Annotated in this window: 99 protein-coding genes and 5 pseudogenes (2 of these 104 only partly in view); 39 read left to right on the forward strand and 65 right to left on the reverse strand. The window is 65.3% G+C overall.

Annotated elements, in window-relative coordinates; translation table 11 throughout:
- Both addB and ACVMB0_RS08660 read right to left on the reverse strand, forming a co-directional pair.
- On the reverse strand, positions 1-974 hold the 5' end (the start) of the coding sequence (gene addB, locus ACVMB0_RS08655; RefSeq protein ID WP_461345931.1) for a double-strand break repair protein AddB. Its footprint begins 2,173 nt before the window's first position; 974 of the gene's 3,147 nt are visible here — the first part of the coding sequence; its start codon is at positions 972-974; its stop codon lies off the left edge, out of view.
- A gap of 73 nt (positions 975-1,047) precedes the next feature.
- On the reverse strand, positions 1,048-2,004 hold the full coding sequence (locus tag ACVMB0_RS08660) for a LysR family transcriptional regulator (protein WP_461345932.1): 957 nt from the start codon (positions 2,002-2,004) through the stop codon (positions 1,048-1,050).
- A 97-nt stretch (positions 2,005-2,101) separates the two neighbouring features.
- On the opposite strand from ACVMB0_RS08660, the gene ACVMB0_RS08665 reads away from it, so the two are divergent.
- Complete coding sequence (locus ACVMB0_RS08665; protein WP_461345933.1) at positions 2,102-2,986, forward strand: hypothetical protein; 885 nt, start codon at positions 2,102-2,104, stop codon at positions 2,984-2,986.
- Positions 2,983-3,996, forward strand: coding sequence for a DUF2891 domain-containing protein (locus ACVMB0_RS08670; protein ID WP_461345934.1), 1,014 nt, complete (start codon positions 2,983-2,985; stop codon positions 3,994-3,996). The genes ACVMB0_RS08665 and ACVMB0_RS08670 overlap by 4 nt, the downstream gene beginning before the upstream one ends.
- 12 nt (positions 3,997-4,008) lie before the next feature.
- Here the strand turns inward: ACVMB0_RS08670 and ACVMB0_RS08675 are convergent, their stop codons facing one another.
- The 8 genes and pseudogenes from ACVMB0_RS08675 to ubiE form a co-directional block, all read right to left on the reverse strand.
- Positions 4,009-4,731, reverse strand: a complete 723-nt coding sequence (locus ACVMB0_RS08675; RefSeq protein ID WP_461345935.1) for a nucleotidyltransferase family protein — start codon at positions 4,729-4,731, stop codon at positions 4,009-4,011.
- A gap of 129 nt (positions 4,732-4,860) precedes the next feature.
- On the reverse strand, positions 4,861-5,181 hold the full coding sequence (locus tag ACVMB0_RS08680; protein ID WP_461345936.1) for a PilZ domain-containing protein: 321 nt from the start codon (positions 5,179-5,181) through the stop codon (positions 4,861-4,863).
- Positions 5,182-5,280: 99 nt separating this feature from the next.
- Positions 5,281-6,805, reverse strand: a pseudogene (gene tsaE / locus ACVMB0_RS08685) (tRNA (adenosine(37)-N6)-threonylcarbamoyltransferase complex ATPase subunit type 1 TsaE).
- Positions 6,802-9,312, reverse strand: coding sequence for a sensor histidine kinase (locus tag ACVMB0_RS08690; RefSeq protein WP_461345937.1), 2,511 nt, complete (start codon positions 9,310-9,312; stop codon positions 6,802-6,804). Before ACVMB0_RS08690 ends, tsaE begins: the two are co-directional and overlap by 4 nt.
- Before the next feature lie 500 nt (positions 9,313-9,812).
- Positions 9,813-10,271 carry a dUTP diphosphatase gene (gene dut / locus ACVMB0_RS08695; protein ID WP_461345938.1) on the reverse strand — a complete coding sequence of 153 codons (459 nt, stop codon included), beginning with the start codon at positions 10,269-10,271 and terminating at the stop codon, positions 9,813-9,815.
- Positions 10,268-11,692, reverse strand: coding sequence for a bifunctional phosphopantothenoylcysteine decarboxylase/phosphopantothenate--cysteine ligase CoaBC (gene coaBC / locus ACVMB0_RS08700; RefSeq protein ID WP_461345939.1), 1,425 nt, complete (start codon positions 11,690-11,692; stop codon positions 10,268-10,270). The genes dut and coaBC overlap by 4 nt, the downstream gene beginning before the upstream one ends.
- A 96-nt stretch (positions 11,693-11,788) precedes the next feature.
- Positions 11,789-13,363, reverse strand: coding sequence for a 2-polyprenylphenol 6-hydroxylase (ubiB, locus tag ACVMB0_RS08705; RefSeq protein ID WP_456751189.1), 1,575 nt, complete (start codon positions 13,361-13,363; stop codon positions 11,789-11,791).
- Positions 13,360-14,121 (reverse strand): bifunctional demethylmenaquinone methyltransferase/2-methoxy-6-polyprenyl-1,4-benzoquinol methylase UbiE, encoded by a 762-nt coding sequence (gene ubiE, locus ACVMB0_RS08710; protein ID WP_456756359.1) that lies wholly within the window; start codon positions 14,119-14,121, stop codon positions 13,360-13,362. The genes ubiB and ubiE overlap by 4 nt, the downstream gene beginning before the upstream one ends.
- A gap of 128 nt (positions 14,122-14,249) precedes the next feature.
- Between ubiE and mutM the strand changes: the two genes are divergently transcribed.
- Together mutM and ggt are read left to right on the forward strand one after the other, a co-directional pair.
- Complete coding sequence (gene mutM, locus ACVMB0_RS08715; protein ID WP_456751188.1) at positions 14,250-15,131, forward strand: bifunctional DNA-formamidopyrimidine glycosylase/DNA-(apurinic or apyrimidinic site) lyase; 882 nt, start codon at positions 14,250-14,252, stop codon at positions 15,129-15,131.
- Positions 15,132-15,168: 37 nt separating this feature from the next.
- Positions 15,169-16,848, forward strand: a complete 1,680-nt coding sequence (ggt, locus tag ACVMB0_RS08720; protein WP_461345940.1) for a gamma-glutamyltransferase — start codon at positions 15,169-15,171, stop codon at positions 16,846-16,848.
- 102 nt (positions 16,849-16,950) lie between these two features.
- Here ggt and ACVMB0_RS08725 read toward each other — a convergent pair whose 3' ends face one another.
- Positions 16,951-18,309, reverse strand: coding sequence for a serine protease (locus tag ACVMB0_RS08725; RefSeq protein WP_461345941.1), 1,359 nt, complete (start codon positions 18,307-18,309; stop codon positions 16,951-16,953).
- Between the two features lie 247 nt (positions 18,310-18,556).
- Here ACVMB0_RS08725 and ACVMB0_RS08730 point away from each other — a divergent pair, with 247 nt between their 5' ends.
- Positions 18,557-19,363 carry a HesA/MoeB/ThiF family protein gene (locus tag ACVMB0_RS08730; RefSeq protein WP_461345942.1) on the forward strand — a complete coding sequence of 269 codons (807 nt, stop codon included), beginning with the start codon at positions 18,557-18,559 and terminating at the stop codon, positions 19,361-19,363.
- On the opposite strand, the gene ACVMB0_RS08735 is transcribed toward ACVMB0_RS08730, so the two are convergent.
- Positions 19,360-20,367, reverse strand: a complete 1,008-nt coding sequence (locus ACVMB0_RS08735) for an aldo/keto reductase (protein WP_461345943.1) — start codon at positions 20,365-20,367, stop codon at positions 19,360-19,362. The two genes, ACVMB0_RS08730 and ACVMB0_RS08735, sit on opposite strands and share 4 nt — an antisense overlap.
- Positions 20,368-20,490: 123 nt before the next feature.
- On the opposite strand from ACVMB0_RS08735, the gene ACVMB0_RS08740 reads away from it, so the two are divergent.
- A complete protein-coding gene (locus ACVMB0_RS08740) occupies positions 20,491-21,402 on the forward strand; it encodes a LysR family transcriptional regulator (protein WP_461345944.1) in 912 nt (303 codons plus the stop codon).
- Positions 21,403-21,676: 274 nt separating this feature from the next.
- Here ACVMB0_RS08740 and ACVMB0_RS08745 read toward each other — a convergent pair whose 3' ends face one another.
- Entirely contained in the window at positions 21,677-22,681 is a 1,005-nt protein-coding gene (locus tag ACVMB0_RS08745) for a 2-hydroxyacid dehydrogenase (RefSeq protein ID WP_456751181.1), read from the reverse strand.
- Between the two features lie 332 nt (positions 22,682-23,013).
- Here ACVMB0_RS08745 and ACVMB0_RS08750 point away from each other — a divergent pair, with 332 nt between their 5' ends.
- On the forward strand, positions 23,014-23,538 hold the full coding sequence (locus ACVMB0_RS08750) for an SH3 domain-containing protein (RefSeq protein WP_456751180.1): 525 nt from the start codon (positions 23,014-23,016) through the stop codon (positions 23,536-23,538).
- A 182-nt stretch (positions 23,539-23,720) separates the two neighbouring features.
- Here the strand turns inward: ACVMB0_RS08750 and irrA are convergent, their stop codons facing one another.
- The gene (irrA, locus tag ACVMB0_RS08755) at positions 23,721-24,212 is read right to left on the reverse strand and encodes an iron response transcriptional regulator IrrA (protein WP_461345945.1); all 492 of its coding nucleotides are present in this window, start codon (positions 24,210-24,212) and stop codon (positions 23,721-23,723) included.
- A gap of 330 nt (positions 24,213-24,542) precedes the next feature.
- Here irrA and fabA point away from each other — a divergent pair, with 330 nt between their 5' ends.
- The 3 genes and pseudogenes from fabA (at position 24,543) to fabV (ending at position 27,589) form a co-directional block, all read left to right on the forward strand.
- Complete coding sequence (gene fabA / locus ACVMB0_RS08760) at positions 24,543-25,064, forward strand: 3-hydroxyacyl-[acyl-carrier-protein] dehydratase FabA (protein WP_021082637.1); 522 nt, start codon at positions 24,543-24,545, stop codon at positions 25,062-25,064.
- 43 nt (positions 25,065-25,107) lie between these two features.
- Positions 25,108-26,332, forward strand: a pseudogene (fabB, locus tag ACVMB0_RS08765) (beta-ketoacyl-ACP synthase I).
- An 84-nt stretch (positions 26,333-26,416) separates the two neighbouring features.
- Positions 26,417-27,589: an enoyl-ACP reductase FabV gene (gene fabV, locus ACVMB0_RS08770; protein ID WP_461345946.1), complete on the forward strand. Its 1,173-nt coding sequence runs from the start codon at positions 26,417-26,419 to the stop codon at positions 27,587-27,589.
- 120 nt (positions 27,590-27,709) lie between these two features.
- Here the strand turns inward: fabV and ACVMB0_RS08775 are convergent, their stop codons facing one another.
- From ACVMB0_RS08775 to rimP, 11 genes and pseudogenes are all read right to left on the reverse strand, one after another.
- Positions 27,710-28,306: a glutathione S-transferase family protein gene (locus ACVMB0_RS08775; RefSeq protein ID WP_461345947.1), complete on the reverse strand. Its 597-nt coding sequence runs from the start codon at positions 28,304-28,306 to the stop codon at positions 27,710-27,712.
- A gap of 116 nt (positions 28,307-28,422) precedes the next feature.
- Positions 28,423-29,158: pseudogene (locus tag ACVMB0_RS08780) on the reverse strand (superoxide dismutase).
- A gap of 193 nt (positions 29,159-29,351) precedes the next feature.
- The gene (pnp, locus tag ACVMB0_RS08785; protein WP_461349622.1) at positions 29,352-31,508 is read right to left on the reverse strand and encodes a polyribonucleotide nucleotidyltransferase; all 2,157 of its coding nucleotides are present in this window, start codon (positions 31,506-31,508) and stop codon (positions 29,352-29,354) included.
- 11 nt (positions 31,509-31,519) lie between these two features.
- A complete protein-coding gene (locus tag ACVMB0_RS08790; RefSeq protein ID WP_461345948.1) occupies positions 31,520-31,783 on the reverse strand; it encodes a hypothetical protein in 264 nt (87 codons plus the stop codon).
- Positions 31,784-31,822: 39 nt separating this feature from the next.
- Complete coding sequence (gene rpsO, locus ACVMB0_RS08795; protein WP_066504937.1) at positions 31,823-32,092, reverse strand: 30S ribosomal protein S15; 270 nt, start codon at positions 32,090-32,092, stop codon at positions 31,823-31,825.
- Positions 32,093-32,094: 2 nt separating this feature from the next.
- Positions 32,095-33,204, reverse strand: a complete 1,110-nt coding sequence (gene truB, locus ACVMB0_RS08800; protein ID WP_456751175.1) for a tRNA pseudouridine(55) synthase TruB — start codon at positions 33,202-33,204, stop codon at positions 32,095-32,097.
- Positions 33,201-33,614, reverse strand: coding sequence for a 30S ribosome-binding factor RbfA (gene rbfA / locus ACVMB0_RS08805; RefSeq protein ID WP_461345949.1), 414 nt, complete (start codon positions 33,612-33,614; stop codon positions 33,201-33,203). Before rbfA ends, truB begins: the two co-directional genes overlap by 4 nt.
- Positions 33,615-33,788: 174 nt before the next feature.
- Positions 33,789-36,497, reverse strand: a complete 2,709-nt coding sequence (gene infB / locus ACVMB0_RS08810; protein WP_461345950.1) for a translation initiation factor IF-2 — start codon at positions 36,495-36,497, stop codon at positions 33,789-33,791.
- A gap of 109 nt (positions 36,498-36,606) precedes the next feature.
- Positions 36,607-37,293, reverse strand: coding sequence for an RNA-binding protein (locus tag ACVMB0_RS08815; protein WP_461345951.1), 687 nt, complete (start codon positions 37,291-37,293; stop codon positions 36,607-36,609).
- Positions 37,294-37,308: 15 nt separating this feature from the next.
- A complete protein-coding gene (nusA, locus tag ACVMB0_RS08820; RefSeq protein ID WP_461345952.1) occupies positions 37,309-38,925 on the reverse strand; it encodes a transcription termination factor NusA in 1,617 nt (538 codons plus the stop codon).
- Positions 38,926-38,928: 3 nt separating this feature from the next.
- Entirely contained in the window at positions 38,929-39,717 is a 789-nt protein-coding gene (gene rimP, locus ACVMB0_RS08825) for a ribosome maturation factor RimP (protein WP_456751170.1), read from the reverse strand.
- Between the two features lie 360 nt (positions 39,718-40,077).
- Between rimP and ACVMB0_RS08830 the strand changes: the two genes are divergently transcribed.
- Complete coding sequence (locus tag ACVMB0_RS08830) at positions 40,078-41,148, forward strand: DUF2336 domain-containing protein (protein ID WP_461345953.1); 1,071 nt, start codon at positions 40,078-40,080, stop codon at positions 41,146-41,148.
- 260 nt (positions 41,149-41,408) lie between these two features.
- On the opposite strand, the gene trmB is transcribed toward ACVMB0_RS08830, so the two are convergent.
- The 16 genes from trmB to murJ form a co-directional block, all read right to left on the reverse strand.
- Complete coding sequence (trmB, locus tag ACVMB0_RS08835; RefSeq protein WP_461345954.1) at positions 41,409-42,149, reverse strand: tRNA (guanosine(46)-N7)-methyltransferase TrmB; 741 nt, start codon at positions 42,147-42,149, stop codon at positions 41,409-41,411.
- A complete protein-coding gene (locus tag ACVMB0_RS08840; protein ID WP_461345955.1) occupies positions 42,146-43,270 on the reverse strand; it encodes a M20 family metallopeptidase in 1,125 nt (374 codons plus the stop codon). The genes trmB and ACVMB0_RS08840 overlap by 4 nt, the downstream gene beginning before the upstream one ends.
- Before the next feature lie 222 nt (positions 43,271-43,492).
- Positions 43,493-43,909, reverse strand: a complete 417-nt coding sequence (locus tag ACVMB0_RS08845; RefSeq protein ID WP_106321615.1) for a helix-turn-helix domain-containing protein — start codon at positions 43,907-43,909, stop codon at positions 43,493-43,495.
- A 261-nt stretch (positions 43,910-44,170) separates the two neighbouring features.
- Positions 44,171-45,784, reverse strand: a complete 1,614-nt coding sequence (gene lnt / locus ACVMB0_RS08850) for an apolipoprotein N-acyltransferase (RefSeq protein ID WP_461345956.1) — start codon at positions 45,782-45,784, stop codon at positions 44,171-44,173.
- A complete protein-coding gene (locus ACVMB0_RS08855; RefSeq protein ID WP_461345957.1) occupies positions 45,781-46,893 on the reverse strand; it encodes a hemolysin family protein in 1,113 nt (370 codons plus the stop codon). The genes lnt and ACVMB0_RS08855 overlap by 4 nt, the downstream gene beginning before the upstream one ends.
- A 1-nt stretch (position 46,894) precedes the next feature.
- On the reverse strand, positions 46,895-47,392 hold the full coding sequence (gene ybeY / locus ACVMB0_RS08860) for an rRNA maturation RNase YbeY (RefSeq protein WP_461345958.1): 498 nt from the start codon (positions 47,390-47,392) through the stop codon (positions 46,895-46,897).
- A gap of 68 nt (positions 47,393-47,460) precedes the next feature.
- Positions 47,461-48,531, reverse strand: a complete 1,071-nt coding sequence (locus tag ACVMB0_RS08865; protein ID WP_077231173.1) for a PhoH family protein — start codon at positions 48,529-48,531, stop codon at positions 47,461-47,463.
- Positions 48,532-48,536: 5 nt separating this feature from the next.
- Positions 48,537-49,925, reverse strand: coding sequence for a tRNA (N6-isopentenyl adenosine(37)-C2)-methylthiotransferase MiaB (miaB, locus tag ACVMB0_RS08870; protein WP_461345959.1), 1,389 nt, complete (start codon positions 49,923-49,925; stop codon positions 48,537-48,539).
- A 202-nt stretch (positions 49,926-50,127) separates the two neighbouring features.
- Positions 50,128-50,808 carry an HAD family hydrolase gene (locus ACVMB0_RS08875; RefSeq protein WP_461345960.1) on the reverse strand — a complete coding sequence of 227 codons (681 nt, stop codon included), beginning with the start codon at positions 50,806-50,808 and terminating at the stop codon, positions 50,128-50,130.
- A gap of 24 nt (positions 50,809-50,832) precedes the next feature.
- Complete coding sequence (locus ACVMB0_RS08880) at positions 50,833-51,285, reverse strand: Fur family transcriptional regulator (RefSeq protein ID WP_456751158.1); 453 nt, start codon at positions 51,283-51,285, stop codon at positions 50,833-50,835.
- A gap of 66 nt (positions 51,286-51,351) precedes the next feature.
- The gene (rimI, locus tag ACVMB0_RS08885; RefSeq protein ID WP_456751157.1) at positions 51,352-51,837 is read right to left on the reverse strand and encodes a ribosomal protein S18-alanine N-acetyltransferase; all 486 of its coding nucleotides are present in this window, start codon (positions 51,835-51,837) and stop codon (positions 51,352-51,354) included.
- Positions 51,834-52,529: a tRNA (adenosine(37)-N6)-threonylcarbamoyltransferase complex dimerization subunit type 1 TsaB gene (gene tsaB / locus ACVMB0_RS08890; RefSeq protein ID WP_456751156.1), complete on the reverse strand. Its 696-nt coding sequence runs from the start codon at positions 52,527-52,529 to the stop codon at positions 51,834-51,836. Before tsaB ends, rimI begins: the two co-directional genes overlap by 4 nt.
- A gap of 86 nt (positions 52,530-52,615) precedes the next feature.
- On the reverse strand, positions 52,616-53,185 hold the full coding sequence (locus tag ACVMB0_RS08895; RefSeq protein ID WP_456751155.1) for a NifU family protein: 570 nt from the start codon (positions 53,183-53,185) through the stop codon (positions 52,616-52,618).
- Positions 53,186-53,329: 144 nt separating this feature from the next.
- Positions 53,330-53,824, reverse strand: coding sequence for a universal stress protein (locus tag ACVMB0_RS08900; protein ID WP_456751154.1), 495 nt, complete (start codon positions 53,822-53,824; stop codon positions 53,330-53,332).
- A gap of 140 nt (positions 53,825-53,964) precedes the next feature.
- Positions 53,965-55,017 (reverse strand): tryptophan--tRNA ligase, encoded by a 1,053-nt coding sequence (gene trpS, locus ACVMB0_RS08905; protein ID WP_456751153.1) that lies wholly within the window; start codon positions 55,015-55,017, stop codon positions 53,965-53,967.
- An 85-nt stretch (positions 55,018-55,102) separates the two neighbouring features.
- On the reverse strand, positions 55,103-56,638 hold the full coding sequence (murJ, locus tag ACVMB0_RS08910) for a murein biosynthesis integral membrane protein MurJ (protein ID WP_456751152.1): 1,536 nt from the start codon (positions 56,636-56,638) through the stop codon (positions 55,103-55,105).
- 239 nt (positions 56,639-56,877) lie between these two features.
- Between murJ and ACVMB0_RS08915 the strand changes: the two genes are divergently transcribed.
- Both ACVMB0_RS08915 and ACVMB0_RS08920 read left to right on the forward strand, forming a co-directional pair.
- On the forward strand, positions 56,878-58,209 hold the full coding sequence (locus tag ACVMB0_RS08915; RefSeq protein ID WP_456756372.1) for an IS1182 family transposase: 1,332 nt from the start codon (positions 56,878-56,880) through the stop codon (positions 58,207-58,209).
- Positions 58,210-58,398: 189 nt separating this feature from the next.
- Positions 58,399-59,400: an adenosine kinase gene (locus ACVMB0_RS08920; RefSeq protein WP_461345961.1), complete on the forward strand. Its 1,002-nt coding sequence runs from the start codon at positions 58,399-58,401 to the stop codon at positions 59,398-59,400.
- Positions 59,401-59,596: 196 nt separating this feature from the next.
- Here the strand turns inward: ACVMB0_RS08920 and ACVMB0_RS08925 are convergent, their stop codons facing one another.
- Positions 59,597-61,300 (reverse strand): AMP-binding protein, encoded by a 1,704-nt coding sequence (locus ACVMB0_RS08925; protein ID WP_461349623.1) that lies wholly within the window; start codon positions 61,298-61,300, stop codon positions 59,597-59,599.
- Between the two features lie 156 nt (positions 61,301-61,456).
- The gene (locus ACVMB0_RS08930; RefSeq protein ID WP_461345962.1) at positions 61,457-62,650 is read right to left on the reverse strand and encodes a serine hydrolase domain-containing protein; all 1,194 of its coding nucleotides are present in this window, start codon (positions 62,648-62,650) and stop codon (positions 61,457-61,459) included.
- A 348-nt stretch (positions 62,651-62,998) separates the two neighbouring features.
- Here ACVMB0_RS08930 and ACVMB0_RS08935 point away from each other — a divergent pair, with 348 nt between their 5' ends.
- Together ACVMB0_RS08935 and ACVMB0_RS08940 are read left to right on the forward strand one after the other, a co-directional pair.
- On the forward strand, positions 62,999-63,322 hold the full coding sequence (locus tag ACVMB0_RS08935; RefSeq protein WP_456751149.1) for a hypothetical protein: 324 nt from the start codon (positions 62,999-63,001) through the stop codon (positions 63,320-63,322).
- A 249-nt stretch (positions 63,323-63,571) separates the two neighbouring features.
- Entirely contained in the window at positions 63,572-65,068 is a 1,497-nt protein-coding gene (locus ACVMB0_RS08940) for an NAD-dependent succinate-semialdehyde dehydrogenase (protein ID WP_461345963.1), read from the forward strand.
- A gap of 65 nt (positions 65,069-65,133) precedes the next feature.
- Here the strand turns inward: ACVMB0_RS08940 and ACVMB0_RS08945 are convergent, their stop codons facing one another.
- The gene (locus ACVMB0_RS08945; protein ID WP_461345964.1) at positions 65,134-66,033 is read right to left on the reverse strand and encodes an amino acid ABC transporter substrate-binding protein; all 900 of its coding nucleotides are present in this window, start codon (positions 66,031-66,033) and stop codon (positions 65,134-65,136) included.
- A 205-nt stretch (positions 66,034-66,238) separates the two neighbouring features.
- On the opposite strand from ACVMB0_RS08945, the gene ACVMB0_RS08950 reads away from it, so the two are divergent.
- Positions 66,239-66,877 carry a GntR family transcriptional regulator gene (locus ACVMB0_RS08950; RefSeq protein ID WP_461345965.1) on the forward strand — a complete coding sequence of 213 codons (639 nt, stop codon included), beginning with the start codon at positions 66,239-66,241 and terminating at the stop codon, positions 66,875-66,877.
- 49 nt (positions 66,878-66,926) lie between these two features.
- On the forward strand, positions 66,927-68,303 hold the full coding sequence (locus ACVMB0_RS08955) for an NAD(P)/FAD-dependent oxidoreductase (protein WP_461345966.1): 1,377 nt from the start codon (positions 66,927-66,929) through the stop codon (positions 68,301-68,303).
- 109 nt (positions 68,304-68,412) lie between these two features.
- Here ACVMB0_RS08955 and ACVMB0_RS08960 read toward each other — a convergent pair.
- From ACVMB0_RS08960 to ACVMB0_RS08985, 6 genes and pseudogenes are all read right to left on the reverse strand, one after another.
- Positions 68,413-70,567 (reverse strand): annotated as a pseudogene (locus tag ACVMB0_RS08960) (SLC26A/SulP transporter family protein).
- 239 nt (positions 70,568-70,806) lie between these two features.
- On the reverse strand, positions 70,807-72,165 hold the full coding sequence (locus tag ACVMB0_RS08965) for a hypothetical protein (protein ID WP_461345967.1): 1,359 nt from the start codon (positions 72,163-72,165) through the stop codon (positions 70,807-70,809).
- A 14-nt stretch (positions 72,166-72,179) separates the two neighbouring features.
- A complete protein-coding gene (locus tag ACVMB0_RS08970; protein WP_461345968.1) occupies positions 72,180-72,995 on the reverse strand; it encodes a hypothetical protein in 816 nt (271 codons plus the stop codon).
- Between the two features lie 234 nt (positions 72,996-73,229).
- Positions 73,230-74,024, reverse strand: coding sequence for a crotonase/enoyl-CoA hydratase family protein (locus ACVMB0_RS08975; RefSeq protein ID WP_461345969.1), 795 nt, complete (start codon positions 74,022-74,024; stop codon positions 73,230-73,232).
- A 244-nt stretch (positions 74,025-74,268) separates the two neighbouring features.
- Positions 74,269-75,183 (reverse strand): phosphoribosylaminoimidazolesuccinocarboxamide synthase, encoded by a 915-nt coding sequence (locus ACVMB0_RS08980; RefSeq protein WP_461345970.1) that lies wholly within the window; start codon positions 75,181-75,183, stop codon positions 74,269-74,271.
- A 141-nt stretch (positions 75,184-75,324) separates the two neighbouring features.
- Positions 75,325-76,242, reverse strand: coding sequence for a pirin family protein (locus ACVMB0_RS08985; RefSeq protein ID WP_461345971.1), 918 nt, complete (start codon positions 76,240-76,242; stop codon positions 75,325-75,327).
- Positions 76,243-76,380: 138 nt separating this feature from the next.
- Here ACVMB0_RS08985 and ACVMB0_RS08990 point away from each other — a divergent pair, with 138 nt between their 5' ends.
- The 3 genes from ACVMB0_RS08990 (at position 76,381) to ACVMB0_RS09000 (ending at position 79,949) form a co-directional block, all read left to right on the forward strand.
- Entirely contained in the window at positions 76,381-76,956 is a 576-nt protein-coding gene (locus ACVMB0_RS08990) for a GNAT family N-acetyltransferase (protein ID WP_461345972.1), read from the forward strand.
- 53 nt (positions 76,957-77,009) lie between these two features.
- Positions 77,010-78,071, forward strand: a complete 1,062-nt coding sequence (locus tag ACVMB0_RS08995) for a helix-turn-helix domain-containing protein (protein ID WP_461345973.1) — start codon at positions 77,010-77,012, stop codon at positions 78,069-78,071.
- A gap of 378 nt (positions 78,072-78,449) precedes the next feature.
- Positions 78,450-79,949: a serine hydrolase domain-containing protein gene (locus ACVMB0_RS09000; protein ID WP_461345974.1), complete on the forward strand. Its 1,500-nt coding sequence runs from the start codon at positions 78,450-78,452 to the stop codon at positions 79,947-79,949.
- 105 nt (positions 79,950-80,054) lie between these two features.
- Here ACVMB0_RS09000 and ACVMB0_RS09005 read toward each other — a convergent pair whose 3' ends face one another.
- Entirely contained in the window at positions 80,055-81,425 is a 1,371-nt protein-coding gene (locus tag ACVMB0_RS09005; protein WP_461345975.1) for an MmgE/PrpD family protein, read from the reverse strand.
- A gap of 132 nt (positions 81,426-81,557) precedes the next feature.
- Here ACVMB0_RS09005 and ACVMB0_RS09010 point away from each other — a divergent pair, with 132 nt between their 5' ends.
- Positions 81,558-82,697 carry an FUSC family protein gene (locus tag ACVMB0_RS09010; protein WP_461345976.1) on the forward strand — a complete coding sequence of 380 codons (1,140 nt, stop codon included), beginning with the start codon at positions 81,558-81,560 and terminating at the stop codon, positions 82,695-82,697.
- A 30-nt stretch (positions 82,698-82,727) separates the two neighbouring features.
- Here the strand turns inward: ACVMB0_RS09010 and ACVMB0_RS09015 are convergent, their stop codons facing one another.
- From ACVMB0_RS09015 to rpsT, 9 genes are all read right to left on the reverse strand, one after another.
- The gene (locus tag ACVMB0_RS09015; RefSeq protein WP_461345977.1) at positions 82,728-83,216 is read right to left on the reverse strand and encodes a DUF2867 domain-containing protein; all 489 of its coding nucleotides are present in this window, start codon (positions 83,214-83,216) and stop codon (positions 82,728-82,730) included.
- Positions 83,217-83,226: 10 nt separating this feature from the next.
- Complete coding sequence (locus ACVMB0_RS09020; RefSeq protein WP_461345978.1) at positions 83,227-84,645, reverse strand: MATE family efflux transporter; 1,419 nt, start codon at positions 84,643-84,645, stop codon at positions 83,227-83,229.
- 64 nt (positions 84,646-84,709) lie between these two features.
- A complete protein-coding gene (gene murA, locus ACVMB0_RS09025) occupies positions 84,710-86,002 on the reverse strand; it encodes a UDP-N-acetylglucosamine 1-carboxyvinyltransferase (RefSeq protein WP_456751132.1) in 1,293 nt (430 codons plus the stop codon).
- 321 nt (positions 86,003-86,323) lie between these two features.
- On the reverse strand, positions 86,324-88,759 hold the full coding sequence (gene gyrB, locus ACVMB0_RS09030; protein WP_456751131.1) for a DNA topoisomerase (ATP-hydrolyzing) subunit B: 2,436 nt from the start codon (positions 88,757-88,759) through the stop codon (positions 86,324-86,326).
- A gap of 229 nt (positions 88,760-88,988) precedes the next feature.
- Entirely contained in the window at positions 88,989-90,125 is a 1,137-nt protein-coding gene (gene recF / locus ACVMB0_RS09035; protein ID WP_456751130.1) for a DNA replication/repair protein RecF, read from the reverse strand.
- Between the two features lie 73 nt (positions 90,126-90,198).
- On the reverse strand, positions 90,199-90,564 hold the full coding sequence (locus tag ACVMB0_RS09040; protein ID WP_461345979.1) for an endonuclease domain-containing protein: 366 nt from the start codon (positions 90,562-90,564) through the stop codon (positions 90,199-90,201).
- Between the two features lie 78 nt (positions 90,565-90,642).
- Positions 90,643-91,761 carry a DNA polymerase III subunit beta gene (gene dnaN / locus ACVMB0_RS09045; protein ID WP_461345980.1) on the reverse strand — a complete coding sequence of 373 codons (1,119 nt, stop codon included), beginning with the start codon at positions 91,759-91,761 and terminating at the stop codon, positions 90,643-90,645.
- 254 nt (positions 91,762-92,015) lie between these two features.
- Positions 92,016-93,446 carry a chromosomal replication initiator protein DnaA gene (dnaA, locus tag ACVMB0_RS09050; RefSeq protein WP_461345981.1) on the reverse strand — a complete coding sequence of 477 codons (1,431 nt, stop codon included), beginning with the start codon at positions 93,444-93,446 and terminating at the stop codon, positions 92,016-92,018.
- Between the two features lie 1,253 nt (positions 93,447-94,699).
- Positions 94,700-94,966 (reverse strand): 30S ribosomal protein S20, encoded by a 267-nt coding sequence (rpsT, locus tag ACVMB0_RS09055; protein WP_021077661.1) that lies wholly within the window; start codon positions 94,964-94,966, stop codon positions 94,700-94,702.
- Between the two features lie 372 nt (positions 94,967-95,338).
- Between rpsT and ACVMB0_RS09060 the strand changes: the two genes are divergently transcribed.
- The 3 genes from ACVMB0_RS09060 to ACVMB0_RS09070 all read left to right on the forward strand — a co-directional run bounded on the left by ACVMB0_RS09060 (position 95,339) and on the right by ACVMB0_RS09070 (position 97,304).
- Positions 95,339-95,656: a hypothetical protein gene (locus ACVMB0_RS09060; protein WP_461345982.1), complete on the forward strand. Its 318-nt coding sequence runs from the start codon at positions 95,339-95,341 to the stop codon at positions 95,654-95,656.
- A 125-nt stretch (positions 95,657-95,781) separates the two neighbouring features.
- Positions 95,782-96,441, forward strand: coding sequence for a peptide-methionine (S)-S-oxide reductase MsrA (gene msrA / locus ACVMB0_RS09065; RefSeq protein ID WP_461345983.1), 660 nt, complete (start codon positions 95,782-95,784; stop codon positions 96,439-96,441).
- A 116-nt stretch (positions 96,442-96,557) separates the two neighbouring features.
- On the forward strand, positions 96,558-97,304 hold the full coding sequence (locus ACVMB0_RS09070; RefSeq protein WP_461345984.1) for a polysaccharide biosynthesis/export family protein: 747 nt from the start codon (positions 96,558-96,560) through the stop codon (positions 97,302-97,304).
- Positions 97,305-97,445: 141 nt separating this feature from the next.
- On the opposite strand, the gene ACVMB0_RS09075 is transcribed toward ACVMB0_RS09070, so the two are convergent.
- From ACVMB0_RS09075 to ACVMB0_RS09085, 3 genes are read right to left on the reverse strand one after another with little or no spacing between them, the layout of a single operon-like run.
- Positions 97,446-98,120, reverse strand: a complete 675-nt coding sequence (locus ACVMB0_RS09075; RefSeq protein ID WP_456751123.1) for a dienelactone hydrolase family protein — start codon at positions 98,118-98,120, stop codon at positions 97,446-97,448.
- Positions 98,121-98,168: 48 nt separating this feature from the next.
- Positions 98,169-98,504: a hypothetical protein gene (locus ACVMB0_RS09080; RefSeq protein ID WP_461345985.1), complete on the reverse strand. Its 336-nt coding sequence runs from the start codon at positions 98,502-98,504 to the stop codon at positions 98,169-98,171.
- A gap of 35 nt (positions 98,505-98,539) precedes the next feature.
- A complete protein-coding gene (locus ACVMB0_RS09085; protein ID WP_461345986.1) occupies positions 98,540-99,307 on the reverse strand; it encodes an alpha/beta fold hydrolase in 768 nt (255 codons plus the stop codon).
- 285 nt (positions 99,308-99,592) lie between these two features.
- Between ACVMB0_RS09085 and ACVMB0_RS09090 the strand changes: the two genes are divergently transcribed.
- From ACVMB0_RS09090 to ACVMB0_RS09105, 4 genes are all read left to right on the forward strand, one after another.
- Positions 99,593-100,084 carry a (2Fe-2S)-binding protein gene (locus tag ACVMB0_RS09090; protein WP_456751120.1) on the forward strand — a complete coding sequence of 164 codons (492 nt, stop codon included), beginning with the start codon at positions 99,593-99,595 and terminating at the stop codon, positions 100,082-100,084.
- Positions 100,081-102,366 carry a xanthine dehydrogenase family protein molybdopterin-binding subunit gene (locus ACVMB0_RS09095; protein ID WP_461345987.1) on the forward strand — a complete coding sequence of 762 codons (2,286 nt, stop codon included), beginning with the start codon at positions 100,081-100,083 and terminating at the stop codon, positions 102,364-102,366. The genes ACVMB0_RS09090 and ACVMB0_RS09095 overlap by 4 nt, the downstream gene beginning before the upstream one ends.
- A gap of 268 nt (positions 102,367-102,634) precedes the next feature.
- Positions 102,635-103,732 carry an HD-GYP domain-containing protein gene (locus ACVMB0_RS09100; protein ID WP_456751118.1) on the forward strand — a complete coding sequence of 366 codons (1,098 nt, stop codon included), beginning with the start codon at positions 102,635-102,637 and terminating at the stop codon, positions 103,730-103,732.
- Positions 103,733-103,975: 243 nt separating this feature from the next.
- Positions 103,976-105,265 (forward strand): cytochrome P450, encoded by a 1,290-nt coding sequence (locus ACVMB0_RS09105; RefSeq protein ID WP_461345988.1) that lies wholly within the window; start codon positions 103,976-103,978, stop codon positions 105,263-105,265.
- A 101-nt stretch (positions 105,266-105,366) separates the two neighbouring features.
- Here ACVMB0_RS09105 and ACVMB0_RS09110 read toward each other — a convergent pair whose 3' ends face one another.
- Together ACVMB0_RS09110 and ACVMB0_RS09115 are read right to left on the reverse strand one after the other, a co-directional pair.
- The gene (locus ACVMB0_RS09110) at positions 105,367-106,947 is read right to left on the reverse strand and encodes an AMP-binding protein (RefSeq protein WP_461345989.1); all 1,581 of its coding nucleotides are present in this window, start codon (positions 106,945-106,947) and stop codon (positions 105,367-105,369) included.
- Between the two features lie 183 nt (positions 106,948-107,130).
- On the reverse strand, positions 107,131-107,550 hold the full coding sequence (locus tag ACVMB0_RS09115; protein ID WP_461345990.1) for a VOC family protein: 420 nt from the start codon (positions 107,548-107,550) through the stop codon (positions 107,131-107,133).
- Positions 107,551-107,768: 218 nt separating this feature from the next.
- Here ACVMB0_RS09115 and ACVMB0_RS09120 point away from each other — a divergent pair, with 218 nt between their 5' ends.
- The 11 genes and pseudogenes from ACVMB0_RS09120 to ACVMB0_RS09170 form a co-directional block, all read left to right on the forward strand.
- Positions 107,769-108,740, forward strand: coding sequence for a Bug family tripartite tricarboxylate transporter substrate binding protein (locus tag ACVMB0_RS09120; RefSeq protein WP_456751114.1), 972 nt, complete (start codon positions 107,769-107,771; stop codon positions 108,738-108,740).
- A gap of 112 nt (positions 108,741-108,852) precedes the next feature.
- On the forward strand, positions 108,853-109,137 hold the full coding sequence (locus tag ACVMB0_RS09125; RefSeq protein WP_461345991.1) for a DUF3551 domain-containing protein: 285 nt from the start codon (positions 108,853-108,855) through the stop codon (positions 109,135-109,137).
- A gap of 126 nt (positions 109,138-109,263) precedes the next feature.
- On the forward strand, positions 109,264-109,737 hold the full coding sequence (locus tag ACVMB0_RS09130; RefSeq protein WP_456751112.1) for an ArsR/SmtB family transcription factor: 474 nt from the start codon (positions 109,264-109,266) through the stop codon (positions 109,735-109,737).
- Positions 109,737-110,084 carry an SRPBCC family protein gene (locus tag ACVMB0_RS09135; protein ID WP_461345992.1) on the forward strand — a complete coding sequence of 116 codons (348 nt, stop codon included), beginning with the start codon at positions 109,737-109,739 and terminating at the stop codon, positions 110,082-110,084. Before ACVMB0_RS09130 ends, ACVMB0_RS09135 begins: the two co-directional genes overlap by 1 nt.
- A 17-nt stretch (positions 110,085-110,101) precedes the next feature.
- A complete protein-coding gene (locus tag ACVMB0_RS09140) occupies positions 110,102-110,839 on the forward strand; it encodes a DUF899 domain-containing protein (RefSeq protein WP_461345993.1) in 738 nt (245 codons plus the stop codon).
- A 113-nt stretch (positions 110,840-110,952) separates the two neighbouring features.
- Complete coding sequence (locus tag ACVMB0_RS09145; RefSeq protein WP_456796977.1) at positions 110,953-111,309, forward strand: DUF1428 domain-containing protein; 357 nt, start codon at positions 110,953-110,955, stop codon at positions 111,307-111,309.
- A gap of 128 nt (positions 111,310-111,437) precedes the next feature.
- Positions 111,438-112,055: a hypothetical protein gene (locus ACVMB0_RS09150; RefSeq protein WP_461345994.1), complete on the forward strand. Its 618-nt coding sequence runs from the start codon at positions 111,438-111,440 to the stop codon at positions 112,053-112,055.
- On the forward strand, positions 112,042-112,464 hold the full coding sequence (locus ACVMB0_RS09155) for a transcriptional regulator (protein WP_461345995.1): 423 nt from the start codon (positions 112,042-112,044) through the stop codon (positions 112,462-112,464). Before ACVMB0_RS09150 ends, ACVMB0_RS09155 begins: the two co-directional genes overlap by 14 nt.
- Before the next feature lie 30 nt (positions 112,465-112,494).
- The gene (locus ACVMB0_RS09160) at positions 112,495-113,235 is read left to right on the forward strand and encodes a di-trans,poly-cis-decaprenylcistransferase (RefSeq protein WP_461345996.1); all 741 of its coding nucleotides are present in this window, start codon (positions 112,495-112,497) and stop codon (positions 113,233-113,235) included.
- 242 nt (positions 113,236-113,477) lie between these two features.
- Positions 113,478-113,624 (forward strand): response regulator, encoded by a 147-nt coding sequence (locus ACVMB0_RS09165; RefSeq protein ID WP_461345997.1) that lies wholly within the window; start codon positions 113,478-113,480, stop codon positions 113,622-113,624.
- 303 nt (positions 113,625-113,927) lie between these two features.
- A pseudogene (locus ACVMB0_RS09170) lies at positions 113,928-114,692 on the forward strand (threonine ammonia-lyase); it runs 460 nt beyond the window's last position.

Consider the following 114,692-nt stretch of genomic DNA (forward strand, 5'->3'; position numbering starts at 1 on the left):
GAGGGACGCATCGTCTCCGACACCAGGACTTCGCGCCCCTGCGGCGCAGGCCCGGCGAGGCTCTCGACATCGTGGCGCTTGATGCCGAAGCGGTCGAGCAGCGCGTACATCGCGAATTGCGGGTGGTTCGACGAGGGCGGAGTTTTGAACCTGCCGTCGTCGCCGCGCTCGCCGCCGATCGTGTCCCAGCTGTCTTCATCGAGATCGGTGTCGAGCCCGGGCAGCACCACCGCGCCGTTCGGCAGCTTCGCCACCGCGTGCAGGAATTTTGCGGTGGCCGGCATCGAGCCGGTCGAACCGGCCGCGATCACCGGGCCCGTCGGATGCGCGGTCAGCCGCGCGGCTTCCGCCTCGATCAACAAATCGCGGCGTGCGGCGGGTTCGATCCGGCCGATCTCCTTGAGGTAGTTCGGCCAGGCGTCGCGCGCGATGCGCAGGAATTCCAGCGAATGCTGCCAGTATTTGTCGTGCTGGTCCGGCACCAGGCGGTCGAGTGCGCGCCAGTCGACGCCGCGCGTCACCATGTCGTCCATCAGCCGCGCCAGATCGCCGGCGAGCTGCAAGGTCGAGGCTGGACCGCCGACCACCAGCGGCGCCGATACCGGCGTCTTCGCCCAGGCCGCGACCAGATGCGCCAGGGTCAGCCGGCGTTCGAGTTCGCCGAGCCGGGGCGGAATCTCCAGCGGCGCGGCGCCGCCGACGTCGTCGCCCTGGTCGGCGAAGGCGAGCTCGTCCTCATCGATCTCGCCGAGCGCTATGATGCGTGGCAGCACCGCTGCGTCGGAATCGAGCACGTCGAGGAAGATTTCGCGCGCCAGCCGTCCGGCGCGGCGGGTCGGCAGATACAGCGTGGCGTTGGCGAGCTTCGCCGGATCGTTGCGTGCCGCGAATCCTGCGACCAGCCGGCCGTCGACCAGCGCCGAGATGACGGTGCGCAGGAATGGCGCAGAAACGGGAACGCTGAAAACGCGCATGGGCTGCCTGATTCGATCCGGCGCCAATATAGGGAGCGGCGGCCGTCGTTAGCCACCCCTCATGCTCAACCGCTCATGATCGCAATCCGGCGACGCAGCGATCGACAGCATCCAGGAACCAGCGCAGCGCCGGATCCTCAGCAGCACGGCTTGCATGAATCAGGTCGATCGCGAAGGCTGGAATGTCGATCGGCGGCATGACCACCGCAACATCGGCCAGATTCGTAAAGCGGCGGGCGACGCGCTCGGCCATCGTGGCGATGAGATCGGTGCCCGTGACCGCGAAGGGAACGGCCACCACATGCGCAAGCGTCACGGCCACTCGTCGTTTCAGTCCATGGCGCGCCAGCAGCGCGTCGATCACGCTCGGCAGGCCATCGCCGCCGGCCGCCGAGAACAGCGCATGCGGCAGGGCCGCATAATCTTGCAGGGTCAGGCGTTCCGATTGATTGGCGGGCGCAGCGGCGCGGATGCAGACGAAGCGCTCCTCGAACAGCCGGTGCCGGACGCAGCGTGGCGACTCCGGCAAATGGCCGCCGATCAGCGCGTCGAGTTCGCCACGCTCGAGTTTTGCGAGCGCCGTCGTCGCTTCGGTCAGTGCGCGCACGGCGAGGTCGATGCCGGGCGCCTCGATGCGCAACAGGCGGGTCAGTTCCGGCACCAGGACCAGATCGCCATAGTCGGTGGCGGCGATGGTGATGCGTCGTCGCGCGGTGGCGGGATCGAAGGCAGGATCAGGCGCCAGCGCGCCTCTGATCTGCCGCAAGGCCTCGCCGATCGGCCCGGCCAGCGCCAGTGCCTTTTCGGTCGGCTGCATGCCGGCGCCAGCGCGCAGGAACAGTTCGTCGGCAAACAGCGCGCGCAAGCGCCGCAGCGCGCTGCTCATGGACGGCTGGGCGAGGCCAATGCGCTCGGCCGCGCGGGTGACATGGCGCTCCTCCATCAGCGCTTCGAAGGCGACCAGCAGGTTGAGATCGACGGCAGCTAAATTCATTACAGCAATAATGCTTATAGAAATAATCGATTTCAACAATGATTTGCCCAGTCGTATGCTGGGTCAGGACATGGCGATGAGATTCGAGGATTTGGCGCGATCGTTGGAAGGGCTGGTACCTCGGGGACCCACCTTGTTGATCATCGGCGTGCTGGCCGGACTGGCTTTGCCTGCCCTGGCGGACGCCGTCCGCCCGCTGATGGCGTCGGCGATCTTCGTTCTGGTGCTCGGCACCTTTCTGCAGACCGATGGCGCGGCGTTCCGGCGCGCATTGCGGCGGCCGCTGGTCTGGCTGCTATTGCCGGCGCTGGCGATGCTGGCCTGTCCGCTGGCGGTCGGCTTCGCCGCGCGCGGCGCCGGACTTCGCATCGAACTGATCGTCGCGCTGGTGCTGTCGGTGTGCGCGCCGCCGTCGAGCGGCACGGCGGCGGTCGCGCGCATGCTCGGCTTCGACGCCACCGTTCCGCTGGCGGTGACGCTGTTGTCGATGGCGCTGGCGCCGGTCACGGTGCCGCTGATCGCAGCCGGCTTTGCCGGTCTGGCGCTCGATCCGCTGGCGCTTGCCATGCGGCTGGCGCTGCTGGTCGGCGGCGCCGGCGCGCTGGCGTTGCTGCTGCGCCGACAGGCTGCTGCTCAATTGGCGCGGCATTCGCGCGTCATCGATACCCTCGTGCTCGCCTCGCTGCTCCTGTTCGCAATTGCCACCATGGCCGGGGTGCGTGCGCAGATCGAGACGCAGCCGATCGCCGCGGCGACCTGCATCGGACTCGCTTTCGCCTGTAATCTTGCGCTGCAAGGATTTGGCGTACTACTCACGCCGGGCAATCTTGCTGCGCGGCTGACCAGCGGTCTCGTTCTCGGCAACCGCAATGTCGGACTGGTCTGGTCGGCGATGGGCGCGGCGGTGTCGCCGATGACGGCGCTGTTCTTCGCGGCCACCCAGTTTCCGATCTATATGACGCCGCGCCTGATCGAGCTGCTGGTCCGGCGCGCGCGCAAGGAGCAAGCCCCGTCATGAGCGACACGATCCTGACCGAAGACCTCGCCGTCCGTTTTGCCCGCATCGCGCTCGGCCATGTCGGCCGCGAATATCCCAACAAGCCGGATCATGTGCTGGCGGGTCCGCAGGACGCGCGCACGCCGCGCGAGCTGCATCCGGTGTTCTTCGGCAGTTACGATTGGCACTCCTGCGTCCACAGCTACTGGATGCTGGCACGGCTGCTGCGTCGCTATCCGGCATCCGACGTGGCAGATGATATCCGCAGCCTGTTCAACGAACAGTTCGTCGCGGAGAAGATCGCGGCCGAATGCGCCTATCTCGCGGCGCCGACGGCGCGCGGCTTCAAGCGGCCGTATGGCTGGGGTTGGCTGCTGAAGCTCGCAGCGGAGCTCTCATTGCTCGACGGGGCCCGGTGGCGCGATCGAATCGGGCCGCTCGCTGAAATCTTCGCGCAGCGTTTTCGCGATTTCCTGCCGCTCGCCACCTATCCGGTGCGGGTCGGCACCCATTTCAACACCGCGTTCGGGCTGCGCATGGCTGCCGACTATGCCGCCGTGACGCAGGACGATGCATTCGGCGCGCTGCTGCGCGAGACCGCGCTGCGCTGGTACGGCGCCGATCGGGACTGTCCCGCCTGGGGCGAGCCCAGCGGCGACGACTTCCAGTCGTCCGCACTGATCGAAGCGGAGTGCATGCGGCGGCTGCTGCCGCCGGGCGACTTCCTGCCCTGGTTCGATCGCTTCCTGCCGCGGCTTGCGCAACGCGAGCCCGCAACCCTGTTCCGCCCTGCCACGGTGACCGATCGCACGGACGGCAAGCTGGCGCATCTCGATGGGCTCAATCTCAGCCGCGCATGGTGCTGGCGTGCGCTGGCCGGTGCATTGCCGGAGGACGATACGCGTCGTGCGATCCTGCTCGATGCTGCGCGACGCCATCTCGACGCCGGCCTGCCGCATATCGCCGGCGATTATATGAGTGAACATTGGCTAGCGAGCTTTGCCGTGCTTGCGATCGACGGAGACGATTGACGACGGCGTCGCTTACGCGACGCTTTCCAGGTAGGCTTCTTCCGCGGCCTGGATCGCGTCGGGGGTGCCGACATGCATCCAGACGCCGTCGAGGCGCAGGCCGAACAGCCGCTCCTGCTCGTTGGCGCGGTCGAACATCTTGGTCAGCGAGAACTCGCCGGCCGGAGCGTCCACGAACAGCGACGGCGACATGATCGCGGCACCGGCATAGACGAACGGCACCACCTGGTTCTCCCGCCGCTTGCGCAGCGCGCCGTCCGGCAGCATCGAATAGTCGCCGCGGCCGCTATAGCCGATGCTCGAGGCGGTCGGCGCCATCAAGAGCAGGATATCCATCCGCTCGGGGTCGAAGGCATCCGCGAGCCGCCCCAGATTGGACCGCACGCCGTCGATCCACATCGTGTCGGCATTGAGATGGAAGAACGGCGCATCGCCGAGCAGCGGCAGCGCCTTGACGACCGCGCCCCCGGTGCCGAGCACCTGGTCGCGCTCGTCGGAGATGATCACGCGCGGGCGGCTGCGGGTCTTGACGTGCTCGATGATCTGGTCGGGCAGATAGTGCACGTTGACGACGGCCTCAGTGACGCCGGCGCCGGCGAGCTTGTCGAGCACATGGTCGAGCAGCGGCTGGCCGGCGACGCTGACCAGCGGCTTCGGCATCGTGTTGGTCAGCGGGCGCATGCGGACGCCGAGACCCGCAGCGAGCACCATGGCCTTATGGGGAGTGACGGGCATTTTCCGGATATTCTCGGTCATCATCTCTCATGCGCCGATCCTATCACGGCGATTCGGCAAGCACATCAATCAGACGCCATAGTCATAGGACATGACGGCCGTAAGACGGCATTAACGACGACGGTTGGCCTAAACGTCGGCTGCCTGCGCGCCGCGTTTGGCCGTTTTCTTCTTCTTGTCGCCTTGCTTGAGGAAGTTGACGCCGATCTGGTCGCCATTGACCCACGCCAGCTCGCAGCGGCGATAGGCCAATCCTGTGGACGACAGCAGCAGAAAGAACTCCTTCAGGTTCAGGCCCTCGACCGAGCCTTCGACGGTGAGCTTGGCGCCCGTCTCCGACACGTCTTCCATGGTGCAGTCGCGCCGCCAGGTGCCGTCAATGCCCATCATGTGCGCGGCGATGCCGCGTTCAAACGTGACACGATCGCCCCTGCGTCGTTCCGTCCCCATCGTCTGGTCCCGCTCCCGATCCGGCCGCGCCCAGGATGTGGTGCGACCCGGTGCAAGCTTAGGGGATCCAAGGCTAATAAACGGCTAACAAGCCGTAAACTACGGTACCGGGGGAGGAACGTTGGCCGTGTACCAGATCCGGAAGCTGGTCAGCGCCGGATGCGCCAGCGACCGCTCCAGATAGGTCCAGATCCGGGGCTGGTGCTTGAGGTAGTGCGGCTTGCCGTCGCGCCGGTTGAGCCGGGCGAAGGTGCCGAGCAGGCGGGTATTTCGCTGCGCCGACATGATCGCATAGAGCTCGGCGAACCCGGCCGGATCGAAGTTCTCGTCGGTAGCGCGCCGCGCCTTGATGTAGCGGGTCAACAGCGCCAGCTCGAGCTGCTCGGGCACGTCGATCCGCGCATCCTGCAGCAGCGACACCACGTCATAGGCCGCGGGGCCGAGCGTTGCGTCCTGGAAGTCGATGATGCCGACGCGCAGGATGCCGGTGCGTTCGGCAAGCCAGATGATGTTCGGCGAATGGAAGTCGCGGATCACCCAGGTCTGCGGGGCCGCAGCGGGCTTCTCCAGCAGGCCGCGCCACATGCCGAGGAATTCGCTGCGGATCTCCTCGCTCGGCTGCACGCCGCGGTCGGGCAAATACCATTCCAGCATCAGCCCGATCTCGATCAGCCAGGCGTCGATATCGAACACCGGGATGTCGTAGCTCTCGTTTGATGTCAGCGGCAGCGTGTCGGGCAGCGCCTCGCGATGCAGCGCGGCGAGCATGTCGACGGCGGCCTCGTAGCGCTCGGCGATCGGCTGCGGCGGATCGCCCGCGATGACGCCTTCGGCGCCGAGATCCTCGGTGATGAGGAAGCCGGATTCGAGATCGATGTGGCGGATCGCAGGCGCGGAGAAGCCGTGCTTGCGCAGACCGTTTTCCGATCGCGACGAACGGCCTGACATCTTCCGCGAGATGCACCGCGGCGCTGTACGGCCTGCCGTTGTAGATCGCCGGGCCGTCAGGGCGACGCGGCGAGTTCATCAGGATCACGCTGCCGTCGTCATTGCGCAGCCGCGCATAGGAGCGGGTCGAGGCATCGCCCGGCATCCGCTCGCGCCGGGCGGTGAGGAAGCCCGCGCGATCGAGGAACTGGCGCAGCTCGTTCAGCCGGGCGACCTTCGCCGCGGCCTTGCCGTGGCCGGTGATCTCGGCCGCGCGCGCGGCCGATCCGAGCGCCGGGCGGTGGCTGAAGGCGATGTCGATGCGATCGGCGGGCATCGCGTCGGGCGCGCGCTCCGGCCATTCGATCAGCGCCACGATATCGTCGGGCAATGGCGCCAGCCCGATCTCCTCGAGCTCGCTGGCATCGTTGATGCGGTAGAGGTCGGCATGAACAAGCGGAAACGGCGGCAGCTCGTAGCTCTGCGCCAGCGTGAAGGTCGGGCTCGGCACCTCCAGCGTATCGTCGGCGGCGAGGTAGCGGATCAGCGCGCGGGCGGCCGCGGTCTTGCCGGCACCGAGGTCGCCCGACAGCGTGATGACGTCGCCGGCGCCGATCAAGAGCGCGAGGTCGGCCATCAGCTCTGACGTCGCGGTTTCGTTCGCGAGCGCCACCGAGAATGTCGAGGGCGCCGTCATTCGGCAGCGTTGCGATGTGCGGTCTGGTCGATCGGGAAGTCGCAGGTCACGGTCGTGCCCTGGCCTACGGTCGAATCGACGCGCACCCGTCCGCCATGCAGCTCGACGAAGGAACGGACCAGCGACAGGCCGAGCCCGGCGCCGCGATGCCGCGAGCCATGGGAATGGCTCTCGAACCAGTTGAACACCTTGTCGCGCATCTCGGGCGGAATGCCGGGCCCGGCATCGGTCACCGCAAACACCACGCTGTGCGCGGTGCGGTGCGCGCTGATCGTGACGGTGGCATCATGCGGCGAGAAGCCGACCGCATTGGCGAGCAGATTGTAGAGCACCTGCACGACGCGCCGCTCGTCACCGATGAAGGCGCCGATATTGGGCTCGATGTCGACCTTGAGCGCGATGCGGTCGGTGGCCAGCCGGTCCTGGATGCCTTCGGCGGCGGCCTCGATCGCCTGGCCGATATTGACCGGGCCGAGCTCGAGCTTCATCGCGCCGGCGTCGATGGTGGCGAGATCGAGGATGTTGTTGGTCAGTGCCAGCAGCGCATTGGTCGATTTGGTGACGTAATCGAGATATTCGGCCTGCTTCGGGGTTAGCGGTCCGGTCGAGGGATCGCTGAGGAAATGCGCGAAGCCGATGATGGTGGTGAGCGGCGCGCGCAGCTCGTAGGAGACGTGGTGGACGAAATCGACCTTCATCTGGTCGGCGGTTTCCAGCGCCTCGTTGCGCTCGCGCAGCGCCCGCTCGACATTCTCGGTGTCGGTGATGTCCTGGAACGCGAGCAGGGTCTTGCCGTCGGGCAGCGGGATGGTCAGGCAGTTCAGCACGCTGCCATCCCTGCGCTCGAGCTTGAGCGCGACCTGGGCGCGGTTCTCGATCGCGGTGATCTGCTCGCGCAGCGTCCGCCAGGTCAGCGCGTCGTCGAACAGCGGCCGGCACAGCGCTTCCACCGCCTCGATATGCGGTTCGCCCTGCAGCGCGTCAGGCGGCAGCTTCCACATCTTGGCGAACGGCGGGTTGAACAGTTCGGCGCGGCCGTTGCTGCCGAACACCGCGACCGCTTCGCTGAGATTGTCGAGGGTCTCGCGCTGCACCCGGGTCAGGCGGTCGTAGCGGCGGGCGAGGTCGAGGCTCTCGGTGACGTTGTCGAACAGATAGGTGACGCCGCCCTCGAGGTTCGGCGTGGTGACGACGTGGATGGCGCGGCCGTCGGGCAGGAACCAGGTGTAAGTCTCGGATTCGACCGCGCGGTAGGCCTCGTGCAGCTTGGCCTTCCAGGCGCGGAAATCCGGCTGCTCGGGCAGCTTGCGGTTGGCGCGCAACCGGTCGAGCACGCTGGAATCGTCCGGGTTGCTGTCGAGGAAGGCCTGGTCGAGGCCCCACAGCCGCCGATAGGATTCGTTGTAGAAGGTGAGCCGCCGGTCGGCATCGAACACCGCGACCCCAGAGGACAATTGGTCGAGGGTGCGCCGGTGCGCTTCGACCATCCGCGCGATCGCCGCGCGCAGCGCCGCGGCCTCGCTGGCGTCGATCGCGATCCCGGCGGTGCCGCCGGAAAGCTTGAGCGCCTGGACGTCGTAGATCCGCCGCTCGCCGCTGACCACGATCGGCAGCCGCGCGGCATAGCTGGCATTGTCGTTCAGCGCGCGGGTCAATTCGGTGCGCTGGTCGCTTTCGAGCAGTTCGAGATTGCGCTGCAGCGCGTCCGACACGCTCTTGCCCTCGGTGGCGCGGACATAGGCCGCGTTGGCATAGCGCAGATTGCCCTCGAGGCTCTTGGCCCAGATCGGCCACGGCGCGGCGGCAGCGAAATCGCGCAGCAGCTCGGTCTCCTCCTGCAGCGTCTTGTAGCGCAGGTTGGATTCCGCGAGTTCGCGGCGCAGGCCGCCGAGCTCGCGGATCCGGACGATGGCTTGTCCCCCGATCGCGCGGCCCATCGCCTCGATGGCGCGGCCGGCGGAGGTCGAGAGATTGAGCAGGAACGCCTCGCCCTTCTCGCGCAGCGCGTCGACCGCGTGGTCCATCTGCAGCGCCGGCTCCGGCGGCAGCCAGGTTCCGAAGGCAAGGATGCGCTGCGGCGAACCTTCCTGCGACATCACCAGCGAGGTGTCGCCCGAGATCTGCGGCCGGTTGTCGCCCGCGGCCCAGGAGATCAGGACCTGCGGCTCGACGAACAGCAGCGCGCGCAGCCGGTCCGATTGCGCCTGCAGGTCCGATATCTCGGATTGCAGCTGTTCTTCATTGCGGGTCGCGCGCAGCCGGGTGCGCATCAACAGGATCGCGGCGACGGCGGAGAAGCCGACCAGCGCGAACGACGTCGCGAGCACCGCGACCTCCTGGTGATTGAAGCCGAGATGATCCGACATCGCCTGGGCGACCAGGCTTTCGGCGGCGAACGAGGCGCGGGCCGGCAGCAATGCTGACATGGCGAGCCCAATCATGCCGTCGCGCGCCAGTGAGGTGCATGACAGCAGGGTTCGACGCATTGCCGCGACTACGCCCGACATATGTTGCCCCAGAACGCACAAACCTTAAGACATGATCCGGAAATGAAGAGACCGGTGTTCCCTCACGGCAAACGTTTCGCGTTTATCCGTGGATCATGCCCGAGCAGGACCCGACAGCCCGACGAAGACCCCCCGTCGCGCTCGAATCAATCCAGAATAGTCCCAACCGGACTCGGCGAGTAAGAGTCCAGACCGTGAACGCAGAATCCGCTGTGAAAAAATGCGCCGGTGGTGTGGATTTTACGCGAATTGACTCCGTATTCACGCGGGAGTGCGCTTCAGAAGCGTGATCTGCCAGAGGCATCCGCACATGTCTCGGGTTACGACGGCAGGTGGGCTCCCTCGCCCCGTTCTTACGGGAAGAGGGTTGGGGTGAGGGGCCCTCTCCGCAGATGGGGTGATGGCTGCGCTCGCGGAGATTCCCCTCACCCGGAACCCATCTAACGATGCGTTCCGACCTCTCCCCGCACGCGGGGCGAGGTGAGCCGGCGCCCGCTGATCTAGCGGCCGGTCGAGCCGAAGCCGCCGCTGCCGCGCTCGGTGGACGACAGCACGTCGACCGCAACCAGCTCGGCCCTTGTGACCGGCGCGATCACCATCTGCGCGATGCGCTCGCCGCGCCGGATCGAGAACACCTGCTCGCCGTGATTGATCAGCAGCACGTTGATCTCGCCGCGATAGTCGGCGTCGATCGTGCCGGGCGAGTTCAGCACCGTGACGCCGTATTTGGCGGCGAGCCCGGAACGCGGCCGCACCTGCGCCTCATAGCCCGCCGGCAGCGCGATCGTCAGCCCGGTCGGAACCATCTCGTAGCGCCCGGGCAGCAGCAGCAGCGGCGCCGACCGCGGCACCGCGGCCAACAGGTCGAGCCCGGCGGCGCCATCGGTCTGGTAGATCGGCAGCAACAAATCTGCGCCATGCTGCAATTGGTGGACTTCGACCTTGATGGTGGCGCTCACGATCCGGTTCCTACTTCTCGTGCGATCCGCGACACCAGCGCGGTCGCGACTTCTTCCTTGGTCATGACCGGCCAGGAATCGACGGTGACGTCCTTGCCCTCGCGCGCGAGCAAATGGACGGTGTTGCGGTCGCCGCCCATCACGCCGGTCGCCGGCGAGACGTCGTTGGCGACGATCCAGTCGCAGCCCTTGCGCGCGAACTTGGCCTTGGCGTTCTCGATCAGGTGCTCGGTCTCGGCGGCAAAGCCGATCACCAGCGGCGGCCGCTTCTCCTTCAGCTTGGAAATTGTCGCGAGGATGTCGGGGTTCTCGACCAGTTGCAGCGGCGGCATGCCGGCCGCGGTCTTCTTCAGCTTCTGGCTGCCTTCGGTGGCGACCCGCCAGTCGGCGACCGCGGCGGCAAAGATCGCGACGTCGACCGGCAGCGCCGCCTCGACCCGGTGCAGCATGTCGCGCGCGGATTCCACGTGCATCACCGAGATGCCCTGGGGATCGTCGAGCTCGACCGGCCCGGTCACCAGCACGACCTCGGCGCCGGCGGCGCGCGCGGCAGCCGCGATGGCAAAGCCCTGCTTGCCGGACGAGCGGTTGGCAATGTAGCGGACCGGATCGATCGCCTCGTGGGTCGGCCCGGCGGTGATCAGCACCCGCTTGCCGGCCAGCGGGCGCGGCTGCGGCGGCCGCAGCATGCGCTCGGCGGCGGCGGCGATCTCGACAGGCTCGGCCATCCGCCCGACGCCGGCCTCGCCGGCCTCCGCCATCTCGCCCGCATTGGGGCCGACGGTATGGACGCCGTCGCGGCGCAGCTGCAGCACGTTGCGGCGGGTGGCCGGGTTGTTCCACATCAGCGGGTTCATCGCCGGCGCCAGCAGGATCGGCCGGTTCGCCGCCAGCAAGGTGGCGGTGGCGAGGTCGTCGGCATGGCCCTGCGCCATCTTGGCCATCAGGTCGGCGGTCGCCGGTGCCACCACGATCAGGTTGCAGTCCCGCGCCAGGCGGATATGGCCGGCGTCGAACTCGCTCTCGGCGTCGAACAGGTCGGTATAAACGCGCTCATGCGACAGCGCGCTGGCGGCGAGCGGGGTGACGAACTGCTGGGCCGCCTTGGTCAGCACGCAGCGGACCTGGATGTGCCGTTCCTTGAGCCGCCGGATCAGATCCAGCGCCTTGTAGGCCGCGATCCCGCCGCCGATGATCAGGGTCACCCGGGCCTCGCCGGCCGCGCTGGCGGCCGGCGGCGCGGAGGCTGCGGGCGTGACGGAGCCCGATTTGGGCGCCTCCGCAGGCTCTGTGCCGCCCTCTGCGAGGTCCCGGAGGATGACCCGGACCTCCTCTTCGACCGAGCGCCCGTTTTTGGCGGACCGCAGCCGCAGATAGGACTTCAGCGCGTCGTCGAGTTTGCGGATGGTCAGGCTGGCCATGGCATGCCCCAAGCATGATCCGGAAAAGTGCGAAGCGGTTTTCCGACAAGATCATGCGTATGATAGCGATGCTATCACATGGTGCATGCATTGCAATCAGTGCGCTCGGATGGCGAAAAAGATCGCGATGGAGGCGATCGCAATGACCCAGAGGCCTATGGTCTGCACCCGCTCCTTGCGGGCCTCGGCGCGGGCCATTTCGTCGATCGAATCCGACGACAGCGTGTGGCCCTCCCGCGTCATGGTCTCGAGCTGCTCGAGCACCGTCACGGCGCGGTTGGCAATCGACGGCAAATTGGCAAGGACGCGACCGAGCTCGCCTGCGCCCGAGATTGCGCCCTGGATGCGGCCGGCAGGCCCGAGATTCTGCGTGATCCATTCGCGCACCACCGGGTCGGCGATCTTCCAGATGTCGAGCTTGGGGTCGAAGCCGCGCGCCACGCCCTCGACCACCACCATGGTCTTCTGCAGCAGGATCAGCTCGGGGCGCGTCTGCATGTCGAACAGGCCGGTGACCTCGAGCAGAAGCGTCAGCAGCTTCGCCATCGAGATTTCTTCGGCGGTGCGGTTGTGGATCGGCTCGCCGATGGCGCGGATGGCTTGCGCGAAATTCTCCACCGAGTGGTGGCCCGGCACATAGCCGGCCTCGAAATGCACCTCGGCGACGCGGCGATAGTCGCGGGTGATGAAGCCGAGCAGGATCTCGGCCAGGAAGCGCCGCTCCTTCAGCCCGAGCCGACCCATGATGCCGAAATCCACCGCTACGAGGCGGCCGGCCTCGTCGAGAAACAGATTGCCCGGATGCATGTCGGCATGGAAGAAGCCGTCGCGCAGCGCGTGGCGCAGGAAGCTCTGGATCACCTTGCGGCCGAGATCGGGCAGGTCGACCTGGGCCTGCGCCAGCCGCGCGTGATCGTTCAGCGCAATGCCGTCGATCCATTCCATCGTCAGCACGCTGTGCGCGGTGCGATCCCAATCCACGGTGGGCACGCGGAAGTCCGGATCGTCGCGCGTGTTCTCGGCCATCTCCGACAGCGCGGCCGCCTCCAGCCGCAGATCCATCTCCATCGCGACCGAGCGCGACATCGTGTTGATGACTTCGATCAGGCGCAGTCGCCGTGCCTCGGCGGAATGCGCCTCCGCCTTGTGCGCGACAAAGAAGAAGTCGCTGAGGTCGCGGCGGAAGCGCGCGGCGACGTTGGGCCGGAGCACCTTGACCGCAACCTGCTGCCGCACGCCGTCGCGCTCGACCTCGCCGCGATGCACCTGCGCGATCGAGGCGGCCGCCACCGCCGGCCCGAGATGCACGAAGGCCTGCGATACCGGCCGTTCCAGCGATTGCGTGATGACGGTTTCGGCCTCTTGCTGCGCGAATGGCGGCAGCCGGTCCTGCAGGCTTTCGAGGTCGCGCGCCATCGCGACGCCGACCACGTCGGGCCGGGTGGCGAGGAATTGGCCGAGCTTGAGATAGGCCGGCCCGAGCCGGGTCAGCGCGCGTGACAGCCGCGGCCCTGACTTGGCCGAGCGGCGCTCGATCAGCCGCGCCATCTTCAATGCGAGTTGTCCCGGCGGCGGCACCAGCGCGGGATCGACGACCCCGAACACGCCCTCGCGCGCAAACACGAAACCGGCGCGGGCAAGCCGCGCGATGTGGGTCAGTGCAGAGATCACAAACGCCAGCCCGAATGCAGCGCCACGATGCCGCCGGAGAGGCTCTGCCACTTCACGCGCGCAAAGCCGGCGGCGCCGATCATCTCGGCGAACGCGTTCGGCCGCGGGAATTTGCGGATCGACTCGACGAGATATTGATAGGACTCGGCATCACCGGTGACGGCGCGGCCGAGCGGCGGGATTACCTTGAAGGAAAACAGATCGTAGATCCGGTCGAGGCCGGGCACGTCGACGGTGGAGAATTCCAGGCACAGGAAGCGGCTGCCGGGCTTGAGCACCCGATAGGCCTCGCGCAGCGCCAGCTCGATCTGCGGCACGTTGCGGATGCCGAACGCGATGGTGTAGGCGTCGAACGAACGGTCGGCGAAAGCCAACGCCTCGGCATTGCCCTCGACGAACGACACGCGGTCATCGAGATGCTGTTTGGCGGCGCGCTCGCGGCCGACCGCGAGCATGTCGGTGTTGATGTCGCAGACCGTGGCATGGAAGCCGGCGCCCGCGGCCTTGGCGGCGCGGAACGAGATGTCGCCGGTGCCGCCGGCGACATCGAGCAGCGCGAACGGGCGGTCGCCCTTCGGTGGGTCGAGCGTCGTGATCATGACGTCCTTCCAGGCCCGGTGCAGGCCTGCCGACATCAGATCGTTCATCAGGTCGTAGCGTTGTGCCACGCTGTGAAACACATCGTTCACCAGCGTCTGCTTCTCGCCCAGGGGCACGTCCCTGAAGCCGAAATGGGTGGTTTGATCCGGCCGATCCATCACTCAGAACTCTTACCCTTTTTGGCCCTTTTTGGTCGCGTTTTCGAGCTCGAAGACGCTCCAGCCAAACCATAGCGCGGCGGCCGCAATGGCGCTATCACGTCACTTCCAAAAGGTGAATGCCCGCCATGCCGGAATTACCCGAAGTCGAGACCGTCCGCCGCGGCCTGCAACCGGCCATGGAAGGCTCCAAGATCCTCAAGGCCGAGGCCCGCCGCAAGGATTTGCGATTTCCGTTTCAAAAAGACTTTATCGCCCGCCTCGAAGGCCGGACCATCACCGGGCTCGGCCGCCGTGCCAAATATTTGATGGCGGACCTCAACTCCGGCGACGTGCTGCTGATGCATCTGGGCATGTCGGGCTCGTTCCGCGTGCTGAAGCCGGAAGGCGCGGCGACGCCGGGGCAATTCCACCATCCGCGCAGCGACGATCGCGCGCATGATCACGTCGTGTTCCACATGTCCTCGGGCGCAGCCGTCGTGTTCAACGATCCCAGGCGCTTCGGCTACATGAAGATCATCGCCCGCGACGCGATCGAGGATGAGCCGCTGTTGAAGGGCCTCGGCCCGGAGCCGCTCGGCAATGCGTTCGACGCGGCAATGCTGGCGCGCTCCTGTCACAACAAGAAGACCAGCCTGAAGGCGGCGCTGCTCGATCAGCGCGTGGTGGCGGGACTTGGCAATATCTATGTCTGCGAGGCACTGTTTCGTTCGCATCTGTCGCCGCGGCGATTGGCCGCGACGCTCGCGACCAAGAAGGCCGAGCCGACCGACCACGCCAAACGGCTGGTCGACGCGATCCATTCGGTGCTCAACCAGGCGATCAAGGCCGGCGGCTCCTCGATCAGCGACCATCGCCTGACCAACGGCGATCTCGGCTATTTCCAGCATTCGTTCCAGGTCTACGACCGCGAGGGCGAGTCCTGCCGCACGTCGGGTTGCGAGGGCATCGTCAGGCGCTTTACCCAGAACGGCCGTTCGACGTTCTGGTGCCCCAAGTGCCAGAAGTGACAACCATGCAAGAATAACAACAAAGGGAGTGCGGATCATGGGCGGCAATTGGCGCGATCGCGCCGCGACAAGTTTTCAATGTGAGAAGCAGCCGGCCACCAGCAGCCGCGGCATGGTGGTGAGCAATCATCCGCTGGCATCGAGTGCCGGCGCCGAGATGCTCGCGGCCGGCGGCAATGCGATCGATGCGGCGATCGCCACGTTGTTCACGCTGACCGTGGTCGAGCCGATGATGGTCGGCATCATCGGCGGCGGCATGGCGCATATCCGCCTCGCCGACGGCAGCCACCGCTTCATCGACGGCCAGAGCACGGTGCCGCAGGCGGTGCGGCCGGACACTTACACCTCGAAGCCCGGTTCGGCGCATGACGTGTTCGACACCGTCGGCAACGAGAATTTGAACGGGCCGAAGGCGGTCGCGGTGCCGGGCTCGCTGAAGGCGTGGTGCGAAACGCTGCGTCGCTTCGGCACCATGAGCCTTGCCGACGTCATGCAGCCCGCGATCAAGCATGCCGCGCGCGGCTATGCGGCGACGCCGTACTTGCATGAATGCATCACCGACGGCGCCGAGGAGATGCTGAAGGACAGGCCGATCGCGGCGATCTATCTGCCCGATGGCGCGCCGCTGAAACCCGGCGAGCGCGTGGTGCAGGCCGAATATGCCGAGACCCTGAGATACATCGCCGACCACGGCGACAATGCGCTCTACCAGGGGCCGCTCGGCGATATCCTGGTCGACTACATGACAAAGCACGGCGGCTTCATCGCGCAAGAAGATCTCGCGACCTACAAGACTGTCGAGCGGCAGCCGATCCGCTGTGACTACCGCGGCTGGGAAATCCTCGGGCCGCCGCCGCCGGCGGCGTCAGGCGTGCACATCACGCAGATGCTGAACATCCTCGAAGGTTATGACATCGCGCGGCTCGGCTTCGGCACGGCCCAGACGATCCATTATCTCGCCGAGGTGCTGAAGATCGCCTTTGCCGATCGCGCGGCCGCGAGCGGCGATCCCGCCTATATCAATGTCCCGGTGGAGCGGCTGACCTCGAAGGCCTATGCCGACGAGCGCCGCCGCGCCATCGACCCGGATCGCGCACAGGCGTGGAGTGCCGGCGTCACGCAACTCGAGAGCGCGCACACCACGCACATGACGGCAGCGGATGCGATGGGCAATGTGGTCGCGACCACCCAGACCATCAACAATCTGTTCGGCGCCAAGATCCTGATCCCGGGCCTCGGCACCGTGCCGAACAATTACATGAACCTGTTCGATCCGCGGCCGGGACACGCGCTGTCGCTCGCCGCGGGCAAGCGCGTCACCACCTCGATGTCGCCGATGATGGCGCTGCGCGACGGCAAGCTCGCCTATGCGCTGGGTCTGCCCGGCGGCAAGCGCATCTTCCCGAGCGCGATGCAGGCGCTGATCAATCTGATTGATCACGGCATGGATCTGCAGGAAGCGGTCGAGGCGCCGCGGGTATGGACCGAGGGCAATGCGCTGGAGGTCGAGCAGGCGGTGCCGGAGAGCATCCGCGCCGCGCTGGCAGCGAAAGGCCACAAGGTGCAGGTGGTGCCGACGGTTGCCGGCGGCATGAACGCGATTCAGTTCCATGAGGACGGCACGATGTCGGGCGCAGCCTGCTGGCGCGCCGACGGCACGCCGATCGGCATCGCCGGCGGTCTCGCCCGTGCCGGCGTGCGGTTTGCGTTGAGGTGAAAGGCTCGTAGCCCGGATGGAGCGAAGCGTAATCCGGGACCGGTCGCGCCAGCTGCGAGAGCCGCCCCGGATTACGCTTCGCTCCATCCGGGCTACGGAATTCTACTTCCTGACGCAGATCACGCGCACCACGGCGGCCTTGGCGTCCGCCGATTCGCCCGACGCGGTGACGCCCTGCGCCTTCAGGAAACTGCGCACGGTGTCGGCCGGCACCAGCGCGGCCTGCGCCGGTGGTGCGGCGTTCGCGGGACCTGCAACGATCACCGGCTTCAGCAATGCGATGCCGGCAAACTTGCCGCTGCCGTCGAGCGCCGCTGCGCCGGAAAATCCGAGCGCAGGCGGCGGTGACAGCGCCTGATCGCCGCCGCCGAGTTGCGCGACCGAAGCCTTGAGGCTGCTCGCGGCCGTGCCGCCGCCCTGGTTCTGCGGATCGGCGATCCCCGTGATCTCGAGCGCGGTCTGCGTCGCCTGGCCCGCGATGTCGAGCGGCTTCAGCCCGCGCGCGCCGTAGATGCGCAGCAGCGCGAGATCGTGCTCCTTGTCCTCGGCGACCCGATCGGCATTGCCGTAGCCCGGGATCGTCAGCGCGATGCAGTCGGCGGTCGCCACGCGGTCGGTGACAACAGCGCCGTCGTCGCTGACCACGACGCCGGTGCCATATTCGACGGTCTTGCGCGGCGGCGGACCAGCCTGCACGCCGGACGGAAATGCATTGAAGGCACTCGACATCGCGATAACCACCGGCTCGACGGTGGTTTGCATCGCCTGGTCGTAGAGGATGGTGAGGATGCGGACCTCATCGCCCTTCAAGGTGCCGCGCAGATAGAACTTCTTCAGCCCCTGAAGGCCCGACAGCACGAAAAAATCAGGCTTCACCACGGTGTAATCGATGGTGCGGCCGGCCGGCTCCTTCTTCTCCTGCTCGGCAAGCTTCGCGGTGGTCGGGCTCGCTTCCTTGCGCCGGGTCAAGAGCACCTGGACCGTGCCGGTCGGCGAGGTCCATCTGGCGCCGGAGGCATCGCTGGTGAGCTGCGGCACCAGTTTTGTCGGAATGCCGAGCCGCGCCCCGGTGGCAGGCTCGGTGACGATCCGCCAGCCGACGCTTTCCTGCTTCCGCCGCGCGGTGTCGGCGAGCACGCCGCGCTCCTGCGGGTTCAGCACCCCGGTCGGCTTGCCGCCGCGGTTCTTCTGGAATTCCTTGATCGCATTGACCATGCGCTCGCTGACGTCGCCTGATATCGCGCCGTTATATTCGCCGACCCAGGCGAGGTCGGATTGTAGCGCCAGCCTTTCGGCCTGCGCCATTGCGTTGGCGGTATCCTCCGGCTTTTGCAACGCGGGGCGAACCGGCACCGTGGTCACCGTCTTCGGCTTGGCCCCGGCCGTGGTCGGCGGCGTCAACTGGGCGTTCGCCGCGCCGATCATCGCGACCATCAATGTTGCCGAAAGCACCAATCTCATGACAAATCCGGGGAAATGACTGAAACCATTGACGTCGACGCAATTAAGCACATCTGCTTGGTCGGCAACAACCGCGCTCCGGTTCAGGTTTCAACCCTCATCCCCGCGCAACGGCTTTGCCGTTGTCGCTGGAGGAGCGGCGTGAGCCGCGTCTCGAAGGATGAGGTCACAGATGGGGCCTTCATGGTTCGAGACGCGCGTGCCGCGCTCCTCACCATGAGGGGATACGGGTAGGACTGATGAGACAATGCTGAGTGCTGACGAGCTCGAACGTTATGCCCGCCACATCGTGCTGCGCGAGGTGGGCGGTCCCGGCCAGAATGCGCTGAAGCAGGCGTCGGTGCTGGTGATCGGCGCCGGCGGCCTCGGCGCGCCGGTGCTGATGTATCTGGCCGCCGCCGGCGTCGGCCGGCTCGGCGTGATCGATGACGATATCGTCTCGCTCTCCAATCTGCAGCGCCAGATCATCCATACGACATCCGACATCGGCCAGCGCAAGGTCGACAGCGCGGCGGCGCAAATCCACGCGCTCAATCCGCATGTGATGTTCGAGGCGCATCCGATGCGGCTCACCGCCGACAATGCAATGGCGCTGATTGCGAACTACGATCTGGTGCTCGACGGCTCCGACAATTTCGAGACCCGCTATCTCGTCGCCGATGCCTGCTTCCTCGCGAAGCGGCCGCTGATCACGGCGGCACTCGGACAGTTCGACGGTTCGCTGACCACGATCCGCGCGCACGAGAAGAATGCGGAAGGCGAGTTCAACCCGACCTATCGCTGCCTGTTTCCGGAGGCGCCGCCGCCGGGCACGGTGCCGGCCTGCGCCGAGGCCGGCGTGATGGGCGCGCTCGCGGGCGTCTTGGGATCGATGATGGCGCTGGAGGCGATCCGCGAGATCGTCGGCTTCGGCGAGGGCCTGGTCGGCCGCCTGCTGATGGTGGACGCGCGCGCAATGCGGTTCGAAACCCTGCGCTACGCGCGCGACCCGCAGAACCCGCTCAACGGTGATGCGCCAGTCATCACCGATCTGAGCGGGCATGTAGTCAGTTAGGACGCCTTTGCGGGCTTCTCGCTGTCCATGTGCCGCAGGTGCTCCTCCGGATAGCGTCCGCCGGCGGCGGCGCCGGGCGGAAATGCCTCTGCCAGTGCGGCAAGATGCGCCGCGGTCAGCTTCACATCGAGCGCGCCGCGCGCCTCGGTCAGCCGCTCGCGCCGCCGCGCGCCGACCAGCGGCACGATGTCCTTGCCTTGCGCCGCGACCCAGGCAATCGCGACCTGCGCCGGAGAGGCGCCGATCTCGCCGGCGATGGCGCGCAGCCGATCGGCGAGCGCGAGGTTGGTGTCGATATTGCCGGCCTGGAAGCGCGGGCTCAGCAGGCGGAAATCCTTCTCGCCGCCGCGGTCCTTCGACCAGTGCCCGCTGATCAGCCCGCGCGCCAGGACGCCATAGGCGGTGATGCCGATGCCGAGCTCGCGGCAGGTCTTGAGAATGTCGGTCTCGATGCCGCGCGAGATCAGCGAATATTCGATCTGCAGGTCGGCGATCGGGTGCACCCTGTGGGCGCGGCGGATGGTGTCGGAGCCGACCTCTGACAGCCCGATATGTGTGATCCAGCCGGCCTTGATCATGTCGGCCATCGCGCCGACCGTGTCCTCGATCGGCACATTGGGATCGAGCCGCGCCGGGCGGTAGATGTCGATGTGATCGACGCCGAGCCGCTGCAGCGAATAGGCGACGAAGTTCTTCACGGCGACCGGACGGCTGTCATAGCCGTGAAAGCCGTAATTGCGATCACGCAGCGCGCCGAACTTGACGCTGATCACGAGATTGTCGCGGCTGCGGCTCTTCAGCGCCTCGCCGATCAGCATCTCGTTGTGGCCCATGCCGTAGAAGTCGCCGGTGTCGAGCAGCGTGATGCCGGCGTCGAGCGCGGCATGGATGGTGGCGATGCTCTCGCTCCGGTCGGTCGGGCCGTAGAAGTCGGACATGCCCATGCAGCCGAGGCCGATCTGCGAAACTGTGGGGCCGGTGGAACCGAGTTTGCGTATGTCCATGGTGGTGCTCCCTGGGAGGTCGCGGCAGATGATCCGCCGCCAAAATGACGCGGCTGATATGGGCCCCTACCGCTTTTGGGATAAGCTGGACAATCGAGAATGGGTTGTTCACTATATCGAACAATGCAGGATTTCGACCTTCGCGACCTCGACGCCTTCGTGGCGGTGGCGCGCACCCGCAATTTCCGGCGTGCGGCGCTGGAGAGCCGCGTCTCGGTTTCGAGCCTCAGCCAGCGCCTGCGCGACATGGAGGAGCGGCTCGGCGTCCGCCTGATGAACCGCACCACCCGCAGCGTCGCGCTGACCGAGGCCGGCGAACTGCTGCTCGCCCGCGTCGCACCGGCCATGGTCAATGTCGCCGATGCGATCGCCGAGGTGCGTGGTCTGCGCGCCGAGCCGTCGGGGCGGCTGCGCATCAACGCACCGCCGCCTGCCGTCGATCTGGTGCTGGCGCCGATGATCGCGCCGTTCCTCGCCAGATATCCGCAGGTCGACCTCGACCTCGTCGCCGAGAGCGCGTTCGTCGACATCGTCGCGCAGGGCTTCGATGCCGGCGTGCGCTACGGCGAGCATCTGGCGCAGGACATGGTGGCGGTTCCACTCGGCGCGCCGCAGCGCTACGCGGTGGTGGCGTCGCGTGATTACGTCGCAAAGCACGGCCGGCCGATGCAGCCGAAGGATCTGCTGGCGCATGCCTGCATCCGCAGCCGCTTCAGCAACGGCCTGATGTTCGACTGGGAGTTCGAGAAGAACGGCCGCGTGGTGAAGATTTCGCCGCCGGCCAAGCTGACCGCGACCCATCTCGGCCTCGCGCTGCGCGCGGTCCATGACGGCGTCGGCTACTGGGCGACGTTCGAAGGCTATGTCCGCTACGGCGTCAAATCCGGCGCGCTGATCAGCGTGCTGGATGACTGGTGCCCGCCGTTCGACGGGCCGTTCCTGTATTATCCGAGCCGGCGCCAGCCGCCGCCGGCACTCGCCGCCTTCGTGTCGTTCGTCGCCGATTGGCGCAAGCAGGCGCGGAAGAAGAAATAGGGCGCTGCTACCGCATCGCCGGGACGATACCTCATGCGTGATTGCCGCCGTGGCTGCATCCCGCTACCTTCCCCGGCCGCGCCGGCTCCTTTGCATGGGGTTGTTTTCGCTGTTTTGATAGCCGGGGCCTTTGCGGCAGGAACTCCCTTCCCCTTCCCCCTGAAAGGGGGAAGGTCGGGATGGGGGTCAGCCGGCTCTGTCGAGCAAAGCGACCTCCCCTTCTCAAGGGGAGGTTAGGCATGAGGCGGTTGCCTTTATCCGTATCAGAAGCGCCTTACAGCATGCTCGGCAGCACGCGATCCGGCGGCTTGTGGGCGTCGAGGAAGGTTCGGATATTGATGATCACCTTCTCGCCCATCTCGACGCGGCCTTCGATGGTGGCCGAGCCCATATGCGGCAGCAGCGTCACTTTGCCGGCCCTGGCGAGCCGCACCAGCTTCGGATTGACCGCGGGCTCGTGCTCATAAACGTCGAGGCCGGCGCCGCCGACATCGCCGGCTTCGATCAGCTTGATCAGCGTGTCCTCGTCGATCACCTCGCCGCGCGCGGTGTTGACGATATAAGCCTCTTTCCGGATCAGCTTGAGCCGCCGCGCCGACAGCAGGTGATAGGTTGCCGGCGTGTGCGGGCAGTTCACCGAGATGATGTCCATCCGCGCCAGCATCTGGTCGAGGCTTTCCCAATAGGTCGCGCCGAGTTCGTCGGCGATCACGGGCGCCACCGGACGGCGGTTGTGATAGTGGATCTGCAGGCCGAAGGCGCGGGCGCGACGTGCCACGGCCTGGCCGATGCGGCCCATGCCGATGATGCCGAGCCTTTTCCCGCCGATGCGATGGCCGAGCATCCAGGTCGGCGACCAGCCCGCCCAATGCTGCTTGCCTTCGGTCAGGATCGAGGCACCCTCGATCATGCGGCGCGGCACCGCCAGGATCAGCGCCATGGTCATGTCGGCGGTGTCCTCGGTCAGCACCTTCGGCGTGTTGGTCACCGTGATGCCGCGGGCATGCGCGGCCGCCACATCGATATTGTCGACGCCGTTGCCGAAATTGGCGATCATCTTCAGCTTGCAGTCGGGCTGGTTGATCACGTCCTCGCGGACCATGTCGGTCACGGTCGGCACCAGCACGTCGGCAGTCCTCGCCGCCTCCGCGATCTGTTCCGGCGTCATCGGCGTGTCGTCGAGATTCAGTCTGGCGTCGAACAGCTCGCGCATCCGGGTCTCGATCGAGTCCGGCAGCTTGCGGGTGACGACGACGAGAGGCTTTTTCTTCACCGACATGTCCTGCTTTCAGGAGGCGCGCGGCTCGCCAAAAACCGAGCCGTTGAGGCCTCATTAACCCGGTTGTTCGACACTGCTGATAGCCGCGCTGTCCCGGCGTTTCCTTCGCGTTTCCTAGGGTTCCCCGATACATGCCCCGGCTTTCGTCAGGGGAAATTCGGGTGTTCTGGCTCTTAAGGCGTTCCGTCCTCTCTAGCAGAAGGCCGGGCCAAGACAAGAACCACTCGGATCCGTGCGGGCAGGGAACGGCGCAGGCGCTGGAAGCCTTCGGGCATGGATTTGGGTTGCAGCTCGCCGAATGCGGGTTGAGCATCTCGGCAGGAGACGAGTTGATGGTCTGGCGTTTCGGTTCATTGGTGGCGCTGGTCGGAAGCATGCTGAGTGCGTCGGTCAGCCCCGGACATACCGCCAAGGATTTGAGCCCCACCACCAGCGGCCTGCCGATTCCCCGCTATGTCAGCCTGAAATCCGACCATGTGAACGTCAGGGCAGGCCCGACCAAGGACAACGACGTCGCCTGGGTCTACACCCGCTCGGGGCTGCCGGTCGAAATCACCGCCGAGTTCGAGAACTGGCGCCGGGTGCGCGATTCGGAAGGCGCCGAAGGCTGGGTCTATCACTCCCTGCTGTCCGGTCGCCGCACGGCCGTCGTCACCATGAAGAACAAGGACGATCTGGCCTCGCTGTACGACCGGCCCGACGCCACCAGCGCGATCGCGGCGCGCCTGCAGGCCGGCGTCGTCGCGCAGGTCAAGAAATGCGCCAACAACTGGTGCCGGGTCACCGGCAACGGCTTCGACGGCTGGATCGAGCAGCAGCGCCTCTGGGGCGTCTACGCCGACGAGAAGGTGGACTGACGCGCAGCGTCATTCCGGAGCGATGCGTTTAGCATCGAACCCGGAATCTCGAGATTCCCCGATGCGCAAGTGCGCATCTGAGGTCTGGTGCTGGCGCACCATCCCGGAATGACGACGTCTACGAAATGAAAATGGCCGGACACGAGCCCGGCCATCACAACTCAAATCGACGATAAGACGGTTCAGCGCTTCTTGCGCAGCCGCACTACCATGTCGACGCGGGAGATCTCGTAGCCATCCGGCACGTCGGGCATCTTCGACAGCACGAGGTTCGGGTCGGGAATGTCGACCAGCTCGTGGTTGTGCTCGAGGTAGAAGTGGTGATGGGTCGACACGTTGGTGTCGAAATAGGTCTTGGTGCCGTCGACGCTGACCTGGCGCAGCAGGCCGGCATCGGTCAGCTGGTTGAGCGTATTGTAGACGGTCGCCAGCGACACCGGAACCTTGGCCAGCGTGGCTTCCTCGTACAGCATTTCAGCGGTCAGGTGGCGGGCGCCCTTGCCGAACAGCAGCCAGCCGAGCGCCATGCGCTGTCGGGTCGGCCGGAGACCGGCAGACTGCAGCATCTCGTTGACGTCGTGCCACGGGCAACCGGTCAAGGCAGGGTGGTGCCCAGCGCCCCGGGCAGCCGGGTGCACGGCATCGTCGTTCACAGCCGGTATTTCCTCGTTCATATCCACTCTATGCACCTAACTCAGGCAATATTCCTCATAAATATAAAAAGGATGCCTATCAGATGCAAGTTTTTCGCAACTAGAACGAATCCAAGCTGCGGTAGAAACCTATGGGATGACGGTCATTTATCATCGGAATGCCGCTTTGCCGCCCAGTTGGCCCTATGTTAGAGAGCGCGCGGACCACATATGCGCTTTCGGCAGAGATAGCAGGCCGGCGGCGTACCCAGGTAGCGCCAAGATGCGGGACAAGATATTTCAGTTCCCGTGGGTAGATTAAGGTCCGACCAAGCAAAAGCGCTTCATCGGGACATCAGAGGTGGATAGAGGATGCTGGATCGGCGCGGCGGTTATGAATACGAGGATTTGCTGGCTTGCGGGCGGGGCGAGCTGTTCGGTCCCGGCAACGCCCAGTTGCCGCTGCCGCCGATGCTCATGTTCGATCGGATCAGCGATATCTCCGAGAATGGCGGCGAGTTCGGCAAGGGGCTGGTGCGCGCCGAGCTCGAGGTGAAACCGGATCTCTGGTTCTTCGGCTGCCATTTCAAGAACGATCCGGTGATGCCGGGCTGCCTCGGCCTCGATGCCATGTGGCAAATGGTCGGCTTTTACCTCGGCTGGATCGGTGGCGAAGGTCGGGGCCGCGCGCTCGGCCTCGGCGAGCTGAAGTTCTCCGGACAGGTGCTGCCGCACGCGCGCAAGGTTGTGTACAACATCGACATCAAGCGCGTGATGCGGTCAAAGCTCGTGCTTGGAATTGCCGATGGGTGGCTTTCCATGGACGACGAGATTATTTATCGCGCCAAGGACTTGAAGGTCGGATTGTTCAAGCAGGGTACGGCGCCGTCTTGAGCGGGATCATGACGCGGCAACATAAAGGCAGGGCGAGGCGAACATGAGGCGGGTTGTCATCACGGGGATGGGCATTGTCTCATCCATCGGTAACAACACCCAGGAAGTGCTTGCGAGCCTCTACGAGGCGAAGTCGGGCATTTCGCGCGCGGAGAAGGCTGCGGAACTCGGCTTCCGTTCGCAAGTTCACGGCGCGCCGACACTCAATCCCGCCGAGGTGATCGATCGCCGCGCGATGCGCTTCCTTGCCGAAGGCGCCGCCTGGAATCACGTTGCGATGGAGCAGGCGATCCGCGATTCCGGTCTCGAGGAGAACGAGGTCTCCAACGTCCGCACCGGCATCATCATGGGATCCGGTGGACCGTCGACGCGCACGCTGGTGGAGGCCGCCGACATCGCGCGCGCCAAGGGCCCGAAGCGCGTCGGTCCGTTCGCGGTGCCGAAGGGCATGTCGTCGACAGCGTCGGCGACGCTCGCGACCTGGTTCAAGATCAAGGGCGTGAACTACTCGATCTCCTCGGCCTGCGCGACGTCGAACCACTGCATCGGCAACGCCTATGAGACGATCCAGATCGGCAAGCAGGACGTCATCTTCGCCGGCGGCTGCGAGGAGCTCGACTGGACGCTGTCGGTGCTGTTCGACGCCATGGGCGCCATGTCCTCGAAATACAACGATACGCCGGCGACGGCCTCGCGCCCCTACGACATCAGCCGCGACGGTTTCGTGATCGCCGGCGGCGCCGGCGTCGTGGTGCTGGAAGAGCTCGAGCACGCCAAGGCGCGCGGCGCGCGGATTTACGGCGAGGTCGTCGGCTATGGCGCGACCTCGGACGGATACGACATGGTGGCGCCGTCAGGCGAGGGCGCCGAGCGCTGCATGCGCATGGCGATGTCGACGGTGAACACGCCGGTCGACTACATCAATCCGCACGCCACCTCGACGCCCGCCGGCGATCCGCCGGAGATCGAGGCGATCCGCAAGGTGTTCGGCACCGGCGACAAATGCCCGCCGATCTCGGCGACCAAGGCGCTGACGCGGCCATTCGCTCGGCGCCACCGGTGTGCAGGAGGCGATCTACTCGCTCTTGATGCTCAACAACGGCTTCGTCTGCGAGAGCGCGCACATCACCGAGCTTGATCCGGCATTCGCCGACATGCCGATCGTGCGCAAGCGCATCGACAACGCCAAGCTCGGCACCGTGCTGTCGAATTCGTTCGGCTTCGGCGGTACCAATGCCACGCTGGTGTTCAAGCGGCTTGATGCCTGATCCGGTTTCCATCTCCTCTCGCCCACGGCGCGGCGCCCGCGGGACGCGAGTGGGGACATTGCAACGATCCGAAATGGGGTGCGCATGATTATCGAACCGCGCGTGCGAGGCTTCATCTGCACGACGGCGCATCCGGTCGGTTGCGCCACCAACGTCCGCGAACAGATTGCCTATGTCCTCAAGCAGGGCCCGGTTGCCGACTGCCCGAAGCGGGTCGCCGTGCTGGGCTGCTCAACGGGCTATGGTCTTGCGAGCCGCATCGTCGCGACCTTCGCCGGCGGCGCCGATACGATCGGCGTGTCGCTGGAGCGCGAGCCTTCGGAAAAAAGAAGCGCCAGCGCCGGCTGGTACAACAATCGCGCCTTCGAGATCGAGGCCGAGAAGATCGGACGGTCGCCGCTCACGCTGGAGGGGGACGCCTTCTCCGACGAGCTGAAGAAGGACTTCATCGAGCGCGTGCGCGAAAAATTCGACCAGCTCGATCTGCTGGTCTACAGCATGGCCGCGCCGGTCCGGACCGATCCGGACACCGGCAAGACCTATCGCTCGGTGATCAAGCCGCTCGGCGCCCCGGTCGAGATCAAGACGCTCGACACCGAGACCGGCGAGGTGTTCCAGACCACGCTCGAGCCGGCGAACGAAGAGCAGACCGCGGCGACCGTCGCGGTGATGGGCGGCGACGACTGGAAGCGCTGGATCGATCAGCTCGCCGATGCCGGCGTGCTGGCGCCGGGCTTCCGCACGCTCAACTACACCTATATCGGCAGCGAGCTGACCTGGCCGATCTACTGGAACGGCACGCTCGGCCGCGCCAAGGTCGATCTCGACAGCAAGGCGGAAGCGATCCGCGGCCGGCTCGGTGCGGAAGCCGCCCGCGTCGTCGCGCTGAAGGCCGTGGTCACTCAGGCGAGTTCGGCCATTCCGGTGGTGCCGCTCTATGGCACCGTGCTGTTCAAGGTGATGAAGCAGCTCGGCCTGCATGAAGGCTGCATCGAGCAGATCGACCGCCTGTTCCGCACCCGTCTCGGCAAGGACGTCGCGCTCGATGACGCGCAGCGCATCCGGGTCGATGACTGGGAGCTCTCGCCGGAAGTGCAGACCGAAGTATCGCGGCGCTGGCCGCTGCTCACCACCGAGACGCTCGGCGAATTGGCCGATCTCGGCGAATACAAGAGCCAGTTCCTGCGCCTGTTCGGCTTCGGTATCGACGGCGTCGACTATAGCCAGGACGTCGATCCGCGCGTGGTGCCGGGTTAGGCCGTTCGGAAAACCCCTGCTTCGTAGCCCGGATGGAGCGAGGCGCAATCCGGGGACTTCTTTCGCAGAGGGATTATCCCGGATTACGCTGCGCTTCATCCGGGCTACGCGACGACAAGCTCACCCCGCCGCGATCTTCTCTGCGCGCTGGAACGCGGGCCGCGCCACGCAGCGGTCGATATAAGCGTCGAACGACGGCCGCGGCGGCACCATCTTGAACACCCGCACCGCAAAGTTCAGCCCCGCGCCGATCGCGATGTCGGCGGCGGAGAACTGGTCGCCGAGGATCCACGGCCCCTTCTGCAATTCGGCGTCGAGCACGTCGAACACCTGTGCCGCACTGCCCCATGATGCGGTGCTGGCCGGCACTTCGAGCTTGGTGAAGAGCTGGATCAGCGCCGGCTCGATGCAGCTCGGCGAGAAGAACAGCCACTGCAGATAGCGTGCGCGCTTCGGGTCGGTGGCGGCCGGCGCGAGTTTCGTCTCGGGATAGCGGTCGGCGATGTAGGCGCAGATCGCCGCCGCCTCGGCGAGCTCCGCCGCGCCGTCGGTCAGTGCAGGCACCTTGCCCATCGGATTGATCCTGAGAAAGTCGGGCGACTTCTGCGCGCCGGTGCTGATGTCGGTCAGCACCCGTTCGTAGGGCAGGCCGGATTCTTCCAGCAGCCAGATCGCGGAGAACGAGCGCGAGCGCGGCGACCAGTACAGCTTGATCATGGATTAGCCTCCGACATCCGGTTTGGTTTCTTATCTTCAAGACAAGGAGCTCCGCGAAGGGTCTCGCGGAGCTTCAAATCTAACGCAGCTGTTCGCACCCAGCGAGCCTTACCGGCTCATACCCCGAGCGTGCCGGCCTTGGCTGCGGCATAGCGCTCGGCCACCGCTTTCCAATTCACGGTGTTCCACCACGCCTTGAGGTAATCGGGCCGGCGGTTCTGGTAGGTCAGATAGTAGGCATGCTCCCAGACGTCGTTGCCGAGCAGCGCGCGCTTGCCGTCCATGATCGGGTTGTCCTGGTTCGGCCGTGTCTCGATCGCGAGCTTGCCGTCCTTGCTGACCGTGACGAACACCCAGCCGGAGCCGAACACGCGGCCGCCGGCGGCGTTGAAATCGGTCTGGAATTTCTCCATGCCGCCGAGGTCACGATCGATCGCGGCCAGCACTTCGCCGTCCGCCTTGCCGCCGTTCGGTCCCATGATCTGCCAGAACATCGTGTGGTTGGCGTGGCCGCCCATGTTGTTGCGCACGCCGGTGCGGATCGCCTCCGGCACGCTGCCGAGATTGGCGAGCACCTCGATGACGGGCTTCTCGGCGATCTGCGGATTGTCCTTGGCGAAAGTGTTGAGGTTGGTGACGTAGGCCTGATGATGCCGGTCGTGATGGATCTCCATCGTCCTGGCATCGATGTGGGGCTCCAGCGCGTCGGTCGGATAGGCCAGCGGATCGATCTTGAACGGTCCGGCCGGAGCCTGCGTCGCGGCCTGCGCGAATGCTGCGCGCGACGAGGCGGCGGGCCGCGGCGATGCCGGCTGTTGCAATGATCAAGTGGCGTCGGGACATCGAGGGCATCGTCATTCTCCATGCTGGTAAGCGTCCTGATGTTAGGCGCAACTTGTGAACGGGTTCCAACAGTGTCGGTCACAATGCCGGGTCAAAACCGCGCACGCCGATCAGCGGGGATTGAGTTGCGTTCGATCTCAAAAGCAAAAGGGCGGCCACTTGGGCCGCCCTTTCGTCATGATCAGTTCGCAGTCGGTTTGGCTTACTCGCCGGCGGCTTCGCGCGGCGCCGGGGCTTCGCTCTTCTGCTTGGCCTCGAGGTCCTCGCCGGTCTCCTGGTCGACCGCCTTCATCGACAGGCGGGTCTTGCCGCGGTCGTCGAAGCCGAGCAGCTTGACCTTGACCTTGTCGCCTTCCTTGACGACGTCGGAGGTCTTCTGCACGCGGTTGGCCGCGAGCTGGCTGATGTGGACGAGGCCGTCCTTGGCGCCGAAGAAGTTCACGAACGCGCCGAACTCCATCACCTTGACGACGGTGCCCTCGTAGATCTGGCCGACCTCCGGATCGGAGGCGATCGACTTGATCCACTTGATCGCAGCCTTCATCGCCTCGCCGTCATTGGAGGCCACCTTCACGGTGCCGTCGTCCTCGATGTTGACCTTGGCGCCGGTCTTCTCGACGATCTCGCGGATCACCTTGCCGCCGGTGCCGATCACTTCGCGGATCTTGTCGGTGGCGATCTTGAAGGTCTCGATGCGCGGCGCGTATTCGCCGAGCTCGGCACGGGCCGCGGTCAGGGCCTTGGACATCTCGCCCAGGATGTGGATGCGCCCTTCCTTGGCCTGGCCAAGCGCAACCTTCATGATCTCCTCGGTGATGCCCTCGATCTTGATGTCCATCTGGAGCGAGGTGATGCCCTGGTCGGTGCCGGCGACCTTGAAGTCCATGTCGCCGAGATGATCCTCGTCGCCGAGGATGTCCGACAGCACCGCGAAGCGCTGACCTTCGAGGATCAGGCCCATGGCGATGCCGGCGGTCGGCCGCTTCAGCGGCACGCCGGCGTCCATCAGCGACAGCGAGGCGCCGCAGACCGAGGCCATCGAGGACGAGCCGTTCGACTCGGTGATCTCCGAGACCACACGGATCGTGTACGGGAACTCGTGGTGCGGCGGCAGCACCGGATGGATCGCGCGCCAGGCGAGCTTGCCGTGGCCGATCTCGCGGCGCTTGGTGCCGCCGAGGCGACCGGTTTCACCGACCGAGTAAGGCGGGAAGTTGTAGTGCAGCAGGAAGGTTTCCTTGTAGGTCCCCGACAGCGCGTCGATGTACTGCTCGTCCTCGCCGGTGCCGAGCGTGGTCACCACCATCGCCTGGGTCTCACCGCGGGTGAACAGCGCCGAGCCGTGGGCGCGCGGCAGCACGCCGGCTTCGGCGATGATGTTGCGCACGGTCTTGACGTCGCGGCCGTCGATGCGCTTGCCGGTGTCGAGGATGTTCCAGCGAACGATCTTGGCTTCCAGCTCCTTGAACACGGCGGCGACCCGGAGCTTGTCGTATTTCGGCTCCTGGCCTTCCGGGAAGAAGTGCGCCAGCACCTTCTCCTTGACGGCGCCGACCGCGGCATAGCGTTCCTGCTTGACCGGGATCGCATAGGCCTTGCGCAGCTCCTGCTCGGCGATGCCGAGCATCTCCTTCTCGATCTCGGAATTGTCGATCGTGGTGACTTCGCGCGGCTCCTTGGCGGCCTTCTCGGCGAGCTCGATGATCGCGTTGATCACGGGCTGGAAGTGGCGGTGGCCGAACATGACCGCGCCGAGCATCACGTCTTCGTTGAGCTCCTTGGCTTCCGATTCGACCATCAGCACGGCGTCGGCGGTGCCGGCGACGACGAGGTCGAGCTGGGTCTCGGTCATCTCGTCGAGCGTCGGGTTGAGCACGTATTCGTCATTGGCGAAGCCGACGCGCGCAGCGCCGATCGGGCCCTTGAACGGTGCGCCCGACAGCGTCAGGGCGGCGGAGGCGGCGACCAGCGAGACGATGTCCGGATCGTTCTCCATGTCGTGCGACAGCACGGTGACGATCACCTGGGTCTCGTTGCGCCAGCCGTCGACGAACAGCGGACGGATCGGGCGGTCGATCAGGCGGGAGACCAGCGTCTCCTTCTCGGTCGGACGGCCTTCGCGTTTGAAATAGCCGCCGGGAATGCGGCCCGCGGCGTAGGTCTTTTCCTGATAGTCGACCGTGAGCGGCAGGAAGTCGACGCCCTCGCGCGGCGCCTTCGCCGCGACGACGGTGGCGAGCACCACGGTCTCGCCATAGGTCGCCATCACGGCGCCGTCGGCCTGGCGGGCGATCTTGCCGGTTTCAAGTTTGAGGGGACGTCCACCCCAGTCGATCTCGACGGAATGCGAATTGAACATTTCGGTTTCTTTCATGGTTTCACGAAAGCACGGCGGCCCGAAGCACAAAGACCATGCCAAGACGGCGAGACACTGATGCGCTTGGTGCGATCAGCATCCGGCGATCCTGCCATGGTCCCTGGATTTCGGATGGCGTCCATCCTTTCGGTCATCTGGGCATCTTGCCCGGTCCAGCGGCCGGATTGCTGCTGGACGCTAGTGTGCATGGCGATCGCCATGCGGTTGCGCATGATCATCTTTCGACAATTCGAAAGCCCGAGTTCACGGACGACCATGCGAAAACGCGCGCGAACCTCGCGCGCGTGCTTCTCAAATCAACGACGGATGTTGTGCTTTTCGAGCAGCGCCTTGTACCGCGCCTCGTCCTTGCGCTTGATGTAGTCAAGCAGGGAGCGACGCGTCGACACGAGCTTCAGGAGGCCGCGGCGTGAATGGTTGTCCTTCACATGGCTCTTGAAGTGCTCGGTGAGGTTATTGATGCGTTCCGACAGGATCGCGACCTGAACCTCGGGCGAGCCGGTGTCGCCGGCTTTGGTGGCATTCGTCTTGATGACTTCCGCTTTGCGTTGCGCGGTAATCGACATCGTCAGTTACTTTCATTGTTGCGAGCCGGACCGGCAGTCAGTCCGTTCAGGTTGAACACGCGCTTGGGGATGAGTTCGCCATTGCCAATTTCGGCAAGCGCGAGAAGTCGGCCTGCCACCGTGACATAGACTGTGCCGCTCGTATTGGGCGCATCCCGTCCGCGCAACAAAACGGCCTGGCCCCTGTGGAGCCTTGCCGCATCAGCCCGTGTGACGGCCAGTGCCGGGATGTCGTCCAGCGCGGTCTCAACGGGCAAAAGCGCGTCGGCGAGGCTGCCCTCGCCAGACGCGGCTCTATTGCACAAAGCCTCCAACTGTTCCAGCGGAATCATGTCCGCTTCGGTAAACGGACCGACCAGGGTCCGCCGCAGGGCGCAGATATGGCCGAAACAGCCCAGAATCCGGCCCATATCGCGGGCCAGGGCCCGGACATAGGTTCCCTTGCCGCACTCGGCCTCGAACACGGACTGGCCGTTATCTCCATGTTCTACAAGGGTTAATTCGTGAATTTCGACCGGGCGGGGCTTCAGTTCCACGGTCTCGCCGTCGCGCGCCAGATCGTAGGCCCGCTCACCCTGGACCTTGATCGCCGAATATTGCGGCGGGATCTGCTCGATGACCCCGGTGAAGCGCGGCAGCAGCTCGCGGATCGAAGCGGCGGTCGGCCGGTTCTCGCTGGTCCGGACCGGCCGGCCCTCGGTGTCGTCGGTGTCGCGCTCCTCGCCCCAGGCCACCGTGAAGCGATAGCGCTTGCGGCCGTCCATCACGAACGGCACGGTCTTGGTGGCTTCGCCGAGTGCGATCGGCAGGCCGCCGGAGGCGAGCGGATCGAGGGTGCCGGCATGGCCGGCGCGCTTGGCCTGGAACAGGCGCTTGAGCACGGCGACCGCCTGGGTCGAGGTCATCCCGATCGGCTTGTCGAGCACCACCCAGCCATGGACGTCGCGCTTGTCGCGGCGCGGCTGCTGGTTCTGCTTGCCCTGCTTCTGGCGCGGGTCGTTGTTGGTGCGGCGCGCATCGTCGCTGCGCTGCCCGGCAAAGGCATCCCGCTCAGCGTCGCGCGCGGCGGCATCCTTCGCGTCGATAACGCTGTTGGTCGTCATCACAGTCATTCCTCGTCGTCCGAATCGGGTGCAAGGTCTCGCTGCACCGCAGGTGTCCGCAATAGTTTCTCGATGCGCTCCGCCTCGTCGAACCGCTCGTCGACGCGGAAGCGAATGTCGGGTGCAAATTTCAGGTTGACGCGATGCGCGATCTCGCCGCGAAGGAACTTCTTGTTGCGCTCGAGCGCCGCGATCACCGTGTCGGTGTCGCGGCCGCCGAGCGGCATCACATAGATCGTCGCGAGCTTCAGGTCCGGCGACATACGCACCTCGGGAACGGTGATGATGTGGCCTTCGAGATCGGGATCGTGGACCTCACCCTGCGACAGAATCCCGGCAACCGCATGGCGAACCGTTTCACCGACGCGCAGCTGACGTTGTGAGCCGCCGGGGCCGGAACTCTTCTTTTGACGGGGCATGACCTTTTTCCAAAACCGTAGCGCCCGCAGGCCGTGGCCGCGGGCATCAATGTCCTGACTTTGCTTTCAATCGGGCAATGCGCGGGTGGCCAGACCAAAGTCCGGCCACACCGTCGCATCTTCAGCTAAATGGACCCAACGCTTAGTAAGATCTGCGCTTCGTAAGATTTGGACTTACAGAGAGCGCTGGATCGTTTCGATGCGGTAACACTCGATCACGTCGCCGACACGCATGTCGCCGTAGTTCTCGAATGCCATGCCACACTCCTGGCCGGCGACCACTTCCTTCACTTCATCCTTGAAGCGCTTCAGCGTCGACAGCTTGCCTTCGTGCACCACGACGTTGTCGCGGATCAGGCGAACGTTGGCGCCGCGTTCCACGGTGCCGTCGGTGACGCGACAACCCGCGACCTTGCCGACCTTGGAAATGTTGAACACTTCCAGAATCTGCGCGTTGCCCAGCATGGTTTCGCGCAGCGTCGGCGCGAGCAGGCCGGACATCGCCTTTTTGATGTCATCCACCAGGTCGTAGATGATGTTGTAATAGCGGATCTCGATGCCGTTGCGCTTCGCCGCGGCGGCCGCTTCCTTGTTGGCGCGGACCGAGAAGCCGATGATAGCGGCGTTGAAGCCTTCCGCCAGCGTGACGTCGGACTCCGAGATGCCGCCGACGCCGGCATGCAGGATGCGGGCGGCGACTTCGTCGGTGCCGAGCTTCTCCAGCGAGCCCAGGATCGCTTCCAGCGAGCCCTGCACGTCGGCCTTGACGATCAGCGGGAACTCCTTGCGGCCCGCGGTCTTCAGCTGCGACATCATCTGCTCGAGCGAGCCGCGCATGCCGGAGATCGAGGCGGCGGCGTTCTCGCGCTTCTGGTGTGCGCGGTAGCTTGTGACCTGGCGGGCGCGGGCTTCGTTCTCGACCACGGCGAGACGGTCGCCGGCTTCCGGCGGGCCGTTGAAGCCGAGCACCTCGACCGGCACGGACGGACCGGCCTCTTCGAGATTCTCGCCCTGGTCGGAGATCAGCGCGCGGACGCGGCCCATCTCGGCGCCGGCCACGATGATGTCGCCGATCCGCAGCGTGCCGCGCTGCACCAGCACGGTTGCGACCGGGCCGCGGCCGCGATCGAGCTTGGCTTCGATCACGGTGCCTTCCGCCGGACGCTGCGAATTGGTCTTCAGGTCGAGGATTTCGGCCTGCAGCGCGATCATCTCGAGCAGGCGATCGAGATTGGTCTTGTTCTTGGCCGAGACCTCGACGTCGACGACGTCGCCGCCGAGCGATTCGACTTGCACCTCGTGCTGCAGCAGTTCGGTGCGCACGCGTTCGGGCCGCGCATCCGGCTTGTCGATCTTGTTGATCGCCACGATCATCGGCACCTTGGCCGCCTTGGCGTGGTTGATCGCCTCGATCGTCTGCGGCATGACGCCGTCATCGGCCGCGACCACCAGCACGACGATGTCGGTGACCTTGGCGCCGCGGGCGCGCATCGCGGTGAACGCGGCGTGGCCGGGCGTGTCGATGAAGGTGATCTTGGTGCCGCTTTCGGGCGACAGCACCTGATAGGCGCCGATGTGCTGGGTGATGCCGCCGGCTTCGCCGGACACCACGTTGGCGTGGCGCAGCGCGTCGAGCAGCGAGGTCTTGCCGTGGTCGACGTGACCCATGACGGTGACCACGGGCGAACGCGGCTCGGTGTCGGTGGAATCGTCGACGACGTCGAACAGGCCTTCTTCGACGTCGGACGCGGCGACGCGCTTGACGCTGTGGCCGAGCTCTTCGGCGATCAACTGCGCGGTGTCGGCGTCGATCACGTCGGTGATCTTGTGCATCGCGCCCTGCTTCATCAGCATGCGGATGACGTCGACCGCGCGCTCCGACATGCGGTTCGCGAGTTCCTGGATCGTGATCGCTTCAGGGATGATGACTTCGCGAACCAGCTTTTCCTTCTGCTCGTTCGACGCATGGCCCTTCAGCCGCTGGGTGCGGCGGCGGAACGAGGCGATCGAACGCTCGCGCACGTCGTCGACGTTGAGCGCGGTGGTCACGGTCAGGCGGCCGCGCTGCTTCTGCGGGCCGGGCTTGTGGGTGGTCTTCGGCGCTGCGGCCGGGCGCACGACGCCGCCGGGGCGGCGTACCAGGCGCGGACCTTCATCCTCGTCGGCCTCGGCGGCAACGGCCGGCGGCCGACCCGGGGCGGGCGTGCGCGCAGCAGGCGTTGTGGTCGTCGCCGGCCGCGCTGCGCCGGGCGCACGGGCGGCCGGAGCGGAGCCAGGCGCGGCTGCGGCCGGCCTGGCCGGTGCAGCAGCGCCGGGCGCAGCGCCAGGCTTGGCCTCGCCTTCGCCGAAGCGGCGCTTGGCCTCGACCTCAGCCTTGCGCTTGGCTTCTTCCTCGTGGCGGTGACGTTCCTCTTCCGCCTTGCGGCGGGCCTCGGCGGCCTCGCGCTCTGCCTTTTCGGCAGCCTCGCGGACGGCACGGCGCTTGGCTTCCTCTTCGGCCTGGCGACGCTCCTCGATGTCACGCTGCCGCGCATCGGCCAGCGCGCTGGCGCGCGCGGAACGCTCGTCTTCGGTCAAGGTCGGCAGCACCACGCCGGAGCGGGTGTTGCGTTGCTGCTGGCCGGGCGGCGGACCTGAGGGACGGCCGAGCGGCGGCTTCGGCGCAGGTGCCGCGGGCTTTGCAACCACGGGTTCCGGCGCATGCGCCTCACCGGGGCCATCGCCCCCGATGCGGCGCTTGCCGCGCTTCTCGACCACGACCTGCTTGGTCCGGCCGTGGCTGAAGCTCTGGCGCACGGTGCCCGTCTCGACGCGCGGCTTCAGCGACAACGTCTTGCTCGGGACACTCAGAGTCTTGTCGCCAGGGGTCTTGGTATCAACCATTCAGCAGTCCTAATCTCGTTTCGCTGTGCGTTTGCCGCACAAATCCTTCAATGCGTCGTTCTTCTGCTGAGCATGATCCGGTCGGAAAGACGGCGTCCGCCTTCCTGGATCAGGCTCTGGAATTTCTGGCCGCTTCGGCGGTCTTGTCGTCGTCGGCCATCCGGTATCGGACCAGCATCTGGCAGCGCGACAGGAACGTCTTGCTCGCCGGGCCCGCGAGCAGCGCAGCATGTATCACATTTGACCGCCCAAGTGCCAAATCCAATTCGTCCGACGTCAAAACATTGACGACGGCGATTACCGCCGATTCACCACGTTTTCCGCCCCTTTGCCTGAGGATCGCGTCCAATTTGCGGATTCCGTCCGCGGCGCCGTCCGAAGCGTGGATCAGGGCTGCAGTTTCGTTCCGGTTGAGTGCGTCCTCGACCTTGCCGAAGCCCGCAACGACCTGACCGGCCTTGGCGGCCATCGCCAGGGCCTCGGTGACGCTGCGCACCAGGAGGGTCTCGGTGTCGGCGGGAAGGGTCGGCGCGACGCGGACATCGCGCTTGAATCCCTTGCTAAATTGGTGACGGCGGACCGCTTCCGCAACGCTGCGCCGCGACGCGGAAAGCCATAATCCGCGGCCGGGCAGCTTGCGCTTGAGGTCGGGGATCACCTCGCCCGTGGGCGAGACGACGAACCGGATCAGCTCGTCGAGCGGGCGCACCTCGCGGCTGACCGCGCACATCCGCGTGGTCGCGGACTTCGGTGTCCGCGGCCCATCGTCGAGATCGGGGTCAGCCTGAGCGAGCATCCGTAGGCCATCTCCTTACGAGGCCGCTGTTTCAGCTTCGGCGGCGTCGGCCTCTTCGGCCGGCTTGGCGAGGTCGGCCTCGGTGATCCAGCCGGCCTTCAGGCGGGCCTGCATGATCATCGCCTCGGCCTCGTCGCGCGAGATCTCGATGCCGTCGAGGAACCCGGCATGCTTGGTCGGCTCGCCGCCTTCCTTGCGCTCGGTCCAGCCGACCAGATCGTCGGTGGCGCAGCCGGCGAGGTCTTCGACGGTCTTCACGTCGTTCTCGCCGAGCTTGACCAGCATCTTGCCGGTGATGCCGGGCACGTCCTTCATGGCGTCCTCGACGCCGAGTTCCTTGCGCTTGGCTTCCAGTTCGGCCTCGAGCTGTTCCAGGTACTCGCGGGCGCGGGTCTGCAGCTCGTTGGCGGTCTCCTCGTCGAAACCCTCGATGCCGGCGAGTTCCTTGACGTCGACCAGCGCGAGTTCCTCGACCGAGGTGAAGCCTTCGGAGGCGAGCAGCTGGCCGACCACTTCGTCGACATTGAGCGCTTCCATGAACACGCGGGTCGAGTTCTCGAAGTCGGCCTGGCGGCGCTCCGATTCCTCCTGCTCGGTCAGGATGTCGATGTCCCAGCCGGTCAGCTGCGAAGCGAGGCGGACGTTCTGGCCGCGGCGGCCGATCGCCAGCGACAGCTGGTTGTTGGTGTCGGGAACCACGACCTCGATGCGCTCGCGCTCTTCGTCGATCACGACCTTGGCGACTTCGGCCGGCGCCAGCGCGTTGACGACGAAGGTCGCGATGTCGGGCGACCACGGAATGATGTCGATCTTCTCGCCCTGCAGCTCGTTGACCACGGCCTGCACGCGCGAGCCGCGCATGCCGACGCAGGCGCCGACCGGATCGACCGAGGAATCGCGCGAGATCACGCCGATCTTGGCGCGCGAGCCGGGATCGCGGGCGACCGCCTTGATCTCGACGATGCCGTCATAGATTTCCGGCACTTCCTGCGCGAACAGCTTCGCCATGAACTGCGGATGGGTGCGCGACAGGAAGATCTGCGGACCGCGGGTCTCGCGGCGGACGTCGAAGATATAGGCGCGGACGCGGTCGCCGTTGCGGAACACTTCGCGCGGCAGCATCTCGTCGCGGCGCACGATCGCCTCGCCGCGGCCGAGGTCGACGATCACGCTGCCATATTCGACGCGCTTGACGATGCCGTTGACGATGTCGCCGATGCGGTCCTTGAATTCCTGGTACTGCCGGTCGCGCTCGGCCTCGCGCACCTTCTGCACGATCACCTGCTTGGCGGACTGCGCGGCGATGCGGCCGTATTCCAGCGGCGGCAGCGTGTCGGCGATGGTGTCGCCGACCTGGGCGCCGGGATTGGCGCGCTGCGCATCGTGCAGCGAAATCTGGTTCGACGAGTTCTCGACGACATCGACCACCAGCATGTGGCGGGTCAGCCGCAGCTCGCCCTTCTTGGCGTCGATCTCGGCATGGACGTCGGTCTCGCTGCCGTAGCGGGCACGCGCCGCCTTGGCGATGGCGTCTTCCATCGCCGCGATCACGATGGAGCGGTCGATCGACTTTTCGCGCGCAACTGCGTCTGCGATCTGCAGCAGTTCGAGTTTGTTGGCGCTGACTGCCATGGCTTAGTCTCCTTCGAATGGATCGATCTCGCCACGGCGCGCGCGCTCGGCGGCCAGGCGGTGCTTTTTGGTGTTGGTCGGTGCCGGCTTCTTGCCGGGCTTGTGATCGGACTTGTGATCGGACCTGGGTTTCGGCTTTTGGCTCTTCGCAGGATCGCTGTTCCTGGCGTGGGCCGGTTGCGGCGGCGCCAGCCCGAGCTCGCGGCGCAGCTCGCGCTCTGCGGCCTTGCCGCGGCGCATCGATTCCGCGATCAGCTCGTCGGTCAGCACCAGCCGCGCGTCCGAGATGTCTTCCATCACCAGCAAGACCTCGGCGTCCTCGGTGGGACGGGGATCGTCACGCCTGATACGCACTGCGTTGTCTTCGACGCCGGCGAGCAGGCCGCGGAACCGCTTGCGGCCCTGATGCGGCACCGCCATCTCGATCTTCACGAGATGGCCGGTGTAGCGCTCGAAGTCGGAGCGGCGCACCAGCGGGCGGTCGATGCCGGGCGACGAAATTTCCAGCCGGTAGGCGCGCTCGATCGGATCGGCGACGTCGAGCACCGGCGACAGCGCGCGCGAGATCGCCTCGCAATCCTCGAGCTGCATCGAGCCGTCCGGCCGTTCCGCCATGATCTGCACGGTGCAGCCGGCGTCGCCCGAGACCTTGATGCGCACCAGGCGATAGCCCATGCCCTGCAACACCGGGACGGCGACCGCAGCGACGCGCGCCGCGACCCCGGGCTCGACGACGAGGCGCGGCTCGGCGAGCAATTCGGTGTCCACGGGCGTCGCAGTCGGATCGGTCATATCCAGTGTCAAAGGCTGTCTAGGCTTAAAGGCTGCTAGGTCTAAGTCTGCTGAGGTCTGTTGTGTTGTTCAGGTGGCCTTAAGGGGCCGCTAACGCTACCCAAACCGGACCCGGCCTCGCTGGGTCCCGTCAGGTAATAAAAAAGAGCGGGTCCCGGGGGGCCCACTCTCCTACGCGATCGTATGAGATACCATAAGTTGCGCTGGATATAGCTCTTTTGCCGGGCTCCGGCAAGGCCTCCCGGCTCCGCCGAACGCGATTTTGCGGCTTCCCGGGGCTCGATACGATCTAACCCTCCGTTTACGAACGGGGTCATAGATTGCCGAAAATCGGCAGAAGTCGCCGGTTGGACAAGGCCCATGACGACAGCCCCTGCGCTGATCCCGGAACTCGACGACATCGTCCGTCGCGGCGACCCCAAGCGCCGTGCCGATGCCGCGCGGCGGCTCGGCGAGCTGTTCCTGCAGGGCGCCCAAAGCTTCCGTCCCGATCATATCGACCTGTTCGACGGGGTGCTGACCAGCCTGGTGCCGCATGCCGAGCTTGCGGCGCGGATCGATCTTGCCGAACGGCTCGCACCGCTCGCCAATGCGCCGCGGCGTCTGGTCGGGCAACTCGCCCGCGAGGACGAGGTCGCAGTCGCAGGGCCGGTGCTGCGCCGCTCGCCGGTGATCGACGACAAGGTGCTGGTCGAGATCGCCAATGCCAAGGGTCAGGGCCATCTGCTTGCGATGGCCGAGCGGTCGAAGCTTTCGAGCGCGCTGACCGACGTGCTAGTCCGTCGCGGCGACCGCGATGTGATCCGATGCGCGGCAGGCAATGCCGGCGCTGCGTTCTCCGACGTCTCCTTTGCGACCATGGTGCGCCGCGCCAGCCAGGACGGCGTGCTGACCCTGCGGATCGGCCGCCGTGACGACCTGCCGCCCGAGCATCTGAAGGGCCTGCTGGCGGGCTCGATCGACGTGATCCGCCGCCGCCTGCATATCGTCGCCAAGCCGGAACGACAGGCCGAAATCAAGCTGGCGCTGAGCGAGATCGAGGGCGGCGTCGCGCAGGTCGAGGGCCGCGATTTCGCGGCTGCGCAGCGCACGATCCTGGCGCTGCATCGCGCCGGCGGATTGAACGAGGCGGCGGTGGCAGGCTTCGCGAAGGCCTTCAAATACGAGGAATGCGTCGCGGCCATCGCCGCGATGACCAGTGTGAAGATCGTCACGCTCGATCGCCTGATCTCCGGCGACCGCTACGATCCGATCCTGATCGCCAGCAAGACGATCGGCTTCGAATGGCCGACCGTGCGTGCCCTGATCCTGATGCGGCTCGGGCCAAACCGCGTGCCGTCGCCGGCCGATATCGAAGGCGCGCGGGTGAATTTCACGCGCCTGATGCCGTCAACCGCGCAGCGCGTCGTGGAGTTCTGGAAGTCGCGGTAGTTCAATCGTCAGCATTTAAACCCGTCATCCTGAGGAGCGCCGCAGGCGCGTCTCGAAGGATGCACGGCCGTGCTGGTGGCCGTCGACCCTTCGAGACGGCCGCTTTGCGGCCTCCTCAGCATGACGGATCACAATTCACGGATTGTGCGGCTACAGCGTGAGCGCGGCTCGCGTAGCGAGAGTCCGGAATCCATTTATCCTCGAACAATGTGGCCCAATGGATTCCGCCCTCGTGCTTCGCACGCCCGGGAATGACGGCATCAAGGCAAGCGCTTGAATCTCAAATACGCCGCCTTGCGTCCTTCGCGCTCGGCCTTGGCGCCGTAGCGCGTCATGGTGTAGTGCGGCCACGGCTCAAGCCAGTCGATCGCGCGCTCGGCGAGCCAGGTGAAGTCGGGCGCGCGCATCAGATGCGCGAGCGTCCAGGCGCAGTAATCGTCGATGTCGCTGACGAAGCGGAATTCGCCGCCCGGCGGCAGCAATCGTGTCATCGCAGCGACCGTCGCATCCTGTACGAAGCGCCGCTTCCAGTGCCGCCGCTTCGGCCACGGGTCGGGATGGATCAGGTCGATGCGCGCAAGCGAACGTGCTGGCGCCCAGGCCAAGAGCTCGGCCGCATCGCCCGCGAACAGGCGGATGTTGCCGAGATTGTGCGCCTCGATCTGGGTCAGGATCTTCGCCATCCCGTTGACATAGGGCTCGCAGCCGATGAAGCCGGTCGCCGGAAATGCCTGTGCCTCCGCGATCAAATGCTCGCCGCCGCCGAAGCCGATCTCGAGCCGGACAGCCTCGATGCCGTCATCGAATAATTCCGTCAGCGTCTCCGGCGCCGGCATCGAGATGTCGACCGACAGATGCGGCAGCAGCGTGTCGATCAGGTCGGCCTGGTGCGGGCGCAGCTTGTGGCCCTTGCGCCGCCCGAAGAACGAGCCGCGCGAATGAGCCGCCGCGCCGTCATCAGGGGACTCGCGATCGTCGGTGTCGTTCGGAGCCGGGGTCATCGCAGCGTCTGATAGAGTCGGTGCAGCAGCCGCGCGCGCGGCGCGATCGACGAGACGTAGAGCTGCTCATAATGGGTGTGCGCACCTTTGCCGTCGACCCCGAGGCCGTCGAGAGTCGCGGTGTGCGGCGCGGTGAAATTGCCGTCGGAACCGCCGCCGGTGAAGACGTCGATCAGCTCGAAGCCGAGTTCGGCGGCAAGCCCCTTGGCGTGTTCGTAAAGTGCGGCGCCGGCATTGCTTTTCTCATAGGGCGGACGGTTCAGTTCGCCCGTCACCTTCACGGTGACGCCCTCGGTGCGTGAGGTGATCCCGAGGATCTTCGGCACCAGCTCGTCGGCGTCGGCCATGGTCGGCACGCGCAGATCGACTTCCGCATAGGCCTCTTCGGCGATCACATTCGGCTTGGTGCCGCCGCGGACCACGCCGACATTGACGGTGATGCCGCGCTTGAGGTCGTTCATCGCCTCCAGTGCCAGGATCACATGGCCGAGTTCCCGTATCGCGCTGCGGCCGTCCTCGGGGCGCGTGCCGGCATGTGCCGGCGCGCCCGTGATGTTGACGTCGAAGCGCGCCACGCCCTTGCGCCCGGTGACGATCTTGCCGCCGTCGCGCGCGGGCTCGGTCACCAGCACGTATTTGGCCTTGCGGCCCTCGGCCTCGATCAGCGCCCGCGAGGTCGGGCTGCCGATCTCCTCGTCCGAGACGTAGAGCTGGGTGATGCCGAGCGGCGGGCGCGCATCTTCGGCGCAGATCTGCCGGAACGCATGATAGGCGAGGTAGGCGCCGCCCTTCATGTCGTAGATGCCCGGACCGAACGCGCTGTCGCCTTCGATCCTGAATGGTAACCGTTCGATGAATCCCATCGGATGGACTGTGTCGAGATGGCTCAACACCAGAATGCCCGGCGCGTCCTGCCCCCAGGACGAGCGCGCGACCAGATGATCGCCGCAGCCATCGCGTCCCGCAATGCGCTCGACCGTGGCCGGCAGGTCGCGATAACCGGCCGCGACGAGATCGGCCAGCTTATTGACCTGATCCGGCCGCTCGGTCGGAGACTCGATCTCGACCCAGCGGCGGATGCCGTCGAGGATGTCGGCGGTTTCGAACGGGTTGCTGGACATGCTGTTGTCGTCGCCTGTGAATTTGGCCTGTGAATTCGCCTTGTCATTCAGCACACGCGCTGACGCCTGATCCGGAAAAGCGCTAAAGCGGTTTTCCGAAAAGATCATGCTCAAACAGGGAGCTAAGCGCGATGACGCCTTAACCTGCCTCATCGCAAATTAGCGCGCGCCGGAATGACATATGCCAGATTTGGCGATCGCTCAAACGGATATGGGGCCGAATCAGACCTGTTCGGCGGCCTCGCGCGCCGCGATCTGCTCGACCAGTTCGACGATGCTGCGGCGGAGCTTGGCGTCCGCGATCCGCGTGAAGGCGCGAGTCAGGGCCAGGCCTTCGGCGGTCGCCAGAAAATCCGAGACGTAGGTCGGCGAGGAGCCCTCGCCGAAGCCGTCGGCGGTCTTGACGCCGCTCGGGCCGCCGTCGAACAGGAAGGAGACCGGCACTTGCAGGATCTCGGAGATCTGCTGCAGCCGGCTGGCGCCGACACGGTTGGTCCCCTTCTCGTATTTCTGCACCTGCTGGAACGTCAGGCCTAACGCCTCGCCCAGTTTTTCCTGGCTCATGCCGAGCATGATGCGTCGCATGCGGACGCGGCTGCCGACATATTTGTCAACAGGATTGGGCGCTTTGGTGGACATCTCCAACTCTCCTAGGGGATTGCGCGCCCGTGGATGAGGCAAGTTGGAAGGGGAGTATGCCTCAGGCGCCGGTGCCGTCAAATCCTGCAAGGAGGATCGGGACAAAATGCGGACAATTTGCGCAAAGGGGCTGACTTGGCTTGTGATTTCGCGTGGACCCGTACAATGCGAAGTGCACGGTCGATCTGTCAACTAGTGGAATCGCGCAGAGGTAAATTTCGACGTTTTTTCGGGTTCGCGACAACCGGCGATATGCAGCGGTCAGGCTTTTCGCCTGACAAAACGCCTTCGCAATACGATTGCGAGGGCAACCAACACAATTACAGCGGCGGGGACGTTGCCGACACGCGCATAGATCGTCGGCGCGATGGCCGCCGGCAGGCCGGCGTCGAGCACCCCTTCGATGCCGAGCCCGAGTTGCGCGACGATCCGGCCGAGCGGGTCGACGATGGCCGAGATGCCTGTATTTGCGGCGCGCACCAGCGGCAGGCCTTCCTCGATCGAGCGCATCCGGGCCTGTTGCAGATGCTGATAGGGGCCGGTCGAGATCCCGAACCAGCCGTCATTGGTGACGTTGACGATCCAGCCGGGACGATCGTCGCGGCTCACGACATTGCCGGGGAAGATCGCCTCGTAGCAGATCAAAGGCAGTGCGCGCGGCGCATTGGGAATGTCGAGCGTCCGGCGGATCGTCCCGGGAATGTAGCCGCCCTGCACCTTGGTGAGCTGCACGAAGCCAATCTTCTCCATCCAGTCCTGGAACGGCAGATATTCTCCAAAGGGGACAAGGTGAAGCTTGTCGTAGACCGCGAGCACACTGCCGTCGTGGTCGATGACGTAGATGGAATTATATGCTCGTGTGATGCGGACATTGGGCGGCAGATCGGGCGCGCGCACCGAGCCGGTGATCAGCACGGTTCCCTTCGGCAAGAGGTCGGCGATCTGCGCCATCGCGTCGGCTTCCTTGGTCAGGAAGAACGGAAACGCGGATTCCGGCCAGATCAGGATGGTGGAATCGCTCACGCCGGTGGCGTGCGGCCCGGACGCACGATCCGACAATGTGAGATATTTCTGCATCACCGCCGCCTTGGCGGAGTAGTTGAACTTGGCATCCTGCTGCAGATCGGGCTGCATGATGCGGAGCTTGACGCCGTCGACCATGGTGGTCGGCTCTCGCGCCAGCCGGACTGTGCCGAACCCCAGCATCGCGACGAGAACCAGCGCCGCGGCGGCCGGCGCACGCCATGGCTTGCGGCCGCGCGAGGCGCCGTCGATCAGCACGGCCGGGCTTGCGAAGATCGCGACAGTCAGGAACGTCATTCCCCACAGTCCGATCAGCGACGCGGTCTGTGCCAGCGCCAGCGGTTCGGTCAGCGCATAGCCGAACGCATTCCACGGGAAGCCGCTCAAGAGATGGCCACGCAGCCATTCCGAAATCGTCAGGCTGACCGCCAGCGCCAGCACGCGCGAGGCGTCACGCGGCCAGATCAGCCGCGCCAGTGCGAAGCCGAACGCGGTGAACAGCGCGAGATAGGCCGGCAGGCCGAGCACCGCGAACGGCGTCAGCCAGGCGAACGTGTCGGCGTCGACGAAGAAGGCATAGCCGATCCAGTACAGTCCCGGCACGAAATAGCCGAGGCCGAACCAGAAGCCGCACAGCGCCGCGGCGGGCAGTCCGCGCCAGCGCCCGGCGGCGCTGCCGTCGATCAGCCAGACCGCGATGGAAAAGGTCAGGAACAGCAACGGCCAGGCATTGAACGGCGCCATCGCCAGCGAGGACAGCGCACCGGCCGCGAGCGCGAGCACGGCGCGCTTCCATCCCCAGGTCAGGATGACGGCAAGGCCGATCGATCGGAGCCGGTCGGAGAGCCTCACTGCGGTCCGGCTCCCTCGCCGGGCGGCGGCATGTTGTCATTCGCCTGCGGGTTTCCGGAGTCGGGGGCCTGCTCGCGGCGCCGTTCGCGTTCCTTGCGCGGCGCCGGCCGCTCCTTGCGCGTCGTGATGCGGACGCGCTTGACCCGCCGCGGATCGGCGTCGAGCACCTCGACCTCGTAATTGCCGGGCCCCGAGATCACCTCGCCGCGCACCGGCAGGCGGCCGACGAACGACACCAGATAGCCGCCCAGCGTCTCGACCTCCTCGCCGGCCTCGCCGATCACGAAATCCTCGCCGATTACAGAACGGACATCGTCCAGGCTTGCGCGCGCGTCGGCGATGAAGGAGTTGTCGGGCTGGCGGACGATCGACGGCGGCTCGTCGGAATCGTGCTCGTCGTCGATCTCGCCGACGATCTGCTCGACAATGTCCTCGATCGAGACCAGCCCGTCGGTCCCGCCATATTCGTCGACCACCAGCGCGAGATGGATGCGCGAGGCCTGCATCTGCGCCAGCAGGTCGATCGCGCGCATCGATGGCGGGATGTAGAGCAGCTTGCGGATGATGTTGGCGTCCGCCAGCGGCAGCGCGAGATCGACGCTGCGCAGGTCGAGGCCCGCGGGAAAAGGCTTCTTGCGCTTGGTCTTGGTCGCTTCGGTGACGCGCGCCTTCGCGGTCATGAAAGCGAGCAGGTCGCGGATGTGCACCATGCCCTCGGGGTCGTCGAGGGTTTCGTTGTAGACGACCAGCCGCGAGTGCGCCGCGCTCTCGAACAGGCTCATCAATTCGCCGAGCGGGATGTCACGCTTGACCGCGACAATGTCGGCGCGGTGCACCATGACGTCGGCGATCCGCCGCTCGTTCAGCGACAGGATGTTGCGCAGCATGGTGCGCTCGATCGCCGAGAAGCCGACGTCGTCGGGCGTCGAGGCGTCGAGCACCACCTGCAGATCGTCGCGCACCGAGCCGGCCTTCCAGCCGAACAGGGTGCGGATCGCGCGAACCAGCCAGCCCTCGGCCGCCGGGCGCTGCAGCTCGCCCTCATGCACCACCGCGGGCAGGTTGCTCACGTTGCGCGGATTGTCGTGGGTCGGTTCGGAGTCCGGCATGTCAGGCGGTCCGATCCGCATAGGGGTCGGGAATGCCGAGGGAGGACAGGATCTCGCGCTCGAGCGCCTCCATGTCCTCGGCATCGTCGTCGTTCTCGTGGTCGTAACCGATCAGGTGCAGGAAGCCATGCACCGCGAGATGGCTCAAATGATGGTCGAACGGTTTCTGTTCCTCATCGGCCTCCCGCCGCGTCGTCTGATAGGCGATCGCGATATCGCCGAGCATGCGCGGGGCATCGTCGGGGCCGCCGGGCCCCTCCGGCTGCAAGGCCGGGAACGACAACACGTTGGTCGGCTTGTCGATGCTGCGCCAGTTGGCGTTCAGGGTGCGGATGCTGGCATCGTCGGTCAGCATCACCGCAAGCTCGGCGCCGGCGACATCGGCGTCGGCGATCTCGGCGGCAGCCTCGATGGCGCGGTGAATCACCGCGTCGGCTTCGGGCTCTGCCTGCCAGCATTCGGCGGTGACGAGAACCTCGGTTGCAGGAAAAGCAGACACGTTGGTTTCAAAATCTGCGTTATGGCCGGAACCCCCGTCGTGCGGGCTCGCGGCCGAAGCTATTGGGCTCAAGATCTGGCGTTTGCCGGCTTTTGCGGCAATCCCTCATAGGCGGCCACGATGCGCGCCACCAATTCGTGGCGGATGACGTCTTCGGCCTTGAAATGCACCTGCGCGATGCCCTCGACTCCGTCGAGCAGCTTCACGGCTTCCGTGAGTCCGGAAGCCTGGCCATGCGGCAGGTCGACCTGCGACGGGTCGCCGGTGACGATCATCCGGCTGTTCTCGCCGAGACGCGTCAGGAACATCTTCATCTGCATCGTCGTGGTGTTCTGCGCCTCGTCAAGGATGATGGCGGCATTGGTCAAGGTGCGGCCGCGCATGAAGGCGAGCGGCGCGATCTCGATCTCGTTGCCCTGCAGCGCGCGCTCGACGACGCGGGCATCCATCAGATCATACAGGGCATCATAGATCGGGCGCAGATACGGATCGACCTTCTCCTTGAGGTCGCCGGGCAGGAAGCCGAGCCGCTCGCCGGCCTCGACCGCGGGCCGCGTCAGGATGATGCGATCGACCTCCTTGCGCTCGAACAGCTGCGCGGCATGGGCGACCGCGAGCCAGGTCTTGCCGGTACCGGCCGGGCCGATGCCGAACACCAGCTCGTGCCGCTTCAGCGCGCGGATGTAGGAATCCTGCGCCGCGGTGCGGGCGCGCACCGGACGCTTGCGCAGATTGATAGTCTCGAAGGTCGGCTTCGCCGTCTTGTTGTCGAACTCGAACAGCGAGCCCTGCGCGATCACGGCGCGGATCGCGCCCTCGACTTCGCCCTGATCGAGGTCGTGTCCCTCGACGGCCTGCGCATAGAGCGTCTCGAGCACGCGCCGCGCCGCGTCGCAGCCGTCGCGGGAGCCTGCGATGGTGAGATGATTGCCGCGGGAATCGACCACGACGCCAAGCCGGCGCTCGATCAGCGCGAGATTCTGTCCGTAGGGGCCGACCAGCGCGGATGCGGCACGGTTGTCGTCGAAATCGATAACGACCTGAGTTTCAGGGGGCCGGGTCTCAGGTGGCATTTGCATGTCGCGGTCAGGTTTGCGGCTGGGAGCGAGCGAAGACGAATCCGATGCGCTTTTTGGCAAGGATTTCAGGCTCCAATGGTCTGCGAAATGAGGCCGGGTGCTGCCGGCGTCGCAAGCTCGCCGATCAGGCTGTAGCGCTCGAGGCTGTCGATCCGCACCGAGCGGACCTGGCCGATAATGTCAGGCGAGGCCATCACATGGGCGGGCTGCAGATAGGCGGTGCGGCCGACGATCTGGCCCGGATTGCGCGCCGCGCGCTCGAACAGCACATCGACCGTTGTGCCAATCGCAGCCCGGTTGAAGGCCGATTGCTGGCTGTCGATCAATTCCTGAAGCCGCCCCAAGCGCTCGTCCATCTCGGCTGCTGACACCGTCTCCCGCATCTCCGCCGCCGGCGTGCCCGGCCGTGGCGAATACTTGAATGAATATGCCGCAGCGTACCCGATTTGCGTGACAAGCGCGAGAGTGGCGGAAAATTCTTCCGCGCTCTCTCCGGGGAAGCCCACGATAAAATCTGATGAAAAAGCAATGTCTTGCCGTGCAGCCCGGAACCGGTCGATGACGCGCCGGTAGTCATCGGCGGTATGCTTGCGGTTCATGGCGGCAAGGATCCGGTCCGACCCCGACTGCACCGGCAGGTGCACGAACGGCATCAGTCCGGGCAGGTCGCGGTGCGCCGCGATCAAATCGTCATTCACATCGCGCGGATGGCTGGTGGAATAACGCAGCCGGATGACGCCGGGAATTGCGGCAAGCCGCTGCAACAATTTGCCGAGCGACCAGATGCGGCCGTCGGGGCCTTCGCCGTGATAGGCGTTGACGTTCTGTCCGATCAGCGTGAACTCGCGCACGCCGTTGTCGGCGAGCTGCTTCACATCGTCGATGATCTTGCCGACCGGACGCGAGACTTCGGCGCCGCGTGTATAGGGCACCACGCAGAAGGTGCAGAACTTGTCGCAACCTTCCTGCACCGTGACGAAGGCGGAGATGCCGCGGGCACGGATCGCATCGGGCTTCGGCTGCGGCAGGAAGCCGAACTTGTCCTCGATCGGAAACTCGGTTTCGAGCGCGCGGCCGTTTTCCCTGGCGCGCTTCAACAGCTCCGGGAGATGATGATAGCTCTGCGGCCCGACCACGATGTCGACGGTCGGCGCCCGCTGGATGATCTCGGCGCCTTCGGCCTGCGCGACGCAGCCGGCGACCGCGATCTTCATCTCGCGGCCCGCCCGCGCCGCCTCCTCCTTGGCAACGCGGAGTCGGCCGAGTTCGGAATAGACCTTCTCCGATGCCTTCTCGCGGATGTGACAGGTGTTGAGGATCACGAGGTCGGCGTCTTCGGCGCTCGCGGTCTCGACAAAGCCCTCGCCGGCCAGCGTGTCGACCATGCGTTGCGCATCGTAGACATTCATCTGGCAGCCATAGGACTTGATGTGCAGCTTGCGCGGCGTCGTCATGGAACCCTGAGCGCGAAAATGGAAACGGCGCCATCCGGGCGCCGGGGCTCAAATATAGCCTAAACCGGCGAAAATCCAGCTTATTGGGTGTCATTCCAGGATGGTCCGAAGGACCAGACCCGGAATCTCGAGATTCTCGGTGCGCAATTGCGCACCTGAGGGTTCGATGCTTCGCATCGCCCCGGAATGACGGGGGTGAGGCTCAGCGAGCGAGCGCCGTGGCACCAATCCGGGCGATCAAATCGGGCAATTGACGCATATCGGCGAAGGTCACGGTCGCGCCGGCCTGGCGCAGCATGGCCTCGTGTTCCGCCGTGCAATGGCTGCCGCCGTAAAAACCGAGCACGGTCATTTCGGCGGCGCAGGCGCCGGTGACGCCGGCCACGCTGTCCTCGATCACGACGCAGCGCGAAGGGCTCGCGCCCATCTGTTCGGCGGCGAACAGGAAGAGATCGGGCGCCGGCTTGCCGCGCTTGACCTGGGTGGCTGAGAAAATATGCGGCGCCAGCTGGTCGTATAGCCCGGCGCAGGTCAGGCCGTGATGGATCTTTTCCGGCGTGCCGCTGGAGGCCACGCATTTCGGCAAGGTCAGCGCGGCGATCGCGTCGCCGACATGCGCGATCGCATTGAGATCGTCTTTATATAAACTCAGTGTCGCGTGCTTGACCTCGGCCTCGAACGTCTCGGGCAGCGCGCGGCCGATCTCGCTCTCCACGAGCCGCCGCGCCTCGCGGTCGGACACGCCGAGGAAGCGCTTCAGCACGCCGTCGGGTGTGATCGGAAAACCGTGCCGCGTCAGCGTGTCCGCATGGGCGCGACAGGAGATCACCTCGCTGTCGACAAGCACGCCGTCGCAATCGAAGATGACGAGATCGAAGCTCATGGTGCGATGATGGGCAGCACGCGCCTACGGCTTGCTGTCGTCGTCGAGCGGCACGCAATACAGCTCGAGCCGGTGATCGACCAGCTTGTAGCCGAGCTTGCGTGCGATCTCGGCTTGCAGCTTCTCGATTTCCTCGGAGGTGAATTCGATCACCTTGCCGTCGCGCAGGTTGATCAGATGGTCGTGATGGCTCTCGGGCATCTGCTCGTAGCGGGCGCGGCCCTCGCGGAAGTCGTGGCGCTCGATGATCCCTGCATCCTCGAACAGCTTGACCGTGCGATACACCGTCGAGATCGAGATCTTGTCGTCGACCGCGACGCAGCGGCGGTACAGCTCCTCGACGTCGGGATGATCCATGGCCTCCGCCAGCACCCGCGCGATCACGCGGCGCTGTTCGGTCATGCGCATACCGGTCGCGGCGCAGCGCGCCTCGATGCCGGTATTCTTTTGCGCAGGCGTGATTTTCACCGTCGTCATTGGTCCAAGCCTTGGGTCCAAGCCTTGAGGGGCAGAGCAGGGCGCTGTTCTGCCATCGCGCCGATGTTACGACAAGTCGCGCCGCATCAGAAGCGCGTTCAAATGTTCCCCGCCCGGCTGCTTGTAATAGCGTTCACGGCGGCCGATCACGCCGAATCCGGCCCTTTCGTAGAGCCGTCGCGCCGGCGCATTGTTCTCTTCCACTTCGAGGAAGATGGTGCGGATGCCGCGGCCGGCAAGATGGCCGAGATGGGTCAGCAGCAGGTCGCGCGACAGGCCGCGCCCGCGCTGATTGGAATCGATCGCAATCGAGAGGATTTCGGCTTCGTCGGCGGCCATCCGCGACACCGCAAAGCCGATCACCTTGCGGCCCTGCCGCAGCCGGTGCACCAGCGTGTTGCGCTCGGTCAGCATCGCCTCGAATTCGCCTTCGCCCCAGCCGCGATGAAACGACGCGCCGTGCAGTTGCGCGAGCCGCGCCGCGTCACGCAACGATGCGGGCTCAACCGCGGGCGGACCGCCGCCCCACCATCGCGACAGAACGCCGATCATGTCGATGGCGGCGCGCTGATGACGAGGCGATCCTTCGGCGGCTTGGCGTCGGGCGCGCGCAGATAGAACGGCCGCGGCGGCGCGGTCTCGGGATCGACGGCGGCGCCGACCCAGGCGACCCAGGTAATGTCGGGCGCGGGTTGCCTGTCGACCTTCACCGGGGGAGCCGCATCCGCAGGCCAGCGCTCGGCGAGAATGTTGGCGGCGTTGCCGACCAGATGCAGCGCGCCGAATTGCGCGGCTTCGAGCGCTTCCGCGATCGGCGCCACCTTCGGCTTGAGCATCAGGCCGCCGTCGCCGCCGACCAACTGGAAATAGACGTGGTCATGCCGCGCATCGATCGCCGACAGGATGGCATGCTCGCCATTCTTGGCGACCACGGGCGCGGCGTAGGCGGCGAGCGTCGATAGCCCGACGATCGGCTTCGCGGCCGCGAGCGCAATGCCGCGCGCCGCAGAGAGGCCGACGCGCAGGCCGGTGAAGCTACCGGGACCGGTCGTGACCGCGATGCGGTCGAGCCCGGCAAAACCGATGCCGCTCTCTTTCATCACCCGCGCAATCAGCGGCATCAGCGCTTCGGCATGGCCGCGCGGCATCGGCTGCGATTCGCTCGCGATCGTATTGCCGGAGGTGGTGTCGAGCACCGCCGCGGAGCAGGCGTCGAGCGCGGTGTCGATGGCGAGAATCATCATGGGAGGGCGAATGGCGAGTGGCGAATAGCGAATGGACTATCAGGGTGGATCCCCATTCGCCATTCGCTACCCACCATTCGCCTCCATTACATCGGCCGGACTTCCTGCACGTCGGGCACGAAGTGCCGGAGCAGGTTCTGGATGCCGTGTTGCAGGGTGGCGGTCGATGACGGGCAGCCGGCGCAGGAGCCCTTCATGTTGAGATAGACGATGCCGTCCTTGAAGCCGCGGAAGGTGATGTCGCCGCCGTCATTGGCGACCGCCGGACGCACGCGGGTCTCGATCAGGTCCTTGATCTGCTCGACGGTTTCGGCGTCGGCCTCGTCGAAGAATTCGTCGCCCTCGTCGCGTGCATCATCGCTGCCGACGGTGCCGTCGGCGAGCAGCGGCGCGCCGGACATATAGTGCTCCATGATCGCGCCGAGGATCGCGGGCTTGAGATGCTGCCAGTCGCCGTCCGCCTTGGTCACGGTGATGAAGTCGGCGCCGTAGAACACGCCGGTGACGCCGGACACGGCGAACAGCCGTTCGGCGAGCGGCGAGCGGGCGGCGGATTCGGCCGAGGAGAATTCCATGGTGCCGGTGTCGAGCACCAGGCGGCCCGGAATGAATTTCAGGGTGGCGGGATTGGGCGTGGCTTCGGTCTGAATGAACATTTGCTGTCTCCGGCGTCGCCGGTTCAAGGCCGGCGCGTTGGGTTCCCCCTTCAAATGGCAACTAAAAAGCCCGCGATCAAGCTGCAAAACCGCGGTTCCACGGCCGCACCCATGCTCTGGCGCCGGTTTCGGGGCCGATAAGGCTTACGACAGGGCGTCGATCTCGGCGTCGGTCAGGCCGCCCGGCACAATGGTCACCGGGATCGGGAACGCGCCCATGGTCTTGGCCATGGTGGTGATGATCGGCCCGGGCCCCTCGGCCCCCGGATTGGCGGCCAGCACCAGCATGGCGATGTCGACGTCCTTGTCGATCACGTCGAGGATCTGCTCGGTCGGGTCGCCCTCCCGAATCACCCGCTCCGGGGTGATGGCGGCGATCCCGTTGGCGCGGCCGGCGGCGCGGTCGAGCGCCTCGTTGGCGGCCTCCTCGGCCTCCGCGCGCATGATGTCTGCGACCCCCAGCCATTGCTGGTTCTGGTCCTCGGTTTCGATCACCCGCAACATCAAGACGCCACCGCCGACCCGGATCGCCCACCGGCTGGCATAGTAGACCGCGCGGTCCCACTCCGCGGTGTCGTCAACGATGACGAGGCATTTCGGCTTGTGACCTTGCTCGTAGCTGCGTCGCTGGGTGGTCATGCATGTCCCGGTGCTGAACCAACAAGCATGATCCGGAAAAGTGCGCAGCGGCCTTCCGAAAAGATCATGCTCAAACGAGACCCATGCTGCCATACTCCCTCGCCGTTGGGGAGAGGGAGCGCGCAGGTCTGCCGGTGGTGTCAGCGCGGGCGGATGAAGCCGACGATGTCCTTGGTCATCCGCATGGTCTCGTCGGCGATGATCCGTGCACGGTTGGCGCCGTCGGCCAGGATCGCATCGACGTGGCCGGGATCGGCCACCAGCCGCTTCATTTCGCCGGCGATCGGCGCCAGCTTCGCGACGCAAAGCTCGACCAGCGCATTCTTGAAGCTGGAGAATTGCCCGCCGCCGAACTGGTTGAGCACCTCCTGCTTGGAGATTTCGGCGAGCGCCGCGTAGATGCCGACCAGGTTGTCGGCTTCGGGGCGGGTCTCCAGGCCCTTTTCCTCCGACGGCAGCGGTTCCGGATCGGTCTTCGCCTTGCGGATCTTCTGCGCGATGGTCTCGGCGTCATCAGTGAGGTTGATGCGCGAATTGTCCGACGCGTCGGACTTCGACATCTTCTTGGTGCCGTCACGCAGGCTCATCACCCGCGTCGCCGGACCCGTGATGAACGGCTCCGGCTGCGGGAAATAAAGGCCTTCATTGAAGCCGTGGCTGCGGATCGAATCGCCGAAATCGTTGTTGAACTTCTGCGCGATGTCGCGGGACAGCTCCAGATGCTGCTTCTGATCCTCGCCGACCGGCACGTGGGTGGCGCGATACAACAGGATGTCGGCCGCCATCAGCACCGGATAGTCGTAGAGACCGACGGAAGCGTTCTCGCGGTCCTTGCCCGCCTTCTCCTTGAACTGGGTCATCCGGCTGAGCCAGCCGACGCGGGCCACGCAGTTGAATATCCAGGTCAGCTCGGCATGGCCGGCAACCTGGCTCTGGTTGAACACGATATGCTTCTTTGGATCGATGCCGGCAGCGATGAAGGCCGCGGTCACCTCGCGGGTGTTCCGCGCGAGCTCGGCCGGGCCGCCCCAGACATCGACGCCTTGCGTGATCGCGTGCATGTCGACGACGCAATAGATGCAGTCATGGGTCTGCTGCATCTTCACGAAGTTGACGATGGCGCCGAGGTAGTTGCCGAGGTGCAGATTGCCCGTCGGCTGGACGCCTGAGAAAACCCGTTCAACGAACGCCATGGTCTAATTCCCGGAAATAGGCTGCTTTTGCGGGCTCGTTTGCCACTTAAGCTCCGCGTGCGCAAGTCAGGCGCGCGTGCGCAAGTCAGGCGGGGCGTCTTTGCCTGACGGCGTTAACCGCCTCGCGCCACCCGGTGACGCCGAAAAGCTGCAACAGGAGCCCGTAACCGGCGATGCCGGCCGCGATCAGCACGAGCAGCGAGGCCGCCTGCACCAAACCGTGTGCTGCGGTGGGCAGGGCGCCCTCTGCGAGCCACAGCAGGGCGCCCATCGCGAGCGCCGCGGCCAGGATGCGCGGCAGCCGCCGGCGCGCCGCGGGATCGATCGAGAAGCCGAAGGTCGCGGCGCCCTTGCGGATCAGCGTCAGCGCGTTGCTCCAGGCGCCGAGCGCAATGCCGGCGGCAATTCCGCTGGCGCCGAAGATATGGCCGAGCAGGAAGGCCGCCGCGATCGCGACCACGATGGCCTTCAGCGTCGCGAATAAGGGCGTCAGCGTATCCTCGCGGGCAAAGAATGCCGGCGACAGCGCCTTCACCAGCACATGGGCCGGCAGCGCCAGCGTCAGCCAGATCAGCGCCTGCGCGGTCGCCGCGGTATCCTCCGCGGTGAACGCGCCATGCTCGAACAGCATCCGCACGATCGGCGTGCTCAGCACCATCAGGCCGAGCGTGGCCGGCAGCGCCAGCCCGACCGCGAGCTCGAGCCCGCGCGATTCCGCATGCGCGATCGCGGCGTGCTCGCCGCTGCGCACCGCGCGCGTCATCTCCGGAATCAGTACCGTGCCCATCGCGACGCCGACGATGCCGAGCGGCAGCTCGAGCAGGCGGTTGGCGAAATAGAGCCAGGACACCGCTGACGGCGAGGTCGACGCGATCACAGCGCCCGCCACGACAAGCCATTGCGGCGCGCTGCTGGCGACCATGCCGGGGACCGCGCGGCCGAGAAAGCCGCGCATCTCGGGATCGAACGAGACGCGCAGCGGCGAAGCAAGCTTTGCGCCGCGCAGCGCCAGCATCGACAGTTGCAGGAAGCCGGCGACGCCGATCGTCGCGGCCATGACAAGCGCGGCCTGCACAGAATCCTGCTGCCGGGCCAGCAGCACGGCCATCACAGCGATCAGCGCGATGTTGAACAGCAGCGGAGAGAACGCGGTCAGCGCAAAGCGTCCTTGCGCGTTGAGCAGCGCCATCATCACGGTGACCGGGCCGGCGAAGGCGAGATAGGGCAGCATCAGCCTTGCGTCGTCGGCCGCGAATTGCAGCGTGTCGCGGCCGACAAAGCCCGGCGCGATCGCCGCGATCACCAGCGGCATCGCGAAGCCGATCACGAGCGCAGCCGCGATCACGGCGGCGCTGACGGTGCCGAGCACGCGGCCGGCAAACGCGCGCGCCGCCGCTTCGCCATCGCCGTCGCGAACCCTGAGCCATGCCGGCACCAGGGCCGCATTCAGCCCGCCTTCGGCCAACAGCCGCCGCACGACATTCACAAGCTGGAATGCCGCCAGAAAGGCATCGGCCACCGGACCCGCGCCGAGCAGTGCCGCGATCACGGAATCGCGCACGAAGCCGAGGAGTCGCGAGGCCAGCGTCCCCGAGGAGACGGTGAGGAAGGAGCGGAACATCGGGCCTGTATAGCAGCCGCAGGTCTTGTCGCCAGCGGCACTGTACTAAACCCGTCATCCTGAGGCGCGAGCGCAGCGAGCCCTCGAAGGGTGAATCGGCCACAATCCGGGCCGTACATCCTTCGAGACGCGCGTTCCGCGCTCCTCAGAGGGTGTGATTTTTTTGGGGTTTCAGCGAGCATTATAGCCGAAAGCCGGCGCGGTGTGATTCTCTGGCGATGATGGATTCGCGGGAGGTGATGTTGGCTGCCGATGAGTTGTTTGGGGACCTGCCGGAGCAGGCGAAGCCACCAGCCGAAGCGGGCTTGCCCGGCGCTCCGCGGCTGCGTGAGCCCCAGCGCGACCAGATTGCGCTGCGAGCGGTTGATATTGAGAGCCTGATCGGGGAAGACCATCCGGTGCGGCTGATTTGGTCTTATGTCGAAGAGCTTGATCTGAGTGAGTTGGAGGACCGGATCAAGGCTCGCGGCGATCGTCCCGGTCACCCCGCGACCTCGCCCCGGCTTTTGCTGGCGCTGTGGCTCTATGCCGCCAGCGAAGGCGTTGGCAGCGCGCGGGCGTTGGAGCGGCTGTGCGAGAGCCACGATGCCTATCGCTGGCTGTGCGGCGGGGTGTCGGTGAACTATCACCTGCTGGCAGACTTCCGGGTCGGCAACGCCGATCTGCTTGACCGACTGCTCAGTGAGCATCTGGCAGCGTTGGCAAAGGCCGGTCTCGTCGATCTGGAGACCTTGGCGCAGGATGGCATGCGGGTCCGGGCCAGCGCCGGGGCGGCCTCGTTCCGGCGCGAGGCGACGCTGGATAAGCATTTGGCGCAGGCTGAGGCCGTGGTGGAAGACCTCAAGCGCGAGGTCGACACACGCTCGGACGCCAGCAATAAGCGTGCCCGGGCAGCCAAGGAGCGGGCCGCGCGGGAACGCAGCGCGCGGGTGAAGGCGGCGCAGACGGCGCTCGCCGAGATCAAGCAGCAGCGCAAGGAGCGCGAAGAAAGTCGCGGCAACGGCAAGACGCCGAAGGAGCCGCGGGCCTCCACGACGGACGCCTATGCACGGGTCATGAAGATGGCGAACGGCGGCTTCCGCCCCGCCTACAACGTGCAGGTGACGAGCGTGGCCGGGGAGCAGATCGTCGTCGACACCAGAATTTGCAACATCGGATCCGATCGCGGCCTGATGCGCCCCATGCTGGAGCGGCAGCGTGCGCGGCCCGGAGGGTTGCCCAAGGACCATCTCGTCGATGGCGGCTTTGGCAGTGCCGAGGACATCGAATGGGCCTATGCCGAGGGCATCGATATCTTTTGTCCGCCCACTCAATCCAAGCACGGTACCGATCCCTATCTACCGCGGCGCGGCGACGGTCCGGGGGTGTTGGCCTGGCGTGCGCGAATGGCGAGCGAAGAGGGCAAGGCCCGATACAGGTCCCGGTCGATCTGCGAGTGCATCCATGCCCGCTGGCGCAATTGGGACCTGCGGCAATTGACCGTGCGCGGCATCGAAAAGGTCCGTGCCGTCGTGCTCTGGTACGCCCTCGTCAACAACATCCTGCAAGGCAACCGCCTCTCCAGAGCCTAAACAACGGGTCATCGCCGAACTCGAACTCAAACCTGCCAATTGCTGCGACGAACAGCCGCCAAAAACTCCGCAGGAGCCGAATCCGTCACAAGCTCTCAGGATGACGGAAGTAGAGCTTCCCTTGCTGCCCCAAGGCCTAACGTGATAGGTCGCGGCTCTTGTTGGGTGGCGTTAACACAGGGCAGGTCTATGGCTGACGCAAAATATGACGTTCTCGGGATCGGCAACGCGATCTTCGACATGCTGGTGCAGACCGACGAGGGATTCCTCGGCCGTCACGGCATGACCAAAGGTTCGATGCAGCTGATCGACGAGGCGCGCGCCAGCGCGATCTACAGCGACATGGGCGTGGCGACCAAGGTGTCGGGCGGCTCGGCCGCGAACACCATCGTCGGCGTCGGCAATCTCGGCGCCCGCGCCGCCTATGTCGGCAAGGTCAAGGACGACCAGATCGGCAAGCTCTACGTCCACGACATCCGCGCCGCCGGCGTCAGCTTCGACACCGCGCCGGCCAAGACCGGCCCGGCCACCGGCTGCTGCTACATCCTGGTGACGCCGGACGGCGAGCGGACCATGAACACCTATCTCGGCGCCGCGCAGGACCTGACGCCGGACGATATCGATCCCGCCCAGATCGCGTCCGCCAGCATTATCTATCTCGAGGGCTATCTCTGGGATCCGAAGAACGCCAAGGACGCCTTCGTGAAGGCGGCCACGATCGCGCATGGCGCGGGCCGCCAGGTTGCGCTGACGCTGTCGGATTCGTTCTGCGTCGATCGCTACCGCAACGAGTTCCTCGATCTGATGCGCAAGGGCATCGTCGACCTCGTGTTCGCCAACGAATCCGAGCTGCACTCGCTGTACCAGACCTCCGACTTCGACACCGCGCTGAAGCAGTTCGGCAAGGATACCAAGCTCGGCGTCGTCACCCGCAGCGAGAAGGGCTGCGTCGTGATCTCGGGGAATGACGTCACATCGGCACCGGCCTCGCCGATCGACAAGCTCGTCGACACCACCGGTGCCGGCGATCTGTTCGCCGCCGGCTTCCTGGTCGGCCTGGTGCGCAATATCGGCCACGAAAACGCCGGCCGTCTCGGCGCGCTCGCCGCCGCCGAAGTGATCCAGCACATCGGCGCTCGCCCGCTGGTGTCGCTGAAGGAGCTGGCGAAGCAGCAGGGGCTGCTGGTTTAGCCGCCTCTTACCTCGCCCCGCTTGCGGGAGAGGTCGGAATGCATCGCGAGATGCATTCCGGGTGAGGGGGTACAGGTCTCACCCCTGTCGCAACTCGCGGAAGCAGCCCCTTACCCCGACCCTCTCCCCGCATCCGCCTTCGCCCGAAGGCGGGCTTCGGCGGACAAGAGAGCGGGGCGAGGGAGAAGAAAGAGCATCACGCCGTCTTCGCCGCCTTCAATCCGAGCCGCTGCTCGACCGCGTCGCGCATCACGAATTTCTGGATCTTGCCGGTCACCGTCATCGGGAATTCCTCGACGAACTCGACATAGCGCGGGATCTTGTTGTGGGCGATCTGGCCCTGGCAGAAGGCGCGCACTTCGTCCGCGGTCAGCGTCTCGCCCTGCCTGACCCTGACCCAGGCGCACAGCTCTTCGCCATAGCGGCTGTCGGCGACGCCGAAGATCTGCACGTCCTGGATCTTCGGATGGCGGTAGAGGAATTCCTCGATCTCCCGGGGATAGAGATTCTCGCCGCCGCGGATCACCATGTCCTTGATGCGGCCGACGATGTTGCAATAGCCTTCGTCGTCGATCACAGCGAGATCGCCGGTGTGCATCCAGCCATTGGCGTCGAGCACGTCCGACGTCTTCTCCTTTTCGTCCCAATAGCCGAGCATGATGCTGTAGCCGCGGGTGCAGAGCTCGCCGCGTTCGCCGCGCGGCACCACCTTGCCGTCGAGATCGACGACCTTGACCTCGACATGCGGATGGATGCGGCCGACCGTGGAGACGCGGCGCTCCAGGGGATCGTCGGTCGCGCTCTGGAAGCTCACCGGGCTGGTCTCGGTCATGCCGTAGGCGATCGTCACCTCATCCATGTTCATCTCGGTGTTGACGCGTTTCATCACCTCGATCGGGCAGGGCGCGCCGGCCATGATGCCGGTGCGCAGCGACGACAGGTCGAAGCGGGAAAATTCCGGATGGTCGAGCTCGGCGATAAACATGGTCGGCACGCCGTACAGCGTCGTGCATTTCTCCTGCGCGACCGTCGTCAGCGTCGCCAGCGGATCGAAGCCTTCGCCGGGATAGACCATGGTGGTGCCGAGCGTGACCGACGCGAGGTTGCCCATCACCATGCCGAAGCAGTGATAGAGCGGCACCGGAATGCAGATGCGATCCTGCTCGGTCAGACGCATGGCGCGGCCGGTGAAGTAGCCGTTGTTGAGGATGTTGTGATGGGTCAGCGTCACGCCCTTGGGCGAGCCGGTGGTGCCGCTGGTGAATTGGATGTTGACCGGATCGTCGAATTGCAGGCTGGCGCCGAGCGCCGCGAGCTGCTCGCGATGGCGGTCCCCGCCCATCTGCGCGACCTGCTCGAACGGAATCGTGCCCGGTGCCGCCGGCCCGCCGATCTGGATCACGGCGCGCAGTTGCGGCAGCCGCGCCGATCGCAACTGGCCGGGTGTGGCGCTCGCAAGCTCCGGTAGCAGCGTGTTGATCATCTCCATATAGGTCGAGGTCTTGAACGCGGTCGCGGTCACGATCGCGGCGCAGCCGACCTTGCGCAGCGCGAATTCGAGCTCGCTCAAGCGATAGGCCGGATTGATGGTGACGAGGATCAGCCCGGCTTTCGCGGCGGCGAATTGCGTCAGCGTCCATTCCGGCCGGTTCAGCGACCAGATGCCGATCCGCTCACCGCGTTGCAGGCCGAGTGCGAGGAAGCCTGCGGCGACCGCCTCGACACGCTCGGCGAACTCGTTCCAGGTCCAGCGCACATTGTGGCTCGGCGACACCAGCGCCTCGCGATCGCCCCAGCGCGCCCGTGCGCGGTCGAGGCTGTGGCCGATGGTTTCGCCGAGCAGCGGCGTGTCGGAAATACCGCAGACATAGCTGTCTGCCTTGGGGGTGGGTGCCAAGATCGGTGCCAAGATCGTCCTCCTCGTGGTCGTGTTCGTGTCGTCGCGCTTTTTTGCGCGATCTTAGTCGTTTGGTGCCGACGGGACAGGCCCGACCTATGGCGGGTATGAAAAATCCCTCCCGCGAGGGGAGGGATTTCTCGGTGCTTGATTGGAACCTCAGGCCGCTCGCTGCCCGCTGCCGGCGTCGAGTCCGGCATAGATGCCCTTCTCGAAGCCCGCGAAGGCTTCCAGGCTGTGCTTGTCGGCGAACGGCAACAGCTGGGTCAGGATCACGCCGCAGACGTCGCGTGCCGGATCGATCCAGTAATAGGTGTTGGCAAGGCCCGCCCAGGCCAGACTGCCGGCGCTGCGGCCTTCCGGCGTCTTGGCGGTGTTGATCAGGAAGCTCAGTCCCCACTTCTTGACGATGTCGGGATAGAGATCGACGTCGTTGGTGTACATCGGCGCCGCCGTCGGCATCTTCTCGACGGTCAGCTCGCCGATGTGGTTCTGCCCCATCGTCGCGACGGTCTCGGCCTTCAGCACCTGGTTGCCCTTGCCCTTGCCCTTGTTGAGGATCATCTGGCAGAACTTGATGTAGTCGGCCGCGGTCGAATACAGGCCGCCGCCACCCATGTGGAATTCAGGGTTCTGCTCGAGCTCGAACGGGATCGCAGCCAGCGTGCCGTCCTCGCCGCGCGCATGCATGCCGACCAGCCGCTTGCGCATGTTGTCGGAGATCTTGAAGGCGGTGTCGCTCATGCCGAGCGGTGCGAACATGTTGTCGCGCAGATAGGCATCGAGCTTCTTGCCGGATGCCGCCTCCACGGCCTTGCCGACGAAATCAATATTGGTTCCGTATTCCCAGCGCGTGCCGGGGTCGGTCATGATCGGCGTCTTCAACGCGGCATTGAGGCAGGTGATGATGCCCGGCGTGCCGGTCTTCTCCAGATATTTGCCGAGATTGACGTCCCACATGTCGTAGGCGAAGCCGGCGGTGTGGGTCATCAGCTGGCGCAGCGTGATCGGCTTTTTCGCCGGGCGCAGCTGCGGCTCGCCCTTGGCATCGAAACCGTCAAGCACCTGCACCGCGGCGAGATCGGGCAACAGCTTGCCGATCGGCTCGTCGAGCGACAGCTTGCCCTGCTCGACCAGCTGCATCGCGCCCGCTGATGTCACCGCCTTGGTCATCGAGGCGATCCAGAACACGCTGTCGACGGTCATCGGATCGCTCTTGGCGAGATCGCGCTTGCCGAACGCGCCTTCGTAGATCACATCCGTGCCGGTGGCCGCGACGGCGACCACGCCGGGAATCTCCTTTGCCTCGCTCTTCTGCCGCAATACCTGATCAATCTGAGCTTTGCTCTGCATTGGGGGCGTCCTCCGGTGGGGTTTATTGTTTTGAAGTGGCGGGATCATCCTCCCGCTTTTCCGCTCCCGCAAGGCGGCCGCGATGCGGTGATGTCGCGATGTCGTGAAAGGCGGGCCGCACAGGAACGGCCATGCTGAGGAGGCGTTCACCACGCATGCAGATTTTGCGGTGGACTCCGCACAAGCCCGGATGACCCCGGACGGAGGCCACGGTAACGTGATCGGGAGGTTGATTTCCGTACCTGTTTATTTGCATTAACGCATTCAGATTGCTGCACAAAAGGTGCGGCGAATTGGGATGCATTTGACGAAAAGATTCGTCGTTTCGCGCCTTGCGGGGACGCAGCAATGATTTCGACATGGAGTGAATGGAAGCGCTATCCGCGGCCGGGCCGCGGCGAGAACATCGAGGCGCCGATCAGCCCAGGCCTCTACGAAGTCCGCTACGCGGCTACCGGCGCGCTGCACTCATTCGAGGCAGTCGACAATGTCGCCCAGGCGCTGGCCCTGCTGCAGACCGGCACCAAGTCCTGGTTCGGCCGGCGCGATGCGAGGGCGCAGGCCGATCTCGAATACCGGACCTGCGCGACCTCGACCAAGGCGGATGCCAAGGCCGCGGCCGAACGCATGATCGGCCGTCGTGAAACCTACATGTCGGGCGGGGCGGTCTGACGAAAGCAATGTCATTCCGGGATGGTCCGGAGGACCAGACCCTCAGGTGCGCAATTGCGCATCGAGAATCTCGAGATTCCCCGGGGCGCAGTTGCGCCCCTGAGGCTCGATGCTCCGCATCGCCCCGGAATGACGTGGAGAGGGCCGCATTTGCGGGCCAGCAGACTCGCGCCACTGACAATGCATCTCCACGCATTTCCGCTTATATAAGCGGCGAATATCCTTCCAAAGAAATTCAGGAGTAACGCCATGACCCCGCCCGTTGCCGCACGCGCCACGCTATCCGCAGCATCCTCGCTCGAAAGCCGCCTGAAGGACCCGTCGCTGCTGCGCGATCGCTGCTATATCGACGGCGCCTGGGTCGGCACCCCCGAATTCGCGGTCAACAATCCGGCCACCGGCGTCGAACTGATCAAGATCGCGCAGCTGGGCGCCGATGATGCGACCAGGGCCGTCGAGGCCGCGCAGCGCGCGTTTCCGGCCTGGGCCAAGCTGACCGCGAAACAGCGCTCCAACATCCTGCGCAAATGGTTCGACCTGATCATCGCCAATCGCGAGGACCTTGCGCTGATCCTGACCTCCGAGCAGGGCAAGCCGCTGGCGGAGGCGCTCGGTGAGGTCGATATCGGCGCCGCCTATGTCGAATTCTTCGCGGAAGAGGCCCGTCGCGTCTATGGCGAGACCATTCCGACCCAGCGTCCGGATGCGCGGCTGCTCGCGATCCGGCAGCCGATCGGCGTCTGCGGCGCCATCACGCCGTGGAATTTCCCGAACTCGATGATCACCCGCAAAGTGTCGCCGGCACTGGCCGCCGGTTGCACCGTGGTGTTGAAGCCCGCCAACGAGACGCCGCTGTCCGCACTCGCGCTGGCGGTACTGGCCGAGAAGGCCGGCGTGCCGAAGGGCGTGCTCAACATCATCACCGGCGATGCACCGCCGATCGGCAAGGTGCTGTGCGAGCATCCGGCGGTGCGGTTCGTCGGCTTCACCGGTTCGACCAATGTCGGCAAGATCCTGTACCGGCAGGCGTCGGTCGGCGTGAAGAAGCTCGGCCTCGAGCTCGGCGGCAACGCGCCCTTCGTGGTGTTCGACGACGCCGATATCGACGCCGCGGTCGAAGGCGCCATCGTCTCGAAATATCGCAACATGGGCCAGACCTGCGTCTGCGCCAACCGTCTCTACGCCCAAGACAAGATCTACGACCAGTTCGTCGAGAAGCTGTCGAAAAAGGTTGCGGCGATGAAGATCGGCGACGGCACCGAGCAAGGCGTGACGCAGGGGCCGCTGATCAACATGAAGGCGATCGAAAAGGTCGAGCGGCACATTGCCGACGCCGTGAAGGGCGGCGCCAAGATCGTGACCGGCGGCAAGCGCTCGGCGCTCGGCCGCAGCTTCTTCGAGCCGACCGTGCTGTCGGATGTGCGGCCGGACGCGCTGGTGGCGCAGGAGGAAACCTTCGGCCCGCTCGCGCCGGTGATCCGCTTCAAGGACGAGGCCGACGTGATCGCGATGTGCAATGCCTCGCCGTTCGGCCTCGCGTCGTACTTCTACTCACGCGACATCGGCCGGGTCTGGCGTGTCGCCGAGGCGCTGGAGTCGGGCATGGTCGGCGTCAATTCCGGCCTGATCACGACCGAGGTCGCGCCGTTCGGCGGCGTCAAGGAAAGCGGCCTCGGCCGCGAAGGCTCGCGCCACGGCATGGATGAGTATGTCGAGATCAAATACGTGATGATGGCCGGCGTCTGATCGCCGACATTATTTTCTGGCTTGAGCCCGGCTCTGATTGGATCAGGGCCGGGCTTGTTGCTCGGTCACACGCCCTTGTCGTTCGGATTGGCGACGGCGTCCTTCAGCGGCGCCGTCATCGGGAAATTCAGGTTTACGTTCTTCGGTGGAATCGGCCGCGTGAACCATTTGGCGTAGAGCTCAAGGAATTCGCCGCTCTTCATCATCGCAACCAGCGTGTTGTCGACCAGCGCCTTGAACTCCGGATCGCCCTTGCGGATGATCAGCCCGTAGGGCTCGGTGCGCAGGCTGTCGTCGATGATGCGCCAGTCGGCCGGGTTGCGGCTGCCCGCGATCAGGCTCGCCAGCAGGATGTCGTCCATCACGAAGGCATCGCTGCGCCCGGTGGTCAGCGCGAGGAACGACGCGGCATGGTCCGCCGTCAGGATGTTCTTGGTCTGGAAGTTCTTCTCCTGGGCACGCGCGCTCAACAGGCCGATCGAGGTCGAGCCCGAGGTCAGCGCGACCGGCCGGCCGCCGAGGTCCTCGAAGGTCTTGATCGGCGCGTCCTTCTGCACGACAGCGCGGATGCTCGACACGAAGATCGTATTGCTGAAGGCGACGACCTTCTGCCGCTCCAGCGTGTTGGTGGCCGGCCCGCAGACGATGTCGATGGTGCCGTTCTCGATCAGCGGAATTTGGGTCGAGAGCTGGATCGGTTGCAGCCTGATCTGCAACGCCGGCAGCTTGAGTGCACTTTTCACCGCGTCGACGATCCGCCCACAGAGGTCCATCGCGAAGCCGACCGGCTTCTGGTCGTCGTCGAGATAGGAGAATGGGACCGAAACGTCGCGGTGCCCGAGCCGGATCTCGCCGGCGTCGCGGATTTTTGCGAGTGTGCCGCCCGGTGACTGAGCCTGCGCCGCGGCCGATGTCGCGCCTGCGAGAAATGTAAAAAGGATCAATAACTTGACGACTTGATTCATCAGCTTGCTCGCGGACGGCTACCGCATTGGATATGATCGGCCCAGATTTTATACACGGCCATTGCATAATCGGCAAATCGATTTTATACAATCATAGTTAAGTCGGATATCTGAACCCGCCCTCACCATCGAGAGAGTCCGGATGGAACCTGCCGCCGCCCCAAGCCATCGAGGAGCTGGACCTCACGGGTCCGCGCCGGACGCCGTGCGCGAGGCCTTGCGGGCGGCGATCAGTTCGGGCGAGCTCGCCCCCGGACTGCAACTCCGCCAGGACGAGCTCGCTGCGCGGTTCGGGACCAGCCGCATCCCGGTGCGCGAAGCGCTGCGCCAGCTCGAGGCCGAGGGCTTTGTTACCTTCCTGCCCAACCGCGGCGCGGTGGTCTCCGACCTGTCGATCGACGAGGTGATCGAGCTGCTCGAGATCCGGATCGCGCTCGAGTGCCACGCGTTGCGATTGGCGATCCCCGCGATGGGCGAAATCGATCTCGAGGCGGCAACGAAAATCCTGCAGGCCTACGACGCCGAGCCCGATCCGGCGCAATGGGGCGCCTTCAACTGGAAATTCCACGCCACGCTCTACGCGCCGTGCAATCGCCCGCGGCTGCTGGCAATGATCCAGGCGAATTACGGCCATGTCAGCCGCTTCACCCGGGCGCTGGTGTCGCAGGCAACCGGCAAGGAGCGTCCGCAGCGCGAGCACTACCGGCTGCTCGAATTCTGCCGCGACGGTGAGGTCAAGAAGGCGGTCCGCCTGTTGCGCGATCACATCGAGGAAACGCAGAAGACGTTGCGTTCGGCGCAGCGTCAGGCGTTGCGCGATGCCGGTCCAGAGCGGCCGGTCTGATCGCTCCAGCAATGTGAAGCATCACCGGCCCGCTGCGCGCCATGGAGAAATGCGTGTGAAGACCAATGACGTCGAAATCCTGGTGATCGGTGCGGGCATCGTCGGCATCGCCACGGCCTATTACCTCGCCGTCCAGCACAAGCGTTCGCGGCTGTTGATCGTCGACGAGGGCCAGCCGATGACCTTGACCTCGGCGCAGTCGGGCGAGAACTACCGCAACTGGTGGCCGCATCCGACGATGGCCGACTTCACCAACCACTCCACCGACCTGATGGAGGAAATCGCGCGGCGCAGCGACAACCGCATCCACATGACGCGGCGCGGCTATCTCCTGGTCACGCGCGAAGCGAAGCCCGACGAGCTGTTGCAGCAACTCCATGCCGGCTATGGCGCGCAGGCGGCAAAGCTGATCCGTCTGCATGAAGGATCGGGCCGCGGCTATGTGCCGCCGCATTCGGCCGACTGGCAGAGCGCGCCTGATGGCGTCGACGTTCTGCAGGGCCGCGATCTGATTCAGGCGCACTACCCGAGTTTCGACAGGGAAATCGCGACCGCGCTGCATATCCGGCGTGCCGGCGACATCAGCGGCCAGCAGCTTGGCCAATACATGCTGGAGACCATGCGTCCGCTGGGCGCGCAGTTCCAGCAGGCAAAGGTGGTCGGCATCGCGAAGACCGATCGCTTCACCGTCGAGGTGCTGGCCGATGGCGCGCGGCAGACCATCCAGGCCGACCTCATCGTCAACGCCGCCGGCCCGTTCGCGGCGCAGGTCGCGGCGATGCATGGCGAAGCGCTTCCGATCGTGAACGTGCTGCAGCAGAAGATCGCGTTCGCCGATCGCAACCGCGCGGTCGATCGCAAAATGCCGTTCGCGATCGATCTCGACGGGCAGACACTGGCCTGGTCCGACGACGATCGCGAGGCGCTGTCTGCGGCGCCGGAGTTTGCGCGCCTGCTGGCACCGATGCCGGGCAGCATCCATTGCCGGCCGGATGGCGGCGATCACGGCGAGTGGATCAAGCTGGGTTGGGCCTTCAACGCCGAGCAGATCACGGCGCCGGTCCGCGAGCCGGAGCTGAACCCGTATTTCCCCGAGGTCGTGCTGCGCGCGGCGAGCCGGCTGCAGCCGCGCCTTGCGCAATATCTCGGCGCACTGCTGCGCGACCGCGTGCACTACGGCGGCTACTATCCGATGACGAAGGAAAACTGGCCGCTGATCGGAGCTGCGAAAACGCCGGGTGTGTTCCTCGCAACCGCACTCTCCGGCTACGGCACGATGGGCGCCTGCGCTACCGGCGATCTCTGCGCCCGCGCCGTGGTCGGCGCGTCGGCGCCCGCCTTCGCGCGCAGTCTTTCGCTCGCACGCTATCAGGACCAAGCATTGATGGCCGAACTCGCGGCGAGCGAAAGCCGCGGGCTGCTGTAGCTTGACCTTGCTTCAGCTTCGTAGCCCGGATGAAGCGAAGCGAAATCCGGGGCCCTGCCGCCCGGCGACATTCCCGGATCGCGCTTTGCTTCATCCGGGCTGCGCAGCCCTATCGCCGCAGCACCGCGATCGTTCGATTCGCAAACGTCAGCCGCTCCGCCATCACAGAGACGAAGTAAGTCAGCAGCTTGTGGCTGAGCTCGGGGGCCTCGTCGCGGATCGCGGCGAACTGGTGGGTGTTCAGCACATAGAGCACGCTCGCCATCTCAGCCTGGATGGTCGCGCTGCGCGGGGTGTGCGCGACGAGACCCATCTCGCCGATGGTGGTGTAGCGGCCGAGGCTGCGCACCCGCGTGGTGCGGCCGTCCTCGGCGGGGATCATGATGCCAAGTCGGCCGTCGAGGATGAAGTGCATGGAATCGGCGGCGTCGCCAGCGTGCACGATGATCTCGCCGGCGTCGACCTCGATGCGCTGGCAGCGCCGGATCAACGTGTCGGCGTCATCCTCGCTGTCGAGCATCTCCGTGAACCAGCCGCGCAGGTCGGCTTCTTCCTGCGCCAGCTCCTGGTGCTGCGCGATGATCTCGTTCTCGCACCACTCCAGCGCACGGTCGAGCTCGTCGATCAAGGTCACACCCTCGGTGATGAAATCGCTGGAGCGCAGCACCTGCTCGGCCTTGGCCGACAAATGCACCAGCACCAGCTCGACGCCGACCTCGTGCGCGCTGCGCTTGATCTGCGCAAAGCTGTAGGCCGCAGACGAATCGACGCCGGTGACGAGCTTGAAGTCGAACAGCAGATAGCGGCACTCCGCCTGCTCGCGCAGCAGCGCCTTGACGTGCTGGTAGAGCCGGTTGGCGGAGCCGAAGAACAGATAGCTTTGCAGCGTCAGTCCCTGGATCTTGCCGCCATGGGCCGACAACACCTCGCGGTCGTCACGCGAGCGATCCAGCGAGCTGCGGTATTCCGAGCCGTCAAAGCCGTATTTGATCGCCTCGACCCGCGCCGCGCTGAGCGCAAAGGTGGCGCAGCCGATGATGACGCCGATCAGGATGCCGGGCACGAAGCCCCAGGTCACGATGATAACGATGATCGCGAGCAGCGACGCATATTCAGTCTTCGACAGCCGCTTGCGCGATTCGATCATCCATTTGTGCAGCTGGTCGGCGCCGAGATAGAGCAGCAGGCCGCCGAGCACGAATTTCGGCATGTAGCCGAGCAGCTGCGGCGCCACCGCCAGCATCAAGAGAGATATCGCCGCGACGGTGAGTCCCGATCAGCGGGCCGCGCCCGCCGCTGGAGAAATTCAGGATCGAGCGGCTGACCGAGATGCAGCCGGCATAGCCGGCCAGCGCACCGGTCAGGATGTTGGCGAAGCCGGTGATGTTGAGCTCGCGCTCGAGATTGGCCTCGCGATGCACCGCGACCTCGATGCCTGTCGTGTTGAACAACGTGCTCGCCGCCGTCACGAACACGACGGCGATCATGTTGCCGAGCAGGTCCGGCACCGCCGACCATGGATATTGTGCCAGCTCGGCCGCGTGCCACGGCAGCATGAAGGTCGATGCCGGCGGAGGCTCGAAGGTCCAGCCGGTCAGGTGCGCTTCCTCAGGCGTGATTCCGATGATCCAAAAGACAAGATGCGCCACGATCACGCCGCCGACCAGGATGATCGGCAGGCCGAACGGGGTGCGCGAGCGATGCCAGGTCAGATACAGCACCAGCGCCATGGCGCAGGCGGCGCTGAGCTCGGAGATCGTGATAATATTCGTAAAATGGAAGAGAGTGCTGAGCTGCACCGGGTAACCGGTGATCACCCGGATCGCGCCCAGCACGATCAGCAGGCCGGTTGCCCCAAGGAACCCGCCGACCACCGGGTACGGCACGTAGCGAATGGCGCGGCCGAACCGCGTCAACCCCAGGCAACACAGCACGATGCCGGTGACGATGGTCGAGAGCCCGAGCGTGATCAGCACCGGCGCGAGTAGCGGCGCCGTCGGGCCGGCCGCGACGATGCGCTCGACCAGCGAGGCCATCAGGATTCCCGTCACCGCCGCGGTGGAACTGTCGGGGCCGGCCACCGCGAATGGCAGCGAACTGCCGAGTGCAATCAAGCTCGCGAGCACCGCCGAGGAGATGAATGTCGCCGCGACGCCGTATGACAGATAGGGCGACAATGGCCCGGCGAAGATCAGGAGCGCGTAGGACAGCCCGAATGTGATGCCGAGCACGCTGGCCGCACCGCCGCCGAGAATGTCATGCATCGCCCGCCGTGCCCGCGAGCCGAAATAAAGCGACCGACTAATCACGTTAAAAAATATCCTGAACTCTAGCCGCCAGTCGTAGACGAGCTCGGCGCAGGACGACAACAGGATTTTTGTGACAGCCGGTTCCCAACGCGCGCCCGCCGGGGAGCTCGTGACCGGCGATCGCGTCGTTATGAAGTCATCGCGCAAGATCAGCGCGTCGCGAAGTCTTCCCCGGGCGGGAAGTCATGTGCCGCTCATCGCTGATAGAATGCCTTGATGCGCCGTGCCGGCGTCCCAAGCAGGGCTGACAACGGCGTCCGCACTTTCTCCGGCACCTTGAGCCAGAGGTCACGCGCCCCGCCCGTGAGCAGGCGATCTGGCGGCGGCGGTGGGCGAATCGTAATCGGAGCAGTAAGCGGGAGGTGCGGCGTCACCGCCGACCAGCTCTTGCATTGCGCGTCGACGCGCACCAGAGCAAAGGTCTGCCGCCTTTCGCGCGGCGGGCCGAGCGTGCTGGCTTGCTCGATCGCGTCGTCGATATCGCCGACAAACCTGTCGTATCCATATGCGCCGCTCTCAATGACCTCGTGATAGGTGCGATCAACCATGTCTTGAAGGCCGGTCACGTCGGCGAGCCGTTTCAGCACGTCATCGAGATTCTTGTAGTCCTTTCGCAGCGGAATGTAGTGCTCGTCGGGCCTGATCACGTTGGAGTAGGAGCCTTCGAACAATACCAACCCGGTCTTCAGTCCAATCGCTTCGAAGAACTTTGGACTCATCTGGCCCATGCTGACGTTGTTCTCGTGCGGTGCCACGACATTGCTGTAGAGCTCGTCATCGCTGAGCTCCGGATGCTCTCTGGCCATGGTCTGGACTGCGTTGCGAATGTCGCCCCATGCATCCATGACATTGGCGCCGCTCTCCGTGCCGAGCATTGCCCTCGCATCCGTCATGAAGTTGAACCAGGCGGGCCCATTGACGCGCTTGTCTTCCTCCCATTCGATGTCATGAGGAACGTTGCGCGCAGCGCATTCGCTCTTCATGCGCTGCGCGATGGTCGATTTTTCCAATCCCAGTTGCCCGTACCAGATCGGAAGCTTGCGACCCCGATAGGCCAGCCAAAGTCGTCGCTCCGAAAGCGGTCTCGCTAGCTCGAACGGTAGTTCGTCGGGGACGTAGCCGGTCAAGCACGGCCTGAACTTCACGTTCGGGAGTTCGTCGGGCGGATAGAACTTCTCGACAAGCGGTCGGGGCACGGTCGTGAAGATCGTGTCGACGCCAAGTTTTCTGATCAAGGCGCATGCCTTTCGCGGCATGTCGTATTCGTCCTGTATCAGCAGCACCTTCGGTCCGTCGAAGTTGGAGACGAGTTCGACGAAGGAAGGCGACATTGTCTCGAACGGCATGCGCACCGAAAAATGGATGACCAGCGCGTCGAACAGTTCGAGTGGAAAATCGGCCCTGCAGTCGAACGTCGCGGCAGCATAAGCTACGTCATGCCTGGAATGGCGCTGGATCGCCATCAGGTGCTGACGGACGAATTCCGTCGCCAAGGCATTTGGGTCGTACAGAACGAGAATGCTGCGCGATCTGGTCTGAATAACGCTGTGCATCGGCCTTGATTGCCTCAACGATCTCCGGAATGCCGGTCTCGCAGGATGGAAATGGCCGGCGTCGGCCAATCGAACGGATTACCGTACCGGGTGAGATAGTCGTCGACGGTGAGGAAGTAGTACAGGAGATCGGATGGTCGAAACTGCCCCTCCAGCAAAGCTGTAACAAAGGCAACCCGCGAAGCGCTGAGTTGTTCCGTCGCGCCGATGATTGCAATCGCATCCGGTGGGATCGGCTTGCCGGATGCGATATCGTCAAAGCTCGCGATGCAGGCGATCCCGAGTGTCGGATCGATCGCCAGGTGCGGCGCCATGCCACGGTCGCTCAGGAACAGCATTTGATGATTTCCGACTTTTCCTCCGTCCCATCCGACGAAGCTGAGCGGCTTGCGATCAGCCTCACTGAGCAGCAGACGTGAAAAGTAATAGGCCAGCAGTCCGTAATTCGAGCAGTCGAGATATTCGGAATTCAGCAGTGCGCTGAACCCCTGCGACGGGCACCCTTCGCCGTAAGGCTTGAGATTGTGTGCGGCAGTTGAAGCAAAAACATATAAAAGATCAGTGCGGGTCAGGCCTGACCACGCTTTTGGCAAACGCCGCTGCATGTGTTCCAGCGCCGTCGCCGAAACATCGAGAAGAATATCTGGTCGCGCGGCCACTGCATCGCCGGTGACTGCATCGAGGTACGGCATTTCGACGCTAGTGATTTGAGACAGCGCACGCGTTGTCCGTAGCGATGATATTTTTTTTGTGAAACGAAGAAACATTTTGAAATTGAAGGCTGGCGAAAATAGTTCGCCTCGCCTTCTTAGCTCAACATACCGCTCCATGACAGTCGCCGCCCCGGGATTGTGTCATGTGAAGGATGCAATCCGCTGAGGGCGTTGTCAGGTTAAAATTCGGCAAAGCTTCTCATTGCGACGTGTGATCCTCGTCCGTCGGCGTCGTCACACTTCCGGTGCGCACGGCGCAACGTGCTGATCGCTCGACCGAATCTGCGTCACGCAAGCTTCAGGCGATGCGGGGTCTGCTGTGGACCGCCTCGTCTGCGTGACGCAAATGGGCTATTCCTTGCCGAAGGCGCCGTGACGGCCGATGCCGGAGGCGAAGCGTGCCGCACCCGCCAGTGTCTCGCCCGATGCGATCACATCGAGCCCGCCGCGCATCTCGTTCCTGATCGCCTCTTCCTCCTCGAGGTCCCATTGCCGCAGCGCCGACAGGCGGTCGGCACGCATGCAGTTCTGCGGGAATTTTGCGATGTCCTTGGCGAGCGCGATGGCGTGCGCACGCGTCTCGCCCTTTGCAACCAGCCGGTTGGCGAGCCCCATGCGATGCGCTTCGGCGCCGCCGACCGGGCGCCCGGTGAGGATCAGATCGATCGCCTGCGAATGACCGATCAGCCGCGGCAGGCGGATGGTGCCGAGATCGATCAGCGGCACGCCGAAGCGGCGGCAGAACACCCCGAAGGTCGCGTCCTCGGCGACCACGCGCATGTCCGCCCACAGCGCCAGCTCCATGCCGCCGGCGACCGCATAGCCCTCGATCGCGGCGATGACGGGCTTCGAGAGCCGCAGCCGGCTCGGTCCCATCGGCGCGATCGTGTTGTGGCCACCGATCTCGCGCTTCTTCTCGGCATCGCCCGCTGCCACCGCCTTCAGATCGGCGCCGGCGCAAAAAGTGCCACCAGTGCCGGTGAACACCGCGACCGATGCGCTCGCGTCGGCGTCGAAGGCGAGAAATGCGTCATACAATCTGCGCGCTGTCGCGCCATCGACGGCGTTGCGATTGTGCGGTCGGTTGATGGAGATGATGGTGATCGGACCATCGCGCTCGACGAGCACGGAATCGGATTCGGACACGGGGCGCTCCCTGGGCTGTTCTTGTGCCCGGAGAGTGACATCGATAGTGAGGTCCGCGCAATCCCGCGGTCGTGACCCGTCATCCTGAGGAGCCGCCAACGGGTCCGCGCAAAGCGCGGCCGATGACAGCCGCCGCGCGTCTCGAAGGATGCATGGCCACCGGCCGGGCCGTCGACCCTTCGAGACGGCCGCGTTGCGGCCTCCTCAGGGTGACGGTGATATAGCGAATGCGCCGACGGTGCCGCTAAACCTTCAGCTCCGTCCCCGTGACGCGGCGATACGCTTCCAGATATCGCTTGCTGGTCGCATCCACCACGCTCGCGGGCAGCGGCGGAGCAGGAGCGTCGCCGTTCCAGCGGCCGGCGTGGCGCTCGACGTCGAGGTAGTCGCGCAGCGGCTGCTTGTCGAAGCTCGGCTGCGGCTGGCCCGGCTTGTAGGCGTCCGCGGCCCAGAAGCGCGACGAGTCCGGCGTCATCACCTCGTCGATCAGGATGATGCGGCCATCCTGGTCGCGACCGAGCTCGAATTTGGTATCTGCGATGATGATGCCACGGGCGCGGCTGGTCTGCTCGCCGTAAGCGTAAACATCGCGCGCCATCTTCTCCAGCGTCGCCGCAACGTCGGCACCGACGATCTCGCGCACCCGCTTAACCGTGATGTTCTCGTCATGGCCGGCCTCGGCCTTGGTCGCCGGGCTGAAGATCGCGGGCTCGAGCTTTTGGCTCTCGACCAGGCCCGTCGGCAGCTTCTCGCCCGCGAGGGTACCCTTGGCGGCGTATTCCTTCCATGCTGAGCCGGAAATATAGCCGCGGATCACGCATTCGATCGGAAACACGGTGGTGCGCTTGCACAGCATCGCGCGGCCGAGGATGTCGGCGCGATGGTTCTTCAGTCCGGGGACCGCGCGGATGATCTCGTCGGCATCGGCGCTGATCATGTGATGCGGCACGGTGCCTTCGAGCTGCTGGAACCACCACGCGCTGATCTGGGTCAGCACCGCGCCCTTCATCGGAATGGTCTCCGCCATCACCACGTCGAACGCCGAAATGCGGTCGGTGGTGAGCAACAGCACGCGATCGTCCCCGACGGCGTAGATATCGCGCACCTTGCCGCGGCCGATCCGGGGCAGGGGCAAATCGCTGGATAGCATCGCGGTCATGGCGTGATCTTTCAGGCTGGCTTCAACGACGAGCGCCCGCACGAGCCGTGCGGGCGCGGGAGACTAGAGCATGATCCGGAAAAGTGTGCAGCGGTTTTCCGAAAAGGATCATGCTCAAATCAAAGAGTCATACGAATTAGCTCACTCCGGCAGCGGAATGAACTCGTGTTCGTGCGGAACCTGCGCGAAACGGCCGGTTTTCCAGTCCTGTTTGGCCTGCTCGATCCGCTCCTTGGAGGAGGAGACGAAATTCCACCAGATGTGGCGCGGCCCTTCCAGGGCGTCGCCGCCCAGGAACATCATGCGGGTCGGCCGCAGCGTCTTCACGGTGATGCGGTCGCCGGGCCGGAAGATAAGAAGCCGCGGTCCCTGGTGGCGGTCGCCCGCGATCTCGACCTCGCCGTCGACGAGATAGATCGCGCGCTCCTCATGATCGGGATCGAGCGGCACCGAGGTGCCGGCCTGCGCGGTGACTTCAGTGTAGAACCAGGGCGAGACCATGCTGACCGGCGAGGAGATGCCGAACGCCGAGCCCGCGATGATGCGCGCGGTGAAATCGCGCTCGGAGATCATCGGCAGGTCGCCTGCGCCATAATGCTGGAACGAGGGCGCGATCTCTTCCTTGCCCGCAGGCAGCGCGATCCAGCTTTGCAAGCCCAGCATCTTTTGGCCGTCGCGGCGCTGCACGTCGGGGGTGCGCTCGGAATGCGCGATGCCGCGGCCTGCGGTCATCAGGTTCATTGCGCCGGGCTGGATCTCCTGGATGTTGCCCTCGCTGTCGCGGTGCATGATGCTGCCGTCGAACAGATAGGTGACGGTGGCGAGCCCGATATGCGGATGCGGCCGCACGTCCATGCCCTTGCCGGCGAGATATTGCACTGGGCCGAAATGATCGAAGAAGATGAAGGGCCCGACCATCTGCCGCTTGCCATGCGGCAGCGCGCGCCGCACCGCAAAGCCGTCGCCGAGATCGCGGGTGCGCGGCACGATGATCAGATCCAGCGCGTCGCAAGTCTGGGGATCACCGAGTTCGGGATCGGTCGAGGGCTGCCAGCTCATTGCAAAACTCCTTCTCGTTTGGCGCGACCGTAACAGGATTTGATCATTCCGTCGCGGCGATCATGACGCGGTCACGATGGTCTATTTGCCGCTCCTGTGCGATATCGGCGAGAGCAATCCTGGAAACTGGGGTAAGCGATGGTTTCCCTGATCAAGCCCGGTGCAAACCTGTTGCGTGTCGACGGTCCCGTGATCGAGACCGCGCGGCTTATCCTGCGGCCATGGCGCGCATCCGACATTGCTGACAACACGCGGATGCTGTCCGATCCCGAGACCGCGCGCTTCATCACGCCGGATCACCAGCCAATCACGTCGGAGCTGAAGGGCTGGCGCAATGCCGCGGTCATCTCGGGCCACTGGGCGCTGTACGGCTTCGGCATGTTCGCGGTCGAGGAGAGATCCTCCGGCCGCTATATCGGGCGCGTCGGTCCGTATTGTCCGCCGGAATGGCCGGGCTTCGAGGTCGGCTGGGGCATCGCCAAAGAGCACCGCGGCAAGGGCTATGCGGTGGAAGCGGCGCGGGCCGCGATCGATTTTGTGTTCGCCAACTTCACCATCGACCGCATCATTCATTGCATCGATCCGGACAACGCCGCCTCGGAGGCGGTGGCACGGCGGCTCGGTGCGGTGAACGAGGGGCCGGGCAAGCTCGAGGGCGAGATCGTCGACATCTGGGTCACGGCACGTGCGCGGTGGCACCGCGATCCGGCTTGAAAATCCCCGCTTGAGCGACGATTGTTCGGCTGACCCGGAGATCCTTTCGACCGATGACATTGGCCGCAACCGAACTCTGCCTGCGCGCCGCCGCCGTGACGCTGCTGCTGGTGCTTGCCGCCTCGATGTTCGCGGATTTTCGCAAGGTGCCGGCGGGACGGCTTGTGATCGCCTTCGCGCTCGGCGCGGCCGCGCATGCGGTGACCGCGTCGATCGGCGCCGGACCGCCGATCTCGGTCTGGCACGGGCCGCTGATTGCGCTGTCGACCGGCGACATCGTGGTGTTCTGGCTGTTCACCCGCGCGCTGTTCGATGAAGCCTTCGCGCTGCGCTGGTGGCACGGGCTGATCTGGATCGCGGTGGTCGCATACAGCTTCGTCAGTTGCATGTGGATCGCGCCCGGCGGCCACGCGCAAGCGGCGATTACCACGGTCAATCTGCTCGCGCTCGTCTTCATCGCGCTAGCCGTGGCGCAGACCATCGGGTCATGGTCGGCAGACCTGGTCGAGCGCCGCCGCCGCGTCCGTGTCTTCATCGTCGCTGCGTCAGCGCTGTATGGCGGGATGAACGCGCTGTTGCAGATCGCGTATGCCGGCAGCCGCGTGACCGTGGAGTGGGCCAACGTGCTCAACGTGGCCGTGCTCGCCGCCATCGTCGCGGCCATCACCTGGACGATGATGCGCGTCGATGGCGCTGATCTGTTCACCGCGCCGGTCGAGCCCATCATAGCCAATGCGCAGCCGGCCGCGATGGAGGAGATAGCCGACCAGAGACTGGTCAATGCCCTGATGCGGCTGATGGCGGACGAGCGCATCTACCGCCAGGACAACGTCACCATCGGCACGCTGGCGACCCGGCTGAAAATCCCCGAGTACCGTTTGCGGCGGCTGATCAACCAGCGGCTCGGCTACCGCAATTTCAACGTCTTCCTCAACAACCATCGGATCGAGGAGGCCAAGGCCGCGCTTGCCGATCCGGCCCAGGCCGAAGTCCCCGTCATCACGATCGCCATGGATGCCGGCTTCCAGTCCCTCGGCCCCTTCAACCGCGCCTTCAAGGCGACGACCGGCGTGACCCCGACGGAGTATCGGAAGCTGAAGGCGACGGCGGCCTGATTGTTCTATTGCGTCGTGAGGGACGCCCCGGCCGTAGGGTTCCCTGCCCCCTTGCAGGGGAGGGTTAGGGAGAGGGGTACCACTCGGGTGGCCTCTCAATTTGAGTTTCGATGTTGTCCAGCGGGTTGCGGCGACGGTGTTTGCATCGATCGTCTCGCCCGGGGCCCACCCCTCTCCCCAGCCCTCCTCCGCAAGGGAGGAGGGAGCCTAACTATTGTGCGCCCCTCACGATGAGGCGTTGTAATCACAAAGAAATTCCAGAATCGGCCAATCTTCCCCAATCCTCGGCTAGCCCGATTTCGAAATCCGGCGAGCGCTCTCCCGTCCCGCACGGCTTCCTCCCGGCTACGCGCCCAATACGCCATGCCGGAGGATCCCGTGACCCGTCGAAAGCTCGTCTTCATTCTCGCCGCTACCAGCGCCTTCGGGGCGCTGGTGCTGTCCGCCGCCCGTGCCCGCGACGTTCCGAAGGTCGCGACCGGCTTTGTCGCCAACGTCATCTGCTCGGAAACGTTCGTCAGCGGACTGGACCCGAAGCGGGATTTCAACGAAACCACCGACGCGATGCCCGGCACAGGCTTGATCACCTGGGCGATGGACACCGAGGTCGACCTTGACCGCAGGGACGTCACCGTGACGCTGCTCGGGTTCGGCCGCAGCCATGCAGTCTATCGCGAGGGCGTCGGCTGCACCCTCGAACATGGCGAGGCGCTGGCCGACATTGCGCTGCCGCCGGCACGGTCGCAGGCTGCGCTGCTGCCCGAGATCGCCGGCCCGGCCCTTGTCGCGCCGCAGAACCCGCAGCTCTCGGCCGCGCTCGATCGCGCCTTTGCCGAACCGGCCGAGCCGCCGTTCCGCCACACCCGCGCGGTTGTCGTGATGAAGGACGGCCGCATCATTGCTGAGCGCTACGCCGACGGCATCGGCACCGAGACGCCGTTGCTCGGCTTCTCCGCAACCAAATCGGTGATCTCGGCCCTGATCGGAATTCTGGTGCGCGACGGCAAGCTTGCCGTCGACCAGCCGGTGCCGATCGCGGCCTGGAGAAATCCCGACGATCCGCGCCACGCCATCACGGTCGATCAGTTGTTGCGTCACACCGCGGGCCTTGCGCTCGGCAGCTCGCTGCAGGCCTCGCTCGCCTCCGCGCTCGAACCGGTCAACCGGATGAAGTACATGGAATCCGACATGGCCGCCTACGCCGAGAGCATTGCGCTCGAGACCGCGCCCGGCGCCGCCTGGAATTATCACGACGGCAATTTCATCATCCTCTCGCATCTGCTCCGCAACGCGGCCGGCGGCCATGCCGCCGATGTGTTGCGCTTCGCGCGCCGCGAATTGTTCGATCCGCTCGGCATGCACAACGTCGTCATGCAGTTCGATGCGACGGGCACGCCGGAAGGATCAGGCGCGATGATGGCGAGCGCGCGCGATTGGGCGCGGTTTGGCCAGCTCTATCTCGATGACGGCGTGGCCGGCGGCCGGCGCATCCTGCCGGCGGGTTGGGTGAAATACTCGGCATCGCCGACGCCGAACGGCTGGGTCGGCATCGGCGCGGGCTTCTGGACCAATCTCGGCGACAGTTTCGGCGCCAAGTATCGCGTCGAGCACGGCTGGCCGCGCGATGCGTTTTTCGCCAAGGGCACGATCGGGCAGTATGTGATCATTGTGCCGTCGCAGCGGCTGGTCATCGTGCGGCTCGGCCGTTCGCCGAACGCGCCGCTCAAGGCGGACGGCGTGTTCGATCTGGTCCGCGATGTCGTCACGGCGACGTCGAGCAATGCGGCGTTCGCGCGAAGCGCGAACTCGGAAGCCATTTCACCGCCTGTTCCGTTGCGCGATGGATTCCGGGCTCTCGCTTCGCGGGCCCCGGAATGACGGAAGAGAATGCCGCGGCTCGATGCAACAAGCTCGTCGTCGTCCCGGCTTTCGCCGCGACGACGACTGCGGGCTTGGCGGCTAGCCCGGCGTTGTACAGTCCGCTTACTGCCGTCCCAGCTGCGTTGCCTGTTCCACGCGCTCGAACCGCTCCAGCGTCAGGATCGCGTCGGCGAGCTGGTCGGCGCGCTTGTCGAGCACCGGGCGGGCCAGCGTCAGGAACTTCTGCTGCATTGCCTTGGCGTCGGGGAACGAGGTCGGCTCGCCGGAGGGATCGGCGTAGAGGCGCTCATGGGTGGCGTCATCTGTCATGATCGAGACGCGGGCACCGAACGGATGGGTGCGGCCGACCTCGAGGCGGTCGTCCTGCACCACGTCGAACTTGTCGGCGAGCGCGTCGATCGCCTTGTCGCCGAGCCGCGCGTAGTCATCCCAGCCGAAATGGCCCTGGTCGAGTGCGATCGCACCGGTGAAGAACATCGAGAACTGGCCGCCGACCACCGAGGTCGGGTGGCGCTTGGTGGCGGCATCGCCGGTCAGCGTGATGCCATTGCGGTGCAGGCCGATCTCGACCTTCCTGATCTGGTCCGGCGTCAGATTGTGCTCACGCCGCATCGCGATCAGCGCGTCGATCGCGGCATGGGTGTAGCGGCAGCTCGGATACGGCTTCACGCCGATCTTCAGCGTCTCATAGGTGTGGCCTAAGCCCGCAACGGCCTTGTCCGGATGCGCGTCATCGGTGTAGCCGACCAAGAGGCCATGCTTGCCTTCGACCGAATCGCTCGAGCCGATGAAATCGTTGCGCGCCAAGGTCGCGGCGATCACGCCGTTCATCGCGGCGGCGCCGACCTGGTAGCGCTTGTTCCAGGCGCCATTGACCAGGAATTGCAGCGAGCCGGAGGCCTGGCTGCCGGAGACGCCGAACGCGGAGATGATCTGCTGCTTCGACAGGCCGAACAGCTTGGCCGCGGCGGCCGCGGCGCCATAGGTGCCGGCGGTTGCGGTCGGGTGGAAGCCCCGGGCGTAATGCGAGGTCGGGTCGAGGGCATTGCCGAGCCGGCAGCACACTTCATAACCGGCGACGATCGCCGTCAGCACGTCGCGGCCGGAGGCGCCGACCATCTCGCCGACCGCGAACGCGGCGGGCACCACCGGCGCGCTCGGATGCAGCGAGGAATCGGCGTGGGTGTCGTCGAAGTCGAGCGAATGGCCGAGCGCGCCGTTGAGCAGCGCCGCGACCGCCGGCGTCCAGGTCTTGGTGTCGCCGAACACGGTGGCCTCTCCCTTGCCGTCCAGCGCCAGCGCCTCCAGCATCTTCATCAATGAGGGCGTCGATTCCGCATCGCGGCGGGCGCGGATGGTGCTGCCGAGGAAATCCAGCGTCAAAACCTTGGCGCGCTCCAGCACCTCCGGCGGAATGTCGGAATATTTCAGGTCGGCGACATAGGCGGCGAGCGTTGCGGTTTCGTGGGCCATCGTGTTTCCTCATTTTTGCGGCGCAGGGTAGGCGGGCAGGTTTGGCCTTTCAAGCCACCTTGCCGCCGCGGGCAGCAGCCATGCTCGACGTCCTTTAACATAGGCCTTTCCATTGATTGCGGATCAGGGTGCATGAGGACCTTCGCAAAACGCATGTTCGACAAGCTTTGGACCCGCAAGACGCAGCTGGCGCTGGCGGTCCGGATCGCGTCCGCCGGCGTCGCGGCCTATACGATCGCGGTGGCGATGCACCTCATGCTGCCGCTGTGGGCGGTGCTGACCTCGCTGATCGTCACCCAAATGAGCGTCGGCCGCTCGCTGAAGGCGACCCGCGACTACATGCTCGGCACCATCGGCGGTGCGGTCTATGGCGGCGCGATCGCGGTGCTGATCCCGCATTCCGGCGAGAGCAGCCTGCTGGCGCTCCTGGTGCTGGCGATCGTGCCGCTGGCCTTCATCGCCGCGCTCAATCCCAGCCTGAACTCGGCGACGGTGACGGCGGTCATCGTGCTGCTGTTGCCGACGATGCATCACTCCAATCCGCTGGATTCGGCGATCGACCGCGTCCTCGAGGTCACCGTCGGCGCGCTTACCGGGCTGGTGATCTCGTTCCTGGTGCTACCGTCGCGCGCGGTCAGCCAGATCCGGGTCAATGGATCAAAGCTGCTGGAATTGCTTGCCGCGGCGTTCGCCGAATTGCTCGCCGGCCTGACCCGCGGTCTCGACAACGACGCGCTGCACCGGATCCAGGACGGCATCGGCACCGCGGTGACCAATCTGCACGCGACCGGGCTGGAGGCCGAGCGCGAGCGCTCGATGCATCTGTCATCGGGACCGGACACCGGTCCGTTGCTGCGGACCATCCAGCGGCTGCGGCACGACGTCGTGATGATCGGGCGTGCCTGTGTCGTGCCGCTGCCGGCCGAGATCCAGATCCGGCTGGCGCGGCCACTGGCCGACGTCAGCAAGGCGATCGTGACCTACATGGTGGCGGTCGCGACCGCCTTGCGCGCCGGCAGCGGGCCGGCCGACATGGCGCCAGTCGATGCCGCGCTGCATGCCTATAGCGAGGAGGTCGCCGCGGTTCGCAGAGACGGCCTGATCCGCGGCCTGCCGGTTGATGCCGCCGAACGCTTCTACGCGCTCGGCTTCTCGCTCGACCAGATGCGGCAGAACCTCAACGACCTCAAGCGCTGTCACGGCAATTGGTGCACCAACGAGGATGCCGCGGAGAAGGCCGTCGCCGACACGCCGGAGAAGAGCCCGGCGTGAGACCAGAGCTGCTTGAGACCAGCGCTTTGTTCAGCCTACGGCCTTGCGCAGCATCGCGGGCACTATCAGGCGGTGGAACGGCATGATCACCGCGAGATAGGCGCGGCCGAACCAGTTATGGGTGAGCACCAGCGTGGTCGCGGTGATGCTGCGCGCGGAGCCGGCGCTGGCGACGTCGACTGGCGCGACGTCGACGACCAGCCGGAAATCGAGATGCTTGTCGTTGAAGCCCGCCACTAGCCGTTCCGGCGTTTCGCTGACCACCGGAAAGATCCCGATCATGTCGCGTGCCACGCCCTCAGTTGCGCCCGAGGTCTTCAGGCCGAGCGGCGCGACCAGGAGATTGCGCAAGGCGATCAGCCATTCGGCCCAGCGCGGCTGTCGCGTCACCATCGCCTCGGCGGCGCGGCGCGCGTCGAGGTCGGCGCGCGTGGTCGCAATCCTGAACGCATCGGCAAACTGCGCGCCGGCAAGCAGCGCAACGGACTCCACGTTCGGCGTGACTTCGTCGACCCTCATTTGCCAACCTTCATCCCACCAGTCTGCGTGCCAGCAGGCGAAAACGCAAGATCAGGAGGGTCGCATAGACAGCAGTCCCGAGCGACAGCCCGATCCAGACCCCGGGCGCTTCGAGCCCGGCCCGGAACGCGAGCACGGCGGCGGATGCGAAGCCGATCAGCCAATAGCTGATGACGGCGAACAATAGCGGCACCTGGGTGTCGTTCATGCCGCGCAGCGCGCCGGCGCTGGTGGTCTGGATGCCGTCGGCGACGAAGAAGGTCGCGCCGATCAGCAGCAGCGTCGCGGTGAGCTGCGCGGTGGCGTCGGAGGCCTCGCCGAGGAACAGCGCTGCGATCTCGAAGCGCGCCAGGATCACCGCGAGCGTCATGACGCTCATGAATACCCCGCTGAGCCCGACCGCAACGAAGCCGGCGCGCTGCACCGCGTCGGGATCGCGGCGGCCGACCGCCTGGCCGACCCGCACGGTGGCGGCCATGCTGACGCCGAACGGCACCATGAACAGGATCGCGGCGATCTGCAGCGCGATCTGGTGCGCCGCCAGCGCGGTGGTGCTGATCAGCCCCATCAACAGGCCGGCCGCGCCGAACATGCCGTATTCCAGCAGGAAAGCGACCGAGATCGGCGCGCCGATCGCGACCAGCTTGCCCATCAGTGGCCAGTCGATCCGCCAGAGCCGGCTGAAGACGTGGTATTTGCGGAACGGGCGGCGGCGCGCCGCGAACCATACGCCGGCGAGGAAGGTGCCGAGATTGACGATCGTGGTCGCAAGCCCGGCGCCGAACATGCCGAGCTCGGGCATGCCCCATGTGCCGTAGAGCAACAGGTACACCATTAACGCATTGGCCGGGATCGCCGCGAGTGTAATCCACAGCACCGGCTCCGGCCGGTTCACCGCGCTCATGAAGCCACGGATCGCGATGAACCACAGAGCCGGCAGGATGCCCCAGCCGAGCCCGAACAGATATTGTTGTGCGAGATGTGCAGTTGCCTTTGACTGGCCGAGCGCAAGCAGGATGCGCTCGCCCTGGAACGGCAGCGCCATCAGCGGCAGCACCATGAAGAATCCCGCCCACAGTCCGACGCGCAGCGCGCGCCGCATCACGCGCGGGTTGCGCGCCCCGAACGCCTGCGCGGCCAGCGGCGAGACCGCGGACATCATGCCCATGCCGATCGTGAAGCTGACGAAATACACGGTATGCGCCAGCGCAGCCGCGGCGATGCTTTCGCTGCCGAGCCGGCCGATGAAGGCCAGATCGGTCGTCATCATCGCGATCTGCCCGAGCTGCGTCAGCGCAAGCGGCACTGCGAGCTTCAGCGTCTCCGCGAGCTCGGCCGTGAGCAGCTTGCGGGGTACGGCAAATGCCGCCCCGGAGGGGACGACGGCCGCGCGCGACGCGGCCGGGTCGATCTTGTCGATGCAGGTCATGACCGCACGTCTAGCACGGCAAACCGGCCGGAAGCGTGGCCAAGCTGCCGCAGGGAATTCGGGATCAGGATCGCGCGGGTATCCGCTTGATCTTGGCGCCGAGCGCGTTGAGCCGCTCGTCGATCCGCTCATAGCCGCGCTCGATCTGGTCGGCATTGTTGATGGTGGAGGTGCCGTTGGCGCACACCGCAGCCAGCAGCATCGCCATACCGGCACGGATGTCGGGCGAGTTCATCGGCGCGCCGCGCAGCCGGCTCGGGCCGGCCACGATCGCGCGATGCGGATCGCACAGCACGATCCGGCCACCCATCGCGATCAGATTGTCGACGAAGAACATCCGCGACTCGAACATCTTCTCGTGCATCAGGATGACGCCGTCGCATTGCGTCGCGGTGACGATTGCGATCGACATCAGGTCCGCCGGGAAGGCCGGCCACGGCTGGTCCTCGAGCTTCGGCACGTGACCGCCGAAATCGTCGTGGATCTTCATGGTCTGGTTCGACGGCACGACGAGGTCGTCGCCCTCGACGCCGCAGACGATGCCGAGCCGCTCGAAGCCCATTCGGATCGAGCGCAGATGCTCGACGCCGGCGCGCGCGATGCGCAGCGGCGAGCGGGTCACCGCAGCCAGGCCGATCAACGAGCCGACCTCGATATGATCGGGCTGGATCGCGAAACTCGTGCTGCCGAGCGTCGCCGGCCCGTGCACGATGATGGTGTTGGTGCCGACGCCTTCGATCTTGGCGCCGAGCGCGATCAGGAAATTGGCGAGGTCCTGTACATGCGGCTCGGAAGCCGCGTTGCGCAGATGGGTGGTGCCGCGGGCGGCGACGGCGGCGACCAGCGCGTTCTCCGTCGCAGTCACGCTGGGCTCGTCGAGGAACACGTCGGCGCCCTTCAGCTTGGAGGCGCGGAATTCGAGCCGGTGTGTCGCGGTGACGGTGGCGCCGAGCTGCTCGAAGGCCAGAAAGTGCGTGTCGAGGCGGCGGCGGCCGATCACGTCGCCGCCGGGCGGCGGCAGCGCGACTTCGCCGCAACGGGCGAGCAGCGGACCGGCGAGCAGGATCGAGGCGCGGATGCGTGCGCACAGCGCCGGATCGAGATCGGCGGCGCGGATCTCCTTGGCGTGAATTTGCAGCGTGTTGCGCTCGGTCCATTCGGCGCTGGCGCCGACCGAACGGCACAGCTCGACCAGCGTCTCGGTGTCGCGGATGCGCGGCACGTTGGTCAGCGTGACCGGGTGTTCGGTGAGCAGGGCGGCTGCGATGATCGGCAGCGCGGAGTTCTTGTTGCCCGACGGCTCGATGGTGCCCGAAAGGCGGCGGCCGCCTTCGACGATGTATTGGATCGGCGGCACGCGGATTGTCCCCTAACGCATCATGCAGACTTGGATTCAAACTCGGCCATTCGAAATTCCGCAACGGAATCAATGACTGCCCGGCACCGTAACACAGTTTCCGATGCAGCTTCCAGACGAAAGGTAGCCGCGCGGCGGTGCCGTCACGGATACGTCACTCCGTCAGGGTTTGCCGCCTCCGCGGTGATGGAGATGGTGCGCACGGTGCAACCCACGTCATTGCGAGCGAAGCGAAGCAATCCATCGTTCCGCAAGCTGAGAAATGGATTGCTTCGTCGCTTCGCTCCTCGCAATGACGGTGGTGCAAAGCGCCGCAGCACCTCAGATATCGATGGTGGCGCTGAGCGAGTTTTCCTGGATGAAGTCGCGGCGTGGCTCGACCACGTCGCCCATCAGCTTGGTGAAGATGTCGTCGGCCTCGTCGACCTCCTTGACCTTCACCTGGAGCAGCGAGCGTGCCTCGGTGTCCAGCGTGGTCTCCCACAACTGCTCCGGATTCATCTCGCCGAGGCCTTTGTAGCGTTGCAGCGAGATTCCCTTGCGGGCCGCGTCGGTCACGGCCTCGAACAGGTCGACCGGACCATGGATGACCTGCTCGGCGTCCTTGCGCCGCAGCTTGCCGGCCCGCACGTAGGTTTCCTGCAGCTTGGTCGCATATTCATCGAGCTTGCGTGCATCGGCCGAGCCCAGGAAGGCGTCGTCGATCACGGCCACTTCCTTGACGCCGCGTACGGTGCGCTCGAACTGGAAGCCATGGCCCTCCGTGAAGGTGCCGACCCAGCCGCGCTCGACCTCTTCGGCCACGGCATCGAGCCGCTTGGCGATGTATTCCGCCGCCGAGTTGGCGGTGGCGATCTCGCTGGTGATCCTCGGGCTCAGCACGCCCGCGATCGCGGCCTGCTCGATCACGGCGCGATTGTAGCGGCTGTGCAGGTTGCGCAGCACCGAGCGGATGACGCGGGCGTCCTCGACCAGCGACAGCAGATCGCGGCCCGAGCGGTCGTCGCCGGAGGCCGGCTTGAACACGCATTCGTCGAGCCCGGTCGAGATCAGATAGTCCTCGAGTGCGCGCTCGTCCTTCAGATACTGCTCGGACTTGCCGCGCGAAACCTTATAGAGCGGCGGCTGGGCGATGTAGAGATAGCCGCCATCGATGATCGAGCGCATCTGACGATAGAAGAAGGTCAGGAGCAGCGTGCGGATATGGGCGCCGTCGACGTCGGCGTCGGTCATCACGATGATCTTGTGGTAGCGCAGCTTGTCGACCGAGAAGTCGTCGCTGATGCCGGTGCCGAGCGCGGTGATCAGGGTGCCGATCTGCTCGGAGGACAGCATCTTGTCGGGGCGCACGCGCTCGACATTGAGGATCTTGCCGCGCAGCGGCAGCACCGCCTGGAATTCACGGTTGCGACCCTGCTTGGCGCTGCCGCCTGCCGAGTCGCCCTCGACGATGAACAGTTCGGATTTCGCCGGATCCTTTTCCTGGCAGTCGGCGAGCTTGCCGGGCAGCGAGGAGACGCTGAGCGGGTTCTTGCGGGTCAGCTCGCGGGCCTTGCGCGCAGCCTCGCGGGCTGCGGCGGCCTGGATCACCTTGCCGACGATTTCCTTGGCTTCCTTCGGATTCTCTTCGAACCAGGCGGCGAGCGCCTCGTTCAGGACGTTCTCGACAACGGGTCGAACCTCCGAGGACACCAGCTTGTCCTTGGTCTGCGACGAGAATTTCGGATCGGGCACCTTCACCGACAGCACCGCGGTGAGGCCTTCGCGGCAATCGTCGCCGGTCAGCGCGATCTTTTCCTTCTTCGCATTGGCTTCGGCATAGCCGTTGACCTGGCGCGTCAGCGCGCCGCGAAAGCCGGCCAGATGGGTGCCGCCGTCACGCTGCGGGATGTTGTTGGTGAAGCACAGCACGTTCTCGTGGTAGCTGTCGTTCCACCACAGCGCGGCCTCGACGCCGATGCCGTTTGATTCCGAGCGCACCATGATCGGCGTCGGTACGATCGCCTTCTTGTTGCGGTCGAGATATTTGACGAACTCCTCGACGCCGCCGGAATAATGCATCTCCTCGCGCTTCTCGACCGCGTGGCGCATGTCTGACAGCACGATGTGGACGCCGGAATTGAGGAAGGCGAGCTCGCGCAGCCGGTGCTCCAGCGTCGCGAAATCATACTCGACGTTCTTGAAGGTCTCGGTCGAGGCCAGGAAGGTGACCTCGGTGCCGCGCTTGCCCGGCGCATCGCCGACCACCTTGAGCGGCGCCACGGCGTCACCGTGCGCGAATTCGATGTAGTGCTCTTTGTCGTCGCGCCAGATCCGCAAGCCCAGCTTGCTGGACAGCGCGTTGACCACGGAGACGCCGACGCCGTGCAGGCCGCCGGAGACCTTGTAGGAGTTCTGGTCGAACTTTCCGCCGGCATGCAGCTGGGTCATGATGACCTCGGCCGCCGAGACGCCTTCGCCCTTGTGGATGTCGACCGGAATGCCGCGGCCGTCGTCGTACACGGTGACGGAATTGTCGGCGTTGAGGGTGACCAGGACGCGGCTCGCATGCCCCGCCAGGGCCTCGTCGATCGCGTTGTCGACGACCTCGTAGACCATGTGGTGCAGGCCGGACCCGTCATCGGTGTCGCCGATATACATGCCGGGCCGCTTGCGGACGGCGTCGAGGCCCTTCAGCACCCGGATCGATTCCGCGCCATATTCAGCCGGAATGGGGTGCTCAGATTCGGCAGGGGTCTGCCGGGCAGGTTCAGTCATGTGAGGCCTTCGAGGATGTCCCGAATCAGCTGCGCAATATGAGGCGCTGATTCCGCTATTTGTGCCATGAAAGAGGGGTTGCGCCTAGCGCAAAGTCTCTCTCTACAAACTATTGAATAGATGGGATTTTTTAGGCCTTTTTCAAGGTCTCGGGAGGTCGATTCCGAACCCTCTGAAAAGCCCGATTCGAGGGCAGATCCGAGGCCCTCACGGAGCCGGCTCAGCGGCCTCAGCCGCGCCGCGTGGCGCGGCCGGATTCGACGTCGAAAATCTCGCCGCGCGGACCGATGTCGACGAAGGCCAAGGGATCGGCGCCGGTCATCCAGACCTGTGCGCCGAGCTTGCCGAGCTCGTCGAACAGCGCCCTGCGGCGGTTGGGATCGAGATGGGCGACGACCTCGTCGAGCAGCAGCAGCGGCACGATGCCGGTCATCTCCGCGACCATCGTGGCGTGCGCCAGCACCAACCCGATCAGCAGTGCCTTCTGCTCGCCGGTCGAGGCGTCGCGCGCCGGCATGTTCTTCGGCGCGTAGACCACCTGCAGATCGGTCAGATGCGGGCCGTCCAGCGTGCGTCCGGCGGCGGCGTCGCGCGGGCGGCTGGCGCGCAGGATCTCGCGGTAGCGGTCCTCCACCGCGGTCGCGGGCTCCTGCAGCAGCGCATTCTCCATCCAGCCGTCGAGCATGATCTCGGCGGACGGGAAGGCCGACGCCGCGCCACGCTCGCGCAGCATCACCGCGAGCTTCGCCGCGGTTTGACCGCGCGATGCGGCGACCGCGACCGCCAGCTCCGCGGTCTCGCGCTCGATCGCATCACACCAATGGTCGTCATAGTTGCGCACCTCGAGCAGCCGGTTGCGCGAGCGCAGCGAGCGCTCCAGCGCCGAGACGCGGCCGGAATGCTCGGAATCGATCGCGAGCACCAGGCGGTCGAAGAAACGCCGCCGTTCCGAGGCGGCGCCCATGAACAGGCCGTCCATTGCCGGTGTCAGCCAGACGATGCGCAGATGATCGCCGAATGCAGTTGCGGACCCCACCGGTTCGCGGTCGATCCGGCACCGCCTCGTGTTGCTTGCCTCGCCGGTCGGCGGATCGATGCCGGTGCCGAGCGTGGCGAGGCCGAGCGCGCCCTCGACTTCGGCCGACACCGCCCAGGAGCCGTCGCCCTGGTTGTCGGCGATATCGTCCAGGGTCGCGCGGCGCAGGCCGCGGCCCGGCGACAGGAACGAGACCGCTTCCATGCAATTGGTCTTGCCGGCGCCGTTCGGCCCGACCAGCACCACCATGTCGCCCGCAACCTGCAACGTCGCCGCCCGGTAATTGCGGAAATGCGTCAGCGACAGGCGATGAATGCGGGACGGGGTCATCTCTCTTCCTTCCCCTCTCCCCTTGTGGGAGAGGGTGGCGCCTCACGGAGTGAGGCGACGGGTGAGGGGTATCTCACAGCTCGGCAAGCTTGGCGATGATGTCTTCCAGCACCGCCGCGGGCATCCGCAATACGTCATTGTTCCAGTAGCGCAAGACCTGAAAGCCTTCCGCCACAAGCGCGTCAGTTCTGGATTCGTCACGGGGCGACGAAGCGTGCTGTCCGCCGTCGATCTCGATCACGAGGCGCTTCTCGAAGCACGCGAAGTCGAGAATGTAATTGCGAAATGGAACTTGCCTTCGGAATTTCAAGTGCGACAGGCGCCGATCTCGGAGCAGGCGCCACATCTTCGCTTCCGCATCGGTTGGCTGCTGGCGCATCTTCCTTGCGAAGCTGCGGAGGCGCTCGTCGGTCGGGCGATGGTGCGGCGTGCGCGGCACCAACCCCTCACCCGGCGCCTTTGGCGCCACCCTCTCCCACAAGGGGAGAGGGTGCGGTTGCGCGTGCGGAGGAAATCATTACACCCGCATCGGCATCAGTACGTAGAGTGCGCCCTTGCTGTCCTTGTCCTGCACCAGCGTCGGCGAGCCGGGATCGGCGAGCTTGAGCACCGCGACTTCGCCCTCGATCTGGGCGGCGATGTCGAGCAAATAGCGCGAGTTGAAGCCGATATCGAGCGCGTCGGAGGCATACTCGACCTCGAGCTCTTCGGTGGCGCTGCCGGAATCCGGATTGGTGACCGACAGGATCAGCTTGCCGGCGGACAATGCGAGCTTCACGGCGCGGCCGCGCTCGCTGGAAATGGTCGAGACGCGGTCGACGGCGGCCTCGAAATCCTTCTTGTCGACGACCAGTTCCTTGTCATTGTTCTGCGGAATGACGCGGCCGTAATCCGGGAAGGTGCCGTCGATCAGTTTCGAGGTCAGCACCACATTGCCGAGCGTGAAGCGGATCTTGCCGTCCGACAGTTCGATCGAGATCTCGGCGTCGTCGCCCTCGATCAACCGCTGCACCTCGCCGACGGTCTTGCGCGGCACGATTACGCCGGGCATGCCGGTCGCGCCCTTGGGCAGCGCGAGATCGATCTGCGCCAGCCGATGCCCGTCGGTCGCAACCCCGCGCAGGGTCGCCGCCTGGGCGCTGCCGGCAGCGTGCAGATAGATGCCGTTGAGGTAGTAGCGGGTCTCTTCGGTCGAGATCGCAAACTGGGTGCGGTCGATCAGGCGCTTGATGTCGGAGGCCGGCAGCGAGAACGAATGCGTCATGTCGCCGGCGGCAAGGCCGGGGAAGTCGCTCTCGGGCAGGGTCTGCAGCGTGAAGCGCGAGCGGCCGGCGCGCACCGCGAGCACCGAGCGGTCGCCATCGGCCTCCAGCACGATCTGCGAACCGTCGGGCAGCTTGCGGACGATGTCGTAGAACATGTGCGCCGGCACCGTGGTCGAGCCGGCGGTTGCCGTCTCGGCGGCCAGGGTCTCCGTCACCTCGAGGTCGAGGTCGGTGGCCTTCAGCGACAATTTGGCGCCCTCGGCGCGGATCAACACGTTGCCGAGGATCGGGATGGTGTTGCGGCGCTCGACCACGCGGTGAACGTGACCCAGCGATTTCAGCAGTTGCGCGCGCTCGACGGTGACCTTCATTGCAATACCCGCCAGATCCCTCAGATGGAAAAGCCGGGCGGCCGTTGAGGCAGCATCGCGGCGTCGGAAACCCGATAAGTCGGATCAATACCGGATTTGATCAAACCCACGGGGGGACCGCAAGGTGGCGCGGATGGCCGGCTGGCGCAAGGGAGACGGCGTCTGTTCCCCACGTTTTGAGCCCGAAAATAGGTCGCCCTCCCCCTTGCAGCAAAGGGGAGGGCGACCGAACCGGCGAGGCTTGCGACGGAAGTCTACTCCTGAAGCTGACGCTTCAGCGATTCGACTTCCTCGGACAGCGTCGTGTCCTTGGCGACCAGTGCCTCAATCTTGCGCACGGCGTGCAGCACCGTGGTGTGGTCGCGGCCGCCGAAGCGCCGGCCGATCTCCGGCAGCGAGCGCAGGGTCAGCGTCTTCGCCAGATACATCGCAACCTGGCGCGGACGCACCACATTGGCGGTACGGCGGGACGACAAGAGGTCGGAGCGGCTGACATTGTACTGCCGGGCGACCACGCGCTGGATGTCCTCGATCTTGATCCGCTTCGGTTCCTGCGGGCGGATCAGGTCACGCACCTCGCGCTCGGCCATCTCCAGCGTCACCGGCTGGTTGTTGAGCTTGGAGTGCGCCAGCAGGCGATTGATCGCGCCTTCGAGGTCGCGGCCATTATGGGTGATGGTGCGCGCCAGATAGTCGAGCACTTCCTCCGGCACGTCGAAGGTCGCATGGTGGGCGCGGGCCGCGGCGACGCGCGACTTGAGGATGCCGAGCCGCAGTTCCTCGCCGAGCGAAGCCATCTCGACCACGAGGCCGCCGGCGAGCCGCGAGCGGACGCGGTCGTCGAGGCTTTCCAGGTCGGACGGCGGACGATCGGCCGCGATCACGACCTGGCGGCCGGCATCGATCAGCGCGTTCAACGTGTGGCAGAACTCGGCCTGCGTCGACTTGCCCTGCAGGAACTGCAGATCGTCGATGACAAGCACGTCGATGCCGCGCAGCGCCTCCTTGAAGGCCAGCGCCGTCTGCGTCTTCAGCGCCGCGACGAAGCCATACATGAACTTCTCGGCAGTGAGATACAGCACCTTGCGCTCGCCGCCGGAATTGCCGGCCCAGGTCACCGCCTGCAGCAGGTGGGTCTTGCCGAGGCCGACGCCGGCATGGATGTAGAGCGGGTTGAACATCACGGGATCGCCGCGGCGGCCTTCGGCGACCTGGCGCGCCGCCGCATGGGCCAGCGTGTTGGAACGGCCGACGACGAAGCTTGCGAAGGTCAGGCGCGGATCGAGCGGCGAGCCGCCGAGCGCGTCATGGCTCGCGGACACCGGCGCGGTCGCAACCGAGCGCAGTTCCGGCGCGGGACGACCGTCGTGGCGCTCGACACGGCGCACTTCGACCGGAGCAACCGCTTCCTTCGCGGGGGCCATCGCGCGGATCGCGGAGCGCACGGTGAGGTCGATGCGATGCACTTCGGGCATCTCGGCCTGCCAGCAGGTGAGCACGCGGTCGGCGTAATGCGCCTGGATCCAGCTCTTCAGGAACCGGGTCGGAACCGACAGGTGCACGCTCTCGTCGTGCACGCTCTCCAGATCCATCCGTGCAAACCAGCTCGTGTAAACGTCCTCGCCAACGCTCGTCCGCAAACGTCCCTTCACCCGCGACCAGCGATCCTGTTCCGTGTTCGTCATTGCCTTCGTACTTTTCCAAATCTGAGAGAAGATAATTGCGAAAGCGCCGTGCAGGTTTCCTGCCACGACGCGACCTCCAGCGGGCGCGGTCTGCTCCGGACAAAGCTCTCCCGTGTGGCGATGATGCGCCACGCGACAGATCAGCTGTTTGGAGAAGATGCGTCCCGCGAGGTCAGCGCGTACTCGACGGTCTCTGCGGGTAAGAGCCGGCGTCCGAGGGGTTGATTACGGCACCACTGGAAATCTGCACTTCGGCTGTCGTTGGTTCGACTGCAGTGATGATACCGTAAGGCATAAGTCCTCCCCCTCCCGCCGCGATGGATCGCGGCAAGGTGTCAGCTTGCTCGTGTCTTCAAATTCGAACTGCCGCTACCGAACACCGAAATGCCCGGCGCTTCGCCGCCGCGTGTCGTCGTCAACCCGTTCGCTTGCGCCGCGTTCCCGCTGCCAGATTCCGACGGCAGGCCTGGTCTCTCTTGTTCGATCCCCCAAATTGCCGGGGATATCGCCGGAGAAATTTTGACACAGGTCAACCATCCTCATATCGCTATGAGCCGTCAATCTAGCTTCGCTTGGAGAGCGTCGCTAACGCGCACACCGCCGCCGATTTGCACGTCCGCCCTTGGGTCTCAAACCGCGCTGATCTGGAGAGCCGTGGGCGTCGCGAACAAGAAATAAATACACCAAGCGCATTTCCTGACAATCCGTGGATTCGACGGGGATCGCGACTCTTCGCAACTGTTGCGGCGCTGCCGACGCTGAGTTGAGAAAGCAAGTTTTTGAATCACCGCGCAGATTCACGCGTGTCACAAACCATGGTGCAATACCAAAAATTTTTCATAGAAAATTTACATTTGGTCTCGCGCCGGTCATTTTTCCAATCGCTGTCCGGCACTATGTGCATAAGTAATTCGCGAAGCGTGATTTTTCACGATTACTTTTGCAGGGTAACCCCGCGTCGCTTTTTTTGACGCGCGCTATTCCATCTATCCAGCTTAGCGAAGAACAATCTCTGCGCGAGTGCGCCGCATTAAGCATATTGAGCCGGTAGAACTACGGACGCGACGAAACATGACACGCGGTTCGTTGCGCGGCAATGCGCAGTGTTCTCGCGCTATGAAACTTCCACGACAAAAACTTCCCCGACGAAAGACGAGACAAAAACAAAAAGCCCGGCGCGAGCCGGGCTTCGTGACAAATGTGTTTTTCAGTCAGCTCGCGCGGCGAGCGTCGCGAGCTCTACTTGGCAAGCTCTACTTGGCGAGCTTGGCGATGCTCTGCGTGAGACGCGACACCTTCCGGCTCGCGAGGTTCTTGTGAATGATGTTGCGCTGCGCCGCCTTCATCAGCTCGGGCTCGGCCTTGCGCATCGCCTTGAGTGCCGCCTCGCGGTCGCCGCTCTTGATCGCTTCCTCGACGGTGCGCACCGCGCCACGCATCTGGGTGCGACGCGACTTGTTGACGATGGTGCGGCGGGCAATCTTGCGGGTCGCCTTCTTGGCGGAGGTGGTGTTGGCCATGGTTCTCTAACTGTCCTTCGGCGGTGATCGCTCAGTGGTCGGGCTTGCGCGCACCGGCCGGTTCAAATCTCAACTCTGATGTATTGGTCCAAGGTATCTGCTTGGGTGTCCTTGAGGCGGCCATCCGAGGGGCGCAAAATGCTGCCCCCGCATGCGGCACTGTCCAAAGAACAGCGGCGGCAGGATTGCGCCCGCCGCCATCGGCCGGTCTTATAGATGGCGCAAGCAGCAGCGTCAACGCTTTCGGGACCCAAAAAGGGCCAGAAATTGGGCCTCCGGGGGCCGGATAAGCCGCTGAAGAGGTTGAATTTCCCGGGGGCGCCCGGTAAGGCCTGACGACGCCTGGGGCGCGACAGGGAGTTAGGGTGACGCATGATCCGCGGCTTTTTCCGTCTGATCGGCCTTTTGCTGCTGGCTGGCGGCTTCATCTTCATGGTCTATGACGGAGCGCGCTACGTCGCCGACCAGAGCCTGCGGTTCACCCAATTCGGCCAGTTCTGGAACGACATCCACCAGTCGAGCCAGCAGGCATTTCATGCCTGGGTGGATCGCTTCGCACCGTGGCTCTGGAATGACGTGATCCGCCTGCTGCTGGAGCAGCCGGTGTTCGCGGTGCTCGGCATCGCCGGGATCCTGCTGATGGTCCTGTTCCGGCCGCGCAAGCCCCTGATCGGCTACGCGCGCGACTGACTGCGGCCCTCCCTAGCCTGGCCCTTCGTAACAGGGCTGCCATCGTCTGCGTAACGACATATATAGGTGACAGCCGGCCCGCAGGCCGTTTGCCGCGTCGGCCGATGTCCCGCCCGGAGGTATCCATGTTGTTCATGCGCAAGACCACCGCGTTGCCGAGCGCCGCCGAGGCGCTGCCGGGCCGCGCGACGCCGATCCCGACCGCGACCACGCATTTCGTCAATGGCAGCAGACTGACGCCGCCTTATCCGCAAGGCCTCGAGCAGGCGGTGTTCGGGCTCGGCTGCTTCTGGGGCGCGGAGCGCAAGTTCTGGGAGCTCGGCGACGGAATCCATACCACCGCGGTCGGCTATGCCGGCGGCCACACGCCGAACCCGACCTATGAGGAAGTCTGTTCGGGGCGCACCGGCCACACCGAAGTGGTGCTGGTCGTGTTCGACCCGAAGAAGATCTCCTATGAGAAGCTGCTGAAGACGTTCTGGGAGAACCACAACCCGACGCAGGGCATGCGCCAGGGCAACGATATCGGCACGCAATATCGCTCCGCGATCTACACCTTCGGCGATGCGCAGCGCAGAGCCGCCGAGCAGTCGCAGGCGATGTATCAGAAGGCGCTTGCCGCCAAGGGGCTCGGTGCGATCACCACCGAGATCGCCCCCGCGGGCGAATTCTACTTCGCCGAGGACTACCACCAGCAGTACCTTGCCAAGAATCCGGCTGGCTATTGCGGGCTCGGCGGCACCGGCGTGTCGTGCCCGATCGGCGTCGGCGTCACCGCCGCCTGATCTTGCAGTTCGATGGGAAGCCGGGTTTTCCGGCTTCCCCACCGATCCTCGAAAACCCTTTATTAACCATAAGTGGTGCAAGACTGGGCCTGTCTCGTAGTTGAGGGATAGGTCCGGTGCCGGTTGCACGCGCGTTACGATTGCCGATCACTGCCGTTGTGGCTGCGCTCGCGCTGTCTGGCTGCATGAGCACGTCCGGTCCCGTTGCCGTCGGCCCGCAAGGCGTCGATGCCGTCACCTACGGCCCGGCCTACGCGCCCGCTCCGGTTGCTGACGGAGGCGGCGGTGCAATCAGCGCATTGCGATCCGCCTTCGCCAGCGCTTCTCCCGGTTATGGCTATGCCGCGCCGGTCGCCGCCCCGGTCGTTTACGCCGCCGCCCCGGGTGGGCCCGCCGGATACGACAATTCGTATCATCTCGGCCCGGGCGACAAGCTCCGCGTCGTGGTCTATGGCCAGGAAGGCCTGACCAATTCTTACGCGATCGACGCCGCCGGGGCGATCACGATGCCGCTGATCGGCGCGGTGCCGGCGCGCGGCCGCACGCCGGCCGGCCTCGCCGGCGAGATCTCGGCGCGGCTGCGCAACGGCTTCATCCGCGAGCCTTCGGTGGCGGTCGAGATCGAGTCGTATCGTCCGTTCTTCATTCTCGGTGAAGTCCAGGCCCCCGGCCAGTATCCCTACGTGCCGAACATGACCGTCGAAAGCGCGGTCGCGATCGCCGGCGGCTTCTCGCCCCGCGCCCGCCGCGACAGCGTGACGTTGACGCATACCGACGCGTCCGGCGCCGGCCGCTTCGTGGTGCCGCTGGGCACGCCGATGAGCCCGGGCGATACGGTGTTCGTCGGCGAGCGCTGGTTTTAGTGGACTCTCTCCGCCGTCATTCCGGGATGCGCCACAAGGCGCAGGCCCGGAATCCATTTCACCACAAATGATGCCGGCAGATGGATTCCGGGCTCGCGCTTTCGCGCGTCCCGGAATGACGAGTTGGGAAAAAGCGGCGCCCTATTTCCGCAAATGCTTCGCGAAAAACTCCATGCTGCGCGGCCAGGCGATGTCGGCGCTGGCCTTGTCGTAGCTGGCGCGCTCGTCGCAATGGAAGCCGTGCTGCGCACCGGGATAGATGAAGACCTCGACCTCGGGCCGCTTCGACTTGATGGTCTCGACGTCGCTCAAGGGAATGCCGGCATCCTTCTCGCCGAAGTGCAGTTGGGTCGGCACCGTCGGCTTGTCGTCGGCGAAGCGGATGATGGCGCCGCCATAATAGCCGATCGCAGCCGACAGGCCGGTCAGCTTGGTGGCGGCCGCATAGGCGATGCTGCCGCCGAGGCAGAAGCCGATGATGCCGACAGGTCCGACCGACTTCACCGCGTCGATCGCCGCCTGGCTGTCGCGCAGCATCGCGGGAAAGTCCGGACTGGCGACGAACTTGCGCGCCTCGGCGACCTCGTCGGGTGAATAGCCGCTCTGGAAGTTCGGCGTGATGCGGTCGAAGATCGAGGGCGCAACCGCGACATAGCCTTCTTTCGCCAACCGGTCGCAGACCGAGCGGATGTGGTGGTTGACGCCGAAGATCTCCTGGATCACGACGACGGCGCCCTTCGGCGCGCTGGTGGGATCGGCGCGATAGGCGCCGAGTTCAAATCCGTCGGAGGCCTTCAGCTTGATGTCTTGTCCCATGGTCCGTCCTTGTCATGTTGGGGGTTGCATGAAGTTCTTTGACGAGGGCTAGCGCCACATCCAGTTCTCGCCCCAGTCGGCCTTCCAGCCAGTCAGCCGGTGCTTGCGGAACTGGAGAAAGAGGCGGTCGTGATGCGGGAACAGCCCGCTGCCGCCGATGTCGCGGAAGGTGAGGAAGATCTCGTTGCCGGGCCGGCCGCTGACATACGTCAAGGGTGTGCCGAGCGCGCGCTGCGCGTCCTCTTTGCCCATGCCGAACACCAGCGGCGTGCTGTTCGACAGCGTCGCGGTGAAGGTCGACGGGGCTGTCACGAACGGCAGCTTCTGCGCGCTCGCCTCTGTCGCGGCGGCAGTCAGCAGCAGTGCGACGGCGATCGTCTTCATGGCGTGTCCCTGATCGTTTACTTGCACTCGATCCCTTACTTGGCCTCAAGGCCGTCCAGGAACGGCAACACAGCGGCAATGAAGGCCTGCGGCTGGTCGATGTTGACGGCGTGGCCGGCGTTCGGGATCACCGCCTTCTGCGCGCCCGGGATCTTCGCTGCCATGTAGTCGGACGCCGCCAGGAACGGTGTGTCGTCGGCGCCGACCACAACCAGCGCGGGCACCTTGATTCCCGGCAGTGACTCGATCACCCGCGCATCGCGCTGCGCCAGCATGCCGCGCGCGGCGAGCGCGAGGCCCCTGGCGTTGCGATGCGAGACTGAGGCGCGCTCGGCGCTCAGCGATTTCAGCACGTCGAGCCCTTCGCGGTCGAACCGGTCGCCGGTGTCGCGGGCTCGCTGGTTCCAGACCTCGCGGGCGTCGTCCTTCTTGAAGCCGGGGCCGGTGTCGATGATCAGGAGCGCGCGCACCCGCTCCGGATGGGCGCGATGGAAGGCCAGCGACATGTAGCCGCCGAGCGACAATCCGCCGACGATCGCCTGGTCGGCGCCGGCGGCATCGAGCAGGGCGGCGATGTCGCCCACGGTCAGGGCCTCACTATAAGCATCCGGATCGTCGGGATAGTCGGACTGGCCGTGCCCGCGCATGTCCCAGAGAATGAGCTTGTGCCGCTTCGACAGTGCCTCGATCTGGCCCTGCCACATCGCCGAGGTCGACGAATAGCCGTGGGTGAGAATCAAGGGCGGGCCGCTGCCGTGAATCTCATAATGGATGTCGACGCCGCTACGGTTGAGCTTGGCCATTGACGGGCTCCTTCTGTTGTCGACCTCAGGTCCGGCGAATACCGACCTTGGTAGGAGTGATCGATACGGCATCAATACTGGCATTTCAAAAGCTTCATGCCGTTGCCGCATTGCACAACCAGCAGTCTCCGAAATTTATTCTTTTCGATCAATTCCAAATTGGATTGCCTCCAGCCGGGAACCGGATCATTGTTTCGGCAACTGTCGCTTACCCGGTGGGCGCCAGCCGAGACCCAACAGTGAGTTGCCGCCGTAAGCGGCTTCCGACACCGGAAGGGGAGAGAGATGCCAAATCTCAATATCAACGGACGGAGTATGTCCGTCGAGGCGGCCAATGACACGCCGCTGCTTTGGGTCATCCGCGAGCAATTGCAGATGACGGGCACCAAATTCGGTTGCGGCGCCGGTCTCTGTGGCGCCTGCACGGTTCACGTCAATGGCGAAGCGGTGCGGTCCTGCCAGACCTCGGTCGCCGACGCCGTCGGCAAGAAGATCACCACCATCGAAGGCCTGTCGCCCAAGGGCGATCATCCCTTGCAGAAGGCCTGGGTCGCCGAGCAGGTGCCGCAATGCGGCTACTGCCAGTCCGGCCAGATCATGCAGGCGGCGGCGCTGCTGTCGAAGAACACCAACCCGACCAAGGAAGAAGTGGTCGCGCATATGGACGGCAATCTCTGCCGTTGCATGACCTATTCACGAATCCAGAAGGCGATCATGCGCGCTGCGTCCGACATGCGCACCGCATCGGCCACCGGATCCGAGCGGAGGGCCACATGAACAAGCACGTGAAGAACCTCGCTCCCGAGACGACCGATCTCAGCCGCCGTTCCTTCCTGGTCGGCACTGCTGCGACCGGCCTCGTGCTCGGCTACGCCGCGTCCGGGATCGACCAGGCGCTCGCGGCGCCCGCACCCGCCAATTTCGAGCCGAGCGTCTGGTATGCGATCGCGCCCGATGGTGTCGTCACCGTGACCTGCGGCAAGGCCGATATGGGCCAGCACGTCGCCTCGACCATGGCGCAGATCGTCGCCGAAGAGCTCGGCGCGAACTGGAAGGACATGCGGGTCCAGCTCGCCTCCAACGATCCGAAGTACAACGATCCCGTGCTCGGCGCGCAGATCACCGGCGGCAGCTGGTCGACGATGATGAATTTCGACGCCATGAGCCGCGCCGGTGCTGCCGGCCGGATCGCACTGACCGAGGCGGCGGCCGCCTCGATGGGCGTGCCGGCCAGCGAGCTGGTGGTGCGCGCGTCGACGATCAGCCATCCGAAGTCGAAGAAGTCGATGTCGTTCGCAGAGGTCGTGAAGAGCGGCAAGGCGACCAAGACCTTCACCGCGGACGATCTGAAGGCGATCAAGCTGAAGACGCCCGATCAGTACACCATGATCGGTGTCTCGGTGCCGCAGCTCGACATTCCGTTGAAGGTCAACGGCACGGCGAAATACGGCATCGACACGATGCTGCCGGGCATGGTCTACGGCGCGCTGGTCACCCCGCCGGTGCGCTACGGCGCCACCGTGAAGTCGGTCGACGACAGCGCGGCCAAGAAGGTGCCGGGCTTCATCAAGGCGGTCACCCTCGACGACAAGACCACCACCACGACCGGCTGGGTCGTCGCGGTTGCCAACACCTATGCCAATGCCAAGAAGGCGGCCGAGGCGCTGAAGATCAGCTATGACGGCGGTCCGAACGCCAAGCTGTCGAGCGAGTCACTGCTCGCCGAGGCCAAGCGGCTTCAGGGCCTGAGCGATTCCGGTCAGTTCTTCGTCAAGGACGGCGATCCGGATGCAGCCTACGGCTCGGCGGCCAAGGTGCTGGAGGCGGAGTACACCACTAACATCAACATCCATGCGCCGATGGAGCCGATGAACGCCACCGCGGAGTTCAAGGGCGACATCCTGCACATCTATTCCGGCAACCAGTTCGCGACGCGCTCCGGTGCGATCGCAGCCGGCGCCGCCGGGATCGATCCGAAGTTCGTGGTGATGCACCAGGCTTGGTTGGGCGGCGGCTTCGGCCGGCGTCTCGACGCCGACATGATGGTGCCCGCGGTGCAGGCGGCGAAGGCCGTCGGCAAGCCGGTCAAGGTCATCTATACGCGCGAGAACGACATGACGATGGATTTCTCGCGTCCGCTGACCTACCAGAAGGTGAAGGCCGGCGTGGACGGCGACGGCAAGATCGTCGCGATGAGCCACGACGTGGTCTCGGCTTGGCCGACAGCGCGCTGGGGAATCCCTGATTTCCTCACGCCCTCGGTCGACAAGAAGGGTCCGCTCGATTCCTTCACGGTGAACGGGTCGGACTTCTTCTACACCGTGCCCAACCACTATGTGCGGGCGATCAAGAACGAGATGGCCCACAACGCCACCCCGTCGGGTCAGCTCCGTTCGGTGGCGCCGGGCTGGACGTTCTGGGCGGTCGAAAGCATGATCGACGAGATCGCGCATGCGACCGGCAAGGACCCGGCACAACTGCGCATCTCGCTGCTCGACGGCAAGGGCAAGAATGACGGCGGCGCGCAGCGTCTCCGCAACACCTTGCTCGCTGCGATGGGTCTCGCCGGCTACGGCACCAAGCAGCTGCCCAAGGGCGAAGGCATGGGCGTGGCCTGCGTGTCGTCGCAGGAGCGCGCCACGGCGAGCTGGACCGCCTGCGTCGCCCATGTTGCCGTCGCCCCGTCGGGCGAGGTGACGGTGAAGAAGCTGACGGTTGCGACCGACGTTGGAACGCAGGTGAATCCCGACGGCATCCGGGCCCAGGTCGAGGGCGCGGCGCTGTGGGGCATGTCACTGGCGCTGTTCGAGAAGGCGACGTTGAAGGACGGCGGCATCGAGCAGACCAACTTCGACAGCTACACGCCGCTTCGGATGAGCCAGCTGCCGGAAGTCGCGGTCAACGTGATCGCTAATGGCGAGAAGGCGACCGGCGTCGGCGAGCCCGCCGTGACGGTGGTGGCGCCGGCGATCGGCAACGCCGTGTTCAACGCGGTCGGTGCCCGCGTCCGCGGCCTACCGATCACCGCGGAAGCGGTCAAGGCGGCGATGAAGGCGTAATGGCCTGAACCAATGCAGACGCCGGAGAGCTTGACCGCTCTCCGGCGTTTTCTTTGCGACGCGCATGGGCGAAGCCGCAAGAATTCACGAGTCGCCGCCGACGCGGCCGGCTCGACCATTTCCGGCCGGCCTGATTTTGCAGGCGGATTCCACAATCGTTCAAATTGCGCCTATTGTGCTTAACCATCGTTCAGCATCCCCATTAAGCCGGAGGGAACGCATCGTCAGGTAGCGTCCCGGCGTCGGTCGTTACCGCGACGGGGATGTCATGACTGCCTTGGCCAATAACCAGACTTCGAAGCGCCGCCTCCTGCTGGCGTCAGATCGAAGCGATCAGAGCAACGAGCTCGCCAGCATCCTGCGCTCGGTGGGCGAGGTCGATACCGTTCCGACATCGGATATTCCCGAGCGGCCGGCCCGCGATCTCTCCGGCATCGTCGTCGACATCAATTTGCGCTCGCCCGAAGCCGTGCAATTGGTCCGCAGCAAGCTGCAGGCCGACGCCTATCGCGAGATGCCGCGGCTGTTCGTGCTGGCGGATGCGCTGCATCACGCCTCGATGCAGGCCTGGGCGCTCGGCGCCACCGACACGATCTCGCGGCCGTTCGATGCGCGCGGCATCCTGCAGCGCATCCGCGCCGCATTTCCCGACGACAGCGGCTATGACGAGACCGACCGCGGCAAGGCGCTCAACCGCGGTGTCGAAGCCGCGCATGGCGTGATGGTCAAGATGTTCGAGCGGATGCGCGCCGGCGAACCGCTCAAGTTCGAGGACATCGTTGCCGCCGAAAACAAGATTCTGAAAGCGATCAAGCACAATTCGCTGCGTGAATGGCTGACCACCGTCGGCTGCCATCATCAGGAGACCTATCGCCATTGCCTGTTCGTGACCGGCTTTGCGGTCGCGTTCGCGCAGCATCTCGGCATGCGCGACGACGACCAGCGCCGGCTCGCCCGCGCCGCGCTGCTGCACGATGTCGGCAAGGCCTTCGTTCCGGTCGCGCTGCTCGACAAGCCCGGCGCGTTGACGGTCGAGGAAATGGCCGAGATGCGCGAGCATCCGCGTCGCGGCTACGAGGCACTGTCAGCGCAGGGCGGCTTCCCGCCGGAAATGCTCGACGTGATCCTGCATCACCACGAATTCCTCGACGGCACCGGTTATCCCAACGGCCTCAGCGGCAACCAGATCAGCGACATCGTCCGTGTCACCACGATCGTCGATGTCTATGCCGCGCTGGTCGAGAAGCGCGCCTACCGGCTGCAGTTCACCCACGCCAAGGCGTTCTCCATGATGGAGGAGATGGGCGGCAAGCTTGACCAGCAATTGCTGCAGGCGTTCCGCCCGGTGGCATTCGGGCATTACTGAGCCTTCGCGGCCTTTGCCGCCATTGCGAGCCAACGGGTCGGCGAACGCGCGCCCGATGACAGGCTCCGCGAAGCAATCCATCGCTCCACGCCCGCGGACCGATGGATTGCTTCGTCGCTTCGCTCCTCGCAATGACGGCTCCGGCGACGGCCTTAGCCAATCAACGCAAGTCCGCGACCTTAACCCCGCCTAGATTCCGGCGATCATCGGCATGACCGATGCTTTGCGCGGGTGAGGACGATCATGGACACGGCAACGACCGGGGATGTCGACATCCCCGCTGACATCGCGGCAACCCTCGTCGATCCCGTCGCCTATGCCGACGACCGCATTCACGCCAGCTATCGCTGGCTGCGCGCCAACAATCCGCTCGGGATCGCCCGGCCGGACAAGTTCGACCCGTTCTGGGTGGTGACCAAGCACGCCCATATCCAGGCGATCAGCCGGCAGAACGACCTGTTCCACAATGCCGACCGGCCGACCACGCTGACCAACCGGGCGCTCGAGGAGCGCGTGCGCAAGATCACCGGCGGACCCAATCTGGTGCGCTCGCTGGTGCAGATGGATGCGCCCGACCATCCGAAATACCGCGCGCTGACCCAGGGCTGGTTCATGCCGGCCAATCTCGGCAAGTTCGAGGGCCGCGTGCGCGAGATCGCGCGCGCCACGGTGCAGCGCATGCTGGACCGCGGCGGCACCTGCGATTTCGTCGAGGACGTCGCGCTGGGCTATCCCCTGCACGTCATCATGGAGATCCTCGGCGTGCCCGAGGCGGACGAGCCGCGCATGCTGAAGTTGACGCAGGAGCTGTTCGGCCCGCAGGATCCGGATACGGCGCGCGTCCGCGATGCGCTCAGCGCCGAGCAGGTCTCCGTGATGCTGCAGGCGATCATCGCCGACTTCTCGGCCTACTTCCGCAAGATCACCGAGGAGCGCCGCCGGAATCCGCGCGACGATCTCGCCACCGTCATCGCCAACGCGAAGATCGGCGGCGACTACATGCCGGAGCACGACCAGACCAGCTATTACATGATCGTTGCCACCGCCGGCCACGATACCACCTCGTCCTCGACCGCAGGCGCGATCTGGGCGCTGGCCAGGGACCCCGCAGAATTCGCCAAGGTGAAGGCCAACCCGGAGCTGATCCCGGGCCTGGTCGACGAATCGATCCGCTGGATGACGCCGGTCAAGCATTTCATGCGCTCGGCCACATCAGATACCGAGCTCGGCGGCCGCAAGATCGCCAAGGGCGACTGGCTGATGCTGTGCTACGCTTCGGGCAATCGCGACGAAGAGGTGTTCGAGGACCCCGACCGCTTCCGCAGCGACCGCAAGCCCAACCGTCATGTCGCGTTCGGCTATGGCGCGCATCTCTGCCTCGGCCAGTATCTCGCCAAGCTCGAGATGCGCATCCTGTTCGAGGAACTGCTGCCGCACCTGAAATCGCTCTCGCTCGACGGCGAGGTGAAGATGACGCAGGCCTACTTTGTCAGTGGTCCGAAGAAGCTTCCGATTAGGTTTGAGGTGAACTAAGGTCTTACCGTCATTGCGAGGAGCAGAGCGACGAAGCTCCACGCTTCGGCATATGCGGAGCAATGGATTGCTTCGCTTCGCTCGCAATGACGGAGAAAGCCTCACTCCAGCATCTTGCGCAGCTCGGCCTTCGCGACCTTCTCCAGCGTCGAGCGCGGCATGTCGTCGACGAAGCGGATCTCGCGCGGCACCTTGAAGTCGGCGAGGCCCGAGCGGCAGGCGGTCATGACCTTGTCGTGCAGATCGGCAGGCAGAGCCGCAACGCCGGTTTGCGGGATGATGAAGACGACCGGCACTTCATCCAGCATCGGGTGCTTCTTGGCGACGACCGCAGCCTCGCGGACACCAGGTACCACCGCGATCACCTGCTCGATCTCGGAAGCCGCGACGTTCTCGCCGCCGACCTTCAGCATGTCCTTGGAGCGATCGCCGAACTTGATGTAGCCATGCTCCAGCATCGTGACGCGGTCGCCGGTGATGAAATAGCCGTGCTCGTCGAAGCTCTCGCGCGTCGCTTTCTCGTTGTGCAGATACTCGGCGAACAGCGACAGGCCGGGAATGCCCTTGATCAGCAGATTGCCGGTCTCGCCGACGCCGGTCGGCGTGCCGTCATCATTGACGATGCGGATTTGGTATTCCGGCGCGGCGCGGCCGATCGACATCGGCGTGTTGGGCTGGTCGACCTCGCCGATGATGCCGTGGGTGATGGTCTCGGTCATGCCCCACCAGCCGATGATCTTGATGCCGAGCACGGCAAACGCCGGCGGCGCGTTCACCGCGGTGCCCCAGAGCCGGAACTTGTGGTTCTTCGGCACCTCATGATCGAGCAGCGCCCGCATGCAGAACGGGATCGTCGAAGTCCAGGTCGAGCCGTGCTCGAGCGCGACCGGCCAGAAGCGGCTTGCCGAGAAGCGCGGCTGGATCACGCAGCTGCCGCCGACCCACAGGATCGCCAGCATCGAATAGGCCAGCGCGTTGGTGTGGAACAGCGGCAGATAGGTCTGGTGCACGTCCGTCGCGTGAAGGTCCTGATGTGCGGCGTTGATCTTGGCGCCCCACAGCGCGTTGGCATGGGTCCACAGCACCGCCTTCGGCCGCGACGTGGTGCCGGAGGTGTATTGCACGCTGCACGGGGCGAGCGGATCGGTCGGGCGGCGCGGCCGGTCGGCGCTGTCGCCGAACAGCGCTTCAAAACTGTCGCCTTGCGAAGGCGCCTGCGCCGGCGCTTGGCCGGCGTCGTGCGAGGTCACCGCGATCCAGCGCAGCCCCTTGCAGTTGGCGGATATCAGCTCGGCATAAGCCGGCTGGGTGATCGCGGCGACCGCGCCGCAATGGCCGGCAAAATATTCGATCTCGGCCGCGGCCGAGCGGGTGTTGGTGGTGACGGCGATGGCGCCGAGCTCGACGCAGGCAAACCACGACATGATCGCCTCGACGCAATTGTCGAGATGGATCAGCACATAATCGCCCTGCCTGATGCCGCGTTTGGCGAGGCCTGCGGCGAGCGCGCCGACGCGCTCATGGAATTCACCGTAACTCCAGTGCCGCGCCGGCGCATCGAACGGCGCCCAGATCAGGAACGGATGATCGCGGCGCACCTCGGCGCGCATTCTCAGTAGCCATGGCACGTCGAGCCCGGCAAACGGTCCGACGATTCCCGGCACCGGCTTTGAACTGGTCATATGTCCTCCCGCAGCCTTGGGCGGCCGCCATTGATCTTGGTTGGGAGCAGTTCTGCCATCGGCGTGCGCCGAGCGCAAACCGGGATTTGCAGAGCAATGTTGCGCCGAAGCGATCCGTTCCGCCGCGCGGAAGAGCTATTGCCGCACCTATGAGCGGGCGGGCATCGCTGCCTCGCGATGACGCTAGGTCGCGTCTCGTTCATACGACGAGATCTCGATCAGGCTGCCGTCGGGATCGCGGCAATAGACCGAGCGCAGCGTGCCGCGCGCGCCCTGCCTGGCGACCGGGCCCTCCTCGATCTTGACGCCGTTGGCCTTCAGATGCGCGACCACTTCGTCAGGCGTGCTCGAGGTGAGGAAGCAGAGATCGTCGCTGCCGACGGCCGCGTGATCGGCGGTGAACCAGTCCACCTTGTCGGCATTGCGCGGCCGCACATTGATCTTCTGGTTGCCGAACACCAGCGAGGTGCGCGGCGTCTTGCCCTTGCCCGGGTCGAACACCTTCACCTCCATGCCAAGGATCCTGCTGTACCAGGCAACCGAGCGTACGACATCGCTGACATTGATCACGAGATGGTCGAGCCCATTCACCTTGACGGACATGATCGATCCTCTTCGGTCCAGAGCGTTTCCGAGCGAAGTGGACACCGGTTCGCGTGAAGAAAACGCGTCATGACAGGATTGCAGCTTAGTCTTTCGTCGCGGTCGGCGGCGCACGTGTCGCACTGGCCGCATCTGGCATTGTTTGTTAAAACCGCGCCGCACGCAACGCAACAGAAACGGGCAGGGCATCAAACCCTGCTGGATTGGGAGAAACTTTCATGATTTCACGCCGCACCGCGCTGGGCCTGATCGGGTCGGGAATCTCGACATTCGCGATCGGCCGTGCGTCCGCTGCCGACTATCCGGCGCGGCCGGTGCGCTGGATCGTGGGCTATCCGCCGGGCGGCGCCACCGACATCATCGCGCGGCTGATCGGACAGCGGCTGTCGGAGAAGCTCGGCCAGCAATTCGTGATCGAGAACAAGCCGGGCGCCGGCAACAATATCGGCACCGAGGCTGCGATCAACGCCGAGCCGGACGGCTACACCGTGCTGCTCGTCAATCCGGCGAACTACATCAACGCCTCGCTCTACGCCAATCTGAAGTTCAACTTCGTGCGCGACGTCGCGCCGGTTGCGTCCTTCAACCGCGTCCCGAACGTGATGACCGTCAACAAGGACGTGCCGGCCAAGACCGTTGCCGAGTTCATCGAATATGTGAAGGCCAATCCCGGCAAGGTGAACATGGCCTCGTCCGGCAACGGCACCTCGGTGCATCTGTCCGGCGAGATGTTCATGTCGATGACCGGCTGCAAGATGCAGCACGTGCCGTATCGCGGCGCCGCGCCTGCGATCACCGACATGCTCGGCGGCCAGGTGCAGGTGATCTTCGACAACATGCCCTCGATCATCCAGCACATCCGCTCCGGCTCGCTGCGCGCGCTCGGCGTCACTACCGCGGAGCGGTCCTCGCAGCTGCCCGACGTGCCGGCGATCGCCGAGACCGTGAAGGGCTACGAGGCGAGCGCGCTGTTCGGCATGGGGGCGCCGAAGAACACGCCGAAGGAACTGATCACGAAGCTCAACACCGAGATCAACGCCGTTCTCGCCGAGCCCGACATGCGCAAGCGCCTGGTCGAGCTCGGCGGCGATTCGTTGATCCAGACGCCGGACGCCTTCGGCAACGACATCAAGGCCGAGACCGACAAGTGGAAGAAGGTCGTCGAGTTCGCCGGCCTCAAGGTCGAGTAGGCGTCGCGTGTCGGGAGACGCCTGGTTTCTTGTTGAGCCTTGACGCGGAATAAAATGAGCTTCAGGAACCTTGCCCAAGATGCCGCACGTTGCTTGCTGCGGCAGTCGGATCATGCGCGCATCGCGATTTGCACTGCTGGTTTTGGGGACGATGACGCTTGCCGGTGCGAGCATCAAGCCGGCGTCCGCCGATCCGTATGACTATCCCTGGTGCGCGCAGGGCCCGAGCCTCGGCTATCCCGGCGAATGTGCCTACCAGACCTACCAGCAATGCCAGGCGAGCGTGTCCGGGCGCTATCTCAGCTGCGGCGAGAACCCGCGCTTCCTGTTCCGCGAGCCACCGCCACCGTCGCCGCGCCGCCACCATCGCCGGCACCGGACCGTCTACCCCGATTAGAATCGGGCTTCACCGCACGGCGCCGGTTGCCGCCGTATCAATACTGATTCTCGCACTGCGTTCCGCCTAACGCGATCGTGAAGCATTAAGCTTGACGACACGCCGTTTGCGCCTATACTAAACCATATGGTTAAGTATCAGGACGAGACGCTGGACCGCACTTTCGCGGCGCTTTCCGATCCCACCCGCCGCGCGCTGCTGGCGCGGCTCGGCGAGCAGGACGGCCTGTCGGTGAGCGAGCTGGCGCAGCCATTCGCGATGTCGTTGCCGGCGATCATGAAGCATCTCGACGTGCTCACCGATGCCGGCCTCGTGACGCGCGAGAAGACCGGCCGCACCGTGGCGTGCCGGCTCACCGCAAGGCCGATGGAGCAGGCGATGAACTGGCTCAATCGCTATGCGCAATTCTGGTCCGACAATCTCGATCGTCTGGCCGCTTTTGTGGAGGAAGACCCATGGCAGACCAATCGGCAAACCAACCGGAAAAGCGATCCGCAGCCGACGGCGGTCCCGTCGCGCGGCCAAGCCTCACCCTCACGCGGCGGCTCCGCGCGCGGCCGGAAAAAGTCTACGCCGCGTGGACCGAGCCGGAAAACCTAGTGCAGTGGTTCGGCCCCGGGCAGGTCAAGCCCGGCACCACGCAGGCCGAGCTCGATGTCCGCGTCGGCGGACGTTACCGGATCAAGTTCACCGGCTCGAACGGCGAATATCACGAGGTCGGCGGCATCTATCGCGAGGTGGTGCCGAACGAAAGGCTGGTGTTCAGCTGGGCCTGGCATTCGACGCCGGAGCGCGAGTCGGAGGTCACGGTATCGATCAAGCCCGAAAGGGGCGGCACCTTGCTCACCTTCCATCACGCGCAGTTCGTCGACGAGACCGCCCGCGACAACCACCAGCGCGGCTGGACCGAATTCCTCGGCAATCTGGAACAATATGTCGGCGCCTGACCGCAAAGGAGTATCTCATGCAACAGCACAAGATCGTCTCGCGCGAAGAATGGATCGCAGCCCGCAAGGCATTGATGGCCGGTGAGAAGCAACTGACCCAGGCCCGCGAGGCGCTGAGCCGGCAGCGCCGCGAACTGCCCTGGGTCAAGGTCGACAAGGACTACGTGTTCGACGGGCCCGACGGCAAGGTGACGCTCGGCGATCTCTTCAAGGGCCGGCCGCAGCTCGTGGTACAGCATGTGATGTTCGCGCCGGAGTGGGACGCCGCCTGCAAGAGCTGCTCGTTCTGGGTCGACGGCTTCGAGCGCATGGTCCCGCATCTCGCCGCGCGCGACACCACGATGATCGCGGTCTCGCGGGCGCCGCTCGCCAAGCTCGAGGCGTTCAAGCGGCGGATGGGCTGGACCTTCGACTGGGTGTCGTCGGGCGGCAATGACTTCAACTACGACTACGGCGTGTCGTTCACACAAGGCCAGATCGATGCGGGGGACGCGAAATACAATTACGGAACGAGCCCGCTCTACGGGCCGGAGCTGCCCGGCATCAGCGTGTTCTTCCGCGACGAGACGGGCAGCGTGTTCCACACCTACTCGACCTTCGCGCGCGGCCTCGACATGATGAATGCCGCCTATCACTATCTCGATCTGACGCCGCTCGGCCGCCACGAGGAAGGCTTGCCCTATCCGATGGACTGGGTGCGGCTACGTGACCAGTACCAACCGGCACCGGTTCAGGCATCCTGCTGTCACTCCTGATCGTCATTCCGAGCGAAGCGAAGCAATCCATCGCGCCGTAAGGGTCCAGATGGACTGCTTCGTCGCTTTGCTCCTCGCAGTGACGGGAAACTCAACAGCAGAAAGTCATACGCATGCCTTACGTCGATGGTTTCGTCGTCGCCGTGCCGAAGAAGAAACTCAAGGCCTATGCCAAGCTCTCGAAGATGGCCGGCAAGGTCTGGCGCGAACATGGCGCGCTGGATTATCGCGAGTGGGTCGCCGACGACGTCAAGCCGGGCAAGCTGACCTCGTTTCCGCAGAGCGTGAAGCTGAAGGCCGGCGAAACCGTCGTGTTCGCCTGGATCACCTACAAGTCGCGCGCCCAGCGCGACAGGATCAACGCCAAGGTGATGGCCGATCCCCGCCTGGAATCGATGGGCAAGGGCGACGTGCCGTTCGATCCGAAGCGGATGATCTATGGCGGCTTTGCGAGCCTCGTGAAGGTGTAAGGCCGCACGCTTTCGCCGCAATTCGCGCGGTAACCGGCCGTTAAGCATCGCGACCGGCCGGCGGCGCGATGCTGCTTGCGTTTACTTGGCGATCCCGTATACTTTGCATTACAAAGTGCGGGCGAAACATGCGCGACCTCGACAAGGCGTTGGCCGATATTCTCGCGATCCGCAGCCAGATCGCGGCCGGAACCGCGTTCCGCGGCTATGGTCCGGCGACGGTTGCCGCGACCAGCGGCATCGCGCTGGTCACGGCGTTCGCGCAATATCTCTGGCTCGACGATCCCACGACGCATCCGATCGCATTCCTCGCGGGCTGGGCCGCAGCCGCGCTGCTGTCGGCCGTGCTGATCTGGATCGAGATGCAGGCGCGCTCGCGGCGGCACCATTCCGGCCTTGCCGACGCGATGGTGCAGCAGGCGATCGGGCAGTTCGTTCCCGCTGTCATCGCCGGCGTGCTGCTCGCGATCCTGCAATGGAAATTCGCGCCGGAGACGCTGTGGATGCTGCCCGGCCTGTGGCAGGTGCTGGTCAGTCTCGGCGTGTTCGCCTCGGTCCGCCTGCTGCCGCGCACGATCGCGCTCGGCGGTGCCTGGTATTTCCTGTCCGGCTTCACGGTGCTGTTGATCGCGAGCCAGAGCCACGCGCTGTCGCCCTGGACCATGGGACTGCCATTCGCGATCGGCCAGCTGCTGCTCGCCGCGCTGTTGTATTTCGCTTCCGGAGGCCATGATGCCGAAGACTGAGCTGACCACCGCGCCATTCGCCTATGATGGCCTCGACCGCGTCATCCACGAGAAGGCGCGGCTTGGACTGTTGACCTCGCTGATGGCGCATCCGAAGGGGCTCGCCTTTGCCGATCTCAAGCAGCTGTGCGGCCTGACCGACGGCAATCTCAGCCGGCATCTGCAGGTGTTGCAGGAGGCCGGCCTGGTCGACGTCATCAAGGGTTATGAGGGCAATCGCCCGCACACCAGCTGCCGCCTGACCAAGAGCGGCCGCCGCCGGTTCCTGGATTATCTCGCCGTGCTCGAACAGCTGGTGCGCGACGCAGCCAAGGCCGCCGGCACGGCCGAGAAGGCCGCCGGCAGGACTGAAAAGGCGGCCGGCAAGGACGGCGGCGCGTCCGGACGTCTCGGCGTCCAGCCGGTTTGATTATTCCATTTTTTATCCGGAGACTTTGTGATGCAAAGTAACGTTGCGCTCAAGCCGGAGCCAGCCACACGGCTCCATGTCGGCATCATCATGGACGGCAACGGCCGCTGGGCGACGCGGCGCGGCCTGTCGCGGCTGCGCGGACATGAAGCGGGCGTCGAAGCGATCCGCCGCATCGTCGAGGCTGCACCGGACCACGGCGTCGGCACGCTGACCCTCTACGCATTCTCCAGCGACAATTGGCGCCGCCCGAAGGCCGAGGTCGCGGCGCTGATGGGACTGCTCCGGTTCTACCTCGCCAACGAGATCGCAGCCCTGGTGCGCAATGGCGTCCGCCTTTCCGTGATCGGCCGCCGCGACCGGCTGCCCGACGGCATCGCGGCCGCGATCGGCCGCGCCGAGGCCGAGACCGCCTCCGGCACCACGCTGCATCTGCGCATCGCGATCGACTATTCGGCGCGCGACGCGATCCTGAACGCGGCCGCGCGCGCGGCCGGCGCAGGCCCGCTGAGCCGCGAGACCTTTGCCGATCTGATCACCGGCGAAGCCGGCCTGCGCGACGTCGATCTGATCATCCGCACCTCCGGCGAAAAGCGGTTGTCGGACTTCCTGCTCTGGGAAGGCGCCTATGCCGAGCTGCACTTCACCGAGCGGATGTGGCCTGAATTCGAAGCCGACGACCTCGCCGACGCACTCGCCTCCTTCCACGGCCGCGAGCGCCGCTTCGGCGGCCTGACTGCGATCGCGCCGGCGGAGGTGCCGAACCTGTAGAGCATGATCGGGAAAAGTGCGAAGCGCTTTTCCGAAAAGAGCATGCTCAAATTCGAATAAGGAGGCTGCGTTGCGCCAAGGGCACCCTGATCGTGATCGGTCACCGCTTCAGGAACCGGACGCGCGTGCAACGTGATCGGGAACCGAGCGCATCGGCACGCCGCCGCCCGTTCCGCGAGCCGCGTTGAACCTCGCAGGCCTGCGCGCGACCTACCTTCGGGACGCTGCTCTGGAGGTCGCAAATGACTGCTTTGGCTCAATCGATCGCACGGGTGTTTTCGCTTCGGAGCAGCATCGCCCGGCATGTCCTGCTGTTCGCCTTGGCCGCGCTGTTCGTCGCGGTGCTCAGGGCAAGCTATGGTCTCGATCTCAGCGCGGGCTTTTTCTAGTTTTCCGTCTGCAAGTCATATTGGGTTAACCGGATCGGGTTAGCTAAGCGCGCGCTTTCCTTGCATCTCGAACCCGGGCCGACCTTTCATGGATAAGCCGATGCGCTGCCAGTGCGGCAGGACGCGAACCATCGCGCTCGACAAGCATTTCCGTACCGCGCTGCTGTGCGCCAAATGCGATGAGGTCCAGCCGGCGGTGCCCGCCAGGCCGGAGCCGGCTGCGTCGGCCGCACGATAGCGCGGTCGTTTTCGGCGCCGAAACCCGCTAGGTTCCGTTTGACAAAATGGACCTGAGCAAAGCCGATGCCGCATCCTTCCAATCCACCCGCCGTAACCCTTGACGACATACGTCGCGCCGCCGGCGTGATCCGGGATTCGGTGTTGGTCACGGCGTGCAACGAGAGTCGTACGCTGGGCGAGATCTGCGGCTGCCGGCTGTTCCTGAAATTCGAGAACCTTCAGTTCACCGCAACCTTCAAGGAGCGCGGCGCACTCAATCGGCTGCAAGCGCTGTCGTCAGACGAGCGCAAGCGCGGGGTGATCGCGATGTCGGCCGGCAATCATGCCCAAGGCGTCGCCTACCACGCCAAGCGGCTCGGCATTCCCGCCACCATCGTGATGCCGATCGGCACCCCGATGGTGAAGATCGAGAACACCAGGCGGCACGGCGCCGAGGTCATCATGACAGGGCAGACGCTGGAAGAATGCTTCGCGTTCGTCGGATCCCATGCCGCCGAGCGAGGCCTGATCCTGATCCACCCCTATGACGATCCGTTGATCATTGCAGGCCAGGGCACGATCGGGCTCGAAATGCTCGCGGCGGTGCCGGAGCTCGATATCCTGGTGGTGCCGATCGGCGGCGGCGGGCTGATCTCGGGCATCGCCACGGCCGCGAAGGCGATCAAGCCGTCGGTTCAGGTCATCGGCGTGCAGGCCCAGCTCTATCCGTCGATGTACAACGCGGTCAAGGGGTGAGCGGCTGCCGATGCGCGGCGATACGCTCGCCGAGGGCATCGCGGTCAAGGCGCCCGGGCAGCTCACCACGAAAATCGTTCGTGAGCTCGTCGA

Source organism: Bradyrhizobium sp. USDA 4451 (assembly GCF_054822585.1).

Excerpts from the sequence above, each read along its gene's own strand:
- ACVMB0_RS08670 (WP_461345934.1), top strand. The coding sequence starts at position 2,983 with ATGAGCGACACGATCCTGACCGAAGACCTCGCCGTCCGTTTTGCCCGC.
- ACVMB0_RS08675 (WP_461345935.1), bottom strand. The coding sequence starts at position 4,731 with ATGCCCGTCACTCCCCATAAGGCCATGGTGCTCGCTGCGGGTCTCGGC.
- ACVMB0_RS08680 (WP_461345936.1), bottom strand. The coding sequence starts at position 5,181 with ATGGGGACGGAACGACGCAGGGGCGATCGTGTCACGTTTGAACGCGGC.
- ACVMB0_RS08690 (WP_461345937.1), bottom strand. The coding sequence starts at position 9,312 with ATGTCGGGCGTAGTCGCGGCAATGCGTCGAACCCTGCTGTCATGCACC.
- coaBC (WP_461345939.1), bottom strand. The coding sequence starts at position 11,692 with ATGGCCAGCCTGACCATCCGCAAACTCGACGACGCGCTGAAGTCCTAT.
- ubiE (WP_456756359.1), bottom strand. The coding sequence starts at position 14,121 with ATGGATCGGCCGGATCAAACCACCCATTTCGGCTTCAGGGACGTGCCC.
- mutM (WP_456751188.1), top strand. The coding sequence starts at position 14,250 with ATGCCGGAATTACCCGAAGTCGAGACCGTCCGCCGCGGCCTGCAACCG.
- ggt (WP_461345940.1), top strand. The coding sequence starts at position 15,169 with ATGGGCGGCAATTGGCGCGATCGCGCCGCGACAAGTTTTCAATGTGAG.
- ACVMB0_RS08725 (WP_461345941.1), bottom strand. The coding sequence starts at position 18,309 with ATGAGATTGGTGCTTTCGGCAACATTGATGGTCGCGATGATCGGCGCG.
- ACVMB0_RS08730 (WP_461345942.1), top strand. The coding sequence starts at position 18,557 with ATGCTGAGTGCTGACGAGCTCGAACGTTATGCCCGCCACATCGTGCTG.
- ACVMB0_RS08735 (WP_461345943.1), bottom strand. The coding sequence starts at position 20,367 with ATGGACATACGCAAACTCGGTTCCACCGGCCCCACAGTTTCGCAGATC.
- ACVMB0_RS08740 (WP_461345944.1), top strand. The coding sequence starts at position 20,491 with ATGCAGGATTTCGACCTTCGCGACCTCGACGCCTTCGTGGCGGTGGCG.
- ACVMB0_RS08745 (WP_456751181.1), bottom strand. The coding sequence starts at position 22,681 with ATGTCGGTGAAGAAAAAGCCTCTCGTCGTCGTCACCCGCAAGCTGCCG.
- ACVMB0_RS08750 (WP_456751180.1), top strand. The coding sequence starts at position 23,014 with ATGGTCTGGCGTTTCGGTTCATTGGTGGCGCTGGTCGGAAGCATGCTG.
- irrA (WP_461345945.1), bottom strand. The coding sequence starts at position 24,212 with ATGAACGAGGAAATACCGGCTGTGAACGACGATGCCGTGCACCCGGCT.
- fabA (WP_021082637.1), top strand. The coding sequence starts at position 24,543 with ATGCTGGATCGGCGCGGCGGTTATGAATACGAGGATTTGCTGGCTTGC.
- fabV (WP_461345946.1), top strand. The coding sequence starts at position 26,417 with ATGATTATCGAACCGCGCGTGCGAGGCTTCATCTGCACGACGGCGCAT.
- ACVMB0_RS08775 (WP_461345947.1), bottom strand. The coding sequence starts at position 28,306 with ATGATCAAGCTGTACTGGTCGCCGCGCTCGCGCTCGTTCTCCGCGATC.
- pnp (WP_461349622.1), bottom strand. The coding sequence starts at position 31,508 with ATGTTCAATTCGCATTCCGTCGAGATCGACTGGGGTGGACGTCCCCTC.
- ACVMB0_RS08790 (WP_461345948.1), bottom strand. The coding sequence starts at position 31,783 with ATGGTCGTCCGTGAACTCGGGCTTTCGAATTGTCGAAAGATGATCATG.
- rpsO (WP_066504937.1), bottom strand. The coding sequence starts at position 32,092 with ATGTCGATTACCGCGCAACGCAAAGCGGAAGTCATCAAGACGAATGCC.
- truB (WP_456751175.1), bottom strand. The coding sequence starts at position 33,204 with ATGACTGTGATGACGACCAACAGCGTTATCGACGCGAAGGATGCCGCC.
- rbfA (WP_461345949.1), bottom strand. The coding sequence starts at position 33,614 with ATGCCCCGTCAAAAGAAGAGTTCCGGCCCCGGCGGCTCACAACGTCAG.
- infB (WP_461345950.1), bottom strand. The coding sequence starts at position 36,497 with ATGGTTGATACCAAGACCCCTGGCGACAAGACTCTGAGTGTCCCGAGC.
- ACVMB0_RS08815 (WP_461345951.1), bottom strand. The coding sequence starts at position 37,293 with ATGCTCGCTCAGGCTGACCCCGATCTCGACGATGGGCCGCGGACACCG.
- nusA (WP_461345952.1), bottom strand. The coding sequence starts at position 38,925 with ATGGCAGTCAGCGCCAACAAACTCGAACTGCTGCAGATCGCAGACGCA.
- rimP (WP_456751170.1), bottom strand. The coding sequence starts at position 39,717 with ATGACCGATCCGACTGCGACGCCCGTGGACACCGAATTGCTCGCCGAG.
- ACVMB0_RS08830 (WP_461345953.1), top strand. The coding sequence starts at position 40,078 with ATGACGACAGCCCCTGCGCTGATCCCGGAACTCGACGACATCGTCCGT.
- trmB (WP_461345954.1), bottom strand. The coding sequence starts at position 42,149 with ATGACCCCGGCTCCGAACGACACCGACGATCGCGAGTCCCCTGATGAC.
- ACVMB0_RS08840 (WP_461345955.1), bottom strand. The coding sequence starts at position 43,270 with ATGTCCAGCAACCCGTTCGAAACCGCCGACATCCTCGACGGCATCCGC.
- ACVMB0_RS08845 (WP_106321615.1), bottom strand. The coding sequence starts at position 43,909 with ATGTCCACCAAAGCGCCCAATCCTGTTGACAAATATGTCGGCAGCCGC.
- ACVMB0_RS08855 (WP_461345957.1), bottom strand. The coding sequence starts at position 46,893 with ATGCCGGACTCCGAACCGACCCACGACAATCCGCGCAACGTGAGCAAC.
- miaB (WP_461345959.1), bottom strand. The coding sequence starts at position 49,925 with ATGACGACGCCGCGCAAGCTGCACATCAAGTCCTATGGCTGCCAGATG.
- ACVMB0_RS08875 (WP_461345960.1), bottom strand. The coding sequence starts at position 50,808 with ATGAGCTTCGATCTCGTCATCTTCGATTGCGACGGCGTGCTTGTCGAC.
- ACVMB0_RS08880 (WP_456751158.1), bottom strand. The coding sequence starts at position 51,285 with ATGACGACGGTGAAAATCACGCCTGCGCAAAAGAATACCGGCATCGAG.
- rimI (WP_456751157.1), bottom strand. The coding sequence starts at position 51,837 with ATGATCGGCGTTCTGTCGCGATGGTGGGGCGGCGGTCCGCCCGCGGTT.
- tsaB (WP_456751156.1), bottom strand. The coding sequence starts at position 52,529 with ATGATGATTCTCGCCATCGACACCGCGCTCGACGCCTGCTCCGCGGCG.
- ACVMB0_RS08895 (WP_456751155.1), bottom strand. The coding sequence starts at position 53,185 with ATGTTCATTCAGACCGAAGCCACGCCCAATCCCGCCACCCTGAAATTC.
- ACVMB0_RS08900 (WP_456751154.1), bottom strand. The coding sequence starts at position 53,824 with ATGACCACCCAGCGACGCAGCTACGAGCAAGGTCACAAGCCGAAATGC.
- trpS (WP_456751153.1), bottom strand. The coding sequence starts at position 55,017 with ATGGCGTTCGTTGAACGGGTTTTCTCAGGCGTCCAGCCGACGGGCAAT.
- murJ (WP_456751152.1), bottom strand. The coding sequence starts at position 56,638 with ATGTTCCGCTCCTTCCTCACCGTCTCCTCGGGGACGCTGGCCTCGCGA.
- ACVMB0_RS08915 (WP_456756372.1), top strand. The coding sequence starts at position 56,878 with ATGTTGGCTGCCGATGAGTTGTTTGGGGACCTGCCGGAGCAGGCGAAG.
- ACVMB0_RS08920 (WP_461345961.1), top strand. The coding sequence starts at position 58,399 with ATGGCTGACGCAAAATATGACGTTCTCGGGATCGGCAACGCGATCTTC.
- ACVMB0_RS08930 (WP_461345962.1), bottom strand. The coding sequence starts at position 62,650 with ATGCAGAGCAAAGCTCAGATTGATCAGGTATTGCGGCAGAAGAGCGAG.
- ACVMB0_RS08935 (WP_456751149.1), top strand. The coding sequence starts at position 62,999 with ATGATTTCGACATGGAGTGAATGGAAGCGCTATCCGCGGCCGGGCCGC.
- ACVMB0_RS08940 (WP_461345963.1), top strand. The coding sequence starts at position 63,572 with ATGACCCCGCCCGTTGCCGCACGCGCCACGCTATCCGCAGCATCCTCG.
- ACVMB0_RS08945 (WP_461345964.1), bottom strand. The coding sequence starts at position 66,033 with ATGAATCAAGTCGTCAAGTTATTGATCCTTTTTACATTTCTCGCAGGC.
- ACVMB0_RS08955 (WP_461345966.1), top strand. The coding sequence starts at position 66,927 with ATGCGTGTGAAGACCAATGACGTCGAAATCCTGGTGATCGGTGCGGGC.
- ACVMB0_RS08965 (WP_461345967.1), bottom strand. The coding sequence starts at position 72,165 with ATGCACAGCGTTATTCAGACCAGATCGCGCAGCATTCTCGTTCTGTAC.
- ACVMB0_RS08970 (WP_461345968.1), bottom strand. The coding sequence starts at position 72,995 with ATGGAGCGGTATGTTGAGCTAAGAAGGCGAGGCGAACTATTTTCGCCA.
- ACVMB0_RS08980 (WP_461345970.1), bottom strand. The coding sequence starts at position 75,183 with ATGACCGCGATGCTATCCAGCGATTTGCCCCTGCCCCGGATCGGCCGC.
- ACVMB0_RS08985 (WP_461345971.1), bottom strand. The coding sequence starts at position 76,242 with ATGAGCTGGCAGCCCTCGACCGATCCCGAACTCGGTGATCCCCAGACT.
- ACVMB0_RS08990 (WP_461345972.1), top strand. The coding sequence starts at position 76,381 with ATGGTTTCCCTGATCAAGCCCGGTGCAAACCTGTTGCGTGTCGACGGT.
- ACVMB0_RS08995 (WP_461345973.1), top strand. The coding sequence starts at position 77,010 with ATGACATTGGCCGCAACCGAACTCTGCCTGCGCGCCGCCGCCGTGACG.
- ACVMB0_RS09005 (WP_461345975.1), bottom strand. The coding sequence starts at position 81,425 with ATGGCCCACGAAACCGCAACGCTCGCCGCCTATGTCGCCGACCTGAAA.
- ACVMB0_RS09010 (WP_461345976.1), top strand. The coding sequence starts at position 81,558 with ATGAGGACCTTCGCAAAACGCATGTTCGACAAGCTTTGGACCCGCAAG.
- ACVMB0_RS09015 (WP_461345977.1), bottom strand. The coding sequence starts at position 83,216 with ATGAGGGTCGACGAAGTCACGCCGAACGTGGAGTCCGTTGCGCTGCTT.
- ACVMB0_RS09020 (WP_461345978.1), bottom strand. The coding sequence starts at position 84,645 with ATGACCTGCATCGACAAGATCGACCCGGCCGCGTCGCGCGCGGCCGTC.
- gyrB (WP_456751131.1), bottom strand. The coding sequence starts at position 88,759 with ATGACTGAACCTGCCCGGCAGACCCCTGCCGAATCTGAGCACCCCATT.
- recF (WP_456751130.1), bottom strand. The coding sequence starts at position 90,125 with ATGACCCCGTCCCGCATTCATCGCCTGTCGCTGACGCATTTCCGCAAT.
- dnaN (WP_461345980.1), bottom strand. The coding sequence starts at position 91,761 with ATGAAGGTCACCGTCGAGCGCGCGCAACTGCTGAAATCGCTGGGTCAC.
- dnaA (WP_461345981.1), bottom strand. The coding sequence starts at position 93,446 with ATGACGAACACGGAACAGGATCGCTGGTCGCGGGTGAAGGGACGTTTG.
- rpsT (WP_021077661.1), bottom strand. The coding sequence starts at position 94,966 with ATGGCCAACACCACCTCCGCCAAGAAGGCGACCCGCAAGATTGCCCGC.
- ACVMB0_RS09060 (WP_461345982.1), top strand. The coding sequence starts at position 95,339 with ATGATCCGCGGCTTTTTCCGTCTGATCGGCCTTTTGCTGCTGGCTGGC.
- msrA (WP_461345983.1), top strand. The coding sequence starts at position 95,782 with ATGTTGTTCATGCGCAAGACCACCGCGTTGCCGAGCGCCGCCGAGGCG.
- ACVMB0_RS09075 (WP_456751123.1), bottom strand. The coding sequence starts at position 98,120 with ATGGGACAAGACATCAAGCTGAAGGCCTCCGACGGATTTGAACTCGGC.
- ACVMB0_RS09080 (WP_461345985.1), bottom strand. The coding sequence starts at position 98,504 with ATGAAGACGATCGCCGTCGCACTGCTGCTGACTGCCGCCGCGACAGAG.
- ACVMB0_RS09085 (WP_461345986.1), bottom strand. The coding sequence starts at position 99,307 with ATGGCCAAGCTCAACCGTAGCGGCGTCGACATCCATTATGAGATTCAC.
- ACVMB0_RS09090 (WP_456751120.1), top strand. The coding sequence starts at position 99,593 with ATGCCAAATCTCAATATCAACGGACGGAGTATGTCCGTCGAGGCGGCC.
- ACVMB0_RS09095 (WP_461345987.1), top strand. The coding sequence starts at position 100,081 with ATGAACAAGCACGTGAAGAACCTCGCTCCCGAGACGACCGATCTCAGC.
- ACVMB0_RS09100 (WP_456751118.1), top strand. The coding sequence starts at position 102,635 with ATGACTGCCTTGGCCAATAACCAGACTTCGAAGCGCCGCCTCCTGCTG.
- ACVMB0_RS09105 (WP_461345988.1), top strand. The coding sequence starts at position 103,976 with ATGGACACGGCAACGACCGGGGATGTCGACATCCCCGCTGACATCGCG.
- ACVMB0_RS09110 (WP_461345989.1), bottom strand. The coding sequence starts at position 106,947 with ATGACCAGTTCAAAGCCGGTGCCGGGAATCGTCGGACCGTTTGCCGGG.
- ACVMB0_RS09115 (WP_461345990.1), bottom strand. The coding sequence starts at position 107,550 with ATGTCCGTCAAGGTGAATGGGCTCGACCATCTCGTGATCAATGTCAGC.
- ACVMB0_RS09120 (WP_456751114.1), top strand. The coding sequence starts at position 107,769 with ATGATTTCACGCCGCACCGCGCTGGGCCTGATCGGGTCGGGAATCTCG.
- ACVMB0_RS09125 (WP_461345991.1), top strand. The coding sequence starts at position 108,853 with ATGCGCGCATCGCGATTTGCACTGCTGGTTTTGGGGACGATGACGCTT.
- ACVMB0_RS09130 (WP_456751112.1), top strand. The coding sequence starts at position 109,264 with ATGGTTAAGTATCAGGACGAGACGCTGGACCGCACTTTCGCGGCGCTT.
- ACVMB0_RS09140 (WP_461345993.1), top strand. The coding sequence starts at position 110,102 with ATGCAACAGCACAAGATCGTCTCGCGCGAAGAATGGATCGCAGCCCGC.
- ACVMB0_RS09145 (WP_456796977.1), top strand. The coding sequence starts at position 110,953 with ATGCCTTACGTCGATGGTTTCGTCGTCGCCGTGCCGAAGAAGAAACTC.
- ACVMB0_RS09150 (WP_461345994.1), top strand. The coding sequence starts at position 111,438 with ATGCGCGACCTCGACAAGGCGTTGGCCGATATTCTCGCGATCCGCAGC.
- ACVMB0_RS09155 (WP_461345995.1), top strand. The coding sequence starts at position 112,042 with ATGCCGAAGACTGAGCTGACCACCGCGCCATTCGCCTATGATGGCCTC.
- ACVMB0_RS09160 (WP_461345996.1), top strand. The coding sequence starts at position 112,495 with ATGCAAAGTAACGTTGCGCTCAAGCCGGAGCCAGCCACACGGCTCCAT.
- ACVMB0_RS09165 (WP_461345997.1), top strand. The coding sequence starts at position 113,478 with ATGACTGCTTTGGCTCAATCGATCGCACGGGTGTTTTCGCTTCGGAGC.